Source organism: Streptomyces longisporoflavus, assembly GCF_014649775.1.
Classification (GTDB): domain Bacteria; phylum Actinomycetota; class Actinomycetes; order Streptomycetales; family Streptomycetaceae; genus Streptomyces; species Streptomyces longisporoflavus.
In genome coordinates this window covers 1-111625 of the sequence record NZ_BMTR01000016.1, presented here as the reverse complement: position 1 = coordinate 111625, position 111625 = coordinate 1, and the positions used below count along the sequence as shown (strand labels likewise).

The 111625-nt window shown below is 68.9% G+C and carries 119 protein-coding genes and 3 tRNA genes (1 of these 122 cut by a window edge); 26 read left to right on the top strand and 96 right to left on the bottom strand.

The window, feature by feature from the left end:
• On the bottom strand, positions 1-1970 hold the 5' portion of the coding sequence (locus IE226_RS29570) for a protein kinase domain-containing protein (RefSeq protein WP_190084459.1). 301 nt of this gene lie to the left of the window's left edge; the window shows 1970 of its 2271 coding nt (coding positions 1-1970); its start codon is at positions 1968-1970; the stop codon falls past the left edge of the window.
• Between the two features lie 196 nt (positions 1971-2166).
• Positions 2167-3873: a glycerol-3-phosphate dehydrogenase/oxidase gene (locus tag IE226_RS29565; protein ID WP_190084458.1), complete on the bottom strand. Its 1707-nt coding sequence runs from the start codon at positions 3871-3873 to the stop codon at positions 2167-2169.
• A gap of 239 nt (positions 3874-4112) precedes the next feature.
• Between IE226_RS29565 and IE226_RS29560 the strand changes: the two genes are divergently transcribed.
• Complete coding sequence (locus IE226_RS29560; protein ID WP_190084457.1) at positions 4113-5369, top strand: nucleotide sugar dehydrogenase; 1257 nt, start codon at positions 4113-4115, stop codon at positions 5367-5369.
• A gap of 75 nt (positions 5370-5444) precedes the next feature.
• Here the strand turns inward: IE226_RS29560 and IE226_RS29555 are convergent, their stop codons facing one another.
• The 4 genes from IE226_RS29555 to IE226_RS29540 form a co-directional block, all read right to left on the bottom strand.
• Positions 5445-6569, bottom strand: coding sequence for a GuaB3 family IMP dehydrogenase-related protein (locus tag IE226_RS29555; protein WP_190084456.1), 1125 nt, complete (start codon positions 6567-6569; stop codon positions 5445-5447).
• Between the two features lie 170 nt (positions 6570-6739).
• Complete coding sequence (gene guaB, locus IE226_RS29550; RefSeq protein WP_190084455.1) at positions 6740-8257, bottom strand: IMP dehydrogenase; 1518 nt, start codon at positions 8255-8257, stop codon at positions 6740-6742.
• 176 nt (positions 8258-8433) lie between these two features.
• The gene (locus IE226_RS29545) at positions 8434-9009 is read right to left on the bottom strand and encodes a sigma-70 family RNA polymerase sigma factor (RefSeq protein ID WP_190084454.1); all 576 of its coding nucleotides are present in this window, start codon (positions 9007-9009) and stop codon (positions 8434-8436) included.
• 266 nt (positions 9010-9275) lie between these two features.
• Positions 9276-9887 carry a response regulator transcription factor gene (locus IE226_RS29540; RefSeq protein ID WP_003948568.1) on the bottom strand — a complete coding sequence of 204 codons (612 nt, stop codon included), beginning with the start codon at positions 9885-9887 and terminating at the stop codon, positions 9276-9278.
• A gap of 389 nt (positions 9888-10276) precedes the next feature.
• Here IE226_RS29540 and IE226_RS29535 point away from each other — a divergent pair, with 389 nt between their 5' ends.
• Positions 10277-10642 carry a WhiB family transcriptional regulator gene (locus IE226_RS29535; RefSeq protein WP_190084453.1) on the top strand — a complete coding sequence of 122 codons (366 nt, stop codon included), beginning with the start codon at positions 10277-10279 and terminating at the stop codon, positions 10640-10642.
• A 23-nt stretch (positions 10643-10665) separates the two neighbouring features.
• Here IE226_RS29535 and IE226_RS29530 read toward each other — a convergent pair whose 3' ends face one another.
• Complete coding sequence (locus IE226_RS29530) at positions 10666-11562, bottom strand: LysR family transcriptional regulator (protein ID WP_190084452.1); 897 nt, start codon at positions 11560-11562, stop codon at positions 10666-10668.
• 79 nt (positions 11563-11641) lie between these two features.
• On the opposite strand from IE226_RS29530, the gene IE226_RS29525 reads away from it, so the two are divergent.
• Both IE226_RS29525 and IE226_RS29520 read left to right on the top strand, forming a co-directional pair.
• The gene (locus IE226_RS29525; RefSeq protein ID WP_190084451.1) at positions 11642-12355 is read left to right on the top strand and encodes an MOSC domain-containing protein; all 714 of its coding nucleotides are present in this window, start codon (positions 11642-11644) and stop codon (positions 12353-12355) included.
• A 9-nt stretch (positions 12356-12364) separates the two neighbouring features.
• Positions 12365-13138: an SDR family NAD(P)-dependent oxidoreductase gene (locus IE226_RS29520; RefSeq protein WP_190084450.1), complete on the top strand. Its 774-nt coding sequence runs from the start codon at positions 12365-12367 to the stop codon at positions 13136-13138.
• Positions 13139-13276: 138 nt separating this feature from the next.
• Here IE226_RS29520 and groL read toward each other — a convergent pair whose 3' ends face one another.
• The 3 genes from groL to IE226_RS29505 all read right to left on the bottom strand — a co-directional run bounded on the left by groL (position 13277) and on the right by IE226_RS29505 (position 16785).
• Entirely contained in the window at positions 13277-14905 is a 1629-nt protein-coding gene (gene groL / locus IE226_RS29515; protein ID WP_190084449.1) for a chaperonin GroEL, read from the bottom strand.
• 162 nt (positions 14906-15067) lie between these two features.
• Positions 15068-15376: a co-chaperone GroES gene (gene groES, locus IE226_RS29510; RefSeq protein ID WP_006347174.1), complete on the bottom strand. Its 309-nt coding sequence runs from the start codon at positions 15374-15376 to the stop codon at positions 15068-15070.
• Positions 15377-15903: 527 nt separating this feature from the next.
• Positions 15904-16785, bottom strand: coding sequence for a polysaccharide deacetylase family protein (locus IE226_RS29505; protein WP_229871607.1), 882 nt, complete (start codon positions 16783-16785; stop codon positions 15904-15906).
• 226 nt (positions 16786-17011) lie between these two features.
• Here IE226_RS29505 and IE226_RS29500 point away from each other — a divergent pair, with 226 nt between their 5' ends.
• Complete coding sequence (locus IE226_RS29500) at positions 17012-18244, top strand: class I SAM-dependent methyltransferase (protein ID WP_190084447.1); 1233 nt, start codon at positions 17012-17014, stop codon at positions 18242-18244.
• Positions 18245-18517: 273 nt separating this feature from the next.
• Here the strand turns inward: IE226_RS29500 and IE226_RS29495 are convergent, their stop codons facing one another.
• From IE226_RS29495 to IE226_RS29485, 3 genes are all read right to left on the bottom strand, one after another.
• Positions 18518-19807, bottom strand: coding sequence for an RNA polymerase sigma factor (locus tag IE226_RS29495; RefSeq protein ID WP_190084545.1), 1290 nt, complete (start codon positions 19805-19807; stop codon positions 18518-18520).
• Positions 19808-19910: 103 nt separating this feature from the next.
• Positions 19911-20267 carry a YciI family protein gene (locus IE226_RS29490; protein ID WP_190084446.1) on the bottom strand — a complete coding sequence of 119 codons (357 nt, stop codon included), beginning with the start codon at positions 20265-20267 and terminating at the stop codon, positions 19911-19913.
• 68 nt (positions 20268-20335) lie between these two features.
• Positions 20336-21943, bottom strand: coding sequence for an MFS transporter (locus IE226_RS29485; protein WP_190084445.1), 1608 nt, complete (start codon positions 21941-21943; stop codon positions 20336-20338).
• Positions 21944-22218: 275 nt separating this feature from the next.
• On the opposite strand from IE226_RS29485, the gene IE226_RS29480 reads away from it, so the two are divergent.
• Positions 22219-22845, top strand: a complete 627-nt coding sequence (locus IE226_RS29480; protein ID WP_229871618.1) for a TetR/AcrR family transcriptional regulator — start codon at positions 22219-22221, stop codon at positions 22843-22845.
• Positions 22846-22881: 36 nt separating this feature from the next.
• Here IE226_RS29480 and IE226_RS29475 read toward each other — a convergent pair whose 3' ends face one another.
• From IE226_RS29475 to tsaB, 4 genes are read right to left on the bottom strand one after another with little or no spacing between them, the layout of a single operon-like run.
• The gene (locus IE226_RS29475) at positions 22882-23139 is read right to left on the bottom strand and encodes a hypothetical protein (protein WP_190084443.1); all 258 of its coding nucleotides are present in this window, start codon (positions 23137-23139) and stop codon (positions 22882-22884) included.
• Positions 23136-24248 (bottom strand): tRNA (adenosine(37)-N6)-threonylcarbamoyltransferase complex transferase subunit TsaD, encoded by a 1113-nt coding sequence (tsaD, locus tag IE226_RS29470; protein WP_190084442.1) that lies wholly within the window; start codon positions 24246-24248, stop codon positions 23136-23138. Before tsaD ends, IE226_RS29475 begins: the two co-directional genes overlap by 4 nt.
• Complete coding sequence (rimI, locus tag IE226_RS29465) at positions 24241-24714, bottom strand: ribosomal protein S18-alanine N-acetyltransferase (protein WP_190084544.1); 474 nt, start codon at positions 24712-24714, stop codon at positions 24241-24243. Before rimI ends, tsaD begins: the two co-directional genes overlap by 8 nt.
• A gap of 29 nt (positions 24715-24743) precedes the next feature.
• Positions 24744-25400, bottom strand: a complete 657-nt coding sequence (gene tsaB, locus IE226_RS29460) for a tRNA (adenosine(37)-N6)-threonylcarbamoyltransferase complex dimerization subunit type 1 TsaB (RefSeq protein WP_190084441.1) — start codon at positions 25398-25400, stop codon at positions 24744-24746.
• A 108-nt stretch (positions 25401-25508) separates the two neighbouring features.
• Between tsaB and IE226_RS29455 the strand changes: the two genes are divergently transcribed.
• Complete coding sequence (locus tag IE226_RS29455) at positions 25509-26060, top strand: hypothetical protein (RefSeq protein WP_190084440.1); 552 nt, start codon at positions 25509-25511, stop codon at positions 26058-26060.
• Here IE226_RS29455 and IE226_RS44250 read toward each other — a convergent pair.
• The 6 genes from IE226_RS44250 to IE226_RS29430 form a co-directional block, all read right to left on the bottom strand.
• Positions 26032-26226, bottom strand: coding sequence for a hypothetical protein (locus IE226_RS44250; protein WP_229871606.1), 195 nt, complete (start codon positions 26224-26226; stop codon positions 26032-26034). The two genes, IE226_RS29455 and IE226_RS44250, sit on opposite strands and share 29 nt — an antisense overlap.
• Positions 26227-26445: 219 nt before the next feature.
• On the bottom strand, positions 26446-26958 hold the full coding sequence (tsaE, locus tag IE226_RS29450; RefSeq protein ID WP_190084439.1) for a tRNA (adenosine(37)-N6)-threonylcarbamoyltransferase complex ATPase subunit type 1 TsaE: 513 nt from the start codon (positions 26956-26958) through the stop codon (positions 26446-26448).
• 11 nt (positions 26959-26969) lie between these two features.
• Positions 26970-28181 carry an alpha/beta fold hydrolase gene (locus tag IE226_RS29445; protein ID WP_190084438.1) on the bottom strand — a complete coding sequence of 404 codons (1212 nt, stop codon included), beginning with the start codon at positions 28179-28181 and terminating at the stop codon, positions 26970-26972.
• Between the two features lie 13 nt (positions 28182-28194).
• Positions 28195-29346 carry an alanine racemase gene (gene alr, locus IE226_RS29440; RefSeq protein WP_190084437.1) on the bottom strand — a complete coding sequence of 384 codons (1152 nt, stop codon included), beginning with the start codon at positions 29344-29346 and terminating at the stop codon, positions 28195-28197.
• Positions 29347-29545: 199 nt separating this feature from the next.
• The gene (locus tag IE226_RS29435) at positions 29546-31009 is read right to left on the bottom strand and encodes an NAD(P)H-hydrate dehydratase (RefSeq protein ID WP_190084436.1); all 1464 of its coding nucleotides are present in this window, start codon (positions 31007-31009) and stop codon (positions 29546-29548) included.
• Between the two features lie 69 nt (positions 31010-31078).
• Entirely contained in the window at positions 31079-31447 is a 369-nt protein-coding gene (locus IE226_RS29430; RefSeq protein ID WP_190084435.1) for a holo-ACP synthase, read from the bottom strand.
• 132 nt (positions 31448-31579) lie between these two features.
• On the opposite strand from IE226_RS29430, the gene coaA reads away from it, so the two are divergent.
• Together coaA and IE226_RS29420 are read left to right on the top strand one after the other, a co-directional pair.
• Positions 31580-32578 carry a type I pantothenate kinase gene (gene coaA / locus IE226_RS29425; RefSeq protein WP_373307056.1) on the top strand — a complete coding sequence of 333 codons (999 nt, stop codon included), beginning with the start codon at positions 31580-31582 and terminating at the stop codon, positions 32576-32578.
• A 28-nt stretch (positions 32579-32606) separates the two neighbouring features.
• The gene (locus IE226_RS29420; RefSeq protein WP_190084434.1) at positions 32607-33554 is read left to right on the top strand and encodes a DUF389 domain-containing protein; all 948 of its coding nucleotides are present in this window, start codon (positions 32607-32609) and stop codon (positions 33552-33554) included.
• On the opposite strand, the gene glmM is transcribed toward IE226_RS29420, so the two are convergent.
• The 4 genes from glmM to IE226_RS29400 all read right to left on the bottom strand — a co-directional run bounded on the left by glmM (position 33551) and on the right by IE226_RS29400 (position 37431).
• Positions 33551-34909: a phosphoglucosamine mutase gene (gene glmM / locus IE226_RS29415; RefSeq protein ID WP_190084433.1), complete on the bottom strand. Its 1359-nt coding sequence runs from the start codon at positions 34907-34909 to the stop codon at positions 33551-33553. The genes IE226_RS29420 and glmM overlap by 4 nt on opposite strands.
• A 91-nt stretch (positions 34910-35000) precedes the next feature.
• On the bottom strand, positions 35001-35522 hold the full coding sequence (gene rpsI / locus IE226_RS29410; RefSeq protein ID WP_055548454.1) for a 30S ribosomal protein S9: 522 nt from the start codon (positions 35520-35522) through the stop codon (positions 35001-35003).
• 42 nt (positions 35523-35564) lie between these two features.
• Positions 35565-36008: a 50S ribosomal protein L13 gene (rplM, locus tag IE226_RS29405; RefSeq protein ID WP_190084432.1), complete on the bottom strand. Its 444-nt coding sequence runs from the start codon at positions 36006-36008 to the stop codon at positions 35565-35567.
• A gap of 211 nt (positions 36009-36219) precedes the next feature.
• Entirely contained in the window at positions 36220-37431 is a 1212-nt protein-coding gene (locus IE226_RS29400) for a glycosyltransferase family 87 protein (protein ID WP_190084431.1), read from the bottom strand.
• A gap of 74 nt (positions 37432-37505) precedes the next feature.
• Here IE226_RS29400 and IE226_RS29395 point away from each other — a divergent pair, with 74 nt between their 5' ends.
• A complete protein-coding gene (locus tag IE226_RS29395) occupies positions 37506-38354 on the top strand; it encodes a hypothetical protein (protein WP_190084430.1) in 849 nt (282 codons plus the stop codon).
• A gap of 15 nt (positions 38355-38369) precedes the next feature.
• Here IE226_RS29395 and truA read toward each other — a convergent pair whose 3' ends face one another.
• The 35 genes from truA to rpsL form a co-directional block, all read right to left on the bottom strand.
• Positions 38370-39224 (bottom strand): tRNA pseudouridine(38-40) synthase TruA, encoded by an 855-nt coding sequence (gene truA / locus IE226_RS29390; protein ID WP_190084429.1) that lies wholly within the window; start codon positions 39222-39224, stop codon positions 38370-38372.
• 80 nt (positions 39225-39304) lie between these two features.
• Positions 39305-39802, bottom strand: a complete 498-nt coding sequence (gene rplQ, locus IE226_RS29385) for a 50S ribosomal protein L17 (RefSeq protein ID WP_190084428.1) — start codon at positions 39800-39802, stop codon at positions 39305-39307.
• Between the two features lie 137 nt (positions 39803-39939).
• Positions 39940-40962: a DNA-directed RNA polymerase subunit alpha gene (locus IE226_RS29380; RefSeq protein ID WP_016645160.1), complete on the bottom strand. Its 1023-nt coding sequence runs from the start codon at positions 40960-40962 to the stop codon at positions 39940-39942.
• 146 nt (positions 40963-41108) lie between these two features.
• Positions 41109-41513 (bottom strand): 30S ribosomal protein S11, encoded by a 405-nt coding sequence (gene rpsK / locus IE226_RS29375; protein ID WP_003948617.1) that lies wholly within the window; start codon positions 41511-41513, stop codon positions 41109-41111.
• Positions 41514-41575: 62 nt separating this feature from the next.
• Entirely contained in the window at positions 41576-41956 is a 381-nt protein-coding gene (gene rpsM, locus IE226_RS29370) for a 30S ribosomal protein S13 (protein ID WP_190084427.1), read from the bottom strand.
• Between the two features lie 188 nt (positions 41957-42144).
• Entirely contained in the window at positions 42145-42258 is a 114-nt protein-coding gene (rpmJ, locus tag IE226_RS29365; RefSeq protein WP_003974245.1) for a 50S ribosomal protein L36, read from the bottom strand.
• Positions 42259-42316: 58 nt separating this feature from the next.
• A complete protein-coding gene (gene infA, locus IE226_RS29360) occupies positions 42317-42538 on the bottom strand; it encodes a translation initiation factor IF-1 (protein ID WP_003948620.1) in 222 nt (73 codons plus the stop codon).
• Between the two features lie 273 nt (positions 42539-42811).
• Positions 42812-43648, bottom strand: coding sequence for a type I methionyl aminopeptidase (gene map / locus IE226_RS29355; RefSeq protein WP_190084542.1), 837 nt, complete (start codon positions 43646-43648; stop codon positions 42812-42814).
• Positions 43649-43758: 110 nt separating this feature from the next.
• Positions 43759-44412 carry an adenylate kinase gene (locus IE226_RS29350; RefSeq protein ID WP_190084426.1) on the bottom strand — a complete coding sequence of 218 codons (654 nt, stop codon included), beginning with the start codon at positions 44410-44412 and terminating at the stop codon, positions 43759-43761.
• Entirely contained in the window at positions 44412-45725 is a 1314-nt protein-coding gene (secY, locus tag IE226_RS29345) for a preprotein translocase subunit SecY (RefSeq protein WP_190084425.1), read from the bottom strand. Before secY ends, IE226_RS29350 begins: the two co-directional genes overlap by 1 nt.
• 224 nt (positions 45726-45949) lie before the next feature.
• Positions 45950-46405, bottom strand: a complete 456-nt coding sequence (rplO, locus tag IE226_RS29340) for a 50S ribosomal protein L15 (RefSeq protein ID WP_098244248.1) — start codon at positions 46403-46405, stop codon at positions 45950-45952.
• Between the two features lies 1 nt (position 46406).
• The gene (gene rpmD, locus IE226_RS29335; RefSeq protein ID WP_190084424.1) at positions 46407-46589 is read right to left on the bottom strand and encodes a 50S ribosomal protein L30; all 183 of its coding nucleotides are present in this window, start codon (positions 46587-46589) and stop codon (positions 46407-46409) included.
• The gene (gene rpsE, locus IE226_RS29330; protein WP_160506669.1) at positions 46589-47191 is read right to left on the bottom strand and encodes a 30S ribosomal protein S5; all 603 of its coding nucleotides are present in this window, start codon (positions 47189-47191) and stop codon (positions 46589-46591) included. Before rpsE ends, rpmD begins: the two co-directional genes overlap by 1 nt.
• A 46-nt stretch (positions 47192-47237) precedes the next feature.
• The gene (gene rplR / locus IE226_RS29325; RefSeq protein WP_160506668.1) at positions 47238-47621 is read right to left on the bottom strand and encodes a 50S ribosomal protein L18; all 384 of its coding nucleotides are present in this window, start codon (positions 47619-47621) and stop codon (positions 47238-47240) included.
• 3 nt (positions 47622-47624) lie between these two features.
• A complete protein-coding gene (gene rplF / locus IE226_RS29320; protein ID WP_190084423.1) occupies positions 47625-48164 on the bottom strand; it encodes a 50S ribosomal protein L6 in 540 nt (179 codons plus the stop codon).
• A 21-nt stretch (positions 48165-48185) separates the two neighbouring features.
• Positions 48186-48584: a 30S ribosomal protein S8 gene (gene rpsH, locus IE226_RS29315; RefSeq protein ID WP_160506666.1), complete on the bottom strand. Its 399-nt coding sequence runs from the start codon at positions 48582-48584 to the stop codon at positions 48186-48188.
• Positions 48585-48807: 223 nt separating this feature from the next.
• Positions 48808-48993 (bottom strand): type Z 30S ribosomal protein S14, encoded by a 186-nt coding sequence (locus IE226_RS29310; RefSeq protein ID WP_003948630.1) that lies wholly within the window; start codon positions 48991-48993, stop codon positions 48808-48810.
• Between the two features lie 5 nt (positions 48994-48998).
• Positions 48999-49556, bottom strand: coding sequence for a 50S ribosomal protein L5 (gene rplE / locus IE226_RS29305; protein ID WP_190084422.1), 558 nt, complete (start codon positions 49554-49556; stop codon positions 48999-49001).
• Complete coding sequence (gene rplX, locus IE226_RS29300; RefSeq protein WP_190084421.1) at positions 49556-49879, bottom strand: 50S ribosomal protein L24; 324 nt, start codon at positions 49877-49879, stop codon at positions 49556-49558. Before rplX ends, rplE begins: the two co-directional genes overlap by 1 nt.
• A gap of 2 nt (positions 49880-49881) precedes the next feature.
• A complete protein-coding gene (gene rplN / locus IE226_RS29295) occupies positions 49882-50250 on the bottom strand; it encodes a 50S ribosomal protein L14 (protein WP_073768975.1) in 369 nt (122 codons plus the stop codon).
• 97 nt (positions 50251-50347) lie between these two features.
• Positions 50348-50632 carry a 30S ribosomal protein S17 gene (gene rpsQ / locus IE226_RS29290; RefSeq protein ID WP_055564830.1) on the bottom strand — a complete coding sequence of 95 codons (285 nt, stop codon included), beginning with the start codon at positions 50630-50632 and terminating at the stop codon, positions 50348-50350.
• Positions 50632-50856, bottom strand: coding sequence for a 50S ribosomal protein L29 (gene rpmC, locus IE226_RS29285; RefSeq protein ID WP_003998824.1), 225 nt, complete (start codon positions 50854-50856; stop codon positions 50632-50634). The genes rpsQ and rpmC overlap by 1 nt, the downstream gene beginning before the upstream one ends.
• Positions 50856-51275 (bottom strand): 50S ribosomal protein L16, encoded by a 420-nt coding sequence (rplP, locus tag IE226_RS29280; RefSeq protein WP_135332557.1) that lies wholly within the window; start codon positions 51273-51275, stop codon positions 50856-50858. Before rplP ends, rpmC begins: the two co-directional genes overlap by 1 nt.
• A 5-nt stretch (positions 51276-51280) precedes the next feature.
• Positions 51281-52123, bottom strand: coding sequence for a 30S ribosomal protein S3 (gene rpsC / locus IE226_RS29275; protein WP_160506663.1), 843 nt, complete (start codon positions 52121-52123; stop codon positions 51281-51283).
• Positions 52123-52470 carry a 50S ribosomal protein L22 gene (gene rplV, locus IE226_RS29270; RefSeq protein ID WP_016645177.1) on the bottom strand — a complete coding sequence of 116 codons (348 nt, stop codon included), beginning with the start codon at positions 52468-52470 and terminating at the stop codon, positions 52123-52125. Before rplV ends, rpsC begins: the two co-directional genes overlap by 1 nt.
• 41 nt (positions 52471-52511) lie before the next feature.
• Positions 52512-52793, bottom strand: coding sequence for a 30S ribosomal protein S19 (rpsS, locus tag IE226_RS29265; protein ID WP_190084420.1), 282 nt, complete (start codon positions 52791-52793; stop codon positions 52512-52514).
• A gap of 12 nt (positions 52794-52805) precedes the next feature.
• Positions 52806-53642 carry a 50S ribosomal protein L2 gene (gene rplB / locus IE226_RS29260; RefSeq protein WP_160506661.1) on the bottom strand — a complete coding sequence of 279 codons (837 nt, stop codon included), beginning with the start codon at positions 53640-53642 and terminating at the stop codon, positions 52806-52808.
• A gap of 39 nt (positions 53643-53681) precedes the next feature.
• A complete protein-coding gene (gene rplW, locus IE226_RS29255) occupies positions 53682-54098 on the bottom strand; it encodes a 50S ribosomal protein L23 (RefSeq protein ID WP_190084419.1) in 417 nt (138 codons plus the stop codon).
• A complete protein-coding gene (rplD, locus tag IE226_RS29250) occupies positions 54098-54751 on the bottom strand; it encodes a 50S ribosomal protein L4 (RefSeq protein WP_190084418.1) in 654 nt (217 codons plus the stop codon). The genes rplW and rplD overlap by 1 nt, the downstream gene beginning before the upstream one ends.
• Before the next feature lie 7 nt (positions 54752-54758).
• Positions 54759-55403 (bottom strand): 50S ribosomal protein L3, encoded by a 645-nt coding sequence (gene rplC / locus IE226_RS29245; protein ID WP_190084417.1) that lies wholly within the window; start codon positions 55401-55403, stop codon positions 54759-54761.
• 18 nt (positions 55404-55421) lie between these two features.
• A complete protein-coding gene (gene rpsJ, locus IE226_RS29240) occupies positions 55422-55730 on the bottom strand; it encodes a 30S ribosomal protein S10 (protein ID WP_003948644.1) in 309 nt (102 codons plus the stop codon).
• 502 nt (positions 55731-56232) lie between these two features.
• Positions 56233-57426: an elongation factor Tu gene (gene tuf, locus IE226_RS29235; RefSeq protein WP_190084416.1), complete on the bottom strand. Its 1194-nt coding sequence runs from the start codon at positions 57424-57426 to the stop codon at positions 56233-56235.
• 144 nt (positions 57427-57570) lie between these two features.
• On the bottom strand, positions 57571-59697 hold the full coding sequence (gene fusA, locus IE226_RS29230; protein WP_190084415.1) for an elongation factor G: 2127 nt from the start codon (positions 59695-59697) through the stop codon (positions 57571-57573).
• A gap of 39 nt (positions 59698-59736) precedes the next feature.
• Positions 59737-60207 (bottom strand): 30S ribosomal protein S7, encoded by a 471-nt coding sequence (rpsG, locus tag IE226_RS29225; RefSeq protein WP_003974303.1) that lies wholly within the window; start codon positions 60205-60207, stop codon positions 59737-59739.
• 2 nt (positions 60208-60209) lie between these two features.
• Positions 60210-60581 (bottom strand): 30S ribosomal protein S12, encoded by a 372-nt coding sequence (gene rpsL / locus IE226_RS29220; protein ID WP_003948652.1) that lies wholly within the window; start codon positions 60579-60581, stop codon positions 60210-60212.
• A 392-nt stretch (positions 60582-60973) separates the two neighbouring features.
• Between rpsL and IE226_RS29215 the strand changes: the two genes are divergently transcribed.
• The 6 genes from IE226_RS29215 to IE226_RS29190 all read left to right on the top strand — a co-directional run bounded on the left by IE226_RS29215 (position 60974) and on the right by IE226_RS29190 (position 67584).
• Complete coding sequence (locus tag IE226_RS29215; protein WP_190084414.1) at positions 60974-61696, top strand: Crp/Fnr family transcriptional regulator; 723 nt, start codon at positions 60974-60976, stop codon at positions 61694-61696.
• A gap of 135 nt (positions 61697-61831) precedes the next feature.
• Positions 61832-62581, top strand: a complete 750-nt coding sequence (locus IE226_RS29210; RefSeq protein WP_190084413.1) for a hypothetical protein — start codon at positions 61832-61834, stop codon at positions 62579-62581.
• Positions 62578-64728 carry a hypothetical protein gene (locus tag IE226_RS29205; protein WP_190084412.1) on the top strand — a complete coding sequence of 717 codons (2151 nt, stop codon included), beginning with the start codon at positions 62578-62580 and terminating at the stop codon, positions 64726-64728. The genes IE226_RS29210 and IE226_RS29205 overlap by 4 nt, the downstream gene beginning before the upstream one ends.
• 120 nt (positions 64729-64848) lie before the next feature.
• Positions 64849-65925 (top strand): hypothetical protein, encoded by a 1077-nt coding sequence (locus IE226_RS29200; RefSeq protein ID WP_229871605.1) that lies wholly within the window; start codon positions 64849-64851, stop codon positions 65923-65925.
• Positions 65922-66419, top strand: a complete 498-nt coding sequence (locus tag IE226_RS29195) for a Pycsar system effector family protein (RefSeq protein WP_190084410.1) — start codon at positions 65922-65924, stop codon at positions 66417-66419. The genes IE226_RS29200 and IE226_RS29195 overlap by 4 nt, the downstream gene beginning before the upstream one ends.
• Before the next feature lie 202 nt (positions 66420-66621).
• Positions 66622-67584: a M48 family metalloprotease gene (locus IE226_RS29190; protein ID WP_229871604.1), complete on the top strand. Its 963-nt coding sequence runs from the start codon at positions 66622-66624 to the stop codon at positions 67582-67584.
• 63 nt (positions 67585-67647) lie between these two features.
• Here the strand turns inward: IE226_RS29190 and IE226_RS29185 are convergent, their stop codons facing one another.
• The 11 genes from IE226_RS29185 to IE226_RS29135 all read right to left on the bottom strand — a co-directional run bounded on the left by IE226_RS29185 (position 67648) and on the right by IE226_RS29135 (position 82068).
• Positions 67648-71547 carry a DNA-directed RNA polymerase subunit beta' gene (locus IE226_RS29185; RefSeq protein WP_190084408.1) on the bottom strand — a complete coding sequence of 1300 codons (3900 nt, stop codon included), beginning with the start codon at positions 71545-71547 and terminating at the stop codon, positions 67648-67650.
• 96 nt (positions 71548-71643) lie between these two features.
• Positions 71644-75129: a DNA-directed RNA polymerase subunit beta gene (rpoB, locus tag IE226_RS29180; RefSeq protein ID WP_190084407.1), complete on the bottom strand. Its 3486-nt coding sequence runs from the start codon at positions 75127-75129 to the stop codon at positions 71644-71646.
• A gap of 577 nt (positions 75130-75706) precedes the next feature.
• Positions 75707-76090 carry a 50S ribosomal protein L7/L12 gene (rplL, locus tag IE226_RS29175; RefSeq protein WP_190084406.1) on the bottom strand — a complete coding sequence of 128 codons (384 nt, stop codon included), beginning with the start codon at positions 76088-76090 and terminating at the stop codon, positions 75707-75709.
• A 113-nt stretch (positions 76091-76203) separates the two neighbouring features.
• On the bottom strand, positions 76204-76734 hold the full coding sequence (gene rplJ / locus IE226_RS29170; RefSeq protein ID WP_190084405.1) for a 50S ribosomal protein L10: 531 nt from the start codon (positions 76732-76734) through the stop codon (positions 76204-76206).
• A 351-nt stretch (positions 76735-77085) separates the two neighbouring features.
• Positions 77086-78027 (bottom strand): SCO4651 family lipoprotein, encoded by a 942-nt coding sequence (locus tag IE226_RS29165; protein WP_190084404.1) that lies wholly within the window; start codon positions 78025-78027, stop codon positions 77086-77088.
• Positions 78028-78091: 64 nt separating this feature from the next.
• The gene (locus IE226_RS29160) at positions 78092-78991 is read right to left on the bottom strand and encodes an SCO4651 family lipoprotein (RefSeq protein WP_190084403.1); all 900 of its coding nucleotides are present in this window, start codon (positions 78989-78991) and stop codon (positions 78092-78094) included.
• Between the two features lie 156 nt (positions 78992-79147).
• A complete protein-coding gene (gene rplA, locus IE226_RS29155) occupies positions 79148-79870 on the bottom strand; it encodes a 50S ribosomal protein L1 (protein ID WP_190084402.1) in 723 nt (240 codons plus the stop codon).
• An 88-nt stretch (positions 79871-79958) separates the two neighbouring features.
• Positions 79959-80393: a 50S ribosomal protein L11 gene (gene rplK / locus IE226_RS29150; RefSeq protein WP_160506641.1), complete on the bottom strand. Its 435-nt coding sequence runs from the start codon at positions 80391-80393 to the stop codon at positions 79959-79961.
• A gap of 175 nt (positions 80394-80568) precedes the next feature.
• Entirely contained in the window at positions 80569-81513 is a 945-nt protein-coding gene (gene nusG, locus IE226_RS29145) for a transcription termination/antitermination protein NusG (RefSeq protein WP_190084401.1), read from the bottom strand.
• Positions 81514-81602: 89 nt separating this feature from the next.
• Complete coding sequence (gene secE, locus IE226_RS29140; RefSeq protein WP_190084400.1) at positions 81603-81890, bottom strand: preprotein translocase subunit SecE; 288 nt, start codon at positions 81888-81890, stop codon at positions 81603-81605.
• Between the two features lie 105 nt (positions 81891-81995).
• Positions 81996-82068 (bottom strand) — tRNA-Trp (locus IE226_RS29135).
• A 190-nt stretch (positions 82069-82258) separates the two neighbouring features.
• Here IE226_RS29135 and IE226_RS29130 point away from each other — a divergent pair.
• Together IE226_RS29130 and IE226_RS29125 are read left to right on the top strand one after the other, a co-directional pair.
• On the top strand, positions 82259-83485 hold the full coding sequence (locus tag IE226_RS29130; protein ID WP_190084399.1) for a pyridoxal phosphate-dependent aminotransferase: 1227 nt from the start codon (positions 82259-82261) through the stop codon (positions 83483-83485).
• A 141-nt stretch (positions 83486-83626) separates the two neighbouring features.
• A complete protein-coding gene (locus IE226_RS29125; protein WP_190084398.1) occupies positions 83627-84646 on the top strand; it encodes an adenosine deaminase in 1020 nt (339 codons plus the stop codon).
• Here IE226_RS29125 and IE226_RS29120 read toward each other — a convergent pair.
• On the bottom strand, positions 84636-85235 hold the full coding sequence (locus IE226_RS29120; protein ID WP_190084397.1) for a TetR/AcrR family transcriptional regulator: 600 nt from the start codon (positions 85233-85235) through the stop codon (positions 84636-84638). The genes IE226_RS29125 and IE226_RS29120 overlap by 11 nt on opposite strands.
• Positions 85236-85322: 87 nt before the next feature.
• On the opposite strand from IE226_RS29120, the gene IE226_RS29115 reads away from it, so the two are divergent.
• A complete protein-coding gene (locus IE226_RS29115) occupies positions 85323-85955 on the top strand; it encodes an NAD(P)-dependent oxidoreductase (RefSeq protein ID WP_190084396.1) in 633 nt (210 codons plus the stop codon).
• Positions 85956-85974: 19 nt separating this feature from the next.
• Here the strand turns inward: IE226_RS29115 and IE226_RS29110 are convergent, their stop codons facing one another.
• The 8 genes from IE226_RS29110 to IE226_RS29075 all read right to left on the bottom strand — a co-directional run bounded on the left by IE226_RS29110 (position 85975) and on the right by IE226_RS29075 (position 90819).
• Entirely contained in the window at positions 85975-87030 is a 1056-nt protein-coding gene (locus IE226_RS29110) for a UDP-N-acetylmuramate dehydrogenase (protein ID WP_190084395.1), read from the bottom strand.
• 76 nt (positions 87031-87106) lie between these two features.
• Positions 87107-88567, bottom strand: coding sequence for an MFS transporter (locus tag IE226_RS29105; RefSeq protein ID WP_190084394.1), 1461 nt, complete (start codon positions 88565-88567; stop codon positions 87107-87109).
• Between the two features lie 99 nt (positions 88568-88666).
• A complete protein-coding gene (locus IE226_RS29100; RefSeq protein WP_190084393.1) occupies positions 88667-89230 on the bottom strand; it encodes a TetR/AcrR family transcriptional regulator in 564 nt (187 codons plus the stop codon).
• A gap of 136 nt (positions 89231-89366) precedes the next feature.
• Positions 89367-89795 carry a MaoC family dehydratase gene (locus IE226_RS29095; RefSeq protein WP_190084392.1) on the bottom strand — a complete coding sequence of 143 codons (429 nt, stop codon included), beginning with the start codon at positions 89793-89795 and terminating at the stop codon, positions 89367-89369.
• Positions 89796-89799: 4 nt separating this feature from the next.
• A complete protein-coding gene (locus IE226_RS29090; protein WP_190084391.1) occupies positions 89800-90288 on the bottom strand; it encodes a MaoC family dehydratase N-terminal domain-containing protein in 489 nt (162 codons plus the stop codon).
• 83 nt (positions 90289-90371) lie between these two features.
• The gene (rpmG, locus tag IE226_RS29085; protein ID WP_004571794.1) at positions 90372-90536 is read right to left on the bottom strand and encodes a 50S ribosomal protein L33; all 165 of its coding nucleotides are present in this window, start codon (positions 90534-90536) and stop codon (positions 90372-90374) included.
• Positions 90537-90626: 90 nt separating this feature from the next.
• A tRNA-Met gene (locus IE226_RS29080) sits at positions 90627-90699 on the bottom strand.
• 47 nt (positions 90700-90746) lie between these two features.
• A tRNA-Thr gene (locus IE226_RS29075) sits at positions 90747-90819 on the bottom strand.
• 512 nt (positions 90820-91331) lie between these two features.
• Between IE226_RS29075 and IE226_RS29070 the strand changes: the two genes are divergently transcribed.
• The 3 genes from IE226_RS29070 (at position 91332) to IE226_RS29060 (ending at position 93865) form a co-directional block, all read left to right on the top strand.
• On the top strand, positions 91332-92633 hold the full coding sequence (locus IE226_RS29070) for an amidohydrolase family protein (protein ID WP_190084390.1): 1302 nt from the start codon (positions 91332-91334) through the stop codon (positions 92631-92633).
• Between the two features lie 96 nt (positions 92634-92729).
• A complete protein-coding gene (locus tag IE226_RS29065; protein WP_190084389.1) occupies positions 92730-93386 on the top strand; it encodes an SDR family oxidoreductase in 657 nt (218 codons plus the stop codon).
• Positions 93387-93487: 101 nt separating this feature from the next.
• Positions 93488-93865, top strand: a complete 378-nt coding sequence (locus IE226_RS29060; protein WP_229871603.1) for a nuclear transport factor 2 family protein — start codon at positions 93488-93490, stop codon at positions 93863-93865.
• 46 nt (positions 93866-93911) lie between these two features.
• On the opposite strand, the gene IE226_RS29055 is transcribed toward IE226_RS29060, so the two are convergent.
• Positions 93912-94124, bottom strand: a complete 213-nt coding sequence (locus tag IE226_RS29055) for a hypothetical protein (protein ID WP_190084540.1) — start codon at positions 94122-94124, stop codon at positions 93912-93914.
• A gap of 343 nt (positions 94125-94467) precedes the next feature.
• On the opposite strand from IE226_RS29055, the gene IE226_RS29050 reads away from it, so the two are divergent.
• On the top strand, positions 94468-94956 hold the full coding sequence (locus tag IE226_RS29050; protein ID WP_055564526.1) for a YajQ family cyclic di-GMP-binding protein: 489 nt from the start codon (positions 94468-94470) through the stop codon (positions 94954-94956).
• 225 nt (positions 94957-95181) lie between these two features.
• On the opposite strand, the gene IE226_RS29045 is transcribed toward IE226_RS29050, so the two are convergent.
• The 13 genes from IE226_RS29045 to IE226_RS44245 form a co-directional block, all read right to left on the bottom strand.
• Complete coding sequence (locus tag IE226_RS29045; RefSeq protein ID WP_190084388.1) at positions 95182-95448, bottom strand: GlsB/YeaQ/YmgE family stress response membrane protein; 267 nt, start codon at positions 95446-95448, stop codon at positions 95182-95184.
• 142 nt (positions 95449-95590) lie between these two features.
• Positions 95591-95983: a YccF domain-containing protein gene (locus IE226_RS29040; RefSeq protein WP_190084387.1), complete on the bottom strand. Its 393-nt coding sequence runs from the start codon at positions 95981-95983 to the stop codon at positions 95591-95593.
• On the bottom strand, positions 95980-96843 hold the full coding sequence (gene htpX, locus IE226_RS29035; protein WP_190084386.1) for a zinc metalloprotease HtpX: 864 nt from the start codon (positions 96841-96843) through the stop codon (positions 95980-95982). The genes IE226_RS29040 and htpX overlap by 4 nt, the downstream gene beginning before the upstream one ends.
• A 188-nt stretch (positions 96844-97031) precedes the next feature.
• Positions 97032-98570: an NADH-quinone oxidoreductase subunit N gene (locus IE226_RS29030; RefSeq protein ID WP_229871602.1), complete on the bottom strand. Its 1539-nt coding sequence runs from the start codon at positions 98568-98570 to the stop codon at positions 97032-97034.
• The gene (locus IE226_RS29025; protein ID WP_190084385.1) at positions 98567-100165 is read right to left on the bottom strand and encodes a complex I subunit 4 family protein; all 1599 of its coding nucleotides are present in this window, start codon (positions 100163-100165) and stop codon (positions 98567-98569) included. The genes IE226_RS29030 and IE226_RS29025 overlap by 4 nt, the downstream gene beginning before the upstream one ends.
• 6 nt (positions 100166-100171) lie before the next feature.
• The gene (locus IE226_RS29020) at positions 100172-102166 is read right to left on the bottom strand and encodes an NADH-quinone oxidoreductase subunit 5 family protein (RefSeq protein ID WP_190084384.1); all 1995 of its coding nucleotides are present in this window, start codon (positions 102164-102166) and stop codon (positions 100172-100174) included.
• The gene (gene nuoK, locus IE226_RS29015; RefSeq protein WP_190084383.1) at positions 102163-102549 is read right to left on the bottom strand and encodes an NADH-quinone oxidoreductase subunit NuoK; all 387 of its coding nucleotides are present in this window, start codon (positions 102547-102549) and stop codon (positions 102163-102165) included. Before nuoK ends, IE226_RS29020 begins: the two co-directional genes overlap by 4 nt.
• A complete protein-coding gene (locus IE226_RS29010) occupies positions 102549-103343 on the bottom strand; it encodes an NADH-quinone oxidoreductase subunit J family protein (protein WP_190084538.1) in 795 nt (264 codons plus the stop codon). The genes nuoK and IE226_RS29010 overlap by 1 nt, the downstream gene beginning before the upstream one ends.
• A 38-nt stretch (positions 103344-103381) precedes the next feature.
• A complete protein-coding gene (locus IE226_RS29005; RefSeq protein ID WP_190084382.1) occupies positions 103382-103969 on the bottom strand; it encodes a NuoI/complex I 23 kDa subunit family protein in 588 nt (195 codons plus the stop codon).
• Positions 103970-103971: 2 nt separating this feature from the next.
• Complete coding sequence (locus IE226_RS29000; RefSeq protein WP_190084381.1) at positions 103972-104940, bottom strand: complex I subunit 1/NuoH family protein; 969 nt, start codon at positions 104938-104940, stop codon at positions 103972-103974.
• Entirely contained in the window at positions 104937-106109 is a 1173-nt protein-coding gene (locus tag IE226_RS28995) for an NADH-quinone oxidoreductase subunit C (RefSeq protein ID WP_190084380.1), read from the bottom strand. Before IE226_RS28995 ends, IE226_RS29000 begins: the two co-directional genes overlap by 4 nt.
• Complete coding sequence (locus tag IE226_RS28990) at positions 106106-106792, bottom strand: NADH-quinone oxidoreductase subunit B (RefSeq protein WP_229871601.1); 687 nt, start codon at positions 106790-106792, stop codon at positions 106106-106108. The genes IE226_RS28995 and IE226_RS28990 overlap by 4 nt, the downstream gene beginning before the upstream one ends.
• Positions 106783-107172: an NADH-quinone oxidoreductase subunit A gene (locus tag IE226_RS44245; RefSeq protein WP_373307054.1), complete on the bottom strand. Its 390-nt coding sequence runs from the start codon at positions 107170-107172 to the stop codon at positions 106783-106785. Before IE226_RS44245 ends, IE226_RS28990 begins: the two co-directional genes overlap by 10 nt.
• A 277-nt stretch (positions 107173-107449) precedes the next feature.
• Between IE226_RS44245 and IE226_RS28985 the strand changes: the two genes are divergently transcribed.
• The 3 genes from IE226_RS28985 (at position 107450) to IE226_RS28975 (ending at position 111135) form a co-directional block, all read left to right on the top strand.
• On the top strand, positions 107450-108658 hold the full coding sequence (locus IE226_RS28985) for a sensor histidine kinase (RefSeq protein WP_190084378.1): 1209 nt from the start codon (positions 107450-107452) through the stop codon (positions 108656-108658).
• A gap of 127 nt (positions 108659-108785) precedes the next feature.
• A complete protein-coding gene (locus IE226_RS28980) occupies positions 108786-110246 on the top strand; it encodes a sensor domain-containing protein (protein WP_229871600.1) in 1461 nt (486 codons plus the stop codon).
• 229 nt (positions 110247-110475) lie between these two features.
• Positions 110476-111135, top strand: a complete 660-nt coding sequence (locus tag IE226_RS28975; RefSeq protein ID WP_308429567.1) for a LuxR C-terminal-related transcriptional regulator — start codon at positions 110476-110478, stop codon at positions 111133-111135.
• Positions 111136-111625 lie beyond the last annotated feature (490 nt).

Genomic DNA, 111625 nt, shown 5'->3' with positions numbered 1-111625 from the left:
CAGCCGATCAGCAGCTTCTGCCCGTTCGGCCCGGTGAAACGCGCGCCCGCGGCAGCCGTGGTCTGGTACTTCCAGCCCTTGGGCAGGCCCACCGAGAAGCCCTGGGAGTGCTTGTACGTCGACTCGGCTCCGTCACCCGGCTCCTTGCCGGGGTCATCGCCCTTGTCGTCGCCGCTCTCGCTCGGGTCCTTGCCCTCGTCCGCACCAGGGGTCGTGCCCGAACCGGCGTCCGTGTCCGCCTCGCCCTTGCCCTTCTCGCCGGCGTCGTCCTGCCCGGCGCCCTTCTCCTTCTCCTTGTCCTTCTCGCCGCCGCCCGCGGTCGCCCCGCTGGACGCGGCCTTGTCGCTGCCGTTCTTGCTGTCCTGCCCGTCGTTCTCGTCCCCGCCGCTGAACGCGAAGGCCAGCACGGTTCCGAGCACCGCGATCACGAGCGCCACCGAGAAGATGACGAGCGTGCGCCGGGGCACCACATCGGTGAGCGAGGCCTTGGGAGGCACCGCAGGACCAGACCGAGCAGAAGGGCCGGAAGAAGCAGAGGAAGCCGTGGGAGAAGAGGAGAGGGAGGAGCGGGAGGAGCGGGAGGAAGGAGTGGAAGAAGCGGAGGGAGCAGCAGCGGCGCCAGCGGCCCCGGAAGCCGCGCCCGCCGCACCGGCGGACCGCACCGGCTTCCCCGCCACCGCACCAGAGGCGGCCCCGGAGCCGGACCCATTACCGGCCCCGCCCCCACCCCCGGAAGCCGCGTCAGCACCGGACCCAGCCGCCCCGGCCCCCGCTCCCCGCGTGGTCGCCGCAGCCGCTGCCTTCCGCACGGACCTGAGCGCGCCCTTGAGCCGCTCGGCGGCCTCCTCGCCCTTGCGGCCACCGGAGTCCGCGGAGGTCCGGGAGGAGCCGACCGTCTCAGCGGACCCGGCGGAACCAGACCCGGACCCGGACGAAGCCCCGGACGAAGCTGCCGCTGCCCCGGCGGCGCCCGCGGCACCGCCACCGGCCGTGCCCGCCCCGGCCGCGCGGCCCGCGCCGCCCTTGCCCTTGCCGAACCGCTTGACCAGGGAAGGCGGCACCGGCGGCAACGGCACGACCTTCGTCGCGTCGACCGGCTCCGGCTCCTCCTTGGCTTCGGGAGCGTGGATCACGTCGAGCAGGAGCGCCCGCGCACCCGCGTCGTCGAGCCGCTGCTCGGGGTCCTTGGCGAGCAGGCCGTAGATGACCTTCTCCAACGGCCCGGCATTGACCGGCTGTTCGACGTCCTCGGTCATCACCGCGGTGAGGGTCGCGATCGCCGACCCCTTGTCGTACGGAGGAACGCCCTCAACTGCCGCGTACAGCAGCCCGCCCAGTGACCAGAGGTCGGCCGCCGGGCCCGGCTTGTGCCCGCGTGCCCGCTCGGGCGAGATGTACGAAGGGGCGCCGACGAGCATGCCGGTGGAGGTGATCGACGGGTCGCCCTCGACCTGCGCGATGCCGAAGTCCGTGAGAACGACGCGTCCGTCCTCGGCGATCAGCACGTTGGACGGCTTCACGTCGCGGTGCAGAATCCCCTCGCGGTGCGCGGATCGCAGCACGTCGAGCACGGCGAGGCCGACCTCGGCCGCGCGCCGCGGCGTGAGCAGCCCGTCCTCGCGGATGGCCTCGGCGAGGGACTTGCCCTCGACCAGCTCCATCACGATCCACGGGCGGTCGTCCTCGTCGACCACGTCGTACACGGTCACCGCGCTGGTGTTGCGGATCCGCGCGATCGCCTTGGCCTCACGCAACGTACGCGTGATGAGCCGGCGCTTCTCGTCGTCGTCGATGCTCGACGGGAAACGCAGTTCCTTCACCGCGACCGTACGACCGAGTGTCTCGTCCTTGGCGCGCCAGACGGTTCCCATTCCGCCGCGGCCGAGCACTTCTCCCAGCCGGTAGCGCCCGGAGAGGAGACGTTCGCTCTTGTCCTGACGGGACTGACCCGTCTTCTCCGCGTCCGACATGCGTCCCCTCTGCTGCTACCGCTGCTACCCGCGCAACCCGCCCTGACAGAGCCTTCATTGTCCCTTACTTCGGGACCGGTCTACGCCCAGGGTCCAGCGTCCCTCATTACGGGCTCCGCACAAGGGACTCTTCCGTCGCTCGTCACCCGGGGCAAGGCCCACCGTGACGCCGTCGGCCGCGAACAGCAACGGCGCACTACAGCGGCACGATGTCAGGTGCCCCCAGCCTTGCCGCGTCCGCCGTCAGGTCGTCCGGCTGCCGCTGCGACTCCCGCTCGGCCTCCACCCGCTTCTCGTAGTGCTGAACCTCCCGCTCCACCTGGTCCTTGTCCCAGCCGAGAACCGACGCCATCAGCTCCGCGCACACCCGTGCGCTGCGCGTGCCCCGGTCGAACGTCTCGATCGAGATGCGCGTGCGCCTGGTCAGCACGTCGTCCAGATGCCGCGCCCCCTCGTGCGACGCCGCATAGACGATCTCGGCGCGCAGATAGTCGTCCGCGGCCGGCAGCGGCTCGCCGAGCTTGGGGTCGGCCGTGACGAGGGCCAGGACCTCCTCGGCGAGCGATCCGTAACGGTTCAACAGGTGCTCCACGCGCACCACATGGAGACCGGTGCGGGCCGCGATCCTGGCGCGCGCGTTCCACAGCGCCTTGTATCCCTCGGCGCCGACCAGGGGAATGTCCTCGGTGACACAGTCGGCGACGCGCTGGTCGAGGGCGTGCACCGCCTCGTCCACGGCGTCCTTCGCCATCACTCGGTACGTCGTGTACTTGCCGCCCGCGATGACCACGAGGCCCGGCGCCGGATGCGCCACCGTGTGCTCGCGCGACAGCTTGCTCGTGGCGTCCGACTCCCCGGCGAGAAGGGGCCGGAGCCCCGCGTACACCCCCTGGACGTCGTCACGTGAAAGGGGCACCGCCAGGACCGAGTTCACGTGCTCGAGCAGATAGTCGATGTCGGCGCTGGACGCCGCCGGATGCGCCTTGTCCAGGTCCCAGTCGGTGTCGGTCGTCCCCACGATCCAGTGCCGCCCCCACGGGATGACGAAGAGGACGCTCTTCTCCGTGCGCAGGATCAGCCCGGTGGTCGAGTTGATCCGGTCCTTCGGTACGACCAGATGGATGCCCTTGGACGCCCGGACGTGGAACTGTCCCCGCTCGCCGACCATCGCCTGGGTGTCGTCCGTCCACACACCGGTGGCGTTGACCACCTGCTTGGCCCTGACCTCGTACTCCCCGCCGCCCTCGACGTCCTGCACCCGGGCACCGACGACCCGCTCTCCCTCGCGCAGGAAACCGGTCACGCGGGCCCGGTTGGCGACCTTGGCGCCATACGCCGCGGCCGTGCGCACCAGCGTGGCCACATAGCGCGCGTCGTCCATCTGCGCGTCGTAGTACTGCATGGCCCCCGTCAGGGCGTCCTTCTTCAGACACGGGGCGACGCGCAGGGCATGACGCCGGGTCAGGTGGCGGTGCATGGGCAGGCCCCTGCCGTGGCCCCGCGACATCGACATGGCGTCGTACAACGCGACGCCCGATCCGGCATAGATCCGCTCCCAGCCCTTGTGCTGCAAGGGATACAGGAACGGCACCGGCTTCACGAGATGCGGGGCGATCCGCTCGAGGAGCAGGCCGCGCTCCTTCAGCGCCTCGCGCACCAGCGCGAAGTCGAGCATCTCCAGATAGCGCAGGCCGCCGTGGATCAGTTTGCTCGACCGGCTCGACGTGCCCGACGCCCAGTCACGCGCCTCGACGAGGCCGGTGGACAGACCGCGGGTCACGGCGTCCAGTGCGGTACCCGCACCGACCACTCCCGCGCCCACGACCAGGACATCCAGCTCCCGCTCGGCCATTTCCGCAAGTGACTCGGCACGCTCCGCCGGTCCCAAGGTCGCTGTCCTCACCGCTGCCTCCCGTTGGATTGTCGGGTGTGGTCGCGCTCACATCATGCCCAGATTCTCGTCCGGTCCGCTGAGTTCGGCCGCCGCCTGTGGACAACCGCGGCCAACACTCCGACACCTGACATTGGGCAATGCCACATAACGGTCATATTTACTCCTAGTCTGACATTGCGCTGGTCCACCTTGTCCACAGGACTTGCGCGCTCGTCCCGCTCCGGCTACTAGGAGGACGGCCCACCGCCATGCCCGCAGATCTCGCAGTCATCGGTCTCGGCCACCTCGGCCTGCCCCTCGCCAGGGCTGCCGTCTCGGGTGGCATCGCCACCATCGGCTACGACCCCGCCCGCGCCGTCGATCTGGCAAGCGGCCGCCTGCCCTGCGACGGCGGCGCGGAGGGAACCCTGACCGCCGCCGACGTCCGCCGGATGCTCTCGGGGGGCTTCCGGCCGACCACCGACCCGGCCGAACTCGGCCGGGTCCGTACGGCGGTCATCTGTGCTCCCACCCCGCCGGCAGCGGACCGCACCCTCGACCTGAGCCAGGTGGCCGACGCCGCCCGCGCCCTGGCCGCGCGCCTGCGCCCGCACACCACGGTGATCCTCGAATCACCCGCGTACCCGGGAACCACGGAGGAATTCCTCCGCCCCATCCTCGAAGAGGGCTCCGGCCTGCGCGCGGGCCGCGACTTCCATCTGGCGCACTCGCCCGGCCGCCTCGATCCGGGCAACCGCACGCACGGCTACGCGGGCACGCCCAAGGTCATCGGCGGCCTCACCCCGGCCTGCACCGAATCGGCCGCCGCCTTCTACGGCCGCCTCACCGACAAGGTCGTACGCGCGCGTGGTCCGCGGGAGGCCGAGACCGTGCACCTCCTGGAGACCAACTACCGGCACGTGAACATGGCCCTGGTCAACGAGATGGCCGTGCTCTGCCACGACCTCAACATCGACCTGTGGGACGTCATCCGCTGCGCGGAAACCAAGCCCTTCGGCTTCCAGGCCTTCCGCCCCGGACCCGGCGTCGGCGGTCACGGCGTCCCCCTGGACATCCCGCACCCCGGCCGCGGCGCCAGCGCCCTGCGCATGGTCGAACTGGCCCAGCAGGTCAACGACCGCATGCCCCGCTATGTGATCCAGCGCTCGGCGACCCTGCTCAACGAACACGGCAAGTCCGTCCGCGGCGCCCGCGTCCTGCTCCTCGGCGTCACCTACAAGCCCGACCTCGCCGACCAGCAGGGCTCCCCCGCCCGCGAGGTCGCGACCCGCCTGATGGAGATGGGCGCCTCCGTCAGCTACCACGACCCCTACGTCCCCAACTGGAGCGTGCTCGGCCACCCCGTCCCCCGCGCGGACTCCCTGTACGAGGCAGCGGCCGACGCCGACCTCACGATCCTGCTCCAGCACCACCGCACGTACGACCTCCAGGGCCTGGCCGTGAAGGCGCAACTGCTCCTCGACACCCGGGGCGCGACCCCGGCGGGCGCGGCCCACCGCCTGTAACGCGCCTTCGGCGCATATGGCACACAAGAAGGGCCCCGGCAGGAGTACCGGGGCCCTTCTTCAAGAAGCAGTCGATCAGCGGCTGTGCTGCGAGTCCGCGACCGTCACCTCGACGCGCTGGAACTCCTTGAGCTCGCTGTAGCCCGTCGTCGCCATCGCCCGGCGCAGCGCCCCGAAGAAGTTCATCGAGCCGTCCGGGATGTGCGAGGGGCCGCTGAGGATCTCCTCCGTCGTGCCGACCACACCGAGGTCGACGCGCTTGCCGCGCGGCACGTCCTCGTGGACGGCCTCCATGCCCCAGTGGTGGCCCTTGCCCGGCGCGTCCGTGGCGCGCGCCAGCGGGGAGCCGATCATCACCGAGTCGGCGCCGCAGGCGATGGCCTTGGGCAGGTCGCCGGACCAGCCCACGCCGCCGTCGGCGATGACGTGCACGTACCGGCCGCCGGACTCGTCCATGTAGTCACGGCGGGCCGCGGCGACATCCGCGACGGCGGTCGCCATCGGCACCTGGATGCCCAGGACGTTTCGCGTGGTGTGCGCGGCGCCACCGCCGAAGCCGACGAGGACACCGGCCGCGCCCGTACGCATCAGGTGCAGCGCGGCGGTGTACGTGGCGCAGCCGCCGACGATCACCGGCACGTCGAGTTCGTAGATGAACTGCTTGAGGTTGAGCGGCTCGGCGGCACCGGAGACGTGCTCGGCCGAGACCGTGGTCCCGCGGATGACGAAGATGTCGACACCGGCGTCCACGACGGCCTTGGAGAACTCGGCGGTGCGCTGGGGGGAGAGCGCGGCGGCGGTGACCACGCCCGAGTCGCGCACCTCCTTGATGCGCTGCTTGATCAGGTCGGCCTGGATCGGCGCGGAGTAGATCTCCTGGAGGCGCCGGGTGGCGTTGTCGGTGTCCAGCTCCGCGATCTCGTCGAGCAGCGGCTGCGGGTCCTCGTACCGCGTCCACAGGCCTTCGAGGTTCAGTACGCCCAGACCGCCCAGTTCACCGATGCGGATCGCGGTCTGCGGCGAGACGACCGAGTCCATGGGCGCCGCCAGGAAGGGCAGCTCGAAGCGGTAGGCGTCGATCTGCCAGGCGATCGAGACCTCCTTCGGGTCGCGGGTACGGCGGCTCGGGACGACGGCGATGTCGTCGAAGGCGTACGCCCGGCGGCCGCGCTTGCCGCGCCCGATCTCGATCTCAGTCACGTGGGTGGCCCTTCAGCTTTCTTCGGTACTTCGCACTTCTTCGGCACTTCGGCACTGGTCTGCCGCTCCAGTATCCCCGACGCGCGCGAAGGGGGCGGCCCGGGGAATCCGGACCGCCCCTGCACGCGCGCGCGTGGAGCGCCGTCAGCGATTTTCGGCCTCCGTGGCCGTCAGCGCTTGTTCGTGTAGTTCGGCGCCTCGACCGTCATCTGGATGTCGTGCGGGTGGCTCTCCTTGAGGCCCGCCGAGGTGATCCGTACGAAACGGCCGTTCTCCTGGAGCTCCGGAACGGTCCGGCCGCCTACGTAGAACATCGACTGGCGCAGACCGCCGACCAGCTGGTGCACGACCGAGGAGAGCGGGCCGCGGTAGGGGACCTGGCCCTCGATGCCCTCGGGCACCAGCTTCTCGTCGGAGGCGACGCCCTCCTGGAAGTAGCGGTCCTTGGAGAAGGACTTGCGGTCGCCGCGGGTCTGCATCGCGCCGAGCGAGCCCATGCCGCGGTACGACTTGAACTGCTTGCCGTTGATGAACATCAGCTCACCCGGGGACTCCTCGCAGCCGGCGAGCAGCGAGCCCAGCATGACCGTGTCCGCGCCGGCGACGAGCGCCTTGGCGATGTCGCCGGAGTACTGCAGGCCGCCGTCGCCGATGACCGGGACACCGGCCTCCTTGGCGGCGAGCGACGCTTCGTAGATGGCCGTGACCTGCGGTACGCCGATGCCGGCGACGACACGCGTCGTACAGATGGAGCCCGGTCCGACGCCGACCTTGATGCCGTCGACACCGGCGTCGATGAGGGACTTGGCGCCGTCACGGGTGGCGATGTTGCCGCCGATGACGTCCACGCCCGCGGCGTTCGACTTGATCTTGGCGACCATGTCGCCCACCAGGCGGGAGTGGCCGTGCGCGGTGTCGACGACGATGAAGTCGACGCCCGCCTCGATCAGGGCCTGGGCACGCTCGTAGGCGTCACCCGCGACACCGACGGCGGCGCCCACCAGGAGGCGGCCCTCGCTGTCCTTGGCGGCGCCGGGGTACTTCTCGGCCTTGACGAAGTCCTTGACCGTGATGAGGCCCTTGAGGACGCCGCTGTCGTCGACGAGCGGAAGCTTCTCGATCTTGTGGCGGCGCAGCAGCTCCATGGCGTCCACGCCGGAGATCCCGACCTTGCCGGTGACGAGCGGCATCGGCGTCATGACCTCGCGCACCTGGCGCGTGCGGTCCGTCTCGAAGGCCATGTCGCGGTTGGTGACGATGCCGAGCAGCTTGCCCGCCGGGTCGGTCACCGGGACGCCGCTGATGCGGAACTTGGCGCAGATCGCGTCGGCCTCGGCGAGCGTCGCGTCCGGGTGCACCGTGATCGGGTCGGTGACCATGCCGGACTCGGAGCGCTTGACGAGGTCGACCTGGTTGGCCTGGTCCGCGATGGAGAGATTGCGGTGCAGTACGCCGACGCCGCCCTGTCGCGCCATGGCGATCGCCATGCGGGACTCGGTGACCTTGTCCATCGCCGCGGACAGCAGCGGGACGTTCACGCGCACGTTCTTCGAGATGAGCGAGGAAGTGTCGATCTGGTCCGGCGCCATGTCCGACGCGCCGGGCAGCAGCAGCACGTCGTCGTAGGTCAGCCCGAGCGTCGCGAATTTCTCGGGCACCCCAGTCGAAGAACCGCCGTTTGCAGTCATGACACCTTCCCCAAATGGCCTTGATCGGTGCGGATGTCCATGCTAACGGGAACGGAGGGTGTCTCATTCCACGATCAAGATCATCGATCAGGTTTGTACGTTCATACGGCACGAATGGACACCGAAGACGCCCGTCGGACAACCGCTGATCGTCACTGCGCGGGCGCTGCCCGCGACTACTGCTCGGCCAGTGCCCGCAACCGACTCAACGCCCGGTGCTGCGCGACGCGCACAGCCCCCGGGGACATGCCCAGCATCTGCCCGGTCTCCTCGGCCGTGAGCCCGACCGCGATCCTCAGGAGCAGCAGCTCGCGCTGGTTCTCCGAGAGATTGGCCATGAGCTTCTTGGCCCACTCGGCGTCGCTGCTGAGCAGCGCGCGCTCCTCGGGACCGAGGGAATCGTCGGGCCGCTCCGGCATCTCGTCCGACGGCACCGCCGTGGATCCGGGATGGCGCATCGCCGCACGCTGCAGATCGGCGACCTTGTGCGCGGCGATCGCGAAGACGAACGCCTCGAAGGGACGCCCGGTGTCCTTGTAGCGCGGCAGCGCGAGCAGGACCGCGACGCAGACTTCCTGCGCCAAGTCCTCCACGAAGTGCCTTGCGTCACCGGGCAGTCGAGAGAGCCGTGTGCGGCAGTACCGCAGCGCCAGGGGGTGCACGTGGGCCAGAAGATCGTGCGTGGCCTGCTCATCACCCTCGACCGCGCGAAGGACGAGGGCACCGATCACCGTCGTCTTGTCATCGCGCATCGGTCCATGGTGCCTTGGCGCTGATTGATCCGTGGCACCACGTCCGTAGTTGTGCACCGAAGCGTTATGAGCAGGTGCGCCGGAACTCATGTCGTGCGCCCTCCCCTCCCGCTCGACCGACCTGTCCCCGAGGAACTCCACACCTCAAGGATGCGGCATCGGCGGCGAAGCAACGGCAACCGCTCCCCGGAGGGGGAGCGACGGGCGTCCGTGACCCCGCCCACCACTCGGCGGGCGGGGATCGCCGTGCCCGCACGGCGATACACCTATCGGACCAGGCCCCAGCGGAAACCGAGCGCCACGGCGTGCGCGCGGTCCGAGGCGCCGAGCTTCTTGAACAACCGCCTGGCGTGGGTCTTGACCGTGTCCTCGGAGAGAAAAAGCTCACGTCCGATCTCGGCGTTGGACCGGCCGTGGCTCATGCCTTCGAGCACCTGGATCTCACGCGCGGTGAGGGTGGGCGCCGCGCCCATCTCGGCCGAGCGCAGTCTGCGCGGAGCGAGCCGCCACGTCGGGTCGGCCAGCGCCTGCGTGACGGTCGCGCGCAGTTCGGCGCGCGAGGCGTCCTTGTGCAGATAGCCGCGGGCGCCCGCGGCGACCGCGAGCGCGACCCCGTCCAGATCCTCGGCGACGGTGAGCATGATGATGCGCGCACCGGGGTCGGCGGACAGCAGCCGCCGGACCGTCTCGACGCCGCCCAGACCGGGCATGCGTACGTCCATCAGAATCAGGTCCGAGCGGTCGGCGCCCCAGCGGCGGAGGACTTCCTCGCCGTTGGCCGCTGTCGTCACACGCTCGACGCCGGGCACGGTCGCGACCGCGCGGCGGAGCGCCTCTCGGGCAAGCGGGGAGTCGTCGCAGACGAGGACGGATGTCATGACTGTCCTCCGCGGCTCTCACAGCTGCTGCGCGTCACCTTGAGCCTCCAGGCTGGTACATATTCGTCACCTGTGCGGTTGACGCTCCCGGACGTCTGCCCGAGCGCTTGTTCTTTCAACCGCCTCGCACTCTCAACGACGGTCACCCGAAAGAGTTACGGGGCGGTCGGCCTCGTTCGGCACTCTACGTGAGGGCGCGGACACAGAGCAGACGGCGCAACAGACCCTCAACCTTTCATCACAACCCATGCCCCATTTAGACGGTTTCCTTCCCTTTTACTGGTGTCTGTGGCTAGATTTTCCAATGAGTCATATTTTCATCTCCTTAGACAGTAGATGTACGGTCGTGGGCACCGTATCCGCGCAGAACGGCCACCAGGAGACACGCAATGGCAGATTTCTCCCGCCTTCCCGGACCGAACGCAGATCTCTGGGACTGGCAGCTTCTCGCGGCCTGCCGCGGGGTCGACAGCTCGCTCTTCTTCCACCCGGAGGGCGAGCGGGGCGCGGCGCGCAGCGCGCGTGAGAACTCCGCCAAGGAGGTCTGCATGAGGTGCCCGGTCCGTGCGGAGTGCGCTGCTCACGCCCTCGCGGTACGCGAGCCGTACGGCGTGTGGGGCGGGCTGACCGAGGACGAGCGCGAAGAGCTCATGGGCCGCGCGCGCAACCGCCTGGTCACGACGTCCGCACCAGGGGTTCCGGCGGGGTCGGCCGCGGCCCCGGCGACACACGGCGGCATGGTCACGCGTTCCTGAAGGAACGTTTCTTCAACGGGCGCTCAGCGCTCCGCGGCCCGCGCCAAGTGGTCGAGGGTGGCCGCCACCGCGGGCACCTGGGCCAGATCAGGCAGGGTGAGCGCGACGATTTCGCGCTGGACGGCAGGCTCCACCGTCACTGTGCGTGCACCTCTGGGGCGTACGGACTCGATGGCGAGCTCGGGCAGGACCGCGACCCCGAGGCCCGCGCCCACCAGGCCGATCACCGCGGGGTAGTCGTCGGTGGCGAAGTCGATGCGGGGCACGAAACCCGCTCCCTCGCAGACCTCGACCAGCTGCCTGCGACAGCGCGGACAGCCCGCGATCCACGGCTCGTCGGCCAGTTCCCCGATGGCGACCGCGTCCGCCTTGGCCAAGCGGTGCCCCTCCGGCACCAGGCCGACGAGCCGGTCGGCGAGCAGTGGCCGTACGACCAGGTCGTCCCACTCCTCGGCGGCGGTCGCGCCGTCATAGCGGAAGGCCAGCGCCACGTCGCAGTCGCCCTCGCGCAGCATCTCCACCGAGCGCGGCGGCTCGGCCTCCACGAGCGAGACCCGCGTGCCGGGGTGCGCCGCGCGCAGGGCGGCGAGCGCGCCGGGCACCAGCGTCGAGCTGCCGCTGGGGAAGGAGACGAGGCGGACCCGGCCCGCCCGCAGGCCCGCGATGGCGGCGACCTCCTCCTCGGCGGCGGTAAGACCGGCCAGGATGCCCGCGGCGTGCCGGACCAGGGACTCGCCCGCCTGCGTCAGGCGCATCTCACGGCCCGTGCGGATGAGCAGCGGTGTGCCCGCGGAGGCTTCGAGGGCCTTCATCTGCTGGCTCACGGCGGGCTGGGTGCAGCCGAGATCGCGCGCCGCGGCCGAGAAGGAGCCGGTGGCGGCGACGGCGCGCAGGACGCGGAGATGACGAGCCTCGATCATGCGGCAAGCATAAGTGACGGTTGGATCAGGCGTCCGATAATGCGTCGACGCTTTGGGCCGGCTCGCCTAGCCTTTCGTCATGAAGCTTCTCTCCGTGAATCTGGGCCGGTTCAAAGCCGTGGACTACACCGACGCCCCTTCCGGCGGCACGGGCATCGACAAGAAGCCCGCCGACGGGGCCGTACGGGTGGCGGCTCCCGGCGCGAAGGGCACCGCCGGGAGCGGTCTCGCCGGGGACGAGGTCTGCGATCTGCGGCACCACGGCGGGGACGACCAGGCGGTGTACGCCTACGCGCGCGAGGATCTCGACGAGTGGGAGCGGCTGCTCGGCCGGAAGCTGCCGGGCGGCGCCTTCGGCGAGAACCTCACGACGTCCGGGCTCGACGTGAACGGCGCGAAGATCGGCGAGCGCTGGCGCGTGGGCCCCGATCTGCTCCTCGAAGTGACGTCGGGCCGCATCCCCTGCCAGACCTTCCAGGGCCACCTCGGCGAGACGAAGTGGGTCAGGCGCTTCACGCGGCAGGGCGCCCCGGGCGCCTATCTGCGGGTGATCGAACCGGGTGAGATCCGGGCCGGGGACAGCATCGAGATCGTGCACAGCCCGGATCACGACATCACGGTGGCCCTCCAGTTCAGGGCCGTCACGACGGAGCGCAAACTCCTGCCGAGCCTGCTCGCCGCCGGCGACGCGCTGCACTCCGAGTTGCAGGAGACGGCGCGCAAGTACGTGGAGAAGTACGGGCCCGGGGCCGAGAGCCGTCCGGGCGACACGGCGGCCTCTGGTTCTCACTAGCCTTGGTCCATGACTACGGCTCTGATTACGGGATCGACCGCCGGTATCGGCTCGGCCTTCGCCAGGCGGCTCGCCGGTGACGGCCACAACCTGGTCCTGGTGGCACGGAACACCGAGCGGCTGCGGGAACAGGCGACCGAACTGCACGACCGGCACGGCATCGAGGCGGAGGTCCTGACCGCGGACCTCGCGACGGACGACGGGATCGCCGCCGTCGAGAAGCGGCTCGCGGACCGCAGGAATCCGGTCGACCTCCTGGTGAACAACGCCGGGTTCGGCAACAAGGGCCAGTACCTGGAAGTACCGATGGAGGACGAGCTGACGATGCTCAAGGTGCACTGCGAGGCGGTGCTCCGGCTGACGTCGGCGGCGACGGAGTCGATGCGCGAGCGGGGCCGCGGGGGCGTCGTCAACGTCGCCTCGGTGGCGGCGTTCGTGCCGCGCGGGACGTACGGCGCTTCGAAGGCGTGGGTCGTGCAGTTCACGCAGGGAGCGGCGAAGGATCTGGCGGGCTCGGGGCTGCGGCTGATGGCCCTGTGCCCCGGATTCGTACGGACCGAGTTCCACGAGCGCGCCGGCATGGGGACGTCCAACATCCCCAAGTGGATGTGGCTGGACGCGGACAAGCTGGTCGCGGCGGCGCTGGCCGACTTGGCGCGCGGCAAGACCCTCTCCATCCCGGACCCGCGCTACAAGGCGCTGATGGGCGTGGTGAAGGTGACGCCGCGGGCGCTGCTGAGCGGCGTGACATCCCGTACGGGCAGGAAGTACGGCCCGCAGTAGTAAGAGCGCCCCTCAAGGGGCGCGGTGAACTGCGCGACAAGCCACGACGGGCCCGCGCTGGAGAACGCACGGAGGCCCGGCACCCCCAACGCGGGGTACCGGGCCTCCGTTACAGCCAAGCGCAAGCGTCAGGCGGGGTCAGTGAGAGTGACCGTGCCCGTGCCCAGCGCCGCCGTCGCCCTCTTCCTCGGCCGGCTTCTCGACGACCAGGGTCTCGGTCGTCAGGAGCAGGGAGGCGATGGACGCGGCGTTCTCCAGAGCGGAGCGCGTGACCTTGACCGGGTCGATGACGCCGGCCTTGACCAGGTCGCCGTACTCACCGGTCGCGGCGTTGAAGCCGAAGCCCTTCTCGAGCTCGGCGACCTTCGAGGTGATGACGTAGCCCTCGAGGCCGGCGTTCTCGGCGATCCAGCGCAGCGGCTCGACGGCGGCGCGGCGGACGACGGCGACACCGGTGGCCTCGTCGCCCTCCTTGCCGAGCGAGTCGCCGAGCACCTTGGCGGCGTGCACCAGGGCGGAGCCACCACCGGAGACGATGCCCTCCTCGACCGCGGCGCGGGTCGCGGAGATGGCGTCCTCCAGACGGTGCTTCTTCTCCTTGAGCTCCACCTCGGTGGCGGCGCCGACCTTGATGACGCACACGCCGCCGGCCAGCTTCGCGAGGCGCTCCTGGAGCTTCTCACGGTCCCAGTCGGAGTCCGTGGCCTCGATCTCGGCCTTGATCTGGTTGACGCGGCCCTCGACCTCGGCAGCGTTGCCGCCGCCGTCGACGACGGTGGTGTCGTCCTTGGTGATGGTCACGCGGCGGGCGGTGCCGAGCACGTCCAGGCCGACCTGGTCGAGCTTGAGGCCGACCTCTTCGGCGATGACGGTGCCGCCGGTGAGGGTGGCGAGGTCACCGAGCATGGCCTTGCGGCGGTCACCGAAGCCGGGAGCCTTCACCGCGACGGCGTTGAAGGTGCCGCGGATCTTGTTCACGACCAGGGTCGACAGGGCCTCGCCCTCGACGTCCTCGGCGATGATCAGGAGCGGCTTCGAGGCGTTGGCCTGGATGACCTTCTCGAGCAGCGGGAGCAGGTCCTGGATCGAGGAGATCTTGCCCTGGTGGATCAGGATGTACGGGTCGTCGAGGACGGCCTCCATACGCTCCTGGTCGGACACCATGTACGGGGACAGGTAGCCCTTGTCGAAGGCCATGCCCTCGGTGAAGTCGAGCTCAAGACCGAAGGTGTTGGACTCCTCGACGGTGATGACACCGTCCTTGCCGACCTTGTCCATCGCCTCGGCGATGAGCTCGCCGACCTGCGGGTCCTGGGCGGACAGACCGGCGACGGCCGCGATGTCGGCCTTGTCGTCGATCGGGCGCGCGGTCGCGAGGAGCTCGTCGGACACGGCCTTGACGGCGGCGTCGATGCCCTTCTTCAGGGCGGCCGGGGAGGCGCCGGCGGCTACGTTGCGCAGGCCTTCCTTGACCAGGGCCTGGGCGAGAACGGTCGCGGTGGTGGTGCCGTCACCCGCGATGTCGTTGGTCTTGGTCGCCACCTCCTTGACGAGCTGGGCGCCGAGGTTCTCGTACGGGTCCTCGATCTCGACCTCACGAGCGATGGTGACGCCGTCGTTGGTGATGGTGGGGGCGCCGAACTTCTTGTCGATGACGACGTTGCGGCCACGGGGGCCGATCGTCACCTTGACCGTGTCGGCAAGCTTGTTGACGCCGCGCTCGAGGGCGCGACGGGCGTCCTCGTCGAACTTCAGGATCTTCGCCATGGGAGCGGTTCAGCCCTCTCGAAAACTCAGGGGGTCCGGGGGGAACCCCCGGGAAATGTGCAGCAACGAACTGCGCCCCTCGCCGCCCGGCAATCAGCAGCGGGGTGACCAGGGGCGCAGCTCACAAGCAAATCTGCTGGTTAGGCAGGTAAAGCGGGTGAATTACTTCTCGACGATCGCGAGCACGTCGCGAGCCGAGAGGACGAGGTACTCGTCGCCGTTGTACTTCACCTCGGTGCCGCCGTACTTGCTGTACAGCACGACATCGCCGACCTTCACGTCGAGCGGCAGGCGCTCGCCGTTCTCGAAGCGGCCCGGGCCCACGGCGAGGACAGCACCCTCCTGGGGCTTCTCCTTCGCGGTGTCCGGAATGACCAGGCCAGAGGCCGTGGTCTGCTCGGCGTCGAGCGGCTGGACCACAATGCGGTCCTCGAGCGGCTTGATGGCAACCTTGGAGCTGGCGGTCGTCACGATCCGGTCTCCCCCTTCGGAGATCTACGGGGTTAACAGTCTGGGGTGGCGACCAGGTGGATCCGTCGTCGCGGGTGCCGGACCTGCCCGTCGCTGTTGGCACTCTCCAGTGGTGAGTGCCAAGGGCGAGACTAGGACGGCGATTAGCACTCGGTCAAGCGGACTGCTAATTCGCTGACACGGGTCTTATGGTGACGGGCTGCTCCGCGGCGGCTCGGGGGCGCCCCGCCGCCCCTCCGGGCAACGCATTTCGGGGGGCGTCGGTTCCTTCCCGGCGGCCGGGCCCCGCTCCTCTCCGGCGGCCGGGCCCCGCCCTGTTTCCGGTGCAGCGGCAGATGGTGCGGCCGTGTTGCCCGCCCCCTGCCCGCAGCCTGGCGACGGGGCCGGCTTTCGCGGCGGGACCTTCTCCGCCGCCTTTCTGCCGAGCCTCTCGATCGGGTCCACCGATTGGGCGCATCCGGTGAGCAGTGCGGGCGCGAGGACGCCTGCCGCGAGGGCGCCCGCCAGGAGTCGCCGCGCCCGCCCCGTCACAGGTAGTCCTCCAGCCTGGCCACCGCGTACCCCTTGTCGGTGACCGTCTTCATGACCTTGCGGACCATGTCGGGCATCGTGCCCTTCCAGTCCTCGCGCCCCCGGAAGTGCGTGAGGATGATGTCGCCGGGATGCAGGTCCCGGTCCCATTCGCGCCACTCCATGTGGTCGGCGAAGGCCTCGGAGGCCCACAGCGGCACGGCCTTGATCCCGCAGGACTTGGCCGCGCGCAGCGTGTCCGCGTTGTAGTTGCCGTACGGCGGGCGGAAGAGCTCAGGCCGCTTGCCGTAGCGCTTTTGGATGATGTCCTGCATGCCGCAGATCTCGCGCCGCTGGCCCGCGTACGAGAGCCCCGGCATGTAGCGGTGGTTGAGGGTGTGGTTGTTCAGGACGACACCACGCGACTGCATCTTCTTGAAGTAGCCGTAGTCCTCCTTGACCAGGTAGTCGCTGAGGAACGCGGTGTACGGGATCTGCAGTTCGCTCATCATCTTGAGCAGCGCCGGGTCCTTCTCGGCGCCGTCGTCGACGGTCAGGAAGACGATCTTCTTCTTCGTCGGGATGGTCGTGAAGACGGGCGGCAGATGCGCCTGGCCCTTGACCTCGAACCCCTTGCGCGTGGTGATCTTCGGCTTCTGGGCGGGGGGCCGCGGCGCGGTCAGCGGGGTCTTGGCCAGGCCCCAGCGCTTCGCGGCGGCGGCGCGCGCGACCTGTGCGACGCGGAGCTTCTGGGCGTAGGTGTCGAGGGCGCGGGCGGGCGGCGCGTCCAGGCGCTGCTGGCCGGGCGCCGGGTGTGCGCCGCCGTCTGCTCCCGAGGCGCATCCGGAGGCGATCGCGGCGACGGTGAGCACGGCCGCTCCGGCCCGCGCCCGGCTCATCCCCCTGCCTGTTCCCCGGGCCGTTCCCCGGCCCGCTCCCCCGCCCGTTCCCTGGCCTGTCCCCCCGCGCCGGCGCCGTGCCGGACCCCCCTCCCGGCCCTCCCGCTTTGACCCGAATTCATCTTTTTGTCGTACTAGTTGCATGGCGCCGGATCCTTGCAGCTCACGGCCCTGCCAGGGGGCCGACACCGCCGCCGGGCGCGCACCATCCACCGACTGGCCCACAATGGGCCGGGTGAACGACCTCGACCGTGATCCGACTGCCCCGACCGCCCTGACCTCCTTCGCCGCGCTGCTCACCGCCGAAGGCCGGTCCCTGCTCGATCTCGACGAGGTGCGGGAGGCCGATCCGGCCCGGGAGCTGGCCGTCGCGACACGCCTGCGCCGCGAGCACCCGGCGGAGCTGGTCACGGCGGTGCTGGCGCAGGCTCGGCTGCGGCGCCGCGCGGTGGCGAAGTTCGGCGCCGAGGACGCGGGGCGGATGTTCTTCACCCCGAACGGGGTCGAGCAGGCGACGCGCACCAGCGTCGCCGTGCACCGCGCCGAGAGGTTCAAGTCCCTCGGCGTACGCAGCGTGGCCGACCTCTGCTGCGGCATCGGCGGCGACGCGATCGCCCTGGCCCGGGCCGGGATCGCCGTCCTCGCCGTCGACCGTGACCCGCTGACCTGCGCGGTGGCGCACGCGAACGCGGAGGCGCTTGGCCTCGCCGACCTCATCGAGGTGCGCGAGGCCGATGTCACCGAGGTCGACACATCGGCGTACGACGCGGTGTTCGTGGACCCGGCGCGGCGTGGCGGCCGGGGCCGCATCTTCGACCCCGAGGCCTACTCCCCGCCCCTCTCCTGGGCGGTCCGGGCCGCCGGCAAGGCGCCGCACGCGGCGCTGAAGATCGCTCCCGGCATTCCGCACGACGCGGTGCCCGCCGAGGCTGCCGCGGAGTGGATCTCGGACGGCGGTGACGTGAAGGAAGCCGTGCTGTGGTTCGGCACGGACGCCCCGTCCTCGCACCGCGCGACGCTGCTGCCCTCGGGCGCCTCCCTGTCGTCCCCGCTCGCCGCGATGCTGCCGGACCCGCCGGTGCGGGCGGTGGGCCGCTATCTGTACGAGCCGGACGGCGCCGTCATCCGCGCGCATCTGGTGGCGGAGGTGGCCGTGCGGGTGGAGGGCGGGCTCATCGACGAGACCATCGCGTACGTCACCTCCGACGCGCTGCACGCGACGCCGTACGCCACGGCGTACGAGATCACCGATCAACTGCCGTTCGGCGTGAAGAAGTTGAAGGCGGTGCTGCGGGAGCGGGAGGTCGGCATCCTGACGGTGAAGAAGCGGGGTTCCGCGGTGGAGCCGGAGGAACTCCGACGGAAGGTGAAGCCGCAGGGACCCAACTCCGCGACGGTGTTCCTCACCCGGGTAGCGGGGGCCCCGACGATGCTGATCGGGCAGCCGGTGGGGGCCTGAGAGCGGGGCCGCGGCCACCCGCGCCACCGGCTCCGCCGAACGGGCTCGTAGTCGCCCGCATCACCGGCTCCGCCGAACGGGATCGCGCTCGCCCGCGCCACCGACCGCCTCACCCGAACGGGACCGTGATCGCCCGCCTCACCGCCTCCGCCGAACGGGATCATGATCGGCCGCGCCACCAGCCCCGCCGAGCGGAGTCGTGGTCGCCCGCCTCACCAGCTCCGCCGAACGGGATCACGCTCGCCCGCGCCACCGGCTCCCCCGAGTTCGCCCTCAAACGCCGGGCGGGCTGATTCCGGCCGCTCGTCCCAGTAGCAACTCCCTCTCCCGCTCATTTCGCGTAAGCTCCGCCGCCCGCTCGAACTCCTCCCGCGCCTCCGCCACGCGCCCGAGCCGCAGCAGCAGGTCCCCTCGCACGCTCGGCAGCAGGTGATAGCCCTTCAGGGACGGTTCCTCCACGAGCGCGTCCACGAGGTGCAGTGCCTGCGCCGGGCCCGAGGCCATCGACACCGCCACCGCGCGGTTCAGTTCGATCACCGGTGAGGGAGCCCGGGCGGCCAGGAGTTCGTAGAGGGCGACGATCCGGGGCCAGTCCGTGTCCTCGTACGAAGTGGCGTTCGCGTGACAGGCGGCGATCGCGGCCTGGAGCGCGTACGGCCCCGCCGCACCCCTGGCCGCCGAGTGCGCGCGGGCGAGGGCGGCGAAGCCGCGTCCGATCAGCAGCCGGTTCCAGTGGCGGCGGTCCTGGTCGGCCAGGAGAACCGGCTCGCCCGCCGGACCCGTACGCGCCGCCGCGCGGGACGTCTGGAGCTCCAACAGCGCGGCCAGACCGTGCACTTCGGGCTCCTTCGGCATCAGCCCGGCAAGAACGCGCGCGAGGCGGAGCGCGTCCTCGCACAGCGAAGGGCGCAGCCAGTCATCGCCCGCCGTGGCCGCGTACCCCTCGTTGAAGATGAGGTAGATGACTTCGAGCACCGACCCGAGCCGGGCCTCGCGCTCGGCCCCGTACGGCACTTCGAAGGGCACCCCCTTGGCGGCGAGGGTGCGTTTGGCGCGCACGATGCGCTGGGCCACCGTCGATTCGGGGGCCAGCATCGCGCGGGCGATCTCCGTCGTCGTGAGACCGCCGAGCAGCCGCAGCGTGAGCGCGATGCGGGCCTCGGCGGAGAGAACCGGGTGACAGGCGGTGAAGACGAGACGCAGGAGGTCGTCGTCGATGTCGTCGGGGTCGGCGGGTTCGGCGGGTTCGTCTACGTGGGGCGGGGCGGCCTCCAGGTCGCGGCCCATCTCCTCCAGCTTGCGCGCGTAGCGCTCCCTGCGGCGTACGAGGTCGATGGCACGGCGTTTGGCCGTGGTCATCAGCCAGGCGCCGGGGTTGTCGGGAACCCCGGTCCGCGGCCACTGTTCGAGCGCGGCGACCAGCGCGTCCTGCGCGAGCTCCTCCGCGATGCCCACGTCGCGCACGATCCGGGCGACACCGGCGATGAGGCGCGGCGACTCGATCCGGAAGACCGTCTCGACGGCGTGGGCGGGGGCAGGGGCAGGGGTGGGGGCCGGGGGAATTCCGCCGGAGCGGTCGGGGCGAGGGGGCTCTGCGGGGTGGGCCGTCACGGCCACCCATCAGAGCACCCCCGCGGTGTCACCGCAAAGGGCCTGCGCCGGCCGCTCAGCCCTCGGCGATCTCCCGGACCTCGGCCGTCACGGTCCAGTGCTCGTCGTGGGTCTTCAGGAACCGGCTCGTCCACTCGACCGCCTCGGCCCTGTCCTTGCACTGCGTGATGCAGTAGCCCCCGACGACCTCCTTGGCCTCGGTGAACGGCCCGTCCGTGACGGACAGCTCGCCGCCCTTGAAGTGCACTTGGGTGGTCTGCGCACTCGGGGTGAGGCCGGCGGTGTCGAGCATCACGCCCGCCTTGGTGATCTCCTCGAGCAGCTCACCCATGCGCCGGCCCATCTCGGGGCTGGGGCCGCCCTCGGGGGAGTTCTTCTCGTCGACGCGGATCAACGTCAGAAAGCGCGGCATGGTCTTGTCTCCGTTCGGCTGTCGCGTGCCCTGCGGGGCGGGCGACGGGCGGGGCTTCTCCCCGCCTCTCACCCCTGCGTCGAACGGTAGGGGCGCGGATCGACACCGTCCGCGAGATTCTCCGGACTTTTTTCCGGAGCGGGCGGGGCGGATTCGGCGGGCGGCTCCGGAGGCACCTCGGGTGGACGCGCCTCAGTGGACACCTCCAAAGACGCCTCAGCCGACGTTTCCGCAGGTCGCGAAGGTGTACGCGACGGATGCAGCACCGCCGTCGCCACCGCTGCCGCCACGAGCAGCGCCGCGGCCACCCCGAACGCGGTCGCGTACCCGTCCGCGAGCGCACCCGGCCCCCGGCCGCTCCCCGTGCGCCCCGCGCTCCCCGTGGCCCCCGACGCCACCGCCACCAGGACCGCGAGCCCCAGCGAACCCCCCAGCTGGCGCGAGCTGTTGAGCAGCCCCGAGGCCATACCGGTCTCCCCGGCGGCGACACCGGAAGTCGCCGCCGTGCCCAGCGGCACGAAGCACATGCCGATGCCGATGCTCGCCACCAGCGAGGGCCCGAGGACGGACCCGAGGAAAGTGCCGTCGGGCCCGACCGTGAGCGCGAACCACACGAACCCCGCGGCCCCGAGCAGGCCCCCGGCCACCAGGGTCGTCCGCTCCCCGAAGCGCCCGGCATGGCGCGTCGAGATCACCGAACCGGCGACGACGCCCGCGCAGAACGGCAGGAAAGCCGCCCCCGCCCGCGTCGATCCGTACGACAGGACCTCCTGGAGGTAGAGCGAGGTGAAGTAGAAGGCGGCGAACTGCCCCGACGACATCAGCAGCGCGAACGCGTTCGCGGAGAGCACCGGCCGGTTGGCGAGCAGGCCGGGCCTGAGCAGCGGCTGACGCGTGCGGGACTCGACGACGGCGAACGCGGTGAGCAGCACGGCCGCGGCGCCGAGAGTGCCCCGGGTCGTGCCGGATCCCCACCCGTACGCCTCCGTGCGGACGAGCCCGAGGACCAGTGTCGCCATGCCGGCCGTGACGAGGAGCGCCCCCGCGGCGTCGAGCCGCGGCGCGGGCCCCGTGCGCCGGTCGGCGGGCACCCCGCGCCGCGAGAGGAGCAGCACCGCGAGCACCACCGGGACGTTGATCAGCATCACGGAGCGCCAGCCGGCCAAGTCCGTGAGCAGCCCGCCCGCCATCACACCGACCGCACCGCCGAGCGCGCCCGCCGCACCCCAGAGCCCGAGCGCCCGTGAACGCGCGGGCCCGGCGGCGTAGTTGACGGTGATCAGCGCGAGGGCGACGGGGGCGAGCGCCGCCGCTCCCGCGCCCTGCACGGCCCGCGCCGCGACGAGCTGCCCCGGCGTCTGCGCGAGCCCGCCCGCGAGGCTCGCGATGCCGAAGACCGCGAACCCGGCGATCAGGGTGCGCCGCCGCCCCACCACGTCGGCGAGGCGCCCGCCCAGCATCAGGAGGCCGCCGAAGGCGAGCGCGTAGGCATTGACGACCCAGAGCAGCGAATCGGCCCCGAAGCCGAGATCGTCGCCGATGTCGGGCAGCGCGATGTTCACGACGGACATGTCGAGGGAGACCAGGAACTGCACGGTGAGCAGCACCGGCAGCAGCCGACGGGTCCCCGGGTTCTTCAAGGTCTCGGAGGACTTCGAGTCAACGGGATTCACCATGCCCGAGGACATTACTATACGCGTATAGAAAATGCACCGGTGTGCGTCCGCCTGCCGCCGCAGGCGCGACAATGAGCCACGTGGAAGCAGAGAAACCAGCGCCGAGAGCAACGAAGCCGACGGCAGCGAAGCCGGCAGCGGCGAACCCGACAGCGGGCAACCCACCCGCGGGCGGCCGGCCTGCGGCAAACCCGCCCGCGGGGAACCGGCCTGCGGCGCACCCGCCCACGGCAAACCCGCCCGCGGAGAAGAAGAAACGCGGCCGCCCCAGCCGCATCGACCTCGACACGCTCGTCTCCGTCGCGCGCCGCATCCTCCAGGAGGAGGGCGTGGCCGCCCTGAGCATGCGCCGGGTCGCCAAGGAGGTCGGCGCGACCCCGATGGCGCTCTACCACCACGTACGCGACAAGGACGAGCTCCTGATGCTCACCCTGGCCGGGACCGCCGACTCCGTGCCGCGCCCCGAGCTCCCCGACGACCCGCGCGACCGGATGCTGGCGGTGGCCGTGCACATGCACGGCACGCTGGCGCGGATGCCCTGGGTGGTCGAGGTGCTGAGCCTCGGCGACCTCACCGACAAGGGCGCTCTGTGGATGGTCGAGGAGATCATCGACTGCTGCCTGGCCCGCGGCCTCACCCCGGCCCGGGCGGTCGCGGCGTACCGCACCATCTGGCACTGCGTCTACGGCGACCTGGTCTTCCGCCAGTCGATGGCCCGCCGCGCCGAGGAGCCGGACCGGGTGCGCCACTTCCCCGACATGCTCACGGACGCGGACGCCGGGGAGCTCCCCCACATGACCGCGCTCGCCGGGCGCTGGCTGGAACTGACGGCGGCCTACGACATGTCCGTGCAGCTGGGAGCGGTCATCGACGGGCTCCTGGGGGCCGGGGAACGCGGCTGACGCGCCCCCGCTCCCGTCCTCGCCCTCGCCCTCGCGTCAGTCCGTACCGACCGACTCGAACCGCCACCGGTGCACCGCCCGTGTCACCAACTCGGGCCCCGGCTCGGGGAGTTCGGGGAGGTCGGCGTCGTAGGGCGCGTCCCACCAGGTCAGGACGAGCACCCGGTCCTGCGGGGCCCTGAAGCTCTCCCGCCGGACAGGGTCGCCGTCCAGTACCTGCGCGCGCGCCCAGGCGAGCAGTTCCGCGCCCCTTCCTTCGACGGCGCGGGCCTCCCACATCAGCGCGACGGTCACGAGTACAGGTTCTCCTTGCTGACCTCGTGGACGTGATCGTGGTCGTGGGAGTGCGAGTGGCCCGGCACATGCGGCTCCGTCACCGGCAGCGAGGAGTCCGCCGACAGGTCCCAGTCCGACGCAGAGCGGTTGCGCGCCACCATCTCCGCGCCCAGCGCCGCCACCATCGCGCCGTTGTCCGTGCACAGCTTCGGCCGCGGCACCCGCAGCCGGATCCCGGCCGCGTCGCACCGCTCCTGGGCCATGGCGCGCAGCCGCGTGTTGGCGGCCACGCCACCGCCGATCATCAGGTGGTCCACGCCCTCGTCCTTGCAGGCCCGTACGGCCTTGCGGGTCAGCACGTCGACGACCGCCTCCTGGAAGGACGCCGCCACGTCCCGTACGGGAACGTCCTCGCCCGCGGCCCGCTTCGCCTCGATCCAGCGCGCGACGGACGTCTTCAGACCGGAGAAGGAGAAGTCGTACGCGGGGTCGCGCGGCCCGGTGAGCCCGCGCGGGAACGCGATCGCCTCCGGGTCGCCCTCCTTGGCGTACCGGTCGATGACGGGACCGCCGGGGAAGCCGAGGTCGAGCACCCGCGCGATCTTGTCGAAGGCCTCGCCCGCCGCGTCGTCGATGGTCGCGCCCAGGGGCCGTACGTCCGAGGTGATGTCGGCGGAGAGCAGCAGCGAGGAGTGCCCGCCGGAGACGAGCAGCGCCATCGTGGGCTCGGGCAGCGTGCCGTGCTCCAGCTGGTCGACGCAGATGTGCGAGGCCAGGTGGTTCACGCCGTAGAGGGGCTTGCCGAAGGCGTACGCGAACGCCTTGGCCGCCGAGACGCCCACCAGCAGCGCGCCCGCGAGGCCGGGGCCCGCGGTCACCGCGATGCCGTCCAGGTCCTTCGCCGTGACGCCCGCTTCCTTCAGGGCGCGGTCGATGGTCGGCACCATCGCCTCCAGGTGCGCGCGCGAGGCGACCTCGGGGACGACGCCGCCGAAGCGGGCGTGCTCGTCGACGCTGGAGGCGATGGCGTCGGCCAGCAGGGTGGTGCCGTGGACGATGCCGACGCCGGTCTCGTCGCAGGAGGTCTCGATGCCGAGAACGAGAGGTTGGTCGCGCGAGTCAGCCATGGGTGTCGGTTCCTTGTACGGATGTCGATGGATCGGTCAGACGCATCACCAGGGCGTCCACGTTGCCCGGCTGGTAGTAGCCGCGCCTGAAGCCGATGGGCTCGAAGCCGAAGCGCTCGTACAGCTTCTGCGCCCGGGTGTTGTCGACCCGCACCTCGAGCATGACCTCGGCGCACTCGAAGGCGGTGGCCGCGCTCAGCAGGTCGGTCAGGAGCCGGGAGCCGAGGCCCGTGCCCCAGTGGCTCGGGGCCACCGCGATGGTCTGTACGTCGGCCTGGTCGCCGCCCGAGGCGAGCCCCGCGTACCCGACGAGCCGGTCGCCGTCCATCGCCACCACATAGCGGCGGGTGGCCTGCGGCCCGCGCGCGTGGGACAGCTCGGACCAGAACATGCCGCGCGACCAGGCGTCGTCCGGGAAGAGCTCCTTCTCGAGGACGTAGACCGGTTCGATGTCCCACCAGCGCATCTCGCGCAGGACAGCTGTCGTCACGGATGTCACTTGGGGGTGACCACCTTGTAGTTCTTGGGCACTTGCGCGTCGGGTCGGCGCAGGTACAGCGGCCTCGGGGGAAGGAGTTCCTCCCCCGCGGCGAGCTTAAGAGCGGCGAGGGACGCGAGCGAGGCCGCCGAAACGTGCTCGGGGGCGCGGGCGTCCGGGAAGGTGTCGGGGTAGAGCACCGCGCCGGCGCCGACGGCGGGCAGGCCCGCCACCTCGTCCGTGATGTCGGCGGGGCGGTCCACGGCGGCCTCGGTGAGGCGGGTGCGCGGGTCCGCGTACCGCGCCCAGTAGACCTCCTTGCGGCGCGCGTCCGTGGCGACCACGAAGGGCCCGCTCTCGATGCCGGACTCGTACGCGAGGCCGTCGAGCGTGCAGATCCCGTGCACGGGCACGCCGAGCGCGAGGCCGAAGGTGTCGGCGGTCATCAGGCCGACGCGCAGACCGGTGTAGGGGCCGGGGCCCACGCCGACGACGATGCCGGTCACGGCGTCGAGTCTCAGCCCGGCCTCGGCGAGGACGCGGTCGACGGCGGGCAGGAGCAGCTCGCCGTGACGGCGGGCGTCCACCTGGCTGGAGGCTGCGACGACGGACGAGCCGTCGTGCAGCGCGACGGTGACGGCGGGGGTGGCGGTATCCAGAGCGAGCAAGAGCACGCGAATAGCCTACGGCTCCGGCGCCCGGCGCACGGCCGACCGGGGATGCCGCACACCTGCTGCTAACGTCACCCCATAGCCGTACGGAGTACGAAGAGGGTGGCGCAGTTGTCCAGGAGCAGCTCGGGATTCGTGGCCGGGCTCACCGCCGCCGCGGTCGCCGCGGTCGGCTTCCTCGCTTACCAGGCCTCGGCGAGCGCGCCGGAAGACCTGGGCAAGAAGCCGGACAAGTCCCCCTCCGCCACGGCCTCGCGCTCCCCCGAGGACAAGACCGACCCGGCGGCGGTCCCCGCGCAGTCCGGTACGGGCGAGCGGGTCGTCTACTCCGTGGGCGACGACCGCGTGTGGCTGGTCGGCGCCACCGGCAAGGCGCAGCGCACGTTCAAGGTCACGCCGAGCACGGTGGACCCGGCCCCCGGCACGTACGCCGTCACCTCGCGCTCGGGCACCGTCACCGGAACGGACGGCGTGGCGATCGAGCACGTGGTGCGTTTCGCGAACGTCGACGGGATCGCGATCGGCTTCAGCGCCGCGACGGACGGCTCGACGCCGAAGCCCGACCCGTCGAAGAAGACCGGCGGCATCCGCGAGTCGCGCAAGGACGGCAACGCGATGTGGGAGTTCGCGACGATCAGCAAGAAGGTCGTCGTCGTTCCGTAACCGCTTCGCCCCTAGGGGCCGGGTCGCGCGGCGGTGTGGACACGGCGCTCGCGGCCGCGCAGGACGCCAGCAGATCGCGCATGGAAATCCCCGATGGCCTTGATGGCTCCGTTGGCCTCGGCAGCGCGCACGGCCGCGTCCTGGCGTCACGTTCTGAAGCCGACATGGATGCCTCCTGGGCTCCGGGGGCAGACGTGGTTAGGTAGACCTAACCAGTACCGACACCCATGTGACCACGCCCGACGCACACCGCGCAACATCTTGCCGACGCCTTGTCGGAATGTTCGGGCGAAAAGAACGAGAGCTGGGGGCGGGTTCGGGCCGCGGGGGCGGGTTCGGGCGAGTTCAGGCCGCGAGACCGCCCCGCGACCGCCCCGCGCGACGCTCAGGCCGTGAGCAGCGTGAGGTCTGCCTCGGACCAGCGCTCTCCGACGCCGGTCAGCCTCACCTCGCGTACCTCGTCCGTCGTATCGCCGACGGTCCGGTCGATGGCGATGCGCAGCCGTTCGTCCGAGAGCTCCTCGACCTTGCCGTCGCCCCACTCCACGACGATCACCGACTCGGGCAGCGAGACGTCCAGGTCGAGGTCCTCCATCTCGTCGAGGCCGCCGCCCAGGCGGTACGCGTCCACGTGCACCAGCGGCGGCCCGTCGGACAGGGAGGGATGGACGCGGGCGATGACGAAGGTCGGGGACGTGACGGCACCCCGGACGCCGAGGCCCTCGCCCAGGCCGCGGGTCAGGGTCGTCTTGCCGGCGCCGAGTTCGCCGGAGAGCATCACGAGGTCACCGGGGCGCAGCAGCTTGGCCAGGCGGCGACCCAGATCGCCCATCTGTTCGGGCGAGGTGACGGTGAGGTCGAGGGAGTTCACGGGGGCCGGGTTGTGCGGTGCTTCCATGCCCACCCACGTTAGCGGCTGGACGTCCGTGCCCCGGCCGCCTCGGGCACCGCTCCCGCCCGCGTGAGAAGGTCCGCGAGGCGGTCCGTGACGACCTCGGGGTGCTCCAGCATGACCAGGTGCCCCGCGTCCGGGACGAGCACGAGCTCGGCATCCGGGAGCAGGTCCGCGATGACCTCGCTGTGCTCGCTGGGCGTCACCAGGTCCTTGTCCCCGGCGAGCACGAGCACCGGCAGCTCCGCGAAGTGCTTCAGGGCCTCGGTCTTGTCGTGCTCGGCGAACGCCGGATAGAACTCCGCGACCACGTCGATGGGCGTCGACTCGATCATGCGCTCGGCAAACCGCGAGATGGCCGGATCCACCTCCCTCGACGAGAACGAGTAGCGCTTGATGATCCCGGCGAAGAGGTCCGCGGTGGCCCGCCGCCCCTTCTCGACCAGCTCGGCCTGCGAGCCGAGCGCCTTCAGGACCCCCGGAAGCACGCGGCGCACCGCGTTCATCCCCGCGATCGGCAGGCCGAAGTTGACCTCGCCGAGCCGCCCGGACGACGTACCGACGAGGGCCACGCCGACGACGCGCTCGCGGATGAGCTCGGGGAAGTGGTCGGCGAGGGCCATCGTCGTCATGCCGCCCATGGAGTGCCCGACCAGGACCAGCGGGCCCTCGGGGGCCGCCGCGTCGATGACGGCCTTGAGGTCCCGCCCCAACTGGTCGATGGAGACCGGCGTACGGTCCGCCAGCTGCGCGGCGCCGCGCCCCGACCGGCCGTGGCTGCGCTGGTCCCAGTACACGCAGCGCACGACGCCGCGCAGGGCATCCCGCTGGAAGTGCCAGGAGTCCTGGCTCAGGCAGTAGCCGTGGCTGAAGACGACGGTGACGGGGGCCGGTGCCTTGCGGCCGAAGAGCCTGCGCCGCCGCGGGGCCTGCGCGCTGTCCGGCTCGACCTCGTCGACCTCGTAGGAGAGCTCCGTGCCGTCGTCGGCGTACGCCTGGCCCGGCAGGCCGCGCAGCGAGCCGTACGGCCCCGAGGCGTCGAGCGCGAGCCGCGCCTTCTTGCGCATGCCGCGCCCGACGGTAAGCCGCTCGATGGCGACACCGGCGGCGGCGCCCGCGGCGACGACGCCTATCGCGGCACCGGCGAAACCGGCCCTGCGCCAGTTTCCGGCCGTCGCGGCGACTTCCGTCACCGCCTCTGCGGCCGCCCCCGTGGTCGTCTCGCTCACGTGCCGCTCCTACTCACTCGCCGGGTCGCTCATTCACATGGACGCGCGGAACACGCGAACCGATGCGGGTGACGATCTCGTACGCGATGGTGCCCGCCGCCTGTGCCCAGTCCTCGGCGGTCGGCTCCCCCCGGTCGCCGGGGCCGAACAGGACGGCTTCGGAGCCCACCGCGGGCTCGTCACCGCCGAGGTCGACCACGAACTGGTCCATCGCCACCCTTCCCGCGACCTTCCGCAGCTTGCCGCCCACAAGCACGGGCCCGGTGCCCGACGCGTGCCGCGGGATCCCGTCCCCGTACCCGACCGGGACGAGCCCGAGGGTCGTCTCGCCGGGTGTGACGTACTGATGCCCGTAACTGACGCCGTGACCCCCCGGAGCGTGCTTCACGAGGGCCAGCGACGCGCTGAGCGTCATGACGGGCCGCAGCCCGAAGTCCTCCGGGGTGCCGACCTGCGGCACGGGCGAGATCCCGTACATCGCGATTCCGGGGCGTACGAGATCGAAGTGCGTCTCCGGAAGCGTGAGCGTGCCGGGCGAGTTGGCGATGTGCCGCACCTCGGGCCGGATGCCGCGCTCCTCGGCGGCGGCGATCATCTCCCGGAACAGCACGAGCTGGGCGGCGATGGAGGGGTGCCCCGGCTCGTCGGCACACGCGAAGTGCGACCAGATGCCGGTGACACGCACCAGCCCCTCGGCCTCGGCCTGACGCGCCTGGGAGACGAGTTCGGGCCAGTCGGCGGGCATGCAGCCGTTGCGTCCGAGGCCGGTGTCGGCCTTCAGCTGGATACGGGCCGTGCGCCCCGCCTCCCGCGCGGCGGCCACCACTTCGCGCAGGGCCCACATGCCGCTCACGGACATGTCGAGATCGGCGTCGACGCCCTCGCGCCAGGGCCCGCCGGGGGTCCACAGCCAGCACATGACGCGCCCCCCGATCCCGGCGGCCCGCAGCGCGAGAGCCTCCTCGGGGGTCGCGGTGCCCACCCAGGTGGCTCCCGCCTCGACGGCGGCACGGGCGCAGGGCACCATCCCGTGGCCGTACGCGTCCGCCTTCACGACGGCCATGAAGGCGGCGTCCGGCGCGTGGGCGCGCAAAGAGCGCACGTTGGCCCGGAGGGCGGCCAGGTCGATCTCGGCGCGGGCACGCAAGGGTGCGGTCTCAGTCATATCGCCGCCCAGTCTCTCAGAGCCGACCGAAACCCCGTCAGCAGCAGGGTCAACCCACCCCGCACCGCCACCGACCCCACCCCTCGGCCCCGCCCCGAACACCTCTGCCCCTTCTACTCCCCCGCGACTTCCCCGCACCGAGCCCCACCCCGAAACGCACCCGCCCGCACCCGAAACCACCACCCCGCCACCCCGGACGCTAGTCCCCCCGCACATCCCGCCAAGCCGCAGGAATCGCCGCCGCCACATCATGCGCACCCACCGGAGCCCCGTCCGCCGCATGTCGCGCGGCGAGCCCGTGCAGATACGCCCCCACAGCCCCCGCGTCCGCCGCGCCGAGCCCCGCCGCCAGCAACGCGCCCGCGAGCCCCGAGAGCACATCCCCGCTGCCCGCGGTGGCCAGCCAGGGCGTGCCGGTCGGGTTGACCCGCACCGCACCGCCCCCGCCCTCGGCGGCGACCAGCGTCGTAGACCCCTTGAGCAGCACGGTCGCCCGGTACCGGCCCGCCAACTCCCGCACGGCGGCGAGGCGTCCGCGCTCGACCTCCTCGCGCGCGACCCCCAGCAGGGCGGCAGCCTCACCCGCGTGCGGCGTGAGCAAGGTAGGGGCGCTGCGCCCCCGTACCGCCGCCTCATCCGCGAGCCGCAACCCGTCCGCGTCGATCAGCACCGGCACATCGGCGCCGACCACGTCCTCGAGCCGCTCGGAGTCGTCCCCGAGCCCGGGACCGACCACCCAGGCCTGCACCCGCCCGGCCTTGGACGGCGGCCCCCCGGACACGAGGGTCTCCGGGAACCGGGCGATGACCGCGTCCGCGGCGTGCCCCACGTAGCGCACGGCCCCCGCGCCGCCCCGCAGCGCACCGGCGACGCAGAGCACGGCGGCTCCGGGGTACCGGCCGGACCCGGCGACGATCCCTACGACCCCCCGCCGGTACTTGTCGCTCTCCCCGGTCGGCATCGGAAGCAGCGAGGCCACATCGGCGTACTGAAGCGCCTCGACCGCGCCCTCTCCCGAGCCGTCGCCCCCGCCCGGCACGCCCCCATGCCCCAGCCCGATGTCGACGAATCGCACGACCCCCGCGTACTCCCGCCCCGGATCGATCAACAGCCCCGGCTTGTACGCCCCGAACGTCACCGTCACGTCCGCCCGCACGGCCTCGCCGGCGACCTCCCCGCTGTCCGCGTCGACCCCGCTAGGCAGGTCCACGGCGACGACAGGCGCCCCCGACTCCCTTACCGCACCCATCAGTTGAGCCGCCGGCGCCCGCAGCCCGCCCTTCCCTCCGATGCCCACGATCCCGTCGACGACAAGGTCGGCCCGCCGCAGCACGCCCTCCGCGCCCTCGATCCCGACGACCCGCCCCCCGGCCCCCCGAAACGCCGCAAGCCCGCCCGCGTGCACCCGTTCGGGTGAGAGCAGCACCGCACAGACGCCCGCCCCGCGCCGGGCGAGCCGCACCCCGGCGTACAGCGCGTCGCCTCCGTTGTCCCCGCTGCCCACGAGCAGCACGACCCGGGACCCGTACACCTTGCCGAGCACCTCGGCACAGACCACCGCGAGCCCCGCCGCGGCCCTCTGCATCAGGGCACCCTCCGGCACCCGAGCCATCAGCTCCCGCTCGGCCGCCCTGACCGTCTCCACCGAAAACGCAGTACGCATGCCCCGAGTGTCACCCGTAGCCCACCCCTCAGCAATCAGCCCCCGCGACCAGCCCACAGCGACCGGCGATCACCCCTCGGCGATCACCACCGCGGAAGCCACCCCCGCGTCATGGCTGAGCGAGACGTGCCACGACCGCACCCCCAGCTCGGCGGCCCGCGCGGCGACCGTTCCCTTCACCCGCAGCCGCGGCTGCCCGCTCTCCTCGACGAACACCTCCGCGTCCGTCCACCGGAGCCCGGAAGGCGCCCCCAGAGCCTTGGCCAGCGCCTCCTTGGCAGCGAACCGTGCCGCGAGTGAGGCGATTCCCCGCCGCTCCCCGCTCGGAAGCAGCAGCTCCCGCTCCACGAAGAGACGCCCCGCCATCCCGGCCGTACGTTCGAGCGCCGCCTCGAACCGCTCGATCTCGGCCACATCGATACCGACCCCAATAATCACGGGCAGCAGCCTACGAGGCCGGGTGCCCGAGCGGTTCGAGCCCCGCGGGGGTCACGCACTCAACGGTGCAAGCCCGGCAGAGGGTGACACACCCCACCCCCCGCCCCGTTCAAACAGCCGTAACAATGGACTGTGATCTCTTCGGTCTCCGTACCCCCGACGAACCCGCGGAGCGCCCACCGGCACAGGCCGGAGGCGACTCCCTACGTCGACCTCACCCGCGCCGAGTGGAGTGCCCTGCGTGACAAGACGCCGCTGCCCCTGACCGCCGAGGAGCTGGAGAAGCTGCGCGGCCTCGGCGATGTCATCGACCTCGACGAGGTGCGGGACATCTATCTCCCGCTCTCCCGCCTCCTGAACCTCTACGTAGGCGCCACGGACGGCCTGCGGGGCGCGCTCAACACCTTCCTCGGCGAGAAGGGCTCCCAGTCGGGCACCCCCTTCGTCATAGGGGTCGCCGGCTCGGTGGCCGTCGGCAAGTCGACCGTCGCCCGCCTCCTCCAGGCCCTGCTCTCCCGCTGGCCCGAGCACCCCCGCGTGGAGCGCGTCACGACGGACGGCTTCCTGCTGCCCACCAGGGAGCTGGAAGCCCGCGGCCTGATGTCCAGAAAGGGGTTCCCGGAGTCGTACGACCGCCGCGCGCTCACCCGTTTCGTCGCGGACATCAAGGCGGGCAAGGACGAGGTGACGGCGCCCGTCTACTCCCACCTGATCTACGACATCGTGCCGGATCAGCGCCTGACGGTCCGGCGCCCCGACATCCTCATCGTCGAGGGCATCAACGTCCTCCAGCCGGCCCTCCCCGGCAAGGACGGCCGCACCCGCGTGGGCCTCGCCGACTACTTCGACTTCAGCGTGTACGTGGACGCCCGCGCCGAGGACATCGAGCGCTGGTACCTCAACCGCTTCAAGAAGCTGCGCGCCACGGCGTTCCAGGACCCGTCCTCGTACTTCCGCAAGTACACCCAGGTCTCGGAGGAAGAGGCCCTGGACTACGCCCGTACGACCTGGCGCACCATCAACAAGCCCAACCTCCTGGAGAACGTGGCCCCCACGCGCGGCCGGGCCGCCCTGGTCATCCGCAAGGGCGAGGACCACAAGGTGCGGAAGCTGAGCCTGCGCAAGCTGTGACGCCGACGGTGCCCGATACCCTGCGCGGATGCTGCATCTGCGCCTGATCACCCCGGCGGACAAGACCGACGCCGTGGTGCGTCTGATCGAGAGGACGGTCGGCACCACGCACCTCGTCGTCGTACCGGGCGCCGCCCGCACCCCCGCGGGCGACGTCGTGATGTGCGATGTCGCGCGTGAGGCGGGCGACACGCTGGTCAGAGGGCTGCGCACACTGGGCGTCCACGAGTCGGGCTCGATCGCCCTGGAGAACATCGATCTGTCGCTCTCCCTGCGCGCGGACAGGGCGGAGGCCGAGGCGCCGGGCGAGGGCGCCGACGCGGTCCTGTGGGAGCAGCTCTCCGACGCGACGCACGAGGAGTCGACGCTCTCGGTCACCTATCTGGCCTTCATCACGATCGCCACGATGATCGCGGCCTGCGGCGTCGTCCTGGACAACGCGATCCTGATCGTGGGCGCGATGGCGGTGGGCCCCGAGTTCGGCCCGCTGGCGGGCTTCTGCACCGCGCTCGTCCGGCGCGCCCCGCGGCTCGCCCTGCGCTCGCTGATCGCGCTGCTCGCGGGCTTCGCGGGCGCGATGGTGGTCACCGTCGGCTTCAGCTACTTCATGGACGCGATGGACCTGTTCAGCGGCGATGCCCTGAAGTCGGAGCGCCCGAACACGAACTTCATCTACCGGCCCGACTGGTTCTCGTTCGTCGTGGCCGTCCTCGCGGGCGCGGCGGGCACGCTCTCGCTCACGTCCGCCAAGTCGGGCGCTCTGGTGGGCGTGGCCATCTCGGTGACGACGGTCCCGGCCGCGGCGAACGCCGCCGTCGCCTTCAGCTTCAGCCAGTACAAGCAGGCCTGGGGCTCCACCGAGCAACTCCTGCTCAACCTGCTCGGCATCGTCCTGGCCGGCACGCTCACGCTGCTGGCCCAGAAGTTCTTCTGGGCCAGGCAGCGCGAACGTACGGCCAAGAAGCAGCCGTCCTAGCCCAGCGCGGACTTCACCACATCGGCGAGCCGCTCGGCCACGGACCGGGCCTGCTCGATGTCGGCGGCCTCGACCATGACGCGCACCAGCGGCTCCGTGCCGGACGAGCGCAGCAGCACCCGCCCGGTGGCCCCCAGTTCACGCTCGGCCTCGGCGACGGCGTTCGACAGCTCGGCGGAGGTCGTGACCCGCGACTTGTCGACGTCGGGCACATTGATCAGGACCTGCGGAAGCCGCTCCATGACCCCGGCGAGCTCGGCGAGCGAACGCCCCGTCTCGGCGACGCGCGCCGCGAGCAGCAGCCCCGTCAGGGTGCCGTCTCCGGTGGTCGCGTGGTCCAGGACGATCACGTGCCCGGACTGCTCGCCGCCGAGGGCGAAGCCGTGCTCCTTCATCGACTCCAGCACATAGCGGTCACCGACGGCCGTCTGCACCAGGGAGAGCCCCTCGCGCTCCATGGCGAGCTTGAAGCCGAGGTTCGACATGACCGTGGCGACGACGGTGTTCTCGCGCAGCGTGCCGTGCTCCCGCATGGCGAGCGCGAGGACGGCGAGGATCTGGTCGCCGTCGACCTCGGCGCCCGTGTGGTCCACGGCGAGGCAGCGGTCCGCGTCCCCGTCGTGCGCGACACCGAAGTCGGCGCCGTGCTCGACGACGGCGGCCTTGAGGAGGTCCAGGTGCGTGGACCCGCAGCCGTCGTTGATGTTCAGGCCGTCCGGCTTGGCGCCGATCGTGATGATCTCGGCACCGGCACGCGCGAACGCCTCGGGCGAGACGCGGGCGGCGGCGCCGTGCGCCTCGTCGAGGACGATCTTCAGTCCGTCGAGGCGGTTGGGCAGCACGCCGAGCAGATGCGCGACGTACTGGTCCAGGCCCTGGTCGTACGTCTGCACACGGCCGACGCCCCCGCCCGTGGGGCGCTGCCAGGGAGCGCCGGTGCGGTGCTCCTCGTACACGGACTCGATGCGGTCCTCCAGCTCGTCGGCCAGCTTGTGGCCGCCGCGCGCGAAGAACTTGATGCCGTTGTCCGGCATGGCGTTGTGGCTCGCGGAGAGCATCACGCCGAGGTCGGCGCCCAGCGCACCGGTGAGATGCGCCACCGCGGGGGTGGGCAGCACACCGACGAGCTGGACGTCCACGCCCGCGCTCGCGAGACCTGCGACCACCGCGGCTTCCAGGAACTCCCCTGACGCGCGGGGGTCCCTGCCGACCACCGCGACCGGCCGATGGCCCTCGAACGTGCCCGCTTCGCCGAGCACATGAGCCGCCGCGACGGAGAGCCCGAGCGCGAGCTCGGCCGTCAGATCCGCGTTGGCGACACCGCGCACGCCGTCCGTGCCGAAGAGTCGTCCCACTGCTGTCCTCCTCCAGGGGTTTTTCGATAAACGAACGCCCCGGCAGCACACAACGTGCCGCCGGGGCGAACGAACAGTACAAGCAGGCAGATTAACGCTTGCTGTACTGCGGAGCCTTGCGGGCCTTCTTGAGACCGGCCTTCTTGCGCTCGACCGCACGGTCGTCACGCTTGAGGTAACCGGCCTTCTTGAGGGCCGCGCGGTTGTTGTCGACGTCGGCCTCGTTCAGCGCACGGGCGACACCGAGACGGAGCGCACCGGCCTGGCCGGAGACGCCGCCACCCGAGATGCGGGCGATGACGTCGTAGCGGTCGTCGAGCTCGAGCACCTTGAAGGGCTCGTTGACTTCCTGCTGGTGGACCTTGTTCGGGAAGTAGTCCTCGAGCGTGCGCCCGTTGACCTTCCACTTGCCGGTGCCCGGGACGATCCGGACGCGGGCGATGGCGTTCTTGCGACGGCCCAGGCCGGCGGCCGGCTGCGGGTCGCCGAAGCGCGCGGCGTTCGACTCCGAGGTGTACTCGCCCTCGACGGGCGCCTCGGACTCGGTGGTGTACTGCTCGACGTCAACAACCTCGGTCTCTTCGACCGGCTGCTCAACGGTGGTCTCGGCCACGATTCTCCTCAGATTTCTTTACGTCTTTGGGGGTGGCCGGAACTACTGCGCGACCTGGGTGATCTCGAACGGGACCGGCTGCTGAGCGCCGTGCGGGTGCTGGTCGCCCGCGTAGACCTTCAGCTTCGAGAGCATCTGACGGCCCAGGGTGTTCTTGGGGATCATGCCCTTGATGGCCTTCTCGACGGCCTTCTCGGGGTTCTTCGCAAGAAGCTCGTCGTAGCGGACGGAACGCAGACCACCCGGGTAGCCGGAGTGGCGGTACGCCATCTTCTGAGTCTTCTTGTTGCCGGACAGGTGAACCTTGTCGGCGTTGATGATGATGACGAAGTCGCCCATGTCCATGTGGGGGGCGTAGATCGCCTTGTGCTTACCCCGCAGGAGGTTGGCGGCAGTGGTCGCCAGACGGCCCAGGACGATGTCCTGAGCGTCAATGACGTGCCACTGGCGGGTCACATCGCCGGGCTTGGGGCTGTACGTACGCACTTCGTAGCCTTCGCTTCTTCAGTGGATGGGGTCCAGACACACGGCACCCAGGAAGCGATCATGCAGCTGGGGCACACAATGCCGGGGACGCTGCCCGTATGCGAGCCACTGGTAACTGCTCCAGGGAACCTACGTATGGGCCCTTCGCGTGAGAACGACGACACCAATACGCATAACAATCCCCGAGAGTACCCGCGCCGCCCCGTACGGGTCAAAACGCGGACCTGGACACCGGCACCGCCGACTCCACCGCCTCAGGCGGTTCCGCGCCATCCGGCCGCACCGCCCCCGGCCGCACACAGGAGCGCGCGACGGCGAAGGCCAGTACACACAGCGTGACGGCGTCCCGGAAGGCCCGCCGGGTGCCCGCATCCAGCCAAGGCCAGTCGAACCCGGGGACCTGCGGGACGAGCGCCAGCCAGAACCACTTCCCGCGGGCCGCCGACCCCGGCACGAGCACCCCCGCGAGCAGCAGCGGCACCACGACCAGCAGATAGTGGTCGTACGACGGCCTGGACACCAGGAAGGCCGCCAGCATCAGCATCACGGCCGTCTCGACCACCCTCAGCTCCCGCGGCCCCCCGCCGGCCCGCCAGCGCCGCCACGCACACCACACCCCCGCCCCCGCGGCCCCGAGGGCAAGGAGCGTCGCCGCCCCCTGCGGCACCCCGAGCCGCGGCAGCACGGCCGCGGGCGACGCCTCATAGAGCCGTACGAAGCTGTCGTCGCCCCGCAGCAGGAACGGCAGCGTCCGTGTGAAGAACCCCGCCGGATCCGGCATGAAGAGCGCCGCTGCCACGGAGACCACCACGGGCACGAGCACCGCGGCCCCGAGCGCCCGCCACCGCCGCGCGAACACGAAGAGCAGCACCACCGGCGCGAGCAGCGGCTTCACGGCGACGGCGGCCCCGATCACCAGGCCCGCGGCGACCCATTTCCCCCGGCACACCAGGAGCAGCGCGAGCGGCAGCACGGCCGCCGACGCCACGGTCCAGTTGCCGAGCTCGACGAGGTGCACGAACGGCGCGAACCCCAGCGTCAGCGCGAGCAGCCCGAGCACCGCGAACCGGCTGCGCCATTCCACCGCGTAGATCCGCAGCGCGCACCCCCACCCGACGACGAGCGAGGCGGTGACCCCGGCCGGCACGAGGTAGCGCACGACCGACTCCGGAAGCAGGGTCTGCGGCACCGCGGCGAGCACGGCGCCCGGCAGGTAGAGGAAGTGCCGGTCGGCATAGGGCGAGCGCCCCTCCAGCCAGGCCTCCGCCGCCCGCACCACGATGGCGTTGTCCATCCCGCCGTCCGCGCCCCGCAGCCCCACCCGGACGACCGTGGCGAGCAGCACGACACCGAGCGCCGCCCAGGCATGCCAGGGCGCCGGCCGCAGCCACCACCCACTAACAGCTACTTTGCCCGTATTCATAGGGATCAGGCTAGGTCGGAGCCCGCCCCCTGCCCCCGCTCAACATCCGCGACTCCCCGTCTAAGATGCGGCGCATGAGCTTTGGGCAAGGGGGACCTCAGTGGGGTCCAGGGGGACCACAGACCCCTGACTGGGCAGCGCTCGCCGAGGCGTCCGAATCACGCACCCGGCGCCGCAAATGGCTGATGATCGGCGGCGGCGCGCTCGCCACCGTCGTGGTCGCGGCCGCCGTCGCCATCGGCGTCGTCTCCGCGAACAGCGACAACACCTCGGCCTCGAACAAACCGGCCGGCGAGCTGCCCTCGACCGCGGACATCCCCGGCGCGAGCGAGAAGCCGGCACCGTCCTTCGAGGAGACGACGCCGCCGCCCCCGCCGGACCCCATGGAGTTCATCTCCAGCGTCAAGAAGGACAAGGCGCCGCTCAGCGCCGAGACGCTCTTCCCCGGCAAGTCGCTGACCTCGGGCGAGCGCGTCTACAAGAAGGGCCGCACGGACAGCACGAAGAAGTGCGCGAGCGTCACCCAGGCCGAGCTCGGCACGATCCTCACCAAGAACGGCTGCACGCAGCTCTTCCGCGCCAGCTACGTGAAGGACAACATCGCCGTGACGGTCGGCGTCGCCGTCTTCGACACGCAGGCCCGGGCCAAGAAGGTGAACGAGCAGGCGAAGAAAGGCCTGGTCGTCTCGCTGCCCGGCAAGGGCGTGCCCAGCTTCTGCCGTACGGCGGTCTGCCGCGGCACCTACAACGCCTACGGCCGCTACGCCTACTTCACGACCACCGGCTTCACCAGCGACAAGGACGTCACGGAGAAGGAGCGCAAGGTCTACACCGTCGGCGACGACCTGGCCCGCTTCGCCTTCGGCCAGATCCACCGCCGGGGCGAGGCCCAGGCTTCCGCCGCGGCCAACGCCCCGGAGTAGTCCGGCGGCCGGGGCTCAGCAGCACCCGGCGCCGGGCAGTGTCCGCTTGTTGCGCGCTTCCTTGCTGCGCGCCGCGAGCAACTCGTCGGCGGGGTAACCGACTTCCTCCAGGGTGAGCCCGTGCGGCCGTACGACATGCACGGCGGAGTCCCGCACCCCGGCGGCCAGCACCTTGGCCGGCCACTCCACGGGCCGGTGCCCGTCGCCCACGAACAGCATGGCGCCGACCAGGGACCGCACCATGTTGTGGCAGAACGCGTCGGCCCGCACGGTCGCTTCGAGAATCCCGTCCGGCCGCCGCTCCCACCGCAGTTCCTGAAGCGTACGAATGGTCGTGGCACCCTCGCGCTTCTTGCAGTAAGCGGCGAAGTCGTGCTCGCCGAGGAGCTTCTCGGCCGCGGCGTTCATCGCGTCGAGGTCCAACTCCCAGTCGTGCCACAGCACATGGCTGCGCAACAGCGGATCGACACCGCCGGGGTGATCGGTCACGCGATAGGCGTACCGCCGCCACACGGCCGCGAACCGCGCGTTGAATCCCGCGGGAGCCTCGGCCACCTTCCACACCCGCACGTCGTGCGGCAGCCGCCCGGCGAGCCTGCGCAACAGCTTGTCGCCGTGCTCGGCCCACACCTCGTCGGGCAGATCGACATGGGCGACCTGCCCCCGCGCGTGCACCCCGCTGTCGGTCCGGCCCGCGACGGTCAGCTCGTACGTCTCCTGCGACCGCGTCACGGTCCGCAGCGCGCTCTCGATCTCCCCCTGGACGGTCCGCTGCCCCTGCTTCTGCTTGGCCCAGCCGGAGAAATCCTTGCCGTCGTACGAAAGATCAAGACGCACCCGCACGAACCCGGGCTCTACTTCGTCACTCACACCAACATCCTCTCAGCACCAAGTGCACGCGAAAGCGGGCCCGCCCCGAAGGGCGGACCCGCTTACAGCAAGGCGGAGCCTCAGGCGTCCTTGGACTCCTCGGCAGCGTCCTCAGCCGGCTTCGCGTCCTCGACGGGCGCGTCGTCCTTCTTGAGGGCGTCTTCCTTGACGGCACGCTTGGTGGCCGCCTCGGCCTCACCGGTGGCAGCCTGCGCCACGGTCAGGGCCTCCACCAGCTCGATGACGGCCATGGGCGCGTTGTCGCCACGGCGGTTACCGATCTTGGTGATACGGGTGTAGCCACCCGGGCGGTTCTCGTAGCGCGGGCCGATCTCCGTGAAGAGCGTGTGCACGATGCTCTTGTCGGTGATGACGGACAGCACCTGGCGGCGGTTGTGAAGGTCGCCCTTCTTCGCCTTGGTGACCAGACGCTCCGCGTAGGGACGCAGACGACGGGCCTTCGCCTCGGTGGTGGTGATGCGGCCGTGCTCGAAGAGCTGCTTGGCGAGGTTCGCAAGCAGAAGCTTCTCGTGCGCGGCGCTGCCGCCCAGACGGGCACCCTTGGTGGGCTTCGGCATGGTGTTTCTCCTTGGTGTCTGCCCCGGCCGTATCAGGTACCGGGGTCAGTGGCACCGCGTCCCGTAAGGGGCGCGGGGAACTGCGCGCGCAACCACAACGCACGCGCAGCCAAAATCAAACGGCCGGCGCCGAGCTCTTAGTACTGCTCGGTCTCGACGAACCCGGCGTCCGCGTCGTCGTCAGCCCCGAAGGCGTCAGCGGCAGCGGTGGGGTCGAAGCCGGGAGGCGAGTCCTTGAGCGCGAGGCCCATGCCATTGAGCTTCATCTTGACCTCGTCGATCGACTTCGCACCGAAGTTGCGGATGTCGAGCAGGTCCGCCTCGGAGCGGGCCACGAGCTCACCCACGGAGTGGATGCCCTCGCGCTTGAGGCAGTTGTACGACCGAACGGTGAGCTCGAGCTCCTCGATCGGCAGGGCGAGATCAGCGGCCAGGGCGGCGTCCGTCGGGGACGGGCCCATGTCGATGCCCTCGGCGTCGATGTTCAGCTCGCGGGCGAGACCGAACAGCTCGACCAGCGTCTTACCGGCAGACGCCATGGCGTCACGCGGACGCATGGCCTGCTTGGTCTCGACGTCGACGATCAGCTTGTCGAAGTCGGTGCGCTGCTCGACACGCGTGGCCTCGACCTTGTACGTGACCTTCAGGACCGGCGAGTAGATCGAGTCGACCGGGATGCGCCCGATCTCCTGACCGACCTGCTTGTTCTGAACGGCGGAGACGTAGCCGCGACCGCGCTCGACGGTCAGCTCCATCTCCAGCTTGCCCTTGCCGTTGAGCGTGGCGAGGACGAGGTCGGGGTTGTGCACCTCGACACCGGCCGGGGGCGCGATGTCGGCGGCGGTGACCAGACCCGGGCCCTGCTTGCGCAGGTACATCACGACCGGCTCATCGTGCTCGCTGGAGACGACCAGCTGCTTGATGTTGAGGATGAGGTCGGTGACGTCTTCCTTGACGCCCGGCACGGTGGTGAACTCGTGCAGGACACCGTCGATGCGGATGGACGTGACGGCCGCACCCGGGATCGAGGAGAGAAGGGTCCGGCGCAGGGAGTTGCCGAGGGTGTAACCGAAGCCCGGCTCCAGCGGCTCGATCACGAACCGGGAGCGGAATTCGTCGACGACCTCTTCGGTCAACGAGGGACGCTGAGCAATCAGCATGAAGTGTTTCCTTCAGTCAGGGACACCCACTATTTGATGTCCTTGCCACTGGGCGGCAGCCCAATGTTGATACAGCTACAAGGGTACGGGCGGTACGGCTCCGAGGAGCCGCACCGCCCGAGAATCCCTGGGTCAAGCGACGTGCGTCAGACGCGACGGCGCTTGGGGGGACGGCAGCCGTTGTGCGGCGTGGGGGTGACGTCCTGGATCGAGCCCACCTCAAGACCGGTCGCCTGAAGCGAACGGATGGCGGTCTCGCGGCCCGAACCCGGGCCCTTCACGAAGACGTCGACCTTGCGCATGCCGTGCTCCTGGGCGCGACGCGCGGCCGACTCGGCGGCCATCTGCGCGGCGAACGGAGTCGACTTGCGCGAGCCCTTGAAGCCGACGTGGCCGGCGGAGGCCCAGCTGATCACGTTGCCCGTGGGGTCCGTGATCGAGACGATCGTGTTGTTGAACGTGCTCTTGATGTGGGCGTGCCCGTGAGCGACGTTCTTCTTTTCCTTGCGGCGCACCTTCTTGGCAGCGCCCTGACGACCCTTGGGGGGCATCTATTAACTCCTACGCGAGGTGGTCGGTCCTGCAGCGACAGCTGTCGATCGACCGCTGAGGACTACTTCTTGCCCGGCTTCTTCTTACCGGCGATGGCGCGACGCGGGCCCTTACGGGTGCGGGCGTTGGTGCTGGTGCGCTGACCGCGGACGGGCAGACCACGACGGTGGCGGATACCCGCGTAGCAGCCGATCTCGACCTTGCGGCGGATGTCGGCCTGGATCTCGCGACGGAGGTCACCCTCGGTCTGGATGTTGGCGTCCACGTACTCGCGGATCTTGATCAGGTCCTCTTCGGACAGATCACGAACACGGGTGTTGCGGTCCACACCGGTGGCGTCCAGCGTCTGCTGGGACAGCGTGCGGCCAATGCCGAACACGTACGTGAGGGCAACCTCAACACGCTTATCGCGCGGGAGGTCAACACCTTCAAGGCGTGCCATTCAAGGCTCCTGTTGATTTTCGGAGGTCTTCAGCAGGACCGGTCCCGGGTGCCGTACGAGGTACATCCCGGGTCCCCGGCCTCCGACCGGGGGTGTCGCCCTCCATTACCGATGGATCTGAAGAGGGACGGGTCCTGCACATGTGCTTTACGTGCGTCGCGCGAAAATCTGCGAACTGCAGTAGTGCGTCAGCCCTGGCGCTGCTTGTGGCGCGGGTTGTCGCAGATAACCATGACCCGGCCGTGACGGCGGATCACCCTGCACTTGTCGCAGATCTTCTTGACGCTCGGCTTGACCTTCATTGGGTGAGGTTCTCCGGGTCAGTGCCATCACCCCACGTGAATGGGGTGCGGGCAAGATCTACTTGTACCGGTAGACGATCCGGCCACGCGTCAGGTCGTACGGAGACAGCTCCACCACGACCCGGTCGTCAGGGAGGATGCGGATGTAGTGCATACGCATCTTGCCGCTGATGTGTGCCAGGACCTGGTGGCCGTTCTGGAGCTCAACCTTGAACATGGCGTTCGGAAGAGACTCAACGACAGTGCCCTCGATCTCGATGGCACCTTGCTTCTTGGCCACGCTTTGCCCTTCGAATCGACTACCTTGATCGACTTCGCACGCCGCATGCAGACACACGGATGCACGAGAGCCGACGAGTCAGTCTACGTCAGGCACCCCGGAAAAACGAATCGAGGAAGAATGCCCCATCGACAAGATCCTTAAGCGGCGGGGGTGCATGGCCACCCACTGTGGGCAGGCGTTCCGCAGGGCGGAACGGGTGGGCACAGCCCACCGACTCCGGACACCGATCCAGCGGCGCCCGCCACAGCGCAGGCACAGCCGCAGGAGTACTCAGCCCAGCGGGTCAGGCGCGGCGGTAACCCCGTACTCCGCCAGCTTCGCCCGCCCGCAATCAGGAGCCGTGAGAACAATCGGCCCCTCCTCCGTCAGCGCGACGGAGTGCTCCCAGTGCGAGGACCAGGTGCCGTCCGTGGTGATGACGGTCCAGTCGTCCTCCAGGACCTCCGTGCGGGGGGTGCCGAGGGAGACCATGGGCTCGATGGCCAGGCAGAAGCCGGGGACGAGCTTGGGGCCCTTGCCGCGGCGGCGCTCGACGTAGTTCAGGAGATGCGGGTCCATGTGCATCTCGGTGCCGATGCCGTGGCCGCCGTAGTCCTCGACGATGCCGTACTTGCCGCCGCCGGGCTTCGGCTGGCGGCGGATGTACGACTCGATGGCGCGGGAGATGTCCACCAGCCGGTTGCCCTGCTTCATGGCGGCCAGGCCGGCCCACATCGACTCCTCGGTCACCCTGGAGAGCTCGATCAGCTCCTCGGAGTGACCGGTGCCCACGAACGCCGTGTAAGCGGCGTCACCGTGCCAGCCGTCGATGATGGCGCCGGCGTCGATGGAGATGATGTCGCCGTCCTTCAGGACGGTCTTGTCGTCCGGGATGCCGTGCACGACGACCTCGTTGACCGAGGTACAGATCGTCGCGGGGAAGCCGCCGTACCCCAGGAAGTTGGACTTCGCGCCATGCTCGGCGATCACCTTGCGGGCGACGTCGTCCAGGTCCTTCGTGGTCGCACCCGGCACCGCCGCCTCACGCGTAGCGGCGTGGACGGCTGCGACGACAAGGCCCGCCTCACGCATCTTCGCGATCTGCTCGGGGGTCTTGATCTGCACCATGAGGCTTCCGCTCTCCGTCATCCGTCCGACACCGGCTATGTACACAACACTACGGCCGCGGTCCCCCGAGGGGCACCGCGGCCGAAACAGCGTACTGGACTGCGTAAGGGCTACTTGTCGCCCTTGAGCGCGTCCATCGCGCGCTTGGTGACCTCGTCCACCTTGCCGAGCGCCGAGATCGTCACGACGAGGCCCTGGGCCTTGTAGTGGTCGATGATCGGCTCGGTCTCGCGGTGGTACACGTCGAGCCGCTTGCGCACGGTCTCTTCCTTGTCGTCACCGCGCGTGTAGAGCTCGCCGCCGCAGATGTCACAGACACCCTCGACCTTCGGCTTGCTGTACGTCACGTGGAAGACGTGGCTGGAATCGTTCCGGCAGATGCGACGGCCGGCGATGCGCTCGACCACCTCGTCCTCGGGGACCTCGAGGTCGAGCACCGCGTCGAGCTTCTGCCCGTCCGCCTTGAGCAACTCGTCCAGTGCCTCGGCCTGCGACACGTTCCGCGGGAAGCCGTCGAGCAGGAAGCCGTTCTCGGCGTCCGGCTGCGTCATGCGGTCGTGGGCCATGCCGATGGTGACCTCGTCGGGAACCAGGTTGCCCTCGGTGATGAAGGCCTTCGCGCGCTTGCCCAGCTCCGTGCCCTGGCTGATGTTGGCGCGGAAGAGGTCGCCCGTGGAGATGTGCGGAATCTTCAGGTTCTTGGCGAGGAACGCGGCCTGCGTTCCCTTGCCCGCACCGGGCGGCCCGACGAGGACGATTCGCATCAGCGGAGGAACCCTTCGTAATTGCGCTGCTGGAGCTGGCTCTCGATCTGCTTCACGGTCTCCAGACCCACACCCACGATGATCAGGATGCTTGTCCCGCCGAACGGGAAGTTCTGGTTCGCGCCGAAGCCCACCAACGCCATCGTCGGTACGAGAGCGATCAGACCCAGATACAGCGAGCCCGGCCACGTGATCCGGTTGAGTACGTAGCTCAAGTACTCAGCGGTCGGACGGCCAGCCCGGATGCCCGGGATGAAGCCACCATACTTCTTCATGTTGTCCGCGACTTCCTCGGGGTTGAACGAGATAGCCACGTAGAAGAAGGCGAAGAACACGATCAGCAAGAAGTACGTCGTGATGTAGATCGGGTGGTCGCCCTTGGTCAGGTTCGCCTCGATCCACTGCTTCCAACCCGAATTGCCACCCGCGAACTGGGCGACGAGAGCGGGGATGTAGAGAAGCGAAGAGGCGAAGATCACAGGGATGATGCCCGCCTGATTGACCTTCAGCGGAATGTACGTCGAGGTTCCGCCGTAGGAACGGCGGCCGATCATGCGCTTCGCGTACTGGACGGGAATACGGCGCTGAGCCTGCTCGACGAAGACGACAAGACCGACCATGACGAGCCCGACCGCGATGACGGTGCCGAACTCGATCCAGCCACCGGCCAGCGAGCCCTGCTCCTTGATGGCCCACAGGGCGCTCGGGAAGGTGGCGGCGATCGAGATGAACATCAGGATCGACATGCCGTTGCCGATGCCGCGGTCGGTGATGAGCTCACCGAGCCACATGACGCAGGCCGTACCCGCCGTCATCGTGATGACCATGGTGACGGTCACGAAGATGGACTGGTCCGGAACGATCTCGGTGGCGACGGGGCAGCCGGAGAAGAGCGAACCCGTGCGTGCGGTCGCCACGAGGCCGGTGCCCTGGAGGATCGCGAGCGCGACGGTGAGATAACGCGTGTACTGCGTGATCTTCGCCGTGCCGGCCTGGCCCTCCTTCTTCAGGGCCTCGAGCCGCGGGATCACCACGGTCAGCAGCTGCAAGATGATGCTCGCCGTGATGTACGGCATGATGCCGAGCGCGAAGATCGTGATCTGCAGCAGCGCGCCGCCACTCATCATGTTGACCAGACCGAACAACCCCTGGTTGGAGTTGGCCTGGTCCATACAGACCTGGACGTTCTTATAGCTGACGCCGGGGATCGGAATGTGCGTTCCGAGCCGGTAGATCACGATGATGCCGAGAGTGAAGAGCAGCTTCTTGCGCAGGTCGGGCGTCTTGAACGCCCGGGCGAACGCGGTGAGCACGGTGCCTCCTGCGACCCCCGCGCGCGTGCGCAAGAGGTAGTGGTCTGAGGATCGACGAATACATATCAGTCAGAAAAACCGCACGGGCAGACCGCACGGAGCTTAGACAGTGCACGCCACCTTACCGGCGACCGTGCCCCCCTTGGAACGACCAACCGGGGATGCCCCATATGTGGGGCATCCCCGGCTGGGAATCGCTCAAGTCATCGAGGTGCCTGAAGAATTCAGACGAGCTCGGTGACGGTACCGCCGGCGGCGGTGATCTTCTCCTTGGCGGAGCCGGAGACGGCGTCAACCGTCACCTGCAGCGCCACGGTGACCTCACCCTGGCCGAGGACCTTGACGAGGCTGTTCTTGCGAACCGCACCCTTGGCCACGAGGGCCTCGACGGTGACCTCGCCACCCTCGGGGAACAGCGCGCTCAGCTTGTCGAGGTTCACGACCTGGAACTCGGTCTTGAACGGGTTCTTGAAGCCCTTGAGCTTCGGGAGACGCATGTGGAGGGGCATCTGGCCACCCTCGAAGCGCTCCGGAACCTGGTAACGGGCCTTGGTGCCCTTGGTACCACGACCAGCGGTCTTACCCTTGGACGCCTCACCACGACCCACACGGGTCTTGGCGGTCTTGGCGCCCGGGGCGGGCCGGAGGTTGTGGACCTTCAGCGGGTTCTGCTCCGCCATGTCAGTCGACCTCCTCAACCGTCACGAGGTGGCGGACGGTGTGCACCATTCCGCGGAACTCGGGGCGGTCTTCCTTGACAACCACGTCGTTGACCCGCTTGAGGCCAAGCGAACGCAGCGTGTCGCGGTGGTTCTGCTTGCTGCCGATGTACGACTTCACCTGCGTGACCTTGAGCTGTGCCATTACGCACCAGCCCCGGCACGCGCACGCAGCAGAGCCGCGGGGGCGACGTCCTCGAGGGGCAGACCACGGCGAGCCGCGATCTCCTCGGGACGCTGCAGGCCCTTGAGGGCCGCCACGGTCGCGTGCACGATGTTGATCGCGTTCGACGAACCGAGCGACTTCGACAGGATGTCGTGCACGCCCGCGCACTCGAGCACGGCACGCACCGGGCCACCGGCGATAACACCGGTACCGGGGGAAGCAGGCTTGAGCAGGACGACGCCCGCGGCCTTCTCGCCCGTGATCGGGTGCGGGATGGTGCCCTGGATACGCGGAACCTTGAAGAAGTTCTTCTTGGCCTCTTCAACGCCCTTGGCGATGGCCGCGGGAACTTCCTTGGCCTTGCCGTATCCGACACCTACGGTGCCGTCACCGTCGCCCACCACGACCAGCGCGGTGAAGCTGAAGCGGCGACCACCCTTGACAACCTTGGCGACACGGTTGATCGCGACAACGCGCTCAACGTATGCGGTCTTTTCGGCGGCAGCGCCACCGTCGCGACCCTTCCGGTCCCGCCGCTCGCCGCCACCGGCACCGCTTCCGCGGCGCTGGGGTCCAGCCATTGGAATTACCTCTCTCTGTTACGTCCGCTAGCTCCGGAACCGGGGCTTAGAACTTCAGCCCGGCTTCGCGGGCGGCGTCCGCCAGAGCGGCAATGCGCCCGGCGTACTTGTTGCCACCGCGGTCGAACACGACGGCCTCGACACCCGCGGCCTTGGCACGCTCGGCAACGAGCGCGCCGACCTGCTTGGCCTGCGCGGACTTGTCGGCCTCGCCACCGCGGATCGTCGCGTCCAGGGTCGACGCCGACGCAAGGGTGTGACCCTTGAGGTCGTCGATGACCTGAGCAACGATGTTGCGGTTCGAGCGAGTCACGACGAGGCGCGGACGCTCCGCCGTACCCGACACGTTCTTGCGGATGCGGATGTGGCGGCGGGCCTTGGCGGCACGCTTGTAAGCGTCACCCTTGGCGATCTTCACACCGTATGCCATGGCTTACTTACCTGCCTTTCCGACCTTGCGCCGGATGACTTCGCCCTCGTACTTGACACCCTTGGCCTTGTACGGGTCGGGCTTGCGCAGCTTGCGGATGTTGGCCGCAACCTCGCCGACCTTCTGCTTGTCGATGCCCTCGACCGAAAGCTTGGTCGCGGACTCCACCTTGAAGGTGATGCCCTCGGGGGCCTCGACCAGGATCGGGTGGCTGTAACCCAGCGAGAACTCCAGGTTGGAGCCCTTCGCGAGCACGCGGTAACCGACACCGCTGATCTCGAGCTTCTTCACGTAACCCGTGGTCACGCCGGTGATCATGTTCGCCACCAGCGTGCGGGACAGGCCGTGCAGGGCCTTGTTCTGACGCTCGTCGTTGGGGCGGGTGACGCTCAGGACGCCGTCCTCACCCTTGGCGACATCGATCGGCGCGACGACGGTGTGGGAAAGGGAGCCCTTGGGACCCTTAACCGAGACCGTACGGCCGTCGATGGTGACGTCCACGCCGGCGGGAACCGTGATGGGGAGCTTGCCAATACGCGACATTAGCTATTCCTCCGTTCCCGACTACCAGACGTAGGCGAGGACTTCCCCACCTACGCCCTTCTTGCCTGCCTGCTGGCCGGTGAGGAGACCGTGCGACGTGGAGATGATCGCCACGCCCAGGCCGCCGAGCACCTTCGGCAGATTGGTGGACTTCGCGTAAACCCGGAGACCGGGCTTGGAGATCCGCTTGATGCCCGCGATGGAGCGCTCACGGTTCGGGCCGAACTTCAGCTCGAGGACGAGGTTCTTGCCGACCTCGGCGTCCTCGGTCTTCCAGCCCGTGATGAAGCCCTCCTGCTGGAGGATCTCCGCGATGTGAGACTTGATCTTGCTGTGCGGCATCGCCACGGAGTCGTGGTACGCCGAGTTCGCGTTACGCAGACGAGTCAGCATGTCCGCGATCGGATCAGTCATGGTCATGAATTGGCCTTCGGCCTCTCTCGCCGGGGTTTCCTATCTGCGCCATCCCTCTCCCCACTCAGAGGCAGGACGGGTGCGGCGCGGGGACCTACGGCGTAGTAAGTCGGTCAGGGCGGCAGGCGCCCAACCCTCCTAGCCTAAGCCATGGAGAGGTGGGCCACCTACCGACCAGATACTTACCGAGAGCCTCCGGTAATTCCCAAGTCCCTTAGGACAGGGGGAATTACCAGGAGCTCTTGGTCACGCCCGGCAGCTCGCCACGGTGAGCCATCTCACGAAGGCAGACGCGGCACAGGCCGAACTTGCGGTAAACGGAGTGCGGACGGCCACAGCGCTGGCAGCGGGTGTAGCCGCGCACACCGAACTTGGGCTTACGAGCAGCCTTGGCAATAAGTGCCTTCTTCGCCATCTCGCTTACGCCTCCTTGAACGGGAAGCCGAGGTGACGAAGGAGCGCACGGCCCTCAGCGTCGTTGGTCGCCGTGGTGACCACGGTGATGTCCATACCCCGGACGCGGTCGATCTTGTCCTGGTCGATCTCGTGGAACATGACCTGCTCCGTGAGACCGAAGGTGTAGTTGCCACGGCCGTCGAACTGCTTGGGGGACAGACCACGGAAGTCGCGGATGCGCGGCAGCGCGAGCGACAGGGTGCGGTCCAGGAACTCCCACATGCGGTCGCCACGAAGCGTGACGTGGCAGCCGATCGGCTGACCCTCGCGCAGCTTGAACTGCGCGATGGACTTCCGGGCCTTGGTGATGGCCGGCTTCTGACCCGTGATGGTGGTCAGGTCACGGACGGCACCGTCCATGAGCTTCGAGTCACGGGCGGCGTCGCCGACACCCATGTTGACCACGATCTTGACGAGGCCGGGAACCTGCATGACGTTCTCGTACGAGAACTCTTCCTGCAGCTTGCCCGCGATCTCCTCGCGGTACTTCGCCTTCAGACGCGGGCTGGTGGTGGTCGTCATCAGATGTCCTCACCCGTCCGCTTGGCAACGCGGATCTTGTTGCCTTCGTCGTCGAAGCGGAAACCGACACGCGTGACGACCTTGTTGCCGTCCTTCTCCACGACCAGCTGGACGTTGGAGACGTGGACAGGGGCTTCGGTGGTCACGATGCCGCCGGCCTGCGAACCGCTGGCGGTCGGGCCGGCCTTCGTGTGCTTCTTGACCCGGTTGACACCCTCGACCAGGACGCGCTCGTCGCGCGGGTAAGCGGCAATGACCTTGCCCTGCTTGCCCTTGTCCTTACCGGTGATGACCTGGACCAGGTCGCCCTTCTTGATCTTCATGCTTACAGCACCTCCGGCGCGAGCGAGATGATCTTCATGAACTTCTTCTCGCGCAGCTCACGGCCGACCGGGCCGAAGATACGGGTGCCGCGAGGGTCGCCGTCGTTCTTCAGAATGACGGCGGCGTTCTCGTCGAAGCGGATGTACGAGCCGTCGGGACGGCGGCGCTCCTTGACGGTGCGAACGATGACGGCCTTGACGACGTCACCCTTCTTCACGTTGCCACCGGGGATCGCGTCCTTGACGGTGGCGACGATGACGTCACCGATACCCGCGTAGCGGCGACCCGAGCCACCGAGAACACGAATGGTGAGAATTTCCTTCGCACCCGTGTTGTCGGCGATCCGAAGTCGCGACTCCTGCTGGATCACGTCTATCTCCTGATTGTCTGCCGGTTCCCCCGGGGCAGTTCAGTGAACTGCCCCGGGAGCCTGGCGGAACGAACTCCGAGGGATACCCCTCAGAGGTTTACTTGGCCTTCTCGAGGATCTCGACGATGCGCCAGCGCTTGGTGGCGGACAGCGGACGCGTCTCCATCAGGAGGACGCGGTCGCCGACGCCGGCAGCGTTCTGCTCGTCGTGCGCCTTGAGCTTGTTCGTACGGCGGATGACCTTGCCGTACAGCGCGTGCTTCACGCGGTCCTCGACAGCGACGACGACGGTCTTGTCCATCTTGTCGCTGACGACCAGACCCTCACGGGTCTTGCGGAAACCGCGGTCGGTCTTCGTCTCAGTCACGTTGCTCTCGCTCATCAGGCGCTCTCCACCGTCTCGATGCCCAGCTCGCGCTCACGCATCAGGGTGTAGATCCGCGCGATGTCCTTGCGGACGGCCTTGAGCCGCCCGTGGTTCTCGAGCTGACCGGTCGCCGCCTGGAAGCGGAGGTTGAACAGCTCTTCCTTGGCTTCGCGAAGCTTCGCGAGAAGCTCCTCGTCGCCCAGTTCGCGCAGCTCGGACGCCTTGGTACCGGCCGACATCACGACTCACCTGCCTCGCGCCGAACAATCCGGCACTTCATCGGAAGCTTGTGAGCAGCGCGGGTAAGCGCCTCACGCGCAGTCTTCTCATTCGGGTAGGACAGCTCGAACATCACCCGTCCGGGCTTGACGTTCGCGACCCACCACTCGGGGGAACCCTTACCGGAACCCATGCGGGTCTCGGCGGGCTTCTTCGTCAGCGGGCGGTCCGGGTAGATGTTGATCCAGACCTTGCCGCCACGCTTGATGTGGCGGGTCATCGCGATACGAGCCGCCTCGATCTGGCGGTTGGTCACGTACGCCGGAGTGAGGGCCTGAATGCCGTACTCGCCGAACGCAACCTGCGTACCACCCTTGGACATACCGCTGCGCTTCGGGTGGTGCTGCTTGCGGTGCTTGACCCTACGAGGGATCAGCATGTCGGTCAGGCCTCCGTTCCGGTGCTCTCAGCCGGAGCGGCAGCTGCGGCGGGAGCGTCGGCCTTGGGGGCCTCGGCAGCCGGCGCGGACTGCTGCTGCGGCTTGCGGCCGCGGCCGCCACGCTCGCCACCACGGCCACCACGGGCCGGGCGGTCGTTGCCGCCACCACGGGCCGGGCGGTTACCCGCACGGGCCGCGGCGTTCTCGGCGCGGACCTCGGCGATGTTCTTGACGTCGCCCTTGTAGATCCAGACCTTCACGCCGATACGGCCGAAGGTCGTCTTGGCCTCGAAGAAGCCGTAGTCGACGTTCGCACGGAGGGTGTGCAGGGGCACGCGGCCCTCGCGGTAGAACTCCGAGCGGGACATCTCGGCGCCGCCGAGACGGCCACCACACTGGATCTTGATGCCCTTGGCGCCGGCCTTCATCGTCGACTGCATGCTCTTGCGCATGGCGCGACGGAAGGAGACGCGGGAGGACAGCTGCTCTGCAACGGCCTGCGCGACCAGCTGAGCGTCGACCTCGGGGTTCTTGACCTCGAGGATGTTCAGCTGGACCTGCTTGCCCGTGAGCTTCTCGAGGTCACCGCGGATGCGGTCGGCCTCGGCGCCACGGCGGCCGATGACGATGCCGGGACGCGCGGTGTGGATGTCCACCCGCACGCGGTCACGGGTGCGCTCGATCTCAACCTTCGAGATGCCGGCGCGCTCCATGCCGGACGTCATCATCCGACGGATGGCGACGTCTTCCTTGACGTAGTCCTTGTACAGCTTGTCGGCGTACCAACGCGACTTGAAGTCGGTGGTGATGCCGAGCCGGAACCCGTGCGGGTTTACCTTCTGGCCCATTACCGGGTTCCTTCCTTGCTGCTGACGACCACGGTGATGTGGCTGGTCCGCTTACGGATCCGGTAGGCACGGCCCTGAGCACGCGGACGGAACCGCTTCAGGGTCGGGCCCTCATCCACGTACGCCTCGCTGATGACCAGCGAAGAGGCGTCACTGTGGTCGTAGTTGTGCGCGGCATTGGCGATGGCGCTGTCAAGCACCTTGCCAACCGGCACGCTCGCGGCCTGCGGGGCGAAACGCAGGACCGCCTGAGCCTCCGTGGCATCCATGCCACGGATGAGGTCCACCACTCGGCGGGCCTTCATGGGCGTGACGCGGATGTACCGCGCCTGGGCCCTGGCTTCCATGGTTGTCCCTTCGGTGTAAGTCATAGTCGTTCCACCCCGCGCTAGCGGCGCTTCGACTTCCGGTCGTCCTTGACGTGGCCGCGGAAGGTGCGAGTCGGCGAGAACTCGCCGAGCTTGTGGCCGACCATCGCCTCGGTGACGAACACCGGGATGTGGGTCTTGCCGTTGTGCACCGCGATCGTGTGGCCCAGCATGGCCGGGACGATCATCGAGCGACGGGACCAGGTCTTGATGACGTTCTTGGAACCTGCTTCGTTCTGTGCGTCCACCTTCTTGACGAGGTGGCCGTCGACGAAGGGTCCCTTCTTGAGACTGCGCGGCATCTAAACCCGCTCCTAGCGCTTCTTGTTCGTCTTGCGGCGGCGGACGATGTACTTGTTGCTCGCCTTCTTCGGCGAACGAGTACGACCCTCCTTCTGACCCCACGGCGAGACCGGGTGGCGACCACCGGAGGTCTTGCCCTCACCACCACCGTGCGGGTGGTCGACCGGGTTCATCGCCACACCGCGAACGGTCGGGCGAACGCCAAGCCAGCGCTTGCGGCCGGCCTTGCCCCAGTTGATGTTCGACTGCTCGGCGTTGCCGACCTCGCCAATCGTGGCGCGGCAGCGGACGTCGACCAGACGGATCTCACCGGACGGCATACGAAGGTGGGCCATGGAGCCCTCCTTCGCAAGCAGCTGCACGGAGGCACCCGCGGAGCGGGCGAACTTCGCGCCGCCGCCGGGCCGCAGCTCGATGGCGTGGATGGTCGTACCGACCGGGATGTTGCGGAGGGCCAGGTTGTTGCCCGGCTTGATGTCCGCGCCCGGTCCGTTCTCGACCCGGTCACCCTGCGACAGGTTGCGGGGGGCCAGGATGTAGCGCTTCTCGCCGTCCGCGTAGTGCAGGAGCGCGATGCGCGCGGTGCGGTTCGGGTCGTACTCGATGTGCGCGACCTTCGCCGGCACGCCGTCCTTGTCGTGACGACGGAAGTCGATCACTCGGTAGGCGCGCTTGTGTCCGCCACCCTGGTGGCGAACGGTCACACGACCGGCGTTGTTACGGCCGCCCTTGCTGTGCAGCGGGCGGACCAGCGACTTCTCCGGCGTGGACCGCGTTACCTCGACGAAGTCGGCGACGGAGGAGCCACGGCGGCCCGGCGTCGTCGGCTTGTACTTGCGGATTCCCATTTCTCAGTCCTCGTCCGATATTCGGACCAGGGCGCTCCGTTAGGAGGCCTGGCCGAAGATGTCGATACGGTCGCCCTCAGCGAGGGTCACGATCGCGCGCTTGGTGTCAGCGCGCTTACCGAAGCCCGTGCGGGTGCGCTTGCGCTTGCCCTGGCGGTTGATCGTGTTGACCCCAGTGACCTTGACCGAGAAGACCGCCTCGACGGCCTGCTTGATCTGGGTCTTGTTGGCGCCGGGCGCAACGACGAAGGTGTACTTGCCCTCGTCGAGGAGCGCGTAGCTCTTCTCGGAGACGACCGGCTTGACGAGGACGTCACGGGGGTCCGTGAAGCTCTTGCTCAGCGGCGTCTCGACGGTGTTCTTGCCCTCGGTGGCGTGGCGCTTCGCCTTGGCGAGGCGCGCGGCCTTGGCGGCCTTGGCCGCCTTGGGGGCGATGCTCGGGTGACGCGTAGCCATCAGGCTTCGCTCCCTTCGGTCTCAACGGCCTGGGGGCCAGACACGAAGGACTCGAAGGCGGCCTTGGTGAAGACCACGTCGTCCGAGACGAGCACGTCGTACGTGTTCAGCTGGCCCGGCTCCAGGATGTGCACCTGGGGCAGGTTGCGGGCGGAGAGCAGCGAAGTCTCGTCCGCGCGGTCGATGACCAGGAGCACGTTCTTGCGCTCGCTGACCTTGCCGAGCAGCGTCTTCGCGGCCTTCGTGGAGATGTCGCCCTCGACCACGTTGGTGACAACGTGGATACGAGCGTTGCGGGCCCGGTCGGTGAGGGCGTGGCGCAGGGCCGCGGCCTTCATCTTCTTCGGGGTCCGCTGCGAGTAGTCACGCGGCTGCGGGCCGTGGACGACGCCACCGCCTGCGAACTGCGGCGCACGGGTCGAACCCTGGCGCGCGCGGCCGGTGCCCTTCTGGCGGTACGGCTTCTTGCCGCCACCGCGGACTTCACCGCGGCGCTTGGTCTTGTGCGTGCCCTGACGGGCAGCGGCCAGCTGTGCGACAACGACCTGGTGGATCAGCGGAATGCTGATCTTCTCGACGTCGAAGATCTCCGCGGGGAGCTCGACGGTCCCGGCCTTGTCGCCTGCCGGCGAAAGGATGTCAATGGTGCTCATCGGTTCCTCAAGCCCCCTTGGCCGCGGTACGGACCAGGACGAGGCCGCCGTTCGGACCGGGAACTGCGCCCTTGATGAGGAGCAGGCCCTTCTCCGCGTCAACGGCGTGAACGGTCAGGTTCTGGGTGGTGACCCGCTCGTTGCCCATACGGCCCGCCATGCGGAGGCCCTTGAACACGCGACCCGGGGTGGCGCAGCCACCGATCGAGCCCGGCGAGCGGTGCTTGCGCTGGGTGCCGTGACCGGCGCCGAGGCCCTTGAAGTTGTGACGCTTCATGACACCGGCGAAGCCCTTGCCCTTGCTCTTGCCCGTGACGTCAACCTTGACGCCGGACTCGAACACCTCGGCAGTCACCTCCTGGCCCAGCGTGTACTCGCTGGCGTCGGGGGTGCGGATCTCCACCAGGTGGCGGCGGGGGGTCACGTCGGCCTTGGCGAAGTGACCCTTGAGGGGCTTGTTCACCTTGCGAGGGTCGATCTCGCCGAAGGCGATCTGGACCGACTCGTAGCCGTCGGAGTCATTCGTACGGACCTGGGTAACGACGTTCGGGCCGGCCTTGACGACGGTGACCGGAACAACACGGTTGTTCTCGTCCCACACCTGCGTCATGCCGAGCTTCTCGCCCAGGATGCCCTTGATCTGCTTAGCCATCTCTCAGATCACCGGCCCTCAGAGCTTGATCTCGATGTCGACACCGGCCGGGAGGTCGAGTCGCATCAGGGAGTCAACGGTCTTGGGCGTCGGGTCGAGGATGTCGATCAGGCGCTTGTGCGTGCGCATCTCGAAGTGCTCGCGCGAGTCCTTGTACTTGTGCGGCGACTTGATGACGCAGTACACGTTCTTCTCAGTGGGCAGCGGCACCGGGCCTGCGACCGACGCACCAGTGCGAGTCACCGTCTCGACGATCTTCTTCGCCGAAGAGTCGATGACCTCGTGGTCGTAGGCCTTGAGCCGGATGCGGATCTTCTGTCCCGCCATGGCTACTTGGTAGTCCTTTGTCTCGAAGGCTCTGGCTCCCGGGAGGCCCTTTTTTCTACTTCCTCCGACCCACGCGGTCGGGCGTGTCGCAGTCCCGCTCATGAGATTTCCCGAAGGATTTCCCTGCTAGGGGCTGCGGCCCAGATGACCGCGGGTCCGGGGGAAGAAACCCACCGGGCGCCTGGTTGAGTCTCCGCACCGCACTTCCCAGAAGATTCCCGTACGTCCGCTCCAGCGCTGCCTTTCGGCAGATGGGGCGACGAGTACTGTGGGACTCGCTTCCGGTCCTCCCGGCGGGAGGCGCGCAGCATCGGCACTCAACCGAGCAACCTGGACAGTGTGCCACACGTGGGACGCCGAAGGCCAATCGGGCCGACTGTCAAGCCGGCACGGCCGACATCGCGTACGCAAAGAGCCCCGTCCACCCGGAGGTGGACGGGGCTTTTCGCTGCGCTCAGTTCAGAGCGACCGGGTCTCCCCGATCTTCAAGCAAGCGGGAAGCTTACTTGTTGATCTTGGTGACCTGGCCGGCGCCGACGGTCCGGCCACCCTCACGGATGGCGAACTTCAGGCCCTCTTCCATCGCGACGGGCTGGATGAGCTCAACGGTCATCTCAGTGTTGTCGCCCGGCATGACCATCTCGGTGCCCTCGGGGAGGGTCACGACGCCGGTCACGTCGGTGGTGCGGAAGTAGAACTGCGGGCGGTAGTTGTTGAAGAACGGGGTGTGACGGCCACCCTCGTCCTTCGACAGGATGTAGGCCTGGGCCTCGAACTCGGTGTGCGGCGTGACCGAACCGGGCTTGATGATGACCTGGCCGCGCTCGACGTCCTCGCGCTTGATGCCACGGAGGAGCAGACCGACGTTCTCACCGGCCTGGCCCTCGTCGAGCAGCTTGCGGAACATCTCGATGCCGGTGACCGTGGTGGTGGTCTTCTCGGTCTTGATGCCGATGATGTCGACGGTCTCGTTGACCTTGAGGACACCACGCTCGATACGACCGGTGACGACGGTGCCACGACCGGTGATCGTGAAGACGTCCTCGATCGGCATCAGGAACGGCTTGTCGACGTCACGCTCGGGCTCCGGGATGGACTCGTCGACAGCCTTCATCAGGTTGAGGACGGACTCACCCCACTCCTTGTCGCCCTCGAGCGCCTTGAGCGCCGAGACCTTGACGACCGGCAGGTCGTCGCCCGGGAACTCGTACTCGGAGAGGAGCTCACGGACCTCGAGCTCGACGAGCTCCAGGATCTCCTCGTCGTCCACCATGTCGGCCTTGTTCAGGGCGACGACGATGTACGGAACGCCGACCTGGCGGGCCAGGAGCACGTGCTCCTTGGTCTGCGGCATCGGGCCGTCGGTGGCGGCAACCACGAGGATCGCGCCGTCCATCTGCGCGGCACCCGTGATCATGTTCTTGATGTAGTCCGCGTGACCGGGGCAGTCGACGTGGGCGTAGTGACGCGTCTCGGTCTGGTACTCGACGTGCGCGATGGAGATGGTGATACCGCGCTGGCGCTCTTCCGGCGCCTTGTCGATCATGTCGAAGGCCGAGGCCTCGTTCAGGTCCGGGTACGCGTCGTGCAGCACCTTGGTAATGGCGGCCGTGAGGGTCGTCTTACCGTGGTCAATGTGACCGATGGTGCCGATGTTGACGTGCGGCTTAGTCCGCTCGAACTTTGCCTTCGCCACTGAATCCTCCTGCGGAGTGGTTCTGTACGCCTTGCTTCATCGGCGCCAGGTGATCTTTGCTGGGAAGCCAGCCGCCGGGGTTCTTGCCTTATGGGGTCGAACCCCGGCGGATGGTGTCAAGCCTAAAGCGTCAACTCGGGTGAGTTACTCGCCCTTGGCCTTCGCGATGATCTCCTCGGCGACGTTCCGCGGAACTTCGGCGTAGGAGTCGAACTGCATTGAGTAGCTTGCGCGACCCGACGTCTTGCTGCGGAGGTCTCCGACGTAGCCGAACATCTCCGAGAGGGGCACGAGGCCCTTCACGACGCGAGCGCCGCTGCGCTCCTCCATGGCCTGGATCTGGCCACGGCGGGAGTTGATGTCACCGATGACATCGCCCATGTAGTCCTCGGGCGTGGTGACCTCGACGGCCATCATCGGCTCGAGCAGCACGGGCTTGGCCTGCCGCGCGGCCTCCTTGAAGGCCTGCGAGCCGGCGATCTTGAAGGCGAGCTCGGAGGAGTCGACCTCGTGGTACGCGCCGTCGAGAAGCGTGATGCGGACACCAGTCATCTCGTAGCCCGCCAGGATGCCGAACTGCATGGCCTCCTGCGCACCGGCGTCCACCGAGGGGATGTACTCCCTCGGGATACGGCCACCGGTGACCTTGTTGACGAACTCGTACGACGCCTCGCCGCCCTCGATGGGCTCGATCGCGATCTGCACCTTGGCGAACTGACCGGTACCACCGGTCTGCTTCTTGTGGGTGTAGTCCACGCGCTCGACGGCCCGACGGATCGTCTCGCGGTACGCGACCTGGGGCTTGCCGACGTTCGCCTCGACGCGGAATTCGCGCTTCATGCGGTCGACGAGCACCTCGAGGTGAAGCTCGCCCATACCACCGATGATGGTCTGGCCGGTCTCCTCGTCCGAGTGCACCTGGAAGGAGGGGTCCTCCTCCGAGAGGCGCTGGATGGCGACACCCAGCTTCTCCTGGTCACCCTTGGACTTGGGCTCGATGGCGACCTGGATGACCGGCGCCGGGAAGTCCATGGACTCCAGGATGACCGGCTGCTTGTCGTCACAGAGCGTCTCGCCCGTGGTGGTCTGCTTCAGACCCATGACGGCGACGATGTCGCCGGCGCCCACCGACTCGATCTCCTCACGCTTGTTCGCGTGCATGCGGTAGATCTTGCCGATGCGCTCCTTCTTCCCCTTGACGGAGTTCAGCACCGCGGTGCCGGAGTCAAGGCGACCGGAGTAGATCCGGACGAAGGTGAGCTTGCCGAGGTGCGGGTCGCTCGCAATCTTGAACGCGAGAGCCGAAAGGGGCTCGTCGTCCGAGGGCTTGCGCTTGACGACGGCCTCGGGGTCCTTGACGTCGTGGCCCTCGATGGCCTCGACGTCCAGGGGCGAAGGCAGGTAACGCACGACCGCGTCGAGCAGGGGCTGGACGCCCTTGTTCTTGAACGCGGTGCCGCAGAACACGGGGGTGACGGTGGTGTCGCCGCCCTTGCCGGAGGCGATGGTGATACGACGGATCGCGTCGTACAGCTGGTCCTCGGTGGGCTCCTGGCCCTCGAGGTACAGCTCCATCATCTGCTCGTCGTTCTCGGCGACAGCCTCGAGGAGCTTGCCGCGGTACTCCTCGGCAGCCTCGGTGTGCGTGTCGGGGATGTCGACGATGTCGTAGGCCTCGCCCATCTTGGTCTCGGCGGACCAGACGAAGGCCTTCATGGTGACGAGGTCGACGACGCCCTTGAAGTCAGCCTCTGCGCCGATGGGCAGCTGCATGACGATCGGGGTCGCACCGAGGCGCTCGACGATCATGTCGACACAGCGGTGGAACTCGGCACCCGTACGGTCGAGCTTGTTGACGAAGCAGATGCGGGGGACGCCGTAGCGGTCCGCCTGACGCCACACGGTCTCGGACTGGGGCTCAACACCGGCGACGCCGTCGAACACCGTCACGGCACCGTCGAGGACACGGAGCGAACGCTCTACCTCGACGGTGAAGTCGACGTGGCCCGGGGTGTCGATGATGTTGATGGTGTGGTCGACGTCGTTCAGCGGCCAGTGACAGGTGGTGGCAGCAGAGGTGATCGTGATGCCACGCTCCTGCTCCTGCTCCATCCAGTCCATCGTGGCGGCACCGTCGTGAACCTCACCGATCTTGTACGAGACACCGGTGTAGAACAGGATCCGCTCGGTGGTCGTCGTCTTGCCCGCGTCGATGTGGGCCATGATGCCGATGTTGCGCACCTTGGCCAGGTCAAGTGAAGTGGTAGCCATATCGGCTCAGTCTTCTCTCGGTCTCGATGGGGGTAGCGACTACCAGCGGTAGTGCGCGAAGGCCTTGTTGGACTCGGCCATCTTGTGGGTGTCCTCGCGCTTCTTCACAGCGGCGCCGAGGCCGTTGGAGGCGTCGAGGAGCTCGTTGAGCAGACGCTCGGTCATGGTCTTCTCGCGACGGGCGCGGGAGTAACCGACCAGCCAGCGCAGGGCGAGCGTGTTCGCACGGCCCGGCTTGACCTCGATCGGGACCTGGTAGGTCGCGCCACCGACACGGCGGGACTTGACCTCGAGGGTCGGCTTGATGTTCTCCAGCGCGCGCTTGAGCGTGATGACCGGGTCGTTGCCGGTCTTCTCGCGCAGGCCCTCCATGGCGCCGTACACGATGCGCTCGGCGGTGGAGCGCTTGCCGTTCAGCAGCACCTTGTTGATGAGGGAGGTCACCAGAGGAGAACCGTAGACCGGGTCGATGATGACCGGGCGCTTCGGGGCGGGGCCCTTACGAGGCATTCTTACTTCTCCTTCTTGGCGCCGTAGCGGCTGCGGGCCTGCTTGCGGTTCTTGACGCCCTGGGTGTCAAGGGAGCCGCGGATGATCTTGTAGCGAACACCCGGCAGGTCCTTCACACGGCCACCACGCACGAGCACGATGGAGTGCTCCTGCAGGTTGTGTCCCTCACCCGGAATGTAAGCGGTGACCTCGATCCCGCTGGTCAGACGCACACGCGCGACCTTACGCAGGGCCGAGTTCGGCTTCTTCGGGGTGGTCGTGAACACACGCGTGCAGACGCCGCGGCGCTGGGGAGATCCCTCGAGCGCGGGCGTCTTGTTCTTCTCGACCTTGTCCTGCCGGCCCTTCCGGACCAGCTGCTGGATCGTAGGCACTACTTCTCCGGTTTCTGTGTGCCGAATAGTAAAGCTAACCTGAAACATCGCCGACCCACGCGGTCGGGTGTGTCGAATGCTGCAGACTCCCGCCGCAAGGCGGAAAGGAGCGCAGATTACGGTGGCCGTTCTCGGACTCGCACAGCGGCTGAAGACACGCGCACGAGCCCAGGCACACCCCAGGCACAAGGTCTGAGCGTACCTACCTCATCGGGTTCGGTCAAAACAAATGCGGTGGGGGGCGACACGCCGGGCTTTTCACACTCGCGTTCCGGCTGACCTGACGCAATTTCAGCCGTTCAATGTCCTCGGGCAACCGCTTTCAGCCGTTCCGGGGCACAGTTCGGCCGTCTTCACTACGTTCATCGGTCGGCCTGACGATCGGGGGACCCATGACGGCTGCGCAGCCAACCGGCGATGGAGGCCTCGACGACCGGGTGCCGTTCCTCGCCCGCCTGGAGCGGGAAGACCGTTCCGCGCTGCTCGGTCTCGGCAGCCCGCTGCCCTTCTCGACCCGAGCGACGCTGATCCGCCAGCACGAGCCCTCCTCGCACATCCTGCTGATCCTGCACGGCTGGACCAAGGTGACCGCGTCCGCTGCAAACGGGTACGAGGCACTGCTCGCCCTGCGGGGTCCCGGCGACATCGTCGGCGAATCCGCCGCGCTGACCGGGCGCCCGCGCTCGGCGACGGTCACCGCGCTCGAACCGGTCGAGGCCGTCGCCGTCGAGCTGCGCCAGTTCACCGGCTTCCTCGCCCGCTCTCCCGCCGTCTCCTTCGCCCTGCTCGGACTCACCTCCGACCGGACTCGGGCCGCAGACCAGCGCCGCCTGGAGTTCGCGTCGATGACAGTACGTGAACGCTTCGCGGCACTCCTCCTCGATCTGGCCCGTACCCATGGACGACGTACCGACGAAGGCATCGAGCTCGCCGTTCCCCTGAGCAAGCAGGAGCTCGCCGGATCCGTGGGTGCCTCCCGCGAGATGGTGCAGCGGCTGCTCAAGGAGCTGCGGGACCGGGAGGTGGTGGCCACAGGGCGCCGCGAGCTGGTGATCAGGCGACCAGACGTACTGCGCATGATCGCTCGGGCGGGGCAGGAGGGCACCGCCCGTTAGTGCACGCCGTACAGGCACTCCGCCGAGCGACTCTGTGCACACGGTCACACTTCGAGTGCGTCATCCGCCCTCACGACGGGGACCACGGCGCCGCCACGCTGCTGGTCAGTCCGGATCCCCGATCGAAGGATGACCATGGCCGAGTCCGTGAGCCGCACGATCCTGCTGTTCGACATCGAGCAGTTCGGCACCAGAGACGATGTCGAGCAGGCCTTTCTCCGGCGCATGCTGTACGACGTCGCCGACGGCACCCTCGCCGCGGCCGACGTCAGCGAAACCGCTCGGCTCCGCGCCGACCGAGGTGACTCCGTCGTCGAACTCATCGACGCGAACGTTCCGGTGTCCGGGCTGCTGAAGGCGCTGCTCACCGAGACTCCGATGCTGCTGAACTCCAAGAACCGGCTGATGGCGGGCAGCACCCGGATGCGGCTGCGCATCGTACTGGCGGCGGGCTACGTCGCTGTGGACGAGAAGGGCTGGATCGGCGGGGACCTGAACCATGCCTTCCGTCTGTTGGATGCCGAACCACTGCGCGAGGCCCTGCGGACCGCTGCCGACAGCAGCGTCCTCTGCGTCTCCGACACCCTCTACCAAGGGGTGGTGCGCCACGGCCATCACGGCGTTCGCCCAGAGGAGTTCCACAAGGTGGCCGTGGAGACCAAGGAAGGGCCGAGCACCGCCTGGCTGCACCAGGTGGTGGCGCCCGAGCGGGGCGGCAGCGGAGGCTCCCGCCCCACTGGCTCCTCCCCCACTGGCTCCCCCTCCACCAGTCCCTCCGCCACAAGCACCCAGATCATGGGCTCGCAGTACGGGATCACTGGCGGCCACGTCGCGGGCGACGTCAACTTCGACTTGCGAGGCGGAGAGCGGGGTGACCGGAAGTGAGCCAGGAGGATGCCAAGCCGGAGAAGCCGCCGAAGGGCGAGCGACCCGAGAAGAGCGAGAAGCCGGACACGGACGCCGCCAATTCAGACGAGGCCCCCGATGGTGGCAAGGCTCCGGAGCCGGAACAGGAACCCGAAGCACGGCAGCCTGCCTGGGCCGCCCGCCGTGACCTGATCGACCACGCCCCCGACTTCGTCGGCAGCCTGATCCGCGGCGACCAGCTAGGGGTCACCGGCGGCCATGTCGCGGGCAACGTCAACATCAACCTCGGTCCGCGAGGCTTCGGCGCGGCCTCACGTTCGGTGTCCGGCCAAGTCCGCCGCGAGGACGTCGAACGACTGGCGACCGTCTTCCGGACCTGCCCGAGCTTCGACGCGGCACTGGAGCGGCTCCGGGACGACCACGTCGTCGTACTCAAGGGCAGCCGCGGCACCGGGCGCGAGTCCGCCGCGCTGATGCTGTTGAATCGGCTCGGCGCCCACCCGATCCAGTCCTTCGATCCGGGTACGGCCCCGGCGGCGCTGCCGGACGCTCTGGAGGACTCACCCGGCTTCCTCCTGCACGAGTTGTCGACCAGCCGCAGCCGTCCGCTCCTGGGACCCCACCTGCTGAGCATGCGGGAGAAATTGCGCCTGCACGGCGGACGGTTCGTGATCACTGTGGATTCGTCGGCGATGCTGGGCGAGATCCCCTTCGTGCTGTGGGAACCGCCACCGGTCGAGGACGTTCTGCGCGCCCATGTGACGACCGAGGTGGGACCCGAGGCGTGGGAGCGGCTGCGCCGGCTCACGCCGGTCGAGGAATTCCTCGACCGTACGCACCAGCCGGGCGAGACCGAGAGGTTCGCCGAACAGCTCGCCGCCCACCACCGGGGTGAACTCGACGAGGAGCAACTGGCCGACTTCGCACAGTCGGCTCTGGCCGACCGGGTATCCGGGTGGCTCACGTCACCCGAGAAGGAAGGCGGGGACGAACTGCGCGAGAAGGCGTTCCTCATCGCCCTCGCCGTCTTCGACAAGGCCCCGTACGCGATCGCGGCGGAACTCGGCGACAGTCTCTTCGTCGAACTCCAGACGACGGCCAACCCCGATAAGCCCCCCGTAATCCCGATCTTCGGCAGCTCCACGGCATCCCGCCTCGCCTTCGCCCATGCCCTCGGCAGTACGCAGGACGAGGTCACCGAGTGGGGTCCGGTCTCCCAGTACCGGGCCGAGTTCCAGGACAAGCACACCGCAAGCATGCTGCTGCGCGAGGTCTGGACCGTGCATCCCTCCGCGCGCACCGCCCTGGTGCGCTGGCTCCAGCAGCTCGCGAAGGACGGTCGCCCGCTGGTCCGCACCCGGGCCGCCGCCGCCACGGCGCTCCTCGCCGAGGCCGACCTGCCGTCCGCCATGGCGCACCTGGTCGAGCCCTGGGCCGGCGGCAGGTCCTACAGCGGCTGGCTGACCGCCGCCAACACGCTCAGCCTGGCCAGCCTTCTCCAGGTACGGGGCGTGTCCCGGATCCTGCACGCCTGGTGCACCGGCGAACACCCCAGCCGCCGATGGACCGCGATCCGCGTCTACGGACTCCTCGGCCCGATGCAGCCGGTGAAGGCGCTGGATGCGCTGCTCGACGCCGTGCGTCTGGAGAACGACGAGGAAGAGGAGGTGAATCAACTGGCCGAAGCCACCCAGCTGTTGTTGCTCGCCGCCCATGAGCCGGTGCTCCCGCGGCTCGCCCAACTGGTCGAGGACGAACAGACGCCACGCGACGAGGCTCTGTACAACCACGCGCTGCGTGCCTTCGGTCTCGCCTGCCGTGAGTCCGAAGAGGGCACTGAGCGCCCTCTCGTCCTGAAGTGGTTCGCCGATGCCCGCTCCTCTCCCGAATGCGACGACGACGAACTCGTCACCGGCCTCTGGCGTGCCGGGCTGCGCGACCGCGCGCACACCGATACGGCGCGGGAGTCCTTGCAGCGATGGGTTCGTGTGGCGGAGCGAGACCCCTACACCGAGCGGTCCTTGACCCCGCTACTGGCCGCACTCGCCGACACCGAAGCCGACCGGCAGCGGATCGACCACCTCCTGCGCACGGCGCACGCCGCCGACGGCAGCCCCCTGCACGTCACACACCGCCTGCGCACGGCCGTCGCAGCGCACTCATGAGCCGGAGAGGAGCCCACTGTGGCAACAGGTCAGGAACACCCTGAAAGCCGGATCCCCCAGTTCTCGCGAGAGGCACAGACGACACCTGAGGCACCCGACACCCGGGACCGGCCTGGCCTGATGGGCCCGGCCGGCCTGGACGAGCTGACCGATCTGATCCGCCCCAACAATCCCCGCGCCCCCGGCAGTCCTCACGATCCGGACGCCAGGGACACCCTCCCGGAGCACGGCGGTCGGCCTACTGGCCTGACCGACCCCGTTCTCGCCGTACGTCAGCTGGCGCGCTACGAGATCCCGGGCCGCCGCTATCTGGGCCGCGCCGACTGCGCTCTCGTGGTCGCCGGGGCCGGTGACTCGTACGAGACGTATCTGCCACCAAGACGCCCGACAAGCCTCCGTGGCCGAACCGCCGTGTACGAGGTCGACCTGGGCGTCCACCCCCTGTGCCTGCGCACTCGTCTGCCCAGCGACATCGACAGCTTCGAGTTCGACGCCACCTTCGACCTCACCTGGCAGGTGACTGACCCGGAGCGCTTCGTCGTCAGCCAGGAGCGCGACATGCCGGCCCTCCTGAACCGCGTACTGCACCGCCTGCTACGCCCTGTGACCAGGAAGTTCACCATTTCCTCGAGTGCGGACGCCGAGGCCGCCGTGCAACAGATCCTCGATGCCTCCGGTGACCACGCGGCACGGCAAGGGCTCCGGCTCGGCGGCACCGCGCGGCTGCGGCGCGATCCCGAAGAGCGCGCCCACCAGGGTCGCCTGCGCGCGGCCCGGTACGACGCCGAGGCCGCGCTGTCCGAACACGACGTGGAGCTGATGCGGCTGGAACAGGAGCAGCAACTCAAGGCGAGGAAGATCGAGTTTTACCGTCATAACCTGGCCAAGGGCGGAGTCGCCGCCCTCCTCCTGCACCTGGCCGAGCACGCGCAGGACACCCGACTCGTCGTGGAGAACCTGCGCGCCGACGAGAAGCGGACGATCGAGAACCAGCTCGGACTCATCGACCGGGTCCTACCGGAGGGAACCCTGGAGAAGTACCAGCTGGAGGAGCCTCAGCAACTGGTCCTCGCGCTGTTCAGGTCGATGTTCGCCCAGGCAGTCGGCGGCTCGACCGACGCACAGCGGGAAGGCCCACTGCGCAAGCCGCCCGATCGCGCCGCCCGGCATCCCGACGACCGGGCCGAAACCGTATGACCACCGAGGAATCGCAATCCGGTGTCCGGCTGCTCGCGGAGATCCGGGCCGAGATCAGCCGAGCCGACAACAAAGCGGCCGTAGCGGTCGGCGCCATCGCGATGGTCGTGGGGCTGCTCGGCGGCCTCGTCGTGAGCCGCGGCTGGGACCCGTCCCGGCTCGCCCTTCCCTGGGCCCTCATCTGGTGGACCGGGATCTGCGCACTCGCGGGTTCCCTGGTCTCGATGCTCCTCGCGGTCATGCCTCGCTACCGCAAGAGCGACTGGGAACCGGGGCGGCCACTCGGCTACTTCGGCGACATCCGACGCGCCGCCGAATCAGGCGCCCTGACACAAGCGCTGACAGAGGCCGACCGCGACCCGACTCCCCTTCTTGTGGCGGCGCTTGCGGCGACCAGTCGGATCGCCGCACACAAGCACCTGTGGGTACGCGTCGGCCTCCTGGCCCTCGCGGCGGCGTCCCTGCTGCTGCCCGCTGCCCTGCTGCTCGGCTGAGGAAGCCCGTACCGAAGGAAGGAGCACCATGTCCCAGCTGTACGAACCTGAGTACCCCGAACACGAACCGACGGTGTCACCCCGCTATCCCGAGCCTGACTCCACTCCACAGCCACGCCCGCCCGATGCCTTGCGGAAGCCGGCGGCGGATGCGGCATCACAGGCACCCCGGATATCCGATACCTCAGAGACGCCGACGACCGTGAGCGGCCAGGACCCCGAGGCCCACGTCCCGCACACCGGGCGCGTCCACATAGCGGCCCGCCGCAGGGGCGCCGACGTCCTCGCCGTCGGATCGCTGGCGCTCCACCTGCCGCACGCGGCGGCCAGCCTCTTGGTCGTGGCCTGCCTGGCCTACGTACTGGAGAGCGCGACCGGCATTCCTCTGTGGGCCACGGTCGCCGGGTGGCTGCTCAGCGGCGCTCTTATCTTCCACCGCCCGGCAGAGGCGTTCCTGGCCCACCATGTCTTCGGCCACAGGCCACCGTCCCTCGTCGAGGGTGATCAACTGAAGCCTCTCTGGCGCGACGTCACGGCCCGCTTCGGAGCGGACCCAGCCACGTACCAGCTCTGGATCGCCGAGAGCGAGGAACTCAACGCGGAGGCCGCCGCGGGACACATCGTGACCGTAACCTCGGCAGCGCTACGACTCCCGCCCGGCCAGCTGGCGGCAGTGCTCGCCCATGAACTCAGCCATCATGTCGCGGGGCACTCCTGGTCCGCACTCCTGAGCAATTGGTACGCCCTGCCAGGAAGGCTCCTCTGGCGGGCGCTGCGGGGCCTGCACCGGCTCACGCTTCCGCATCGGCACATCGAGGCCAAGGAAGCCAACCGTCGGCTCATCCTGCTGGCGGTCGTGGTCGGCCTTGTGCTGCTCTATCTGTTCCCCTGGCTGCTCCTTCCGGCGCTCACTCCATGGCTGCTCGCCGCAGTGAACAGGCGGGCCGAGCTGCGCGCCGACCGGGCCGCGGCCCTGCGCGGCTTCGGCCCTCAGTTGGTCGCGGTGCTGCAGCGCTTCATCACCGACGAGGAAGCCTCGAAGCCGCGCAGCCCGGTCCATCGCCACGACCGCCTCCTCCCGGCGCCTTCACTGCTCTCCTCCAAGCCGGATCACCACACCCGGCTGCAGCGGCTCCAGCGGCAGCTCCAGCAGCCCGGCCACTGAGGAACGCCGAAGGGCGGCCACCCCGTACGAAACGGAGTGGCCGCCCTTCATCAGACCTGAGTCCTACTGGTTGTAAGGCCCATAGTCGTAGTCCTCCAGCGGAACAGCCTGGCCGGAGCCCGTGCCGAAGGGCGAGTAGTCGATGTCGTCGTAGCCGACGGCCGAGTACATCGCGGCCTTGGCCTCCTCGGTCGGCTCCACCCGGATGTTGCGGTAGCGGGAGAGACCCGTACCGGCCGGGATGAGCTTACCGATGATGACGTTCTCCTTGAGGCCGATGAGGCTGTCGGACTTGGCGTTGATCGCCGCGTCCGTCAGGACTCGGGTCGTCTCCTGGAAGGAGGCGGCCGACAGCCAGGATTCCGTCGCCAGCGAGGCCTTGGTGATACCCATCAGCTGCGGACGGCCGGAGGCCGGGTGGCCCCCCTCCGTCACAACACGACGGTTCTCGGTCTCGAACTTCGAGCGCTCGACGAGCTCGCCCGGCAGCAGTTCCGCGTCGCCGGACTCGATGATCGTCACGCGGCGCAGCATCTGCCGGATGATGATCTCGATGTGCTTGTCGTGGATCGACACGCCCTGGCTGTTGTAGACCTTCTGGACTTCGCCGACCAGGTGGACCTGGACCGCGCGCTGACCGAGGATCCGCAGCACGTCGTGCGGGTTGGTGGCACCGAAGGTGAGCTTCTGGCCCACCTCGACGTGGTCACCCTCACGCACGAGGACCTTGGCACGCTTCGAGATCGGGAAGGGAGTCTCGTCGCTGCCGTCGTCCGGCGTGACGACGATCTTCTTGGTCTTCTCGGTCTCCTCGATACGGACGCGGCCAGCCGCCTCCGAGATCGGGGCGACACCCTTGGGCGTACGAGCCTCGAAGAGCTCGACGACACGGGGCAGACCCTGGGTGATGTCGTCACCGGCGACACCACCGGTGTGGAACGTACGCATCGTCAGCTGCGTGCCGGGCTCACCGATGGACTGGGCGGCGATGATGCCGACCGCCTCACCGATGTCGACCAGCTTGCCGGTGGCGAGCGAACGGCCGTAGCAGAAGGCACAGGTGCCGACCGCGGACTCGCAGGTCAGGACCGAACGGGTCTTGACCTCCTCGACGCCGTTGGCGACCAGGGCGTCGATCAGGACGTCACCGAGGTCGACGTTCGCCGGCGCGATGACCTTGCCGTCGATGACGACGTCCTCGGCCAGCATGCGGGCGTACACCGAGGTCTCGACGTTCTCCGTCTTGCGGAGCACACCGTCCTCGCCCTTGACCGCGATCTTGAGCTTCAGACCGCGCTCGGTGCCACAGTCCTCCTCGCGAATGATGACGTCCTGCGAGACGTCGACCAGACGACGGGTGAGGTAACCGGAGTCAGCGGTACGGAGAGCCGTGTCCGCAAGACCCTTACGAGCACCGTGAGTCGAGATGAAGTACTCGAGCACCGACAAGCCTTCGCGGAACGAAGCCTTAATCGGGCGCGGGATCGTCTCGTTCTTCGCGTTCGACACCAGACCACGCATACCGGCGATCTGACGCATCTGCATCATGTTTCCTCGGGCACCCGAGTCAACCATCATGAAGATGGGGTTCGTCTTGGGGAAGTTCGCGTTCATCGCCTCGGCAACCTCGTTGGTCGCCTTGGTCCAGATCGCGATGAGCTCCTGCGTGCGCTCGTCCTTGGTGATCAGACCGCGCTCGTACTGCTTCTGGACCTTCTCGTCCTGCGCCTCGTAGCCCGCGACGATCGCCTTCTTGGCCTCGGGGACCACGACGTCGGAGATGGCCACGGTGACACCGGAACGGGTCGCCCAGAAGAAGCCCGCCGCCTTCAGGTTGTCGAGCGTCGCCGCCACGATGACCTTGGGGTAGCGCTCGGCCAGGTCGTTGACGATCTCGGAGAGCTGCTTCTTGCCCACCGAGTAGTCGACGAACGGGTAGTCCTCGGGCAGCAGCTCGTTGAAGAGCGCGCGGCCCAGGGTCGTACGCAGCCGGAAGCTGTCGCCCTGCTGGTACTCGGGCTCGCCCTCTTCGACGGCCGGCGGGGTCCAGCCGCGCGGCGGGATGGTGCCCACCGGGAAGCGGATGTCGACCTTCGCCTGGAGCGAGAGCTCCTTGGCGTCGAACGCCATGGTCGCCTCGGCCGTGGAGCCGAAGGACCGGCCCTCGCCGATGACCTTGCGCTCTTCCTCGTCCGTGGTGAGGAAGAAGAGACCGAGAACCATGTCCTGGGTCGGCATGGTGACGGGACGACCGTCGGCCGGCTTCAGGATGTTGTTCGAGGACAGCATCAGGATGCGGGCCTCGGCCTGCGCCTCCGCGGAGAGCGGCAGGTGCACGGCCATCTGGTCACCGTCGAAGTCCGCGTTGAACGCGGTGCAGACGAGCGGGTGGATCTGAATGGCCTTGCCCTCGACCAGCTGCGGCTCGAAGGCCTGGATGCCGAGGCGGTGCAGCGTGGGCGCACGGTTCAGGAGAACCGGGTGCTCCGCGATGACCTCTTCCAGGACGTCGTACACGACCGTGCGGCCGCGCTCGACCATCCGCTTGGCGCTCTTGATGTTCTGCGCGTGGTTGAGGTCGACCAGGCGCTTCATCACGAACGGCTTGAAGAGCTCCAGCGCCATGGCCTTGGGAAGACCACACTGGTGCAGCTTCAGCTGCGGACCGACGACGATCACGGAACGCGCGGAGTAGTCCACACGCTTACCGAGCAGGTTCTGACGGAATCGACCCTGCTTGCCCTTGAGCATGTCGCTCAGGGACTTCAGCGGGCGGTTACCGGGACCGGTGACCGGGCGACCACGACGACCGTTGTCGAAGAGGGCGTCCACGGCCTCCTGGAGCATGCGCTTCTCGTTGTTCACGATGATCTCGGGAGCACCGAGGTCGAGAAGCCGCTTCAGGCGGTTGTTGCGGTTGATCACGCGGCGGTACAGGTCGTTCAGGTCGGAGGTCGCGAAGCGGCCACCGTCCAGCTGCACCATCGGACGCAGGTCCGGCGGGATGACCGGCACGCAGTCGAGCACCATGCCCTTGGGGCTGTTGCTGGTCTGCAGGAACGCGGAGACGACCTTGAGGCGCTTGAGCGCACGGGTCTTCTTCTGGCCCTTGCCGGTACGGATGATCTCGCGGAGGCGCTCGGCCTCCTCGTCCAGGTCGAACGACTCAAGGCGCTTCTGCAGGGCAGCGGCACCCATCGAACCGTCGAAGTACGTGCCGAAGCGGTCACGCAGCTCGCGGTAGAGCAGCTCGTCACCCTCCAGGTCCTGGACCTTGAGGTTCTTGAAGCGGTTCCACACCTCGTCGAGACGGTCGATCTCGCGCTGCGCACGGTCACGCAGCTGCTTCATCTCACGCTCGGCACCTTCGCGCACCTTGCGGCGCACGTCGGCCTTGGCACCCTCGGCCTCGAGCTCGGCCAGGTCGGTCTCGAGCTTCTTGGCGCGGGCCTCCAGGTCGGAGTCGCGACGGTTCTCGACCTGCTGACGCTCCACGGAGACGTGCGCCTCCAGGGAGGGCAGGTCACGCGTACGGCGCTCCTCGTCCACGAACGTGATCATGTACGCCGCGAAGTAGATGACCTTCTCGAGGTCCTTCGGGGCGAGATCAAGCAGGTAGCCGAGGCGCGACGGAACGCCCTTGAAGTACCAGATGTGCGTGACAGGCGCGGCCAGCTCAATGTGGCCCATCCGCTCACGACGCACCTTGGCGCGAGTGACCTCGACGCCGCAGCGCTCGCAGATGATGCCCTTGAAGCGGACACGCTTGTACTTGCCGCAGTAGCACTCCCAGTCCCGGGTCGGACCGAAGATCTTCTCGCAGAAGAGTCCGTCCTTTTCGGGCTTGAGCGTGCGGTAGTTGATGGTCTCCGGCTTCTTGACCTCGCCGTGGGACCACTGTCGGATGTCGTCCGCGGTGGCAAGGCCGATCCGCAGCTCGTCGAAGAAGTTGACGTCGAGCACTTTGTCGTCAATCCCTCTTTCGGGGTCGAGTCTCAATCATGGTCTGAACGGGTCCGGGGAGAGCCGGCCGGACGCGGGGTCCGGCCGGCCAACCCGTCAGACCTCTTCGACGCTGCTCGGCTCGCGCCGGGACAGGTCGATGCCGAGCTCCTCCGCCGCGCGGAAGACGTCCTCGTCGGTGTCGCGCATCTCGATGGACATGCCGTCCGAGGACAGCACCTCCACGTTGAGGCAGAGCGACTGCATTTCCTTGATGAGCACCTTGAAGGACTCGGGAATGCCGGGCTCGGGGATGTTCTCGCCCTTGACGATGGCCTCGTAGACCTTCACGCGGCCGGTCACGTCGTCGGACTTGATCGTCAGCAGCTCCTGGAGGGCGTAAGCGGCGCCGTATGCCTCCAGCGCCCACACCTCCATCTCGCCGAAGCGCTGACCACCGAACTGAGCCTTACCACCCAGCGGCTGCTGGGTGATCATGGAGTACGGACCGGTCGAACGGGCGTGCAGCTTGTCGTCGACCAGGTGGTGCAGCTTGAGGATGTACATGTACCCGATCGAGATCGGGTCCGGGAACGGCTCGCCAGAGCGACCGTCGAACAGCCGCGCCTTGCCGGACGGCAGGACCATGCGGTCGCCGTCGCGGTTCGGGACGGTGTGCTCGAGGAGACCGGCCAGCTCGTCCTCACGGGCACCGTCGAAGACCGGGGTCGCGACGTTCGTCCGCGGGGCCACCTGGTCGGCGCCGATGCGCTGCAGGCTCTGCGCCCACTCCTCGCTGAGACCGGAGACATCCCAGCCCTGGCTGGCGAGCCAGCCGAGGTGGATCTCCAGGACCTGACCCGGGTTCATTCGGGACGGGACACCCAGCGGGTTGAGGATGATGTCGACCGGAGTTCCGTCCTCGAGGAACGGCATGTCCTCGATCGGAAGGATCTTCGAGATAACACCCTTGTTGCCGTGCCGGCCGGCGAGCTTGTCACCGTCCGTGATCTTGCGCTTCTGCGCCACGTAGACACGAACCAGCTGGTTCACGCCCGGCGGCAGCTCGTCGCCCTCTTCACGGTCGAAGACGCGTACGCCGATGACCTTGCCGATCTCGCCGTGCGGCACCTTCAGGGAGGTGTCGCGCACCTCGCGCGCCTTCTCACCGAAGATCGCGCGGAGCAGGCGCTCCTCGGGCGTCAGCTCGGTCTCACCCTTGGGCGTGACCTTGCCGACGAGGATGTCGCCGGCGACGACCTCGGCACCGATACGGATGATGCCGCGCTCGTCGAGGTCGGCGAGGACCTCTTCGGAGACGTTCGGGATGTCCCGGGTGATCTCCTCCGGGCCGAGCTTGGTGTCACGGGCGTCGACCTCGTGCTCCTCGATGTGGATCGAGGAGAGGACGTCGTCCTGCACGAGGCGCTGCGACAGGATGATCGCGTCCTCGTAGTTGTGACCTTCCCAGGGCATGAACGCCACGAGCAGGTTCTTGCCGAGGGCCATCTCGCCCTCTTCGGTCGCGGGACCGTCGGCCAGGACCTGGCCCTCGATCACGCGGGCGCCCTCGTCGACGACAACCTTCTGGTTGACCGAGGTGCCCTGGTTCGACCGGGAGAACTTGGCGATGCGGTACGTGGTGTACGTGCCGTCGTCGTTCGTGACCGTGACGTAGTCCGCGGAGACCTCCTGGACCACACCCGCCTTCTCGGCCTTGATCACGTCACCGGCGTCGACCGCACAGCGGTACTCCATGCCGGTGCCGACGAGGGGAGCCTCGGCGGTGATCAGCGGCACGGCCTGACGCATCATGTTCGCGCCCATGAGGGCACGGTTGGCGTCGTCGTGCTCGAGGAAGGGGATCATCGCGGTCGCGACCGACACCATCTGGCGCGGCGAGACGTCCATGTAGTCGACGTCGTCGCCGGGGATGTAGTCGATCTCGCCGCCACGACGGCGGACGAGGACGCGCGACTCGGTGAAGCGCATGTCCTCGCCGAGCACGGCGTTGGCCTGGGCGATCACGAAGCGGTCTTCTTCGTCGGCCGTGAGGTAGTCGACGTCGTCGGTGACGACGCCCTCGACGACCTTGCGGTACGGCGTCTCGACGAAGCCGAACGCGTTCACACGGCCGTAAGAGGCCAGCGAACCGATCAGACCGATGTTGGGGCCTTCGGGAGTCTCAATGGGGCACATGCGGCCGTAGTGAGACGGGTGAACGTCACGGACCTCGAAGCCGGCCCGCTCACGGGAGAGACCACCCGGACCAAGCGCCGACAGACGGCGCTTGTGGGTGAGACCCGACAGCGGGTTGTTCTGGTCCATGAACTGCGACAGCTGCGAGGTGCCGAAGAATTCCTTGATCGACGCCACGACCGGGCGGATGTTGATCAGGGTCTGCGGCGTGATCGCCTCGACGTCCTGGGTCGTCATGCGCTCACGGACGACGCGCTCCATACGAGCCAGACCCGTACGGACCTGGTTCTGGATGAGCTCGCCGACGTTGCGCAGACGACGGTTGCCGAAGTGGTCGATGTCGTCGGTCTCGACGACGATCGACGTACCGCTGTCGCCAACGGTCTCGGTCTCACCGGCGTGCAGCTTCACCAGGTACTTGATCGAGGCGATGATGTCCTCGACCGTGAGGATGCCCGCGTCGAGCGGAGCGTCCGCACCCAGCTTCTTGTTCACCTTGTAGCGGCCGACCTTCGCGAGGTCGTAGCGCTTGGGGTTGAAGTAGAGGTTCTCAAGCAGGGTCTGAGCGGCCTCACGGGTCGGCGGCTCGCCCGGACGGAGCTTGCGGTAGATGTCGAGCAGCGCGTCGTCCTGGCCCTGGGTGTGGTCCTTCTCCAGGGTGGCGCGCATGGACTCGTACTCGCCGAACTCCTCGAGGATCTGCTCGGTCGTCCAACCGAGAGCCTTGAGCAGAACGGTGACCGACTGCTTGCGCTTGCGGTCGATGCGTACACCGACCATGTCGCGCTTGTCGATCTCCATCTCCAGCCAGGCACCCCGGGACGGGATGATCTTGGCGGAGAAGATGTCCTTGTCGGACGTCTTGTCGATCGAGGAATCGAAGTAGACACCCGGCGAACGGACCAGCTGCGACACGACGACACGCTCGGTGCCGTTGATGACGAAGGTGCCCTTGTTCGTCATGAGCGGGAAATCGCCCATGAAGACCGTCTGGGACTTGATCTCGCCGGTCTCGTTGTTGGTGAACTCGGCGGTGACGAAGAGCGGGGCGGCGAACGTGAAGTCGCGCTCCTTGCACTCGTCGATGGAGTTCTTCGGAGGCTCAAAACGGTGGTCGCGGAACGTCAAGGACATCGACCCGGAGAAGTCCTCGATCGGAGAGATCTCCTCGAAGATCTCTTCCAGACCGGACTTGGTGGGGACGTCCTGTCCGCTGTCCAGAGCCGCCTCGACACGAGCCTTCCACGCTTCATTGCCGAGCAGCCAGTCAAAGCTCTCGGTCTGCAGCGCAAGAAGGTTCGGAACCTCGAGGGGCTCCTTGATCTTTGCAAAGGAAATGCGCAGCGGGGCGGTGCTTGCGCCGTTGTTCGTATTCGCGGTCGAGGCAGTGCGCGAGGCGGCCAAGAGGGGGTCCTTCCGAGGGCTCGGACTCACTACGCGCGTACCGGTCCCAAGCTGGACACAGGGACAGACCTTCCTGATCTGGCTGTTTGGCCAGGTCAGGGAAGTTTCAGTCCACGGTGCTCAAGCATGGGCATGCCCCTGGTGACGGGCAGGAGGCAGCTAACAGGCAGCGCAAAGGGTCAGTGTAGCCAGTTGGCCCACTGATGTCCAGTGCGGGTTCTGGGAGACCCTCGTTGTTCTCAACCCCTGCTGCAAGCCACGCCCTCGATGCACATCGATACTGCCCTCTTCGCCGCCGATCCATGCCTCGGATGCGGATCGTTGTGACGACGCGTCCTGAGAATTGCGCGCTGCGTGCGGTTCGTCAAGGCCCCCCTGCCCCGACTTGGCTCTCGGATCGTCACCGTCACGGCCGCCCCAAGGCACGACGAAGATCACCATACTCGTCGGGACCGACAGCGCAAGGCAGCCGTCTGGTGCGCCGGAGAACGCCGAAGGGCGACCACCCAGATGGGTGATCGCCCTTGGCGCAGCGCTGCCTGAGCAGCGCCGAAAAGGAGTCAGACGACTCGCGAGGTTACTTGACCTCGACCGAGGCGCCGGCAGCCTTGAGGGACTCGGCAGCCTTCTCGGCGGCCTCCTTGGCGACCTTCTCGAGGACCGGCTTCGGGGTGCCGTCGACGAGGTCCTTGGCCTCCTTGAGACCCAGGGAGGTGAGCTCGCGCACGACCTTGATGACCTGGATCTTCTTCTCGCCGGCGCCGGTGAGGATGACGTCGAACTCGTCCTGCTCGGCCTCGGCCTCGGCCGGAGCGGCAGCGCCGCCCTGGACGGCAACGGCGGCCGGAGCGGCGGCGGTGACGTCGAACTTCTCCTCGAAGGCCTTCACGAACTCGGAGAGCTCGATGAGGGTGAGCTCCTCGAACTGGGCAAGCAGGTCTTCCTGGCTGAGCTTCGCCATGATGGGCGATCCTTCCACTAATTCGGCTGGTGCCGGGTGTACATGAAGGCGGGCGTACGTGTGGCCCGCTGCGACCGTCGCCCTAGCGGGCGGCGATCATTGCGCGAGCCGAATTACTCGGCACCGCCCTGCTCGGCCTTCTTGGCACGAAGCGCTTCCGCGGTGCGGACGAACTTCGAGGGAAGCGCCTGGAAGAGCGCGGCAGTCTGGGACTGCTTGCCCTTCATGGCGCCCGCCAGCTTGGCGAGCAGAACCTCGCGGGACTCGAGGTCCGCGAGCTTCTTGAACTCATCGGCGGACAGCGCCTTACCGTCAAGGACACCGCCCTTGATGATGAGGTTCGGGTTGTCCTTGGCGAAGTCACGAAGACCCTTCGCCGACTCCACCGGGTCACCGGTGACGAAGGCAACCGCCGTCGGACCCGAGAACAGGTCGTCCAGCGTGTTGATCCCGGCCTCGTTGGCCGCGATCTTGGTCAGCGTGTTCTTCACCACGGCGTACTCGGAGTTCTCACCGAGGGAGCGGCGCAGCTGCTTGAGCTGCGCCACGGTGAGACCCCGGTACTCGGTCAGCACGGCGGCGTTCGAGCTGCGGAACTTGTCCGTGAGCTCGGCTACCGCGGCAGCCTTGTCGGGCGTCGGCATAGAGCGTCAGCCTCCTTCCGGGTGATGAGGACCGCTCAAAAGGGGCTGACAAAACAAAACGCCCCGGCGCAGGCGCACGGGGCATGAGCTCGACCCGACGGAATCCCGTCCGGGAGCACTTCCACAGTCACCTGCGCGGGTCGTCCGCAGTTTCAGCGGATCCTTCGGCCACCGCGCCCTCGTACGAGCACACGGCAACGACCAGCGGTCTTTGGCTTCTGTGGAAGAGTACGCGAACGGGTTCGCGTCAGGCAAATCGGGTCGCAGTCCCTGACCGGCGCCCGTAAGACGCCGGTCAGATACCCGTCGGTCGCTGGTCCAGGCGCCGGTCAGGCGGCTGTCAGGGACCGATCACAGACCGCTGTCGGAACCCGAGCCGGCGGCGTCACCGATCTCCTTGAACATCTCCATCAGGTCGACGGTCTGCCCGGCCGGCGGAGCGGCCACCTTGGCCTCGGAGCCGTAGTCGGAGAACTTCTGCGACATCTTCATCGTGCCCTCGGGGGACTCGATGTCGATGTCCATACGGACCGGGTAGTCGTCCTCGTTGACCCAGACCTCGGTGTCGTACCCCTTGATCCCGGACTTCTCGATGCTCTTGAACATCTCCTCGCGCTCGCTCTTGCTGAGCACGTCGCTGAGGCCCTTGTTCGTCTCCATCATTTCCTTGACGGTGAGCCGGCCCTTGTAACGCTGGGCCTGGACGCCCTCGACCTTCGCGGAGCCGACGTGCTTCAGGTTCGGCGAGTCCAGGAGCATGGCGAGCTGCTGCGCCGGGTCCTGGTTCATGCTCTCCAGACCGCCGGTCACCTGCTTGGCGAGCTTCTCGTCACCGGACTGCTCGGCGATGGAGTTCAGATCCATCTTCACCCACTGCTTGCCGTCCATCTCCTTGGCGACGGCCGCGCCCATGTTCATGTACATGACGTTGTCAAGCCACAGCATCCGGATGTTCTCCGGCGCCTCGGGGTCGCCCTTGGTGAGCGCCGAACCCGACATCGTCATATCCATGACGGTCGGGTCCCAGCCCATGACGCCGGACATCTTCATCTCACCGGCGCTGGCACCCATAGACGCAGGCGCCGTCATCGTCATCTCGACCTTGGCCGACTTCGCCTTCGCGGTCTTCTCGTACGCCGCCGTGATGACCTCGGTCACCTGCGACCGGGACTGGATCTCCCCCGAGCCCGCCCCCTCGGCCTTCTTGCCGTCGTCGGAGCCGCCGCAGGCGACCGCACCGGTACACAGCAGCACGGTGGCGAGTACGCCGCCCGTCACTCTCTTCACAGTCATGACCCCACCCCTAGGAACACATGATCGACACATTTGGATTTGGTGAGAATACCCGACAGTCGGTTCAGGCCTGCGGCTGCCGGTTCATGAGGTCCTTGAAGCTCATGGTGTCCGAAGCTGCGGGCTTCTCCACGGACACGGGCGTGCCGTAGTCGCTGTAGTAGGCGGTCTGGGAGAACTCACCGTCGGCCATCTCGCCCTTCTCGGCCTTCTTGACCAGCAGATCGTCGCCGTCGACCCAGATGTCGATCGTCTGCTTGCTCAGGCCCACCTGCTTGAACTGCTTGCGCAGCTCCTCCATCTGCCCGGCGTCGAGATCCGTGTTCTTGCCGGTGAAGTCCGCGGCGTCGACGGTCCCCGAGTAGTGCGTCGTCTTCGTCCCGCGTACGGTCTCCTCGCCCACGCGCTTCACGTCACCCGAGGCGAGCAGCATCTTGACCGACTGGTTCGGCGTGGAGTTCTGCATCTGGTCCTTGAAGGCGTCGCCGGCGGCGCCGCTTATCTCGGCCAGCGTGGCGTAGTCGTACTCGATCCAGTGCTTGCCGCCGCCCGCCTGCGCCGCGAACTTGTCGCCCATGTTCGCGTAGAACCCGTTCTTCAGATAGCGGTAGTCGATCTTCGACTGCCCCATCTGTTCCATCTGCTGGGCCTGGGTTCCGCCCGTGAGCGTCGCGGTCATGTTGCCGGTGATGCCGTCCGACCACTTCATGGAGCCCGTCATGTCCATCGACATCTTGCTGCCCATGACCGTCTTGCCCTCGATCTTGGCCGAGTCGGCGTCATCGGTCTTGTCCTCGATGGTGCGCAGGGCGGCCACGGGGCTGAGGGCCACGGAGCCCTTGTCCTCGCCCTTGCCCTCACCTTCGCCCTCGCCGCCGCCGGAGGAGCCACAGGCCGCGACCCCGGTCAGCGCGGCGGCCACCGCGATCGACAGGCCCGCGCGTCGCATGGTCGTGCTGTTCATGACATCCCACCCCTTGGACTCGTGTGAATGCGGCTCACTGGCGCAGTGCCCCGAAAGCTCTGATGGACACGCACTAATACGAGGACGGGCCCCGCACCTCGAAAGGTTGCGGGGCCCGCCATCACAAACGCGTACGCGACGCGACTGCCGTCAGATTCAGACGGCGGCCGGGTCCTCCTCGACGAGGAGGTTACGGGTGCGGTTGCTGTCCAGCGGAATGCCGGGGCCCATCGTGGTGGTGAGCGCGGCCTTCTTGATGTAGCGACCCTTGGCGGCCGACGGCTTCAGACGGAGGATCTCCTCCAGGGCCGCGGCGTAGTTCTCCACCAGCTTGGTGTCGTCGAAGGACACCTTGCCGATGATGAAGTGCAGGTTCGAGTGCTTGTCGACGCGGAACTCGATCTTGCCGCCCTTGATGTCGTTGACAGCCTTCACGACGTCGGGGGTCACGGTGCCGGTCTTCGGGTTCGGCATCAGACCACGCGGACCGAGCACGCGGCCGAGGCGGCCGACCTTGCCCATGAGGTCCGGGGTGGCGACGACGGCGTCGAAGTCCAGGCGGCCCTTCGCGACCTCGTCGATGAGCTCGTCGGCGCCGACGATGTCGGCCCCAGCGGCTTCCGCGGCCGCAGCACGGTCACCGGTCGCGAAGACCAGGACCCGGGCGGTCTTGCCGGTGCCGTGCGGGAGGTTCACGGTGCCACGGACCATCTGGTCGGCCTTGCGCGGGTCGACACCCAGGCGGAAGGCGACCTCGACGGTGCCGTCGAACTTCGTCGTGGAGGTCTCCTTGGCGAGACGGACGGCCTCGAGCGGGGCGTAGAGCTTGTCCCGGTCGATCTTGGCGTCCGCAGCGCGGAGAGTCTTGCTGCGCTTCACTTCTGCTCCTGTGGGGTTTCAGGTGTGGAGTCGTGGTGTGGACCAGCGCTTGGCCCTACCACTGAGAAAGGTCAGACGGGGAAAGCTCTCAGCCCTCGACCGTGATGCCCATGGAACGGGCGGTGCCGGCGATGATCTTCGACGCGGCGTCCAGGTCGTTGGCGTTGAGGTCTTCCATCTTGGTGGTGGCGATCTCGCGGACCTGCGCCTCGGTGATCTTGGCGACCTTGGTCTTGTGCGGCTCGCCGGAGCCCTTCTCGACACCCGCGGCCTTGAGGATCATCTTGGCGGCCGGCGGAGTCTTGGTCACGAAGGTGAAGGAACGGTCTTCGTAGACCGTGATCTCCACCGGGATGACCCAGCCACGCTGCGACTCGGTCGCGGCGTTGTAGGCCTTGCAGAACTCCATGATGTTGACGCCGTGCTGGCCCAGCGCGGGACCGACCGGCGGGGCCGGGTTGGCTGCGCCGGCCTGGATCTGGAGCTTGATAAGCCCCGTGACCTTCTTCTTCTTGGGAGGCATTGCTCTCTCCGGGTCCTAGTGAGAGTTTCCAGCCACCATCCAGTCATCCGGATGGAGGCATACCGCACCACGATAACGGGTATCGCCACGCGGCCAAAAACCGAGCAGGTCAGACAGGCTTTGGCAGCCCGTCTGACCTGGTCGGAGGCGTGTGCTCCAGAGGAAGCCGCGGAGGCTAGTTCTTCTGGATCTGGTCGAAGCTGAGCTCGACCGGGGTCTCGCGGCCGAAGATCTCGACGAGACCCTTGACCTTCTTCGAGTCGGCGTTGATCTCGTTGATCGTCGCCTGCAGCGTCGCGAACGGGCCGTCGGTGACGGTGACCGAGTCGCCCACCTCGAAGTCCAGGACCTGGACCTCGACCTTGCGGGACGGAGCCGGCTTGCCCTCGGCCTCGGCAGCCTCGCGGGCCGCCTTCTCCTCGGCCTCGGGGGCGAGCATCTTGACGATCTCGTCCAGGGTCAGGGGGTACGGGTCGTAGGCGTTGCCCACGAAGCCGGTGACGCCGGGGGTGTTGCGGACGACGCCCCACGACTCGTTCGTCAGGTCCATGCGCACCAGGACGTATCCGGGGAGCTTGTTCTGACGGATGGTCTTGCGCTCGCCGTTCTTGATCTGCGCGACCTCTTCCTGCGGCACCTCGGCCTGGAAGATGAAGTCCTCGACGTTCAGCGAGACGGCACGCTGCTCGAGGTTGGTCTTCACGCGGTTCTCGTAACCGGCGTAGGTGTGGATGACGTACCACTCGCCGGGGAGGGTGCGCAGCTCGTCGCGCAGGGCCACGATCGGGTCGACCGGCTCGGCCTCCTCCTCGTCCTCTGCGGACTCAGCGGACTCAGCGGTCTCGGCAGCCTCGTCGGTCTCGGCCTCGTCCTCGGCGGCGGTCTCGCCGTCCGCACCGTCCTCGCCGTCTTCGTCGCTCACGGCGGCGTCGGCGGACTCGGCGTCGGGCTCGACGTGCAGGGCCGACTCTTCGGCGGGTACGCCCGCGGCGGCGTCAGCAGCCTCGGCCTGGTCCGGGTCCTCGGCGTCCGCCGCCTCGACGATGTCGAGCTGGTCCTCCACGGACTCCTCGGAATCCACGCGCGGCTCAACGGCGTCGTTCAGGTTCGGGTCAGACACGGTGGCTGCTTCTTCCTGGATACAGAGGGGTGGAACGCGCGAAACGGGCGCCGGGTACGGCGCCCTTCGCTCTTGGCTCAGCCATCGGCTCAGCCGAAGACGTACTTGACGGCCTGGTTGAACCCATAGTCAATCACGGTAACAAGACCGATCATGATGACGACGAAGACAATCACCACGGTGGTGTACGTCGTGAGCTGACTGCGAGTCGGCCAGACGACCTTGCGGAGTTCCGCGACGATCTGGCGGTAGAAGAGCGCGAGACGGCCGAAGGGGCCCTTCTTGCCGCGCTTGCCGCCCTTGCGGGCCTTCTTCTTGGACTCCGGCGCCTCGTCCTGGGCATCAGGCATGTCGATGGAGCCCACGGCGTCCGTCACTCGTCCTCACCTGATTCCGGGTCGTGGCCGTGCCGCGCCCGGTATGAGCCGCACGGCGGTGCAATGCAGTACGTACATGCGCACACATCCGAGAGGAGTGTGTAGCAGGGCCGGAGGGACTTGAACCCCCAACCGCTGGTTTTGGAGACCAGTGCTCTACCAATTGAGCTACGACCCTTTGATTTCCCCCAACCTACCGCATCCGCCCGGGTGCACAGAGTGCGAGGAGAAGGTGCGGCCGGTGAGGGCCAACGAGCAGTGAGTGTACGTGTTCTGCGGCGCCCCGTCGAACAGAAACAGTTCCGGTGGCCCCGACAAACACCGAAACCCGTGTGCCCGGGGTCTTTCGGGTCTGGAACGATGGGGCGATGAGCGCTTCCACTTCTCCCACCGAGCGCCGGGTCTCCGCCCGCATCGGCGCGATCTCCGAGTCCGCGACCCTCGCCGTCGACGCCAAGGCGAAGGCCCTCAAGGCCGCCGGGCGGCCGGTGATCGGTTTCGGCGCGGGTGAGCCCGACTTCCCGACGCCCGACTACATCGTCGAAGCCGCCGTCGAGGCCTGCAAGAACCCGAAGTACCACCGCTACACCCCGGCCGGCGGGCTCCCCGAGCTCAAGGCCGCGATCGCCGCGAAGACGCTGCGCGACTCCGGGTACGAGGTCGAGACCTCGCAGATCCTGGTGACGAACGGCGGCAAGCAGGCGATCTACCAGGCGTTCGCCGCGATCCTCGACCCGGGCGACGAGGTCATCGTCCCGGCTCCCTACTGGACGACGTACCCGGAGTCGATCCGTCTCGCGGGCGGTGTGCCGGTCGAGGTCGTCGCCGACGAGACCACGGGCTACCGCGTCTCGGTGGAGCAGTTGGAGGCCGCTCGCACGGAGCGCACGAAGGTCGTCCTCTTCGTGTCGCCGTCCAACCCGACGGGTGCCGTCTACAGCGAGGCCGACGCCGAGGCGATCGGCCGCTGGGCCGTCGAGCACGGCCTGTGGGTCATGACCGACGAGATCTACGAACACCTCGTCTACGGAGACGCGAAGTTCACCTCGCTCCCCGCGATCCTGCCCGAGCTGCGCGACAAGTGCATCGTGGTCAACGGCGTGGCCAAGACGTACGCGATGACCGGCTGGCGCGTGGGGTGGATCATCGGCCCGAAGGACGTCGTGAAGGCGGCGACGAACCTCCAGTCGCACGCCACGTCGAACGTCTCCAATGTCGCGCAGGTCGCCGCCATCGCGGCCGTCTCCGGCGAGCTGACCGCCGTCGAGAAGATGCGCGAGGCCTTCGACCGGCGCCGCAAGACCATCGTGCGGATGCTGAACGAGATCGACGGCGTGCTCTGCCCCGAGCCCGAGGGCGCCTTCTACGCCTACCCCTCGGTGAAGGGCCTGATCGGCAAGGAGATCCGCGGCAAGCGCCCGCAGAACTCCGTGGAGCTCGCCGCGCTGATCCTGGAGGAGGCCGAGGTCGCGGTCGTCCCGGGCGAGGCCTTCGGGACGCCGGGTTACCTGCGCCTTTCGTACGCCCTGGGTGACGAGGACCTCGTCGAGGGTGTCTCGCGGATCCAGAAGCTGCTTGCCGAGGCTCGCGACTGACCATCTGTCGTTTCGGCAGGTCCACGCGCGCGTGCGGGCCGTCTCCCCTCTCCGGGGAGGCGGCCCGTTTCTTCGTTCGGGCGTGTGCACGATGGGGGAAGTGGCTTCCGGGACGCCGCCCGCGTACGGCAAGATCCTCGAATGGAGCGTGTACGTGACGTAAGAGAGCTGCCGAAGGCCCATCTGCATCTGCATTTCACCGGGTCGATGCGGCCCACGACCCTGCTGGAACTCGCCGACAAGTACGGGGTGCGACTGCCCCCGGCGCTGACCGGCGGTGAGCCTCCGCAGCTGCGGGCGACCGACGAGCGCGGGTGGTTCCGCTTCCAGCGGCTCTATGACATGGCACGGTCCTGCCTGCGGGAGCCCGAGGACATCCAGCGCCTGGTGCGCGAGGCCGCCGAGGAGGACCTGCGGGACGGCTCCGGTTGGCTGGAGATCCAGGTCGACCCGACGTCGTACGCCCCTCGGCTCGGCGGGCTCATCCCGGCCCTGGAAATCATCCTGGACGCCGTCGAGAGCGCCTCGCGGGACACCGGCCTCGGGATACGCGTGCTCATCGCCGCGAACCGCATGAAGCACCCGCTGGACGCCCGCACGCTGGCACGGCTCGCCGTGCGGTACGCCGACCGCGGCATCGTCGGCTTCGGGCTCTCGAACGACGAACGCCGGGGTTTCGCGCGCGACTTCGACCGGGCCTTCGCGATCGCGCGGGACGGCGGCCTGCTCGCGGCGCCGCACGGCGGGGAGCTCAGCGGCCCCGCCTCGGTGCGGGACTGCCTCGACGACCTGCACGCGGGGCGCGTCGGGCACGGGGTGCGGGCGGCCGAGGACCCGCGGCTCCTGAAGCGGCTCGCCGAGCGGGGCGTGACCTGCGAGGTCTGCCCGGCCTCCAACGTGGCCCTCGGTGTCTACGAGAAGCCCGAGGACGTGCCGCTGCGGACCCTGTACGACGCGGGGGTGCCGATGGCTCTCGGCGCCGACGACCCGCTGCTCTTCGGCTCGAGGCTCGCCGCGCAGTACGAGATCGCGCGCAAGCACCACGCCTTCGCCGACGACGACCTGGCCGAGCTCGCCCGGCAGTCGGTGCGCGGTTCGGCCGCCCCCGTCGACGTGCAGCGGAAACTGCTGTCGGGCATCGAGGAGTGGCTCAGCGGCTGACGCCCGCGAGGAGAGTGCGGGCGAGGGCGGCGGCGAACTCGTCGACGGGTTGCGGGGGCTGCTTGCCGACCGTGGAGTCGTAGGCGAAGGCGCGCTGGGCGCAGGCCCCCAGGAGGAGCGAGGCGGCGGCGAAGGTGTCGGTTTCGGGCTCGATCCGGCCGGCGTCGCGTTCGGTGCGGAGGTAGGCGTCGAGGGCCTCGATGGGCACGTGCGGGCCCGTGCCCATCTCCCGCATGGAGTCTTCATGGCGGCGCTTGAGCTTGGTCTCGGCGTAGAGGGACGCGGCGATCGGGAAGCTCTGGGCGTAGAAGTCGCAGGCCAGGCGGGCGATCTCGGCGAGGTTGTCCGCCACGGAGCGCTCCCCCGGGTCCTCGGCGAGGCGGCGCAGGAGCGGGCCGAGGCGGGGCAGCCGCTCCTGGAGGACGGCCACGAACAGCTCCTCCTTGCTGGCGAAGTGCTTGTAGAGCGCGGCCTCGGAGCAGCCCGCCGCCTTGGCGATCTCCTTGGTGGTGGCACGGGCGAGGCCGATGGTGAGCATGAGGTCGTGCGCCGCGTCGAGGATGCGGGCCCTGGTGGGCTTCTGCTGCATGTGCCGTCCAACCAGCCTTGACGAATGGGTGAGTGGATACTCACCCTAGTGGTGAGTGAATACTTACCCACCTGGGGAGGGTGCGCGATGAAGCTCACGGTGTTCGGTGCCACCGGCGGTATCGGCGGGGAGATCGTCAGGCAGGCGCTCGCGGCGGGTCACGGGGTCACCGCCGTCGTACGTGATCCCGCACGGCTGAGCGTGGTGGGCGAGGGCCTGGAGGTCTTCCGGGCCGACCTGACCGATCCGGAGGCCCTGCGGGCGGCGGTGACCGGGCGGGACGCGGTCCTCTCGGGCCTCGGCCCGCGCAAGAAGGCGGACGCGGGGGTCGCGGCCGGGCTCACGCGGTCGGTGGTGCGCGCGATGGAGGCCGAGGGGGTGCGCAGGCTCGTGGTGGTGAGCGCGGCGCCGGTCGGGCCCCCGGCCGAGCGTCAGCCTGTGGTCGACCGGCTCGTGGGCTCCTTGGTCGCCAAGGTCCTGAAGCCCGTGTACGACGACCTGCGGGCCATGGAGGCCGAGCTGGCGGGCAGCTCGACGGACTGGACGTCCGTGCGCCCGCCGAGGCTCCAGGACAAGCCTGCGACGGGCATCTACCGCAAGACCGTCGGCGGCACCCCGCCCAGCGGCCGGTTCATCGGCAGGGCCGACGTGGCGCACGCGATGCTGGCGGTGCTCGACGACGCGTCGACGGTGAAGCAGGGCGTGGGCGTCGCCTATTAGCCGCTCACCACCGGGCGCCTCAGAGGCTGACGCCCACCGTCACCGGCTCGTTGACCAGCGTGACGCCGAAGGTCTCCCGCACTCCGGCGACGACCTCACGGGCGAGGGCGAGCAGGTCCTCCGTGGTCGCGCCGCCGCGGTTGGTCAGCGCGAGGGTGTGCTTGGTGGAGATGCGGGCCGGGCCCTCTCCGTAGCCCTTCGTGAAGCCCGCTTTGTCGATGAGCCAGGCGGCGGAGGTCTTCACGCGGCCGTCCTCCGTCGGGAAGGCGGGGGGCGCGACGTCCGGCCCCAGATGGTCCGCCACGCGCGCGTGGAACGCGGCGAACTCCTCCTCCGTGAGGATCGGGTTGGTGAAGAACGACCCGGCCGACCAGCTGTCGTGGTCCTCGGGGTCGAGCACCATGCCCTTGCCCGCGCGCAGCTTCAGGACGGTCTCACGGGCGACGGCCGCGGGGACCCGGTCTCCCGCCTCGACGCCGAGGGTGCGGGCCGTCTCGGGGTACTTCAGCGGGGCGCTCATCCCCTGGGCGTCCTCAAGCGCGAAACGGACACGCAGCACCACAAAGCGGTCGGGCTCGGCCTTGAAACGGCTGTGGCGGTACGAGAAGTCGCACTCGGCGTTCGTGACAACGACCGTCTCGTGCGTCTTCCTGTCATACGCGATCACTTCGGTGATGGTCGACGAGACCTCCTGGCCGTACGCCCCCACGTTCTGGATCGGCGTCGCTCCCGCGGAGCCGGGGATACCGGCGAGGCACTCGATGCCCGCGAGTCCGGCCTCGACGACGCGGGCCACCGCGTCGGTCCACACCTCGCCGGCCGCCAATTCGAGCCGCGTCCCGTCGAGTTCGAAGCCCTTCGTGGCGATGCGCAGCGCGGTGCCGTCGAAGCCCTTGTCTCCGATGACGAGGTTCGAGCCGCCGCCGACGATCAGCAGCGGCGTCCCGGAGTCGTCGGCTTCGCGGACGGCGGCGATCACCTCGGCGTCGGTCGTCGCGGTGATCAGGCGGGCCGCGGGACCGCCGAGCCGGAAGGTGGTCAGCGGGGCGAGGGGGGCATCGTGGAGTTCCTGCACGTGCTCAAGAGTACGGTCCGCGGTCCCGCCGCTCGGGCGGGGCCGCGGACCGTGGGGTGAGAGGGACGCTGCCTGCTCAGACACCGGCCGGCGTACGCGCCTCGGTCCCGGCCGCAGCCGCGGCAGGCACGGCGCCAGGTACGGCGGCGGGCTTCGCGGTCACCGTCCGCCCCGGCAGCAGCGCCGCCGCCACCGCGCCCACACCGACCAGGGCCGCGCCCACCCACAGCGCGGGCCCGAGGCCGTCCACGAAGTGCTGGGCGGGCCCGTAGCCACCCTGCGCGGAGAAGACCGAGGCGAGGGTCGCGATGCCGAGGGCGCCGCCGACCTCACGCAGGGCGTTGTTGGCGCCGGACGCGATGCCCTGCTCGGACGGACGGACGCTGGACATCACCAGATTCGCGGCGGGGGCGAAGTACAGCGCCATGCCGACCCCGCTGATGATCAGGGCGGGCAGCTGGGCGGCGTACGACACATCGGTCTGCACGATGGCGGCGAACCAGGCGAGGCCGAGGGCCTGGAGCGCGAGACCGGCGGTCACGACGGGGCGGCCACCGAACCGGTCGGAGAGGTAGGCCGCGACCGGAGAGACGATCATCGGCATGCCGGTCCAGGGGAGCATCCGCAGGCCCGCCTCGGTCGGCGAGTATCCGAGGACGTTCTGCATGAACTGGCTGAGCAGGAAGATCGAGCCGAACATCCCGACGAACATCAGCAGGCTCGCGGCGTTGATCGCGGAGAAGGCACGGTTACGGAAGAGACGCATCGGCAGCATCGGGTTCTTGCTGCGGATTCCGTGGTGGACGAAGCCGGCGAGCAGCGCGGCGCCCGCGATCAGGCCGGTCAGGACAGGTGCGCTGGTCCAGCCGTCGATGTTGCCCCGGATCAGCCCGTACACGATGCCGAAGAGCCCGCCGCTGGCCAGCAGCGTCCCGGCGATGTCGAGCGGCGCTCCCGTGCCGTACGACTCGGAGAGCCGCAGCCGGGCCAGCGGCAGCAGCGCGAGGCCGAGCGGAACGTTCAACCAGAAGATCCACTGCCAGGACACATGCTCGGTGAGGCTGCCGCCGATGAGCGGACCGCCGGCGACCGCGAGGCCGTTGACGGCGCCCCATATCCCGTACATCATCCCGCGCTTGGCCGCCGGAACGGCCGCCGTGAGCAGGGTCAGCGTCAGCGGCATCATGATCGCGGCGCCGACGCCCTGGACCGCGCGGGCGGCGACCAGCGCCTCGATGCCGGGCGCGAGGGCCGCGGCGGCGGAGGCTCCGGTGAAGATCGCGAGGCCGGTGACGAAGAGCTTGCGGCGCCCGAAGCGGTCACCGAGTGCCGCGCCGAACATCAGCAGCACGGCGAAGGTGAGGGTGTAGGCGCTCACCGTCCATTCGAGGTCGTGCAACTCTCCCCCGAAGTCCTCGCGGATGGCGGGCAGAGCGGTGGTGACGACGAGGTTGTCGAGGGCCGCCATGAATCCGGCGACGCTGGTGATGGCGAGGGCCCAGCCTGCTCCCCCGCGCCGTGCTGTCTGCTGTGACATTACTTCCCCTGTGGTTAGTTATTGATGACTAACTTGCTGGGGCGCAAAAAAGCGCACCCCCCCCGTGACACATGCGACATACGACGTGCGGCATGCGACTCACTCATCGGACTTGGGCTGAGCCGAGTCGTAAAAGCCCGTCCACACCCGGTGATCGGCCTTGAACCCCATCGACACCAGGACGTTGACCAACATGCCGTACGCGAGGAATTGCGTCGTCTCGTCGACGTCCGCTCCCAGCGCGAGGTGAGCCGTGTCGTACATCTCCATCCAGCCGGCCCGCAGCGCCTCGCCGAACTCGCGGTCACCGGAGGCCTCCGCGGAGGCGATGGCGACATACGTCTGCATCTGCATGAGCAGCATGTCCGGGTCATCGGCGATGAGCCCCTGATAGGCCGCGCTCATGGCATGCAGGGCCTCCTGGCCCTCAAGCCCCTCGGACGCCTTCGTGAAGACCTCTTTGACCTCTTGGAGGCACCGCCTGGAAGCGGCGAGGAAGATGGCCTCCTTCCCCGCGAAGAGACGGAAGAGATACGGCTGCGAGACGCCCACCCGCTTGGCGATCGCCTCGGTGGACGTGCCGTTGTAGCCACCGCGGGCGAACTCGATCATCGCCGCGCGGATGACGCTCTCGCGCCGCTCTTCTGCACTCATCCTGACCATGCGAGAAAGTTAGTGGCCAATCACTACCTACGTCAAGAGGGCGGTCGGCAAGCGGACAAGTAAGGGGCACCCGCCCTGGACGGATGCCCCTTACCTCTTCATTCCGTACGAGTTATCTCTTCATGCCGCACGAAGGTCAGGCGAGCTGGACCACGGCGCGGGACATCCCGAGGACCTTCTGGCCACCGCTCTTGGCCACCAGGTCCACCCGGACCCGGTTGTCGTCGAGCTTCTGGGCGACCTTGGCGCTGACCTCGATCAGCGCACCCTTGTCGTCGTTCGGGACCACGACGGGCTTGGTGAAGCGCACGCCGTACTCGACGACGGCGGCGGGGTCACCCGTCCAGTCCGTCACCACACGGATCGCCTCGGCCATGGTGAACATGCCGTGCGCGATGACGTCGGGAAGACCGACCTCGACCGCGAACTTCTCGTTCCAGTGGATCGGGTTGAAGTCGCCGGAGGCGCCCGCGTACCGCACGAGTGTGGCTCGCGTCACGGGGAAACTCTGGGCCGTCAGCTCGGTGCCGACCTCGACGCTGTCGTACGAAATCTTGGCGGTCATCGACTCACGCTCCCTCTGCCGCAGGCGCCGTCGCGGGCTCTGCCTCCGGGTCCGCCGCCCGCGCGACGAGCTTGGTCCAGGCGGTCACGACGTGCTCGCCGGCCTCGTCGTGGACCTCACCCCGGATGTCCAGGATGTCGTTGCCCGCCAGCGACTTGATGGCCTCGATGGTCGAGGTGACCGTGAGCCGGTCTCCCGCACGCACCGGGCGGGTGTACGCGAACTTCTGGTCCCCGTGGACGACGCGGCTGTAGTCGAGTCCCAGCTGCGGGTCCTCGATGACCTGTCCGGCGGCCTTGAAAGAGATGGCGAACACAAAAGTCGGCGGGGCGATCACATCGGGGTGCCCGAACGCCTTGGCGGCCTCCGCGTCGGTGTACGCGGGATTGGTGTCGCCCACCGCTTCGGCGAACTCACGGATCTTCTCCCGGCCGACCTCATAGGGATCGGTGGGCGGGTAGGACCGCCCCACGAAGGACTGGTCGAGCGCCATGGACTCGGCACCTCCTGCAGGTATGGGTAACGACGCGAGGCCGCCCCCGGAAAACGGGGACGGCCTCGTGTACGAGCCTGTGTCTAGCGCGTTTCGCGGTGCGCAGTGTGCGCGTTGCAGCGCGGGCAGTGCTTCTTCATCTCAAGACGGTCCGGGTCGTTACGCCGGTTCTTCTTGGTGATGTAGTTCCGCTCCTTGCACTCCACGCAGGCCAGCGTGATCTTCGGGCGGACGTCTGTGGCAGCCACGTGAGTGCTCCTTGACGGACGGATGGACGGATGAACGCAAAAAAATAGTAGCCGATCGAAGGTCCGACCCCACAATCGGCTACCAATTAGTAGCGGTGACCGGACTTGAACCGGTGACACAGCGATTATGAGCCGCTTGCTCTACCGACTGAGCTACACCGCTGCGATGCCGGATCTCCCCGCCCGAAGGCGAGGATCAACCAACATCAGAGCCCCAATGCGGAATCGAACCGCAGACCTTCTCCTTACCATGGAGACGCTCTACCGACTGAGCTATTGGGGCGAGCGATGAAGACATTACACGCTCGGTCGCCGATCGCCCAAATCCGTTTCGCCCGGGCTCTCCGGGGGCAGAGCGGCAGCCGTCCCGGCCGTCTCACCACTTCACTTCAGCGCCTCGCGCCACACTGGTTCGCCCGTTCGCGGCGGTCGGTTCAGGCCCTGGTGCCGTGCCGGTTGAACCCGTCGTGCCATGCGGGTTCAGCCCTTGGTGCCATGCCGGTTCAGCGCCGCGCCTTTGCCCGGCCGGGACTCGCACCCCGCCCGTGCGGTGGCTCGCGCCCCGCTCCTACGGGCCCCTGCCCGACCCCTATGCGGCTCCCACACGGCGCTTCCGGGCCCTCGCACCACGCCGGTACGACTATTCCGCTCCTCCTCGAAGAGGGCCGGTCGTCGCCCTAGGCTCGACCCACTCTGCGTGATCTTGGACGTCGTGAGCCCGGCCGCCTCCGGCCGGGACGCCTCCGACCCGGACGACGCCACGTCCCGCAGCCGCCCCCGAACCCCAGGAGCGCGATGCCCGACAGCCAGCCGCAGCCACACTCCTCCGGTTCCTCAGGCTCCTCCGGCTCGTCCGGCTCCTCGGGTGACGCCGACGCCACATCGCTGCTCCTCTGCGGCGCCCGGCTGACCGATGGCCGGACCGTGGACGTGCGGCTCGGCTCCGGGCGCATCGAAGCGGTCGGCACGGCGGGCAGCCTGACCACGCTCAACGCGCGCGTGGACCTCGACGGCTACCTCTTGCTGCCGGCCGCGGCCGAACCGCACGCGCACAGCGACACGGCCCTGTCCGCGGACACGGACGGCCCGGCCTCGTACGAGCTCGCCGACGTCCAGCGCAGGACCACCGAGGCCGCTCTGCTGCAGCTCGGGCACGGCGCCACGGCGCTGCGCTCGCACGTACGGATCGGCGACGTACCGGGGCTCACCTCGATGGAAGCGGTGTTGCAGGCGCGGCGCTCGCTGCGCGGCCTGGTCGATCTGACGGCCGTGGCCGTGCCACGGCTGCTGACCGGGGCGGCCGGCGCCGACGGTCTCGCGATGCTGCGGGACGCGGTGAAGATGGGCGCCTCCGTAGTGGGCGGCTGCCCCGACCTCGACCCCGACCCCACCGGGTACGTGGAGGCGGTGCTCGAGGTCGCCGCCGAGCACGGCTGCCCCGTCGACCTGCACACGGACGGCAGCGATCCGGCGCGGCTCGGGCGGCTCGCGGCGATGGCGGGCGGGCTGCGGCCGGGGGTGACGATCGGGCCGTGCGGCGGGCTCGGGCGGCTGCCGTCGGACGTGGCGGCGCGGACCGCGGAACAGCTGGCGGCGGCAGGCGTGACGGTGGTGTGCCTGCCGCAGGGCGGGTGCGGAAGCGTGGACCGGCGGGGCGCGGTGGCTCCGGTACGGCTGCTGCGGGCGGCCGGCGTGCGGGTCGCGGCGGGCAGTGGGGCCATGCGGGACGTGTCGAACCCCGTGGGCCGCGGGGATCCGCTGGAGGCCGCCTATCTGCTGGCCTCGCGGTGCGGGCTGCGCCCTCATGAGGCGTACGGCACCGTGAGCGCGGCGGCGCGGGCCGCCATGGGGCTTCCGCAGGTGCGGGTGGAGGCGGGCTTCCCCGCCGAGTTGCTCGCGGTGCGGGGCGACCGTCTCGCGGGGGCGCTCTCGCTCGCGTACAGCCGCATTGTGGTGCACCGGGGGCGCGTGGTGGCACGGACCAGCGCGGTACGGGAGTACTGCGACTCGGCGGCGTCCGTGGCCCTCGACCTGCCGCGGCAAGGCCGCTCGAACGGAACGGGGCCGGGCCGGGCGAAGGGCGCGGAACCTTCCTGAGGGGCACGGAACCTTCATTGCGGGCGGACCGGCGTTTTCCGGCGCGCCCCCGTGTGCGCGGGGCGATCTTGCATGGGCTGCCGTACGGTCGGAGACATGCGCATTGTCATCGCTGGTGGTCATGGTCAGATCGCGCTGCGGCTGGAGCGGTTGCTCGCCGCGCGGGGTGACGAGGTCGTCGGGCTCATCCGCAGAAACGGGCAGGAGGGCGACCTGCGGGCGGCGGGCGCCGAAGCAGCACTGTGCGACCTGGAGTCGGCGTCGGTCGACGAGGTCGCCGGGCACCTGGAGGGCGCCGACGCGGCCGTCTTCGCGGCGGGCGCGGGGCCGGGCAGCGGAGCCGACCGCAAGAACACCGTGGACCGGGACGCCGCCGTGCTCTTCGCCGACGCGGCGGAGCGCGCGGGCGTGCGGCGCTACGTAGTCGTGTCGTCGATGGGCGCCGATCCCGCGCACAAGGGCGACGAGATCTTCGACGCCTACCTCCGGGCCAAGGGCGAGGCCGACGCGTCCGTACGCGGCCGCAAGTCTCTGGACTGGACGATCCTGCGCCCCGGCATGCTGACGGACGACGCGGGCACCGGCCTCGTACGCCTGGAGGCGTCGACCGGACGCGGGCCGATCCCGCGCGACGACGTGGCCGCCGTGCTCGCGGAGCTCGTCGACTCGTCGGCGACCGCGGGCCTGACGCTGGAACTGGTCAGCGGCTCCACGCCGGTGTCCGTGGCGGTCAAGTCGGTTGCGGGTAACTGACGTCCATCCACAACTGCCTGTCTTCTGATGTCGGCCTCCTGAGGGATGCCACGCGCGCGGGGCGGTGCTTGGCTTGAACTGCCGCCCAGGGGAGGAACGCCATGCCTGCTTCCCATGTGCCCGCCGCGCAAGAAGCGCTCTTGCGGCGGATGTACGCCGTCTTCAGTACCGAAGAGCGCGACGCGTTCATCCCCCGCTCACTGGCACCCGACGTGGACTGGCCGAACCTGCTGGACAACACCCGTGCCCGCGGCATCGCGGCGGTCCGCGCCTACTGGGCACGGCAGTTCGCGGTGATGCACCCGCTGGTGCACCTGGAGAGACTGCGGCTCGACGACGACGGGCGGCGGGTCGTGGCGACCGTACGGCCGGGGCTGCGGGACGAGACGGGCGACCACTGGGCACCGACGACGGTCGAGCACGTCTACACGTTCCGCGCCGACGGCCTGGTGAGCCGGATGGACGTACGCCAGCCGTAGCCGCCGCCTCACGCCTCCGTGCGCCCTGGAGGGCCACCAGAGGCTCTCAGAACAGCGAGAGCTGCCCCGGGAAGTCCGGGACCGCGTAGCCGTCCAGAGCGGGCTGTGCGGCTCCCAGCATGGCCTGCCTGCGCGAGCCAGGGCAGGAGACGAGGTCACCGCTACCGCGCTGACCCGGCGGATCGTGGCGCGCGAAACGCCCCGCGACGACGGCAATGTCACGCCGGCACTCGGGGCAGTTCCTGCGGCGCGATGACATGGAGGGCGCTGACGACATGGACGACATGCCCTCAGCGTACGAAAAGACCCCCTCCGCCTTGCGTTTCCGCAAGACCGGAGAGGGTCTCCTTCGTGTGGCGGCGCCAGGATTCGAACCTGGGAAGGCTGAGCCACACCGCCTGGGATGCTGCCTGGAAACGTCCCGCTGGTGCGGTGCGCTCCGTGGCAACGACGTAAACGATACCCGATACACAGGGGTGCTTCGCCACCCGATTGATCAGCGCCCCGCGCGGAGGCGGTGGCTAGGCTTTGCGGATGCGGCCAGGGACCGAAGGCCGTGCACCAGCTGAGTACGCAGACCCCGATACAAGGAGCCACAGGACATGGCCGACTCCAGTTTCGACATCGTCTCGAAGGTCGAGCGGCAGGAGGTCGACAACGCCCTCAACCAGGCCGCCAAGGAGATTTCGCAGCGCTACGACTTCAAGGGCACGGGTGCCTCGATCGCCTGGTCCGGCGAGAAGATCCTGATGGAGGCGAACGGCGAGGAGCGGGTCAAGGCGATCCTCGACATCTTCCAGTCCAAGCTGATCAAGCGCGGCATCTCCCTGAAGTCGCTGGACGCGGGTGAGCCGCAGCTGTCCGGCAAGGAGTACAAGATCTTCGCCTCCATCGAGGAGGGCATCTCCCAGGAGAACGCCAAGAAGGTTGCCAAGATCATCCGCGATGAGGGCCCGAAGGGCGTCAAGGCACAGGTTCAGGGCGACGAGCTGCGGGTCAGCTCGAAGAGCCGCGATGACCTGCAGGCCGTACAGGCGCTGCTCAAGGGGCAGGACTTCGATTTCGCGGTGCAGTTCGTCAACTACCGGTAGGCGTAGTTCTTCAACTGCCGGTGGGCGTAGTTCGTGCACGCCGGTAGGCGACCGTCTTACTCGTGTTCACCCAGTACGTACTGGTGAGCCCTCGTCAGGCCTCATCAGTACTTACTGGGGAATCTCTCGTCGTAAGACGCCGGAGGGCGGGCACCCGCATCGGGTGCCCGCCCTTGCTGCTGGCCGCAGATCGGGGGATCGGCGCCTCGGGTGGCGCGAGTGGCCTCAGCGGCGCGAGTGGCCGAAGAGGATGCGGTAGGCGACGAGCAGGACGAGCGAGCCGCCGATCGCGGCTGCCCAGGTCGCGCCGTCGTAGATGTCGGTGGCTATCGGGCGGTCGAAGTAGCGGGCGGAGAGCCAGCCGCCGATGAAGGCGCCGGCGATGCCGATGACGGTCGTCCCGATGAAACCGCCCGGGTCGCGGCCGGGCAGCAGGACCTTGGCCACGACACCGGCGAGCAGCCCTAGAACGATCCAGCTGATGATGCCCATGCGGTGAACCTGCCCCTCTGTCGTGCTGTTGTCCTGAAGGACGTCACGAGCGCGGGACGCGGTTGCGGTGATCGGCGAGGTGCGGCGTATGCCACAGGCGGGCTCTGGGGCCACAGGCGGGCCCCGGGGCGGGGCGGTCGTATCAGCGCGCGGCGAACGGCTGGTCCGTGCGCACGATTTCGCGGCCCAGCGGCAGCAACGACACCGGAATCAGCTTGAAGTTGGCGATGCCCAGCGGGATGCCGATGATCGTGACGCACAGGAGGAGGCCGGTGACGATGTGGCCGATGGCGAGCCACCAGCCCCCGAGGATCAGCCACAGGACGTTGCCGATGCAGGACGGCGCGCCCGCGTCGCGGCGCTCGACTGTCGTGTAGCCGAAGGGCCACAGGGCATAGCGGCCGATCCGGAAGCTGGCGAGACCGAACGGGATGCCGATGATCGTGATGCACAGGAGCGCCCCGGCCACGAGGTAGCCGAGGAACATCCAGAAGCCGCAGAGGACTAGCCATATGACGTTGAGAATTGTCTTCACTGGTGGCGACCTGCCATCTGCTCGAGCCGGGCGATGCGCTCCGCCATCGGCGGGTGCGTGGAAAACATTTTGGACATGCCCTGCCCCGGACGGAAAGGGTTCGCAATCATCATGTGACTTGCCGTCTCGAGGCGGGGCTCGGGCGGCAGCGGGAGTTGTTTCGTACCCGCGTCGAGCTTGCGCAGGGCGCTGGCGAGGGCCAGTGGGTCGCCGGTGAGCTGCGCGCCGGACGCGTCCGCCTCGTACTCCCTGGAGCGGCTGATCGCGAGTTGGATGACGGAGGCGGCCAGCGGGCCCAGGAGCATGATCAGGAGCATGCCGAAGATGCCGGGGCCTTCGTTGTCGTTCGACCTGCCGATCGGGATCAGCCAGGCGAAGTTGACGAGGAACATGATCACCGAGGCGAGTGCGCCCGCGACCGATGAGATCAGGATGTCGCGGTTGTAGACGTGGCTGAGTTCGTGGCCGATGACGCCTCGCAGCTCTCGCTCGTCCAGGAGGCGCAGGATGCCGTCGGTGCAGCACACCGCGGCGTTGCGCGGGTTGCGGCCCGTCGCGAACGCGTTCGGCGCCTCGGTGGGCGAGATGTAGAGACGGGGCATGGGCTGGCGGGCCTGGGTGGAGAGCTCGCGGACCATGCGATACAGCTGTGGTGCCTCGAATTCACTCACCGGGCGCGCGCGCATCGCGCGCAGGGCGAGCTTGTCGCTGTTCCAGTACGCGTACGCGTTGGTGCCGAGCGCCACGAAAAGCGCGACGATCAGGCCCGTACGTCCGAAGAAACTGCCGATGACGAGAATGAGAGCGGACAGTCCCCCGAGGAGTACGGCGGTCTTCAGCCCGTTGTGCCGGCGGTGCACGGTACGCCCTCCTGTGGTGCGTGGGGGAACCCTCTGTCTACTGGTGCTTCCACTCTTCAGTGGACCCTCCCGTACTGGTCAACGCCAGGCGGGGAGCACTAGTTCCCTTGTGCGCGCAGGAGCGGCGCAGGAGCGGTGTGGGCCGCTCGGGTGACGGCCGAGCGGGGCTCCTGACGGGGTGGGTCGCGTCAGAACAGGCCGGTGTCGGAGAACCTCAGGACGAGTTGCGGCGCTCCGGAGAGTGCGATGCCGAGGACAGCGGCCAGGGCGATGGCCGCCGTCAGGGGGGCCGGGACGCGGTGCTTGACCGGCTCGCCCTCGGGGGCGCGGAACAGCAGCGCGGTCCACTGGAGGTAGTAGAAGAGCGCGATCACCACGTTCGCTGCCATCACCACGGCGAGCCAGCCCAGGCCCGCGCCGACCGCCGCCGAGAAGACGGTGACCTTCGCGAAGAGGCCGATGATGCCCGGCGGCAGGCCCGCGAGGCAGAGCAGGAAGAAGCCGAGCACCAGGGCCGCGAGGGGGCTTGTGGCGTACAGGCCTCGGTAGTCGCCGACGCGGTTCAGGCGCTGCGTACGGCCGACGAGCGCGACGACGGCGAAGCCTCCGAGGTTCACGACCGCGTACATGAGGGCGTACGCGACGGTGGAGCCGATGGCCTTCTCGGCCTCCGCGGGGTTGTCGGCGTATCCGGCCGCCGCGATCGGCACCAGGAGGTAACCCGCCTGGCCGACCGAGGACCAAGCGAGCAGGCGTACCGCGCTGTACGCGCGCGTGGCCTGCTGGCGCAGCGCGGCCACGTTGCCCGCGGTCATGGTGAGAGCGGCGAGTACGGCCAGTGCCGGACCCCACACGTCCGCGTACGACGGGAAGGCGACGACGGTGACGAGGATCAGGCCGGTGAAGCCGACCGCCTTGCCGACGACGGAGAGGTAGGCGGCGACCGGCAGCGGCGCTCCTACGTACGTGTCCGGCACCCAGAAGTGGAAGGGCACGGCCGCCACCTTGAAGGCGAAGCCGACGAGGGTCAGGGCGACGCCGGTCTGGGCGAGGGTGTCCAGTTGCCCGTCGACGTGCCGGAGCTCTTCGGCGATCTCCGTGAGGTGCAGGGTGCCGGTAGCGGCGTACACGAAGCTGACGCCCATCAGCGTGACGGCGGTCGCGGTGACGGAGGAGAGGAAGAACTTCAGGGCCGCTTCGGAGGACCGCTTGTCGCCGTGCCTGAGGCCCACGAGCGCGAAGGCGGGCAGGGAGGCGACTTCGAGGGCGACGACGAGGGTGGCCAGGTCGCGTGATGCGGGCAGCAGGGCGGCTCCCGCGGCGGAGGAGAGCAGCAGGAACCAGAACTCCCCTTCGGGGAGTTGCCCAGCCGTGCCGTTCGCGTCCTTCAGGGCGCTCATCGAGAGCAGCCCGGCCAGCAGGGCACCGCCGAGGACGAGCAGTTGGATGACGAGCGTGAAGCGGTCGGCGGTGTAGCTGCAGGCGTTCGCGCCGTCGGTCAGGCAGAACGTCGACCGGTCGTCGTTCAGGATCGGCAGCAGGGAGAGCGCGGCGACGGCGAGGCCCGCGACGGAGATCCAGCCGAGCAGCACCTTCTTCTTGTCGCCCACGAAGAGGTCGGCGACGAGTACGAGGAGACCGACGACCGCCGCGATGGTGGGCGGAGCGATCGCGAGCCAGTCGACGGACTGGACGACGCCGGCGGCGCTTTCGGCGGCCACGGTCACGACTTGCCTCCCGAGAGGAGCTGCTGCACGGCCGGGTCGGTGAGGCCGAGCAGAGCGGCGGGCCAGAGTCCGGCGAGGACGGTGAGGGCGACGAGCGGGGTCCAGGCGGCGAACTCGTAGCCCTGGACGTCGGCGAGCGCTTGGGGTTCGGTCTTGGCGGCACCCCGCGCCCCTGGGGCCACCGGGCCCATGCAGACCCGGCGTACGACGATGAGCATGTACGCGGCGGTGAGCAGGGTGCCGACAGCTGCGATGGCCATGAAGGTGAGGAAGGCCGGGCGGCTGAGGTCGTCGGCGGGCTTGAACGCGCCGAACAGGGCGAGCATCTCGCCCCAGAATCCGGCGAGACCCGGCAGACCGAGCGAGGCGACGGCGCCGAAGGCGAGGAGGCCGCCGAGGCGGGGTGCCTTGCCGTACAGCGCGGCGCCCGATTCCTGCGCGAGGGTGTCGAGGTCGCTGGTGCCGGTGCGGTCCTTGAGCGCGCCGACGAGGAAGAACAGCAGGCCGGTGATGAGGCCGTGCGCGATGTTGGCGAACAGCGCGCCGTTCACGCCGGTCGGGCTCATCGTCGAGATGCCGAGCAGCACGAAGCCCATGTGGCCCACGGACGAGTACGCGATGAGGCGCTTGAGATCGCCCTTCGCGCCCTGCTTGGCGAGGGCGAGGCAGGCGAGCGAACCGTAGATGATTCCGACGACCGCGAAGGCCGCGAGGTACGGCGCGAAGGTGTGCATGCCGTCGGGCGCGATCGGCAGCAGAATCCGGACGAATCCGTACGTACCCATCTTCAGCAGTACGCCGGCCAGCAGGACCGAGCCGACGGTGGGCGCGGCGGTGTGCGCGTCCGGCAACCAGCTGTGCAGCGGCCACATCGGCGTCTTGACCGCGAGGCCGATCCCGATCGCCAGAACGGCGATGACCTGCACGGATGTGCTCAGCCTCGGACCGTTGTCAGTGGCGAGTGCCACCATGTCGAATGTGCCGGACTTGAGGCCGATGAGGAGGAGGCCGAGCAGCATCACGACGGAGCCGAGCAGGGTGTAGAGGATGAACTTCCAGGCGGCCTGCGTGCGTTCGGCGCCGCCCCAGCGTGCGATGAGGAAGTACATCGGGATGAGGACCATCTCGAACGCCAGGAAGAACAGCAGCAGATCGAGGACGGCGAAGGTCGCGAGGGTGCCGGACTCGAGCACGAGGATCAGCGCGACAAATGCCTTGGGAGACGGGCCCGACGGCATTTTGAAGTAGGAGTACAGCGCGCAGAGGAAGGTCAGGAGCGCGGTCAGGACCAGGAGGGGGAGCGAGATGCCGTCGATGCCGAGGTGGATGCGCACGTCGAGTGCGGGAATCCAGCTGATATCGGTCGTGGCCTGCATCTTTGACGGGTTGTCATGGTCGAAGCCAAACGCCAGGACGATCGCGGCGATGAGAATTGCGCCGGTGACGATCACGCCGTGGCGCAGCACCGCCTGGTCGGGTGACTTCCCCTTCAGTCCGGGCGGTGCGGGCAGGAGAGCCGCGACGGCGCCGATGAGCGGGCCGACGACGATCAACGCCAGAAGAAGCTGCATCACGGATTCACTGATATCGATCACGGCTGCTCACGCTCCGGCGGTGGCGACGAGGACGGCGGCGACGGCCAGGACGACGGTGCCCGCGAGCAGCGCGCTCAGGTAGGTCTGCACGTTGCCGGTCTGTGCGCGGCGGACGGCCGCGCCCAGCCAGCGGGGTGCGGTGCCGGCACCGCGTACGTACGTGTCGACGACCTCGCGGTCGAGGAACCGTACGAGGCGTGCGGCGGCCTGCACGGGGCGCACGAACAGGGCGGCGTAGACGGCGTCGAGGTGGAAGCCGACGGCGGCGTGCCGGTGCAGCGGGCCGAGCAGGAGGCGGCCGGGGTCGGCCGGGTCGTGGGCGGCGGCCACGTCTCCGTAGGCGGGGGCGTGCGTGGCGATGGCCTCGGCTTCGACCTGGCCCGCGTCGGCTCCGGAGTCGACGGCGACCGCGCCCATCGGGTGGCGGACGGCGAGCGCCGTGGTGTGACGCCACGCCCCGTACGTGACGAGCCCGCCGACCAGGGCGAATCCCGTGCCGAGGACGGAGGTGGTGAGGGTCGGGGTGAGCGAGTGGCCGTCGAACCAGTCCGGCAGGACGCCGACGGTGAGGCCGAAGGCGAGTGAGGGGACGGCGAGCACCCAGAGCACGGCCGTCATGGTGATGGGTTGCCTTCCGTGGTCCGGGGCCTCGGGGCCCTTGCCGTTGAAGGCGAGCAGCCACAGACGCGTCGCGTAGGCGGCGGTGAGGAGGGCGGTCAGCAGGCCGGCGACCAGGACGATCCAGCCCGCCGCGGTGGGCGCGGTCTCGGAGTGACCGGTGGCCGCGTGTTCGGCGGCACCCAGGACGGCTTCCTTGGAGAAGAAGCCGCTGAAGGGCGGGATCGCGGCGAGCGCGAGGAGCGCCACGGTCATCGTCCAGAAGGCGTCGGGGACCCGGTCGCGCAGGCCCTTCATACGGGACATCGCGGCGAGGGAGTTCGTGCCGGCGGCGTGGATGATCACGCCCGCGCCGAGGAAGAGGAGCGCCTTGAAGGCACCGTGCGACAGGAGGTGGAAGACGGCGGCACCGCGGTCGCCGACGGCGAGGGCGCCGGTCAGATAGCCGAGCTGGCCGATCGTCGAGTACGCGAGGACGCGCTTGATGTCGTCCTGGGCGAGCGCGGCGAGTGCCGAACCCGCCATCGTGACGGCGGCCATGACGGCGAGGACGACCAGTGCCGCCGACGAGGCGGCGAAGACGGGGAGGAGCCGGGCCACGAAGTAGACACCGGCGGCGACCATCGTCGCGGCGTGGATGAGCGCGGAGACGGGCGTGGGGCCCGCCATCGCGTCGGGCAGCCAGGTGTGCAGCGGGAACTGCGCGGACTTGCCCGCCACGCCGGCGAGGAGAAGCAGGGCGATCAGTGTCGGGTGGTCGAGGCCGCCGCCCGCGACCGTCGCGAGGACGGTCGTGATGCGGAACGACCCGGCGTCGACTGCGAGCGCGAACAGGCCGATCAGGAAGGGGACGTCGCCGAGCTTGGTGACCAGGAAGGCCTTGAGGGAGGCGGCGCGGGCTTCAGGCGTCTCCCAGTAGTGGCCGACGAGGAAGTACGAGCAGATGCCCATGATCTCCCAGCCGACCAGGAGCACCATCAGGTCGCCGGAGTAGACGACGAGCAGCATCGCGGAGGTGAAGAGGGAGACGAGAGCGGCGTACGAGGGGTAGCGCGGGTCGTCGCGCAGGTAGCCCGTCGAGTAGATCTGCACGCAGGTGGCGACGACGCCGACCAGGACGGCGACGAGGGCGGCGAAGCCGTCGACGTGCAGGGCGAGTTCGATGGGGACCGAGCCGGTCGGGGTGAGCTCGGTGGCGGAGTCGATGTCGGCGCCGCCGCCGTGGCGGGCGGCGACCAGGACGGCGAGGGCCAGCGCCACCAGGGTGGGCAGCACCGCGAGGGGGCGTACGAGACCGGGGACGGTGCGGCCGAGCAGCAGACCGGCGACCGCGCCGAGGAACGGCAGGAGGGGGACGAGTACGGCGAGGGTGGTCGTGGTCACGCGGCGGCCTCAGCCTTCTGTGCCGGGGCGGGCTCCTCGGCGGCCACGCCCTCGGCGTCGTCATCGGGGTCGTCGGGGCCCTCGGCGGTGTCGCGGAGTTCGTCGACGGCGGAGGAGCCGCGGTTGCGGTAGACCGCCAGGACGATCGCGAGGCCGATGCCGATCTCCGCCGCGGCGATGGCGATGGTGAACAGGGTCAGGGCCTGGCCGGAGTGGAGGGCGTCGCGGAGCCAGACGTCGAAGGCGACCAGGTTGAGGTTGACGGCGTTGAGCATGAGCTCGACGGACATCAGGACGAGGATCGCGTTGCGCCGGGCGAGCACTCCGTACAGGCCTACGCAGAAGAGGAGGGCGGCCAGGACGGCGGGATAGGCGAGGTGCATCAGCGCTGCTCCTTGTCGCTGGGGGCGTCGCTGGGGGCACCGTTCGTGCGGGGGTTGCCGCTCGTGCGGGTGTCACCGCTCGTGCGGGTGGCACCGGGGGGTCGGGGTTTCCCGAGCGTGCCGGTGGCACCAGGCGTGCGGGGGTCGCCGGGGGTTCGGGGGTCGCCGGGGGTTCGGGGGTCGCCGGGGGTTCGGGGGTCGCCGGGGGTGTCGTTCAGGCGGGTCATGCGGGCGTTCCTGCGGGAGAGGACGATCGCGCCGACCAGGGCGGCGAGGAGCAGGACCGAGAGGGCCTCGAAGGGCAGCACCCAGTGCCGGAAGAGGAACTTTCCGGTCACGGCGGTGGAGCCCTGGGCCTCGTCGGCGGCGCGGTCGAGGTCGATCCAGGTGGTCCGGAAGGCGTCGACGACCACCCAGACCAGGGAGCCCGCCGCGAGGACGGCCACCGCGAGCGCGACCGGGCGGTTGCCCGAATCGGCGTCCGGGGAGCGGCCGATGGGGGCCCGCGTGAGCATCAGTCCGAACAGGAGGAGGACGACGACGGAGCCGACGTAGATCAGTACCTGTACCCAGGCGATGAACTCGGCGGTGAGCAGGAGGTACTCGACGGCCAGGCCGCCGAGCGTCGCCACGAGCCACAGGGCGGCGTGCACCAGCTGCTTGGTGGTGACGGTGACGATCGCCGAGCCGAGGGTGACGAGGCCGACCAGGAGGAAGGCGATCTCCACTCCCGTCGGGGAGAGGAAGCCTTGGGGAGCGTTGGCCGCCAGAGGGGCATTGGCGGCTGCTGTCAGAGGGGCATTTGCTGCTGTCGCCGCAGCGGCTGCGAGGGTCACGCGGGTCCCTCCGGTCCGGACGGCGCTTCCGGGGAAGCCTCGGCCGCGGCTTCGGCTTCCTGCGCGGCGGCCAGTTTCTCCGCTGACTTGCGGGCGGTGGCGATCTCCTTGGGCTCCTCGGCCGCGGGGTCCAGGGCCGGCGGGGCCGGGACCGTCCACATCCAGTCGCGGAGCTTGTCGCGCTCGTGGGTGAGTTCGTGGATGTCGGTCTCGGCGTACTCGAACTCGGGGGACCAGAACAGTGCGTCGAAGGGGCAGACCTCGATGCAGATGCCGCAGTACATGCAGAGGGAGAAGTCGATGGCGAAGCGGTCCAGGACGTTGCGGCTGCGCTCGCGGCCGCCCTCGACGGCGGGCGGGACCGTCTCCTTGTGGGAGTCGATGTAGATGCACCAGTCCGGGCACTCCCGGGCACAGAGCATGCAGACCGTGCAGTTCTCCTCGAAGAGCCCGATGACGCCGCGGGTGCGGGGCGGGAGTTCGGGCTGGTGCTCCGGGTACTGCTCGGTGACGGTCTTCTTCGTCATCGTGCGGAGGGTGACGGCGAGGCCCTTGGCCAGGCCGGATCCGGGGACGGGAGACATGGTTAGGAGATCGCCACCTTCACGATTCCGGTGAGCGCGATCTGCGCGAGGGCGAGCGGGACGAGGAGGGTCCAGGAGAACTTCTGGAGCTGGTCCTCGCGGAGACGGGGGTAACTGACGCGCAGCCAGATCACGAGGAAGGCCAGTACGCCGGTCTTCAGGAGGGTCCAGACCCAGCCGAGGCCGTCGGCGCCCCAGGGGCCGTGCCAGCCGCCGAGGAAAAGGACGGTGGTGAGGCCGCAGAGGACGACGATTCCGGCGTACTCGGCGAGGAGGAAGAGGGCGAAGCGCAGGCCCGTGTACTCGGTGTAGGCACCGAAGATGATCTCCGAGTCGGCGACCGGCATGTCGAAGGGCGGGCGCTGGAGTTCGGCGAGGCCGGCCACGAAGAAGACGAGGGCGCCGACGATCTGCCAGGGCAGCCACCACCACTCGAAGGCGTTGAGGATGCCGGGCAGCGACACCGTGCCCGCGGCCATCGCGACCGAGGCGGCGGCGAGCAGCATCGGGAGTTCGTACGCCAGGAGCTGGGCGGCGGTGCGCAGGCCGCCGAGGAGGGAGAACTTGTTGGCGCTTGCCCAGCCCGCCATGAGCGAGCCGAGTACGCCGACGCCCATCACCGCGAGCACGAAGAAGATGCCGGCGTCGACGAGTTGGCCGACGGCGCCCTCGCTCGGGCCGATGGGGATGGCGACCAGGACGATGAGGTAGGGCAGCAGGGCGATCGCGGGAGCGAGCTGGAAGATGCGGCGGTCGGCATCGGCCGGTACGACGTCTTCCTTCTGCGCGAACTTGACGCCGTCGGCGACGAGCTGGGCCCAGCCGTGGAAGCCGCCCGCGTACATGGGGCCGAGGCGGCCCTGCATGTGGGCCATCACCTTGTGCTCGGTCTGGCCGACGACCAGGGGCAGTACGAGGAAGACGGCGAAGACGACGAGGAGACGCAGGGCGACATCGAGCACGTCGGTCACTCCGAGCCTCCTTGACGGTCGTCGGGGGTGGTTTCGGGGGCCTTGGGGGTGCCGGTGGTTTCGGGGGTGCCGGGGGTCTCGGGGGTGCCGGGGGTCTCGGGGTCCTTGGGGGTGCCGGTGTCTGTGTCCTTGGCGTCCTTGGCTTCCTTGGCGTCCCCGGCGTCGTTAGCGTCCCCGGCGTCGTTAGCGTCCCCGGCGTCCTTGGCGTCCCCGGCGTCCTTGGCGTCCTTGGCGTCCCCGGCGTCCTTCGTGTCGAACGCCGGTCGTGCCTGGTGCCAGGGGGCGTCGGAACTGGCCGCGGGCGTCTTGGGCTTCGGCTCGGGTGTGGGAGCGGCAGCCGCATCGGGCTCGGGCGTCTTCGGCTCCGAGGCCGCCACCTCCGACGCCTCCGCCGCCGTTCGCTGTGATGCCGAGCCCTGGCTCACGCTGCGGGACCGGCGTGGTGTCCGGGCCGGCGGTTGCTCGGCGGCTTCGGGCCGGCCCGTGGCCGGCGGTGCGGCAGCCGCCTGGCTGGCCGAGCCCTCGCCCGCCGTGCGTGCCCGGCGTACGGGACGGTCGCCTGCCGCGCGGGCGGCGCCGCGGGCCGGGCGGGCCGGGGCCGCGGGGAGCTGGCCCTTGAGAGGGCCCCATTCGTTCGGGTCGGGTACGCCCGGCGGCAGCATCTGGCGGCGCTTGGGACCGCCGTGCTCCGACTCCCCCGGCTCCTTCGCGCCGGGCCACGCCTTCGCGACCCGCGCTGCCAGGACGAAGTCCTTGCGGAGGGGGTGCCCCTCGAAGGTGTCCGGCAGAAGCAGCGGCACCAGGTGCGGGTGGCCTTCGAAAGCGACGCCGAACATCTCGTGCGTCTCGCGCTCGTGCCACGCCGCGCCCGCGTAGACATCGACCGCGGTCGGCAGGACAGGGGCGTCGTGCGGAACGGTCGTACGGATGAGGAGGCGTCGTACCGGAGAGAGGGCGACGACGTGGGCCGAGACGCGGAAGCCCGTGCCCGGTTCGTCGACCGCGCTCAGCCAGTCGAAATAGGTACAGGTCAGAGTCGTGCGCGCGGTTTCGAGCGCCGCGATCCACGAGCTCGGCGGGACGTCGACCGTCAGGAGGTCGTACGACTCCTCGGCCGTGGCCTCCGTACCGAAGAGCTCCTCGACGGGGCTCGGCAGCCAGCCGGTCATGCCTTCCCCTCCCCCGGAGCCGAAGCTGAGGATCCCGACTCCGCCGGTGGCTTCACGAGCCCGCTCTGCAGAGCCGCCGCCGAAGGCCGGCCGCCGTTGCCGTTGCCGTTCCCCCGGCCGTACCGCTCGCCCAGCGACTCCGCCGCGATCTTCTCCTGCAGCTTGAGAATGCCTTGGAGGAGCGCTTCGGGGCGGGGCGGGCAGCCGGGTACGTACACGTCGACCGGAATGATCTGGTCGACGCCCTTGGTCACCGCGTACGAGTCCCAGTACGGGCCGCCGCAGTTGGAGCAGGCGCCGAAGGAGATGACGTACTTCGGCTCGGGCATCTGCTCGTACAGGCGCTTCACCGCCGGGGCCATCTTGTCCGTGACCGTGCCGGAGACGACCATCAGGTCGGCCTGGCGCGGGCCCGGCGCGAACGGGATCACGCCGAGCCGGATGAAGTCGTGCCGGGCCATGGAAGCGGCGATGAACTCGATGGCGCAGCAGGCGAGGCCGAAGTTGAAGACCCACAAGGAGTACCGGCGGCCCCAGTTGAGGACCACCTTCATCGGCTCGGGGGCAAGCCGCGACAGCACGCCGAGCTTCTGCGGCTCGGGCGTGGGGAGCAGGGTCGGCTCGGGCAGGAGCACGGGCTCCGGGGTCACGTCCGTGCGAGGACGCTCCGGGGTCACGTCCATGTGAGGACGCCCTTCTTGTATGCGTACAGCAGGCCCACGGTCAGGAAGCCGAGGAAGATGAACATCTCCACCAGCGTCGTCGCACCGTAGCCGGGCGCGGCGAAAACCGTCGCCCATGGAAAGAGAAAGATCGAGTCGACGGCGAAGATGACATAGAGGAAGGCGTAGACGTAGTAGCGGACCTGGGTGTGGGCCCAGCCGTCGCCGACCGGGTCGACGCCGCACTCGTACGTCAGGAGCTTCTCGGGAGTCGGCACCACGGGCCGCAGCAGCCGACCCGCGCCGAAGGCGACACCGACGAACAGCACGCCGACGACGGCGAGCAGTCCGACGACGGAGTACGACTGGTAGTAGCTCGCCGCGACGTCTCTCACGTGCACGTCAGCCCCTCACTCCCTGACCGCCCTCTGACACTCATCACTGTTCGACGATCTGTACGCACGGGAGTCTAGGGCCTGCTAAAGGCGAGGTAAGCAGAGCGTCACGCATCGGCAAGGACTGATCCCTCGTGGCGTCGCCCCGGCCCCCGCCCCGACCCCGCCCATACCCCGCCCCGGACATCACCCCTGAGGCGCACCGCCAGGTGGGGTTATCCCCCGGATGCCCGGGCGGCCCTCCTCATGGCATCGCGGCTGCGAGCCGGGCAGGCTAGCGCGTATGACCGCTCGCGCCATGTCCTCAGCCATGTCCCCGCCGCCGCCCGCACGCTTCGCGGCGTACGACCGGCAGACCTGGAAGGAGATCGCCCATCTCCTGGCCAACCTCCCGCTGGGCGTGGCGGGTTTCGTCTACGTCGTGGTGGCGCTCGCCGCCGGCGGCGGTCTCGCCGTGACGGTCATCGGCCTGCCGCTCCTCGCTGCGGCGCTGCTCGGCGCGCGGCAGATCGGCAAGGCGGAGCGGGCGCGGGCGCGGGGGCTGCTCGGGCTGCGGATCGACGAGCCGAGCCCGATGCCGAAACAGCGTGACCACGGTTTCTTCAGCTGGCTGTGGTCGGGCCTGAAGGACCCGGTCGGCTGGCGCACGATGCTGTACTCGTTCATGCGGCTGCCCTGGGGCGTGGTGACGTTCGCGATCACCCTCACCGGGCTCTTCGTCCTGTGGCCCGTGCTCCCCTACATCGTGCGCGGTCTGACCAACGCCGACCGCGTGATGGTGCGCGGGCTGCTCTCGCCCTCGGACGAACTGGAGCGGCGCATCGTCGAGTTGGAGTCGGACCGCGGGACCGTCGTCGATACGGCGGCGGCCGACCTGCGCCGCATCGAGCGCGACCTGCACGACGGTGCGCAGGCCCGCCTGGTCGCGCTGGCCATGGGGCTCGGTCTGGCCAAGGAGAAGCTCCTGGAGGGCCAGGCCGACGACACTGTCGCGGCGATGGTCGACGAGGCGCACGGCGAGGTGAAGCTCGCCCTCCAGGAGCTGCGCGATCTGGCCCGCGGCATCCACCCCGCGGTCCTGACCGACCGAGGTCTGGACGCCGCGCTGTCGTCGGTGGCCTCACGGTGCACGGTCCCGGTGAAGGTGACGGCCGATCTGCCGACGCGTCCGGCCGCCGCGATCGAGGGCATCGCGTACTTCACGGTCTCCGAACTCCTGCAGAACATCAGCAAGCACAGCGGGGCGCGCTCGGCGTCCGTGGACGTGTGGCGCGCCGACCAGCGGCTGCTCATCCAGGTGTGGGACGACGGCCGGGGCGGCGCCAATCTCGACGGGGGTACGGGCATGGCGGGGCTCGCGGACCGGCTCGGCGCGGTCGACGGCCTGTTCGTGATCGAGTCGCCGGTGGGCGGCCCCACGACGATCACGGCTGAGCTGCCGTGGCGCGACCGGGACCGCGACCGGGACCGCGACCACTCGGCCCGGGGGTAGGGAAAACCCCCGGCCGAAGACCCCTACGCACCACATGGTCCGGATCAGCTCCGGCCAGCACCCTTGAGGTACGACGCCGAAGCAGACGCCACAGTTCACGCGGACCGAACAGAAACGGACGACACCGATGGCCACGGAGTACGGGCAGGAGCACGGACAGGAGTACGGGCGCATGGACCGTTCGGAGTTCAGCGGATCCGAGTTCCGGGGGTCCGAGTTCCGGGGGTCCGAGTTCCGGGGGTCCGAGTTCCGGGGATCGGAGTACCGGGGATCGGGGTTCCGGGGATCCGACCTCGAAGAGCGGCGGCCTCGTATCCCCGCAGGGCTGCGCGCTCCGATCGAGGCGCGCGCCTGGAAAGAGTTCGGCCATGTGCTCCTGAGCCTGCCGATCAGCCTCGTGACGTTCACGTTCGCGGTCACGATGCTGTCGCTCGGCGTCGGACTGCTGATCACGTTCATCGGCATCCCCGTGCTCGCCGCCGGGCTCGCCGCCTGCCGCGGCTTCGGCACCCTGGAGCGGGTCCGGGCGCGCGCGCTGCTCGGCGTGGAGGTGGCGGACCCGGAGCCGCTGCGGCCCAAGAACGGCGGCGGGCCCATGGCGTGGATGGGCGCCGTGCTCAAGAGCGGCGTCTCCTGGCGGCACGTCCTCTACGCCGTCCTCCACATGCCGTGGGCGATCTTCTCCTTCACGGTGTCGGTGGCCTTCTGGACGTACGGCTGGGCGATGCTCACGTACCCCCTGTGGCAGTGGCTCTTCCCGGTCTACGGCGGCCAGGACGGCATACAGCTCTACGGCGACGACGGGCACCGCATCCTCATCGACAACCCCTTCGAGATCGGCGTCACCGCCCTCACCGGTCTGCTGATCACGCTCGCCACGCCCTGGATCATCCGGGCCCTGACCACGGTCGACCGCGTCATGGTCGTCGGACTGCTCGGCCCCTCAAGCCTGGCGACGCGCGTCGTCGAGCTGGAGTCGGACCGCGGAGTCGTCGTCGACACGGCAGCCGCTGACCTGCGCCGCATCGAGCGCGACCTGCACGACGGGGCACAGGCCCGCCTGGTCGCCCTCGCCATGGACCTCGGTCTGGCCAAGGAGAAGCTGACGGAGGACCCTCAGGCCGCGGCCCGCATGGTGGACGAGGCGCACGGCGAGGTGAAGGTCGCCCTCCAGGAGCTGCGCGATCTGGCCCGCGGCATCCACCCCGCGGTCCTGACCGACCGCGGCCTGGACGCGGCGCTCTCCGCACTCGCCGCCCGGTGCACGGTCCCGGTCCAGGTCGAGGTGGATCTGCCCGCACGTCCTGCCGCCGCGATCGAGGGCATCGCGTACTTCACGGTCTCCGAGCTCCTGCAGAACATCAGCAAGCACGCGCGGGCGTCGCGCGGCTCGGTCGACGTCTGGAAGGTCGAGAACCGGCTGATGCTCCAGGTCACCGACGACGGGGCGGGCGGCGCGGACGTGACCGGCGGCTCCGGACTGGCGGGGCTCGCCGAGCGGCTCGACGCGGTCGACGGGATTCTGGTCGTCGATTCGCCGGTGGGCGGGCCCACGGCGGTGACGGCGGAGCTGCCCTGGCGGGCGTAGCGGGCCTTCGGCGTCCACCCACCCGGTCTGCCCGCAGCGCGGGGCGGCCGGGTGGGTTCTGCCTGTGCACGTCGGCGCTGCCTGCGCCGGCCGCCGCGCCCGCCGTGAGTGAACACAGGCAAGCGGTCTGTCCACGGAAGCCGTAACGCCCCCTCGTACGCGCGATACTGAGGAGCCGGGGACAACCAGAATCGAATATGCCGGGGGGGCCGTGAACGTGGAGGACAAAGTGCGGGTCGTCATCGCCGAGGATTCAGTGCTGCTGAGGGAGGGCCTGACCCGGTTGCTGACCGACCGCGGGCACGACGTCGTCGCGGGAGTCGGCGACGCGGACGCGCTGATCAAGACGATCGGCGAGCTCTCCTCGGCGGGCGAGCTGCCCGATGTGGTCGTCGCCGACGTGCGGATGCCTCCGACGCACACCGACGAGGGTGTGCGGGCCGCGGTGCATCTGCGCCATCAGTTCCCGGGCCTCGGGGTGCTCGTCCTTTCGCAGTACGTGGAGGAGCAGTACGCCACCGAGCTGCTCGCCGGGTCCAGCCGTGGCGTCGGCTATCTGCTCAAGGACCGTGTCGCCGAGGTGCGCGAATTCGTGGACGCCGTGGTGCGTGTCGCGCAGGGCGGTACGGCGCTCGACCCGGAGGTCGTGGCGCAGTTGCTCGGCCGCAGCCGCAAGCAGGACGTCCTCGCGGGGCTTACTCCGCGCGAGCGTGAGGTACTCGGCCTGATGGCCGAAGGGCGTACGAACTCAGCGGTGGCCCGGCAGTTGGTGGTGAGCGACGGGGCGGTCGAGAAGCACGTCAGCAACATCTTCCTGAAGCTGGGGCTCTCCCAGAGCGACGGGGATCACCGGCGCGTACTGGCGGTTCTCACCTACCTCAACTCCTAGCAATCTGACATGCCGTCAGCTATGCACATGCCCGCAGGCACAGAACAGAGCAGGCACAGAACAGAGCAGGCACCGCACAGAGCAGGCACCGCACAGAGCAGGTACAGAACAGAGCAGGTACAGAACAGAACAGTCCTAGAACCAAAGGATGAGCGGAGGGCGTCTTCCATGACGGGCCGGGGGGCGAGGCGCACCATGACAAATCAGGGCATTAATGCGTCTCAAAAGCGTGTCCGTCATGCGATCTACCCCAGGTAGGCGACCCTTACCGTCGTAGGGTGGCCCTTGGGAAGGCCGGTCGCCCAGCCTTTCCCGCTCAGCCGCCCGAGGGAGGTCCAGTTCAGTGACCAGCCAGGTCAGTAGCCCAGCCGAGCAGGCCGATGGGGCAGTCGTCGGAGAGCAGCGCAAGCCCGCAGGTGAGAAGGATGTCCGCCGTCTGGATCGGGTGATCATTCGCTTTGCGGGTGACTCGGGTGACGGTATGCAGCTG

Coding starts and splice junctions, on each gene's coding strand:
- rplO (WP_098244248.1), bottom strand. CDS start 46,405: ATGGCGGAGCAGAACCCGCTGAAGGTCCACAACCTCCGGCCCGCCCCG.
- nuoK (WP_190084383.1), bottom strand. CDS start 102,549: ATGCACCTCGCCTATCCCGCCGTCCTGGCCGCCCTCCTCTTCTGCGTA.
- IE226_RS29125 (WP_190084398.1), top strand. CDS start 83,627: ATGGAGCGTGTACGTGACGTAAGAGAGCTGCCGAAGGCCCATCTGCAT.
- IE226_RS29200 (WP_229871605.1), top strand. CDS start 64,849: ATGGGCCCGGCCGGCCTGGACGAGCTGACCGATCTGATCCGCCCCAAC.
- rplB (WP_160506661.1), bottom strand. CDS start 53,642: ATGGGAATCCGCAAGTACAAGCCGACGACGCCGGGCCGCCGTGGCTCC.
- IE226_RS29210 (WP_190084413.1), top strand. CDS start 61,832: ATGGCCGAGTCCGTGAGCCGCACGATCCTGCTGTTCGACATCGAGCAG.
- IE226_RS44250 (WP_229871606.1), bottom strand. CDS start 26,226: ATGTCGGCTTCAGAACGTGACGCCAGGACGCGGCCGTGCGCGCTGCCG.
- rplK (WP_160506641.1), bottom strand. CDS start 80,393: ATGCCTCCCAAGAAGAAGAAGGTCACGGGGCTTATCAAGCTCCAGATC.
- rplQ (WP_190084428.1), bottom strand. CDS start 39,802: ATGCCGAAGCCCACCAAGGGTGCCCGTCTGGGCGGCAGCGCCGCGCAC.
- rplW (WP_190084419.1), bottom strand. CDS start 54,098: ATGGCTACGCGTCACCCGAGCATCGCCCCCAAGGCGGCCAAGGCCGCC.
- rplJ (WP_190084405.1), bottom strand. CDS start 76,734: ATGCCGACGCCCGACAAGGCTGCCGCGGTAGCCGAGCTCACGGACAAG.
- rpmC (WP_003998824.1), bottom strand. CDS start 50,856: ATGTCGGCCGGTACCAAGGCGTCCGAGCTGCGCGAACTGGGCGACGAG.
- IE226_RS29435 (WP_190084436.1), bottom strand. CDS start 31,009: ATGCGTACTGCGTTTTCGGTGGAGACGGTCAGGGCGGCCGAGCGGGAG.
- rpsE (WP_160506669.1), bottom strand. CDS start 47,191: ATGGCTGGACCCCAGCGCCGCGGAAGCGGTGCCGGTGGCGGCGAGCGG.
- rpsK (WP_003948617.1), bottom strand. CDS start 41,513: ATGCCCCCCAAGGGTCGTCAGGGCGCTGCCAAGAAGGTGCGCCGCAAG.
- IE226_RS28985 (WP_190084378.1), top strand. CDS start 107,450: ATGACCGCTCGCGCCATGTCCTCAGCCATGTCCCCGCCGCCGCCCGCA.
- IE226_RS29215 (WP_190084414.1), top strand. CDS start 60,974: ATGACGGCTGCGCAGCCAACCGGCGATGGAGGCCTCGACGACCGGGTG.
- IE226_RS29060 (WP_229871603.1), top strand. CDS start 93,488: ATGCCTGCTTCCCATGTGCCCGCCGCGCAAGAAGCGCTCTTGCGGCGG.
- IE226_RS29350 (WP_190084426.1), bottom strand. CDS start 44,412: ATGCGAATCGTCCTCGTCGGGCCGCCCGGTGCGGGCAAGGGAACGCAG.
- IE226_RS29070 (WP_190084390.1), top strand. CDS start 91,332: ATGCCCGACAGCCAGCCGCAGCCACACTCCTCCGGTTCCTCAGGCTCC.
- IE226_RS29535 (WP_190084453.1), top strand. CDS start 10,277: ATGGCAGATTTCTCCCGCCTTCCCGGACCGAACGCAGATCTCTGGGAC.
- rpmD (WP_190084424.1), bottom strand. CDS start 46,589: ATGGCACAGCTCAAGGTCACGCAGGTGAAGTCGTACATCGGCAGCAAG.
- alr (WP_190084437.1), bottom strand. CDS start 29,346: ATGACTGAGACCGCACCCTTGCGTGCCCGCGCCGAGATCGACCTGGCC.
- IE226_RS29065 (WP_190084389.1), top strand. CDS start 92,730: ATGCGCATTGTCATCGCTGGTGGTCATGGTCAGATCGCGCTGCGGCTG.
- rpsG (WP_003974303.1), bottom strand. CDS start 60,207: ATGCCTCGTAAGGGCCCCGCCCCGAAGCGCCCGGTCATCATCGACCCG.
- IE226_RS29400 (WP_190084431.1), bottom strand. CDS start 37,431: ATGAATACGGGCAAAGTAGCTGTTAGTGGGTGGTGGCTGCGGCCGGCG.
- guaB (WP_190084455.1), bottom strand. CDS start 8,257: ATGACTGCAAACGGCGGTTCTTCGACTGGGGTGCCCGAGAAATTCGCG.
- IE226_RS29045 (WP_190084388.1), bottom strand. CDS start 95,448: ATGGGCATCATCAGCTGGATCGTTCTAGGGCTGCTCGCCGGTGTCGTG.
- IE226_RS29165 (WP_190084404.1), bottom strand. CDS start 78,027: ATGACTGTGAAGAGAGTGACGGGCGGCGTACTCGCCACCGTGCTGCTG.
- IE226_RS29160 (WP_190084403.1), bottom strand. CDS start 78,991: ATGAACAGCACGACCATGCGACGCGCGGGCCTGTCGATCGCGGTGGCC.
- IE226_RS29095 (WP_190084392.1), bottom strand. CDS start 89,795: ATGACCGCCAAGATTTCGTACGACAGCGTCGAGGTCGGCACCGAGCTG.
- groL (WP_190084449.1), bottom strand. CDS start 14,905: ATGGCGAAGATCCTGAAGTTCGACGAGGACGCCCGTCGCGCCCTCGAG.
- IE226_RS29525 (WP_190084451.1), top strand. CDS start 11,642: ATGAAGCTTCTCTCCGTGAATCTGGGCCGGTTCAAAGCCGTGGACTAC.
- IE226_RS29090 (WP_190084391.1), bottom strand. CDS start 90,288: ATGGCGCTCGACCAGTCCTTCGTGGGGCGGTCCTACCCGCCCACCGAT.
- rpsH (WP_160506666.1), bottom strand. CDS start 48,584: ATGACCATGACTGATCCGATCGCGGACATGCTGACTCGTCTGCGTAAC.
- IE226_RS29115 (WP_190084396.1), top strand. CDS start 85,323: ATGAAGCTCACGGTGTTCGGTGCCACCGGCGGTATCGGCGGGGAGATC.
- IE226_RS29530 (WP_190084452.1), bottom strand. CDS start 11,562: ATGATCGAGGCTCGTCATCTCCGCGTCCTGCGCGCCGTCGCCGCCACC.
- IE226_RS29395 (WP_190084430.1), top strand. CDS start 37,506: ATGAGCTTTGGGCAAGGGGGACCTCAGTGGGGTCCAGGGGGACCACAG.
- IE226_RS28980 (WP_229871600.1), top strand. CDS start 108,786: ATGGCCACGGAGTACGGGCAGGAGCACGGACAGGAGTACGGGCGCATG.
- rplE (WP_190084422.1), bottom strand. CDS start 49,556: ATGACGACCACCACCAGCCCGCGTCTGAAGGCGAAGTACCGCGAGGAG.
- IE226_RS29520 (WP_190084450.1), top strand. CDS start 12,365: ATGACTACGGCTCTGATTACGGGATCGACCGCCGGTATCGGCTCGGCC.
- rplC (WP_190084417.1), bottom strand. CDS start 55,403: ATGGCTAAGCAGATCAAGGGCATCCTGGGCGAGAAGCTCGGCATGACG.
- tsaD (WP_190084442.1), bottom strand. CDS start 24,248: ATGGCTGACTCGCGCGACCAACCTCTCGTTCTCGGCATCGAGACCTCC.
- IE226_RS29380 (WP_016645160.1), bottom strand. CDS start 40,962: ATGCTGATTGCTCAGCGTCCCTCGTTGACCGAAGAGGTCGTCGACGAA.
- rplV (WP_016645177.1), bottom strand. CDS start 52,470: ATGGAAGCCAGGGCCCAGGCGCGGTACATCCGCGTCACGCCCATGAAG.
- rplR (WP_160506668.1), bottom strand. CDS start 47,621: ATGGCATACGGTGTGAAGATCGCCAAGGGTGACGCTTACAAGCGTGCC.
- IE226_RS29055 (WP_190084540.1), bottom strand. CDS start 94,124: ATGTCATCGCGCCGCAGGAACTGCCCCGAGTGCCGGCGTGACATTGCC.
- rplX (WP_190084421.1), bottom strand. CDS start 49,879: ATGAAGATCAAGAAGGGCGACCTGGTCCAGGTCATCACCGGTAAGGAC.
- rpsQ (WP_055564830.1), bottom strand. CDS start 50,632: ATGAGCGAGAGCAACGTGACTGAGACGAAGACCGACCGCGGTTTCCGC.
- IE226_RS29105 (WP_190084394.1), bottom strand. CDS start 88,567: ATGTCACAGCAGACAGCACGGCGCGGGGGAGCAGGCTGGGCCCTCGCC.
- IE226_RS29005 (WP_190084382.1), bottom strand. CDS start 103,969: ATGTCTCCCGTCCCCGGATCCGGCCTGGCCAAGGGCCTCGCCGTCACC.
- IE226_RS29560 (WP_190084457.1), top strand. CDS start 4,113: ATGCCCGCAGATCTCGCAGTCATCGGTCTCGGCCACCTCGGCCTGCCC.
- IE226_RS28995 (WP_190084380.1), bottom strand. CDS start 106,109: ATGACCGGCTGGCTGCCGAGCCCCGTCGAGGAGCTCTTCGGTACGGAG.
- rpmJ (WP_003974245.1), bottom strand. CDS start 42,258: ATGAAGGTCAAGCCGAGCGTCAAGAAGATCTGCGACAAGTGCAGGGTG.
- IE226_RS29505 (WP_229871607.1), bottom strand. CDS start 16,785: ATGAGCCGGGCGCGGGCCGGAGCGGCCGTGCTCACCGTCGCCGCGATC.
- rplF (WP_190084423.1), bottom strand. CDS start 48,164: ATGTCGCGTATTGGCAAGCTCCCCATCACGGTTCCCGCCGGCGTGGAC.
- rplD (WP_190084418.1), bottom strand. CDS start 54,751: ATGAGCACCATTGACATCCTTTCGCCGGCAGGCGACAAGGCCGGGACC.
- IE226_RS29310 (WP_003948630.1), bottom strand. CDS start 48,993: ATGGCGAAGAAGGCACTTATTGCCAAGGCTGCTCGTAAGCCCAAGTTC.
- IE226_RS29100 (WP_190084393.1), bottom strand. CDS start 89,230: ATGGTCAGGATGAGTGCAGAAGAGCGGCGCGAGAGCGTCATCCGCGCG.
- rplP (WP_135332557.1), bottom strand. CDS start 51,275: ATGCTGATCCCTCGTAGGGTCAAGCACCGCAAGCAGCACCACCCGAAG.
- rpsC (WP_160506663.1), bottom strand. CDS start 52,123: ATGGGCCAGAAGGTAAACCCGCACGGGTTCCGGCTCGGCATCACCACC.
- rpsM (WP_190084427.1), bottom strand. CDS start 41,956: ATGGCACGCCTTGAAGGTGTTGACCTCCCGCGCGATAAGCGTGTTGAG.
- IE226_RS29490 (WP_190084446.1), bottom strand. CDS start 20,267: ATGCCGCGCTTTCTGACGTTGATCCGCGTCGACGAGAAGAACTCCCCC.
- fusA (WP_190084415.1), bottom strand. CDS start 59,697: ATGGCTACCACTTCACTTGACCTGGCCAAGGTGCGCAACATCGGCATC.
- IE226_RS28990 (WP_229871601.1), bottom strand. CDS start 106,792: ATGGACGTGACCCCGGAGCGTCCTCGCACGGACGTGACCCCGGAGCCC.
- tsaE (WP_190084439.1), bottom strand. CDS start 26,958: ATGGAAGCACCGCACAACCCGGCCCCCGTGAACTCCCTCGACCTCACC.
- map (WP_190084542.1), bottom strand. CDS start 43,648: ATGGTGCAGATCAAGACCCCCGAGCAGATCGCGAAGATGCGTGAGGCG.
- IE226_RS29545 (WP_190084454.1), bottom strand. CDS start 9,009: ATGCGCGATGACAAGACGACGGTGATCGGTGCCCTCGTCCTTCGCGCG.
- IE226_RS29130 (WP_190084399.1), top strand. CDS start 82,259: ATGAGCGCTTCCACTTCTCCCACCGAGCGCCGGGTCTCCGCCCGCATC.
- IE226_RS29120 (WP_190084397.1), bottom strand. CDS start 85,235: ATGCAGCAGAAGCCCACCAGGGCCCGCATCCTCGACGCGGCGCACGAC.
- rpsS (WP_190084420.1), bottom strand. CDS start 52,793: ATGCCGCGCAGTCTCAAGAAGGGACCCTTCGTCGACGGCCACCTCGTC.
- IE226_RS29485 (WP_190084445.1), bottom strand. CDS start 21,943: ATGGTGAATCCCGTTGACTCGAAGTCCTCCGAGACCTTGAAGAACCCG.
- IE226_RS29050 (WP_055564526.1), top strand. CDS start 94,468: ATGGCCGACTCCAGTTTCGACATCGTCTCGAAGGTCGAGCGGCAGGAG.
- rimI (WP_190084544.1), bottom strand. CDS start 24,714: ATGCGCTGGTGGGACATCGAACCGGTCTACGTCCTCGAGAAGGAGCTC.
- rpsJ (WP_003948644.1), bottom strand. CDS start 55,730: ATGGCGGGACAGAAGATCCGCATCCGGCTCAAGGCCTACGACCACGAG.
- rplL (WP_190084406.1), bottom strand. CDS start 76,090: ATGGCGAAGCTCAGCCAGGAAGACCTGCTTGCCCAGTTCGAGGAGCTC.
- IE226_RS29195 (WP_190084410.1), top strand. CDS start 65,922: ATGACCACCGAGGAATCGCAATCCGGTGTCCGGCTGCTCGCGGAGATC.
- IE226_RS29540 (WP_003948568.1), bottom strand. CDS start 9,887: ATGACATCCGTCCTCGTCTGCGACGACTCCCCGCTTGCCCGAGAGGCG.
- IE226_RS29420 (WP_190084434.1), top strand. CDS start 32,607: ATGCTGCATCTGCGCCTGATCACCCCGGCGGACAAGACCGACGCCGTG.
- IE226_RS29500 (WP_190084447.1), top strand. CDS start 17,012: ATGGGCCGGGTGAACGACCTCGACCGTGATCCGACTGCCCCGACCGCC.